General features: G+C 31.4%; 96 protein-coding genes, 1 tRNA gene and 3 pseudogenes (1 of these 100 running past the window's edge). 57 read left to right on the forward strand and 43 right to left on the reverse strand.

Annotated elements, in window-relative coordinates:
- Positions 1–192: transposase (locus L3X37_RS06005; protein ID WP_237239267.1), on the forward strand; the 192-nt coding region annotated here is incomplete at its 5' end.
- 137 nt (positions 193–329) lie between these two features.
- Here the strand turns inward: L3X37_RS06005 and L3X37_RS06010 are convergent.
- Positions 330–632, reverse strand: coding sequence for a TM2 domain-containing protein (locus L3X37_RS06010; protein ID WP_237239268.1), 303 nt, complete (start codon positions 630–632; stop codon positions 330–332).
- Between the two features lie 73 nt (positions 633–705).
- Between L3X37_RS06010 and L3X37_RS06015 the strand changes: the two genes are divergently transcribed.
- From L3X37_RS06015 to L3X37_RS06025, 3 genes are read left to right on the forward strand one after another with little or no spacing between them, the layout of a single operon-like run.
- Entirely contained in the window at positions 706–1,584 is an 879-nt protein-coding gene (locus L3X37_RS06015; protein ID WP_237239269.1) for a hypothetical protein, read from the forward strand.
- Between the two features lie 19 nt (positions 1,585–1,603).
- A complete protein-coding gene (gene aroQ, locus L3X37_RS06020) occupies positions 1,604–2,023 on the forward strand; it encodes a type II 3-dehydroquinate dehydratase (RefSeq protein ID WP_237239270.1) in 420 nt (139 codons plus the stop codon).
- 10 nt (positions 2,024–2,033) lie between these two features.
- Positions 2,034–2,519: a hypothetical protein gene (locus L3X37_RS06025; RefSeq protein WP_237239271.1), complete on the forward strand. Its 486-nt coding sequence runs from the start codon at positions 2,034–2,036 to the stop codon at positions 2,517–2,519.
- Between the two features lie 98 nt (positions 2,520–2,617).
- Here the strand turns inward: L3X37_RS06025 and lpdA (L3X37_RS06030) are convergent, their stop codons facing one another.
- Positions 2,618–3,991: a dihydrolipoyl dehydrogenase gene (lpdA, locus tag L3X37_RS06030; protein WP_237239272.1), complete on the reverse strand. Its 1,374-nt coding sequence runs from the start codon at positions 3,989–3,991 to the stop codon at positions 2,618–2,620.
- Positions 3,992–4,111: 120 nt separating this feature from the next.
- On the opposite strand from lpdA (L3X37_RS06030), the gene L3X37_RS06035 reads away from it, so the two are divergent.
- Together L3X37_RS06035 and L3X37_RS06040 are read left to right on the forward strand one after the other, a co-directional pair.
- On the forward strand, positions 4,112–5,401 hold the full coding sequence (locus L3X37_RS06035) for an NAD(P)/FAD-dependent oxidoreductase (RefSeq protein WP_237239273.1): 1,290 nt from the start codon (positions 4,112–4,114) through the stop codon (positions 5,399–5,401).
- Between the two features lie 37 nt (positions 5,402–5,438).
- Positions 5,439–6,749, forward strand: a complete 1,311-nt coding sequence (locus L3X37_RS06040; RefSeq protein WP_237239274.1) for a sulfatase family protein — start codon at positions 5,439–5,441, stop codon at positions 6,747–6,749.
- A 132-nt stretch (positions 6,750–6,881) separates the two neighbouring features.
- Here the strand turns inward: L3X37_RS06040 and L3X37_RS06045 are convergent, their stop codons facing one another.
- From L3X37_RS06045 to L3X37_RS06060, 4 genes are all read right to left on the reverse strand, one after another.
- The gene (locus L3X37_RS06045; RefSeq protein ID WP_237239275.1) at positions 6,882–8,243 is read right to left on the reverse strand and encodes an exonuclease domain-containing protein; all 1,362 of its coding nucleotides are present in this window, start codon (positions 8,241–8,243) and stop codon (positions 6,882–6,884) included.
- A gap of 29 nt (positions 8,244–8,272) precedes the next feature.
- Entirely contained in the window at positions 8,273–8,938 is a 666-nt protein-coding gene (locus tag L3X37_RS06050; RefSeq protein WP_237239276.1) for a YggS family pyridoxal phosphate-dependent enzyme, read from the reverse strand.
- A gap of 80 nt (positions 8,939–9,018) precedes the next feature.
- On the reverse strand, positions 9,019–9,909 hold the full coding sequence (locus L3X37_RS06055) for a 3-hydroxybutyryl-CoA dehydrogenase (protein WP_237239277.1): 891 nt from the start codon (positions 9,907–9,909) through the stop codon (positions 9,019–9,021).
- Entirely contained in the window at positions 9,910–10,869 is a 960-nt protein-coding gene (locus tag L3X37_RS06060; RefSeq protein ID WP_237239278.1) for a Gfo/Idh/MocA family protein, read from the reverse strand.
- 134 nt (positions 10,870–11,003) lie between these two features.
- Between L3X37_RS06060 and L3X37_RS06065 the strand changes: the two genes are divergently transcribed.
- Complete coding sequence (locus L3X37_RS06065; RefSeq protein WP_237239279.1) at positions 11,004–11,645, forward strand: protein-L-isoaspartate(D-aspartate) O-methyltransferase; 642 nt, start codon at positions 11,004–11,006, stop codon at positions 11,643–11,645.
- Between the two features lie 3 nt (positions 11,646–11,648).
- Here the strand turns inward: L3X37_RS06065 and L3X37_RS06070 are convergent, their stop codons facing one another.
- The 6 genes from L3X37_RS06070 to smpB form a co-directional block, all read right to left on the reverse strand.
- Complete coding sequence (locus L3X37_RS06070) at positions 11,649–12,206, reverse strand: DinB family protein (RefSeq protein ID WP_237239280.1); 558 nt, start codon at positions 12,204–12,206, stop codon at positions 11,649–11,651.
- 54 nt (positions 12,207–12,260) lie between these two features.
- Complete coding sequence (locus tag L3X37_RS06075) at positions 12,261–12,674, reverse strand: Crp/Fnr family transcriptional regulator (RefSeq protein ID WP_439654829.1); 414 nt, start codon at positions 12,672–12,674, stop codon at positions 12,261–12,263.
- A gap of 130 nt (positions 12,675–12,804) precedes the next feature.
- Complete coding sequence (locus L3X37_RS06080) at positions 12,805–13,350, reverse strand: pyridoxamine 5'-phosphate oxidase family protein (RefSeq protein WP_237239281.1); 546 nt, start codon at positions 13,348–13,350, stop codon at positions 12,805–12,807.
- Positions 13,351–13,362: 12 nt separating this feature from the next.
- On the reverse strand, positions 13,363–15,192 hold the full coding sequence (locus tag L3X37_RS06085; RefSeq protein WP_237239282.1) for a Xaa-Pro dipeptidyl-peptidase: 1,830 nt from the start codon (positions 15,190–15,192) through the stop codon (positions 13,363–13,365).
- A 7-nt stretch (positions 15,193–15,199) separates the two neighbouring features.
- On the reverse strand, positions 15,200–15,733 hold the full coding sequence (locus L3X37_RS06090) for a hypothetical protein (protein ID WP_237239283.1): 534 nt from the start codon (positions 15,731–15,733) through the stop codon (positions 15,200–15,202).
- Between the two features lie 190 nt (positions 15,734–15,923).
- Positions 15,924–16,382 carry an SsrA-binding protein SmpB gene (gene smpB, locus L3X37_RS06095; protein ID WP_237239284.1) on the reverse strand — a complete coding sequence of 153 codons (459 nt, stop codon included), beginning with the start codon at positions 16,380–16,382 and terminating at the stop codon, positions 15,924–15,926.
- Positions 16,383–16,491: 109 nt separating this feature from the next.
- On the opposite strand from smpB, the gene L3X37_RS06100 reads away from it, so the two are divergent.
- The 6 genes from L3X37_RS06100 (at position 16,492) to L3X37_RS06125 (ending at position 22,512) form a co-directional block, all read left to right on the forward strand.
- Entirely contained in the window at positions 16,492–18,084 is a 1,593-nt protein-coding gene (locus tag L3X37_RS06100; protein WP_237239285.1) for a S41 family peptidase, read from the forward strand.
- 68 nt (positions 18,085–18,152) lie between these two features.
- Entirely contained in the window at positions 18,153–19,568 is a 1,416-nt protein-coding gene (lpdA, locus tag L3X37_RS06105) for a dihydrolipoyl dehydrogenase (protein ID WP_237239286.1), read from the forward strand.
- Positions 19,569–19,571: 3 nt separating this feature from the next.
- Positions 19,572–20,759, forward strand: coding sequence for an enoyl-ACP reductase FabV (fabV, locus tag L3X37_RS06110; protein ID WP_237239287.1), 1,188 nt, complete (start codon positions 19,572–19,574; stop codon positions 20,757–20,759).
- A gap of 153 nt (positions 20,760–20,912) precedes the next feature.
- Complete coding sequence (locus L3X37_RS06115) at positions 20,913–21,488, forward strand: RNA polymerase sigma factor (RefSeq protein ID WP_237239288.1); 576 nt, start codon at positions 20,913–20,915, stop codon at positions 21,486–21,488.
- Entirely contained in the window at positions 21,488–21,682 is a 195-nt protein-coding gene (locus L3X37_RS06120) for a hypothetical protein (RefSeq protein WP_237239289.1), read from the forward strand. The genes L3X37_RS06115 and L3X37_RS06120 overlap by 1 nt, the downstream gene beginning before the upstream one ends.
- 2 nt (positions 21,683–21,684) lie before the next feature.
- Positions 21,685–22,512, forward strand: coding sequence for a mechanosensitive ion channel family protein (locus L3X37_RS06125; RefSeq protein WP_237239290.1), 828 nt, complete (start codon positions 21,685–21,687; stop codon positions 22,510–22,512).
- Positions 22,513–22,627: 115 nt separating this feature from the next.
- Here L3X37_RS06125 and L3X37_RS06130 read toward each other — a convergent pair whose 3' ends face one another.
- Positions 22,628–23,344, reverse strand: a complete 717-nt coding sequence (locus tag L3X37_RS06130; RefSeq protein ID WP_237239291.1) for a LytR/AlgR family response regulator transcription factor — start codon at positions 23,342–23,344, stop codon at positions 22,628–22,630.
- The gene (locus L3X37_RS06135) at positions 23,345–24,067 is read right to left on the reverse strand and encodes a sensor histidine kinase (RefSeq protein ID WP_237239292.1); all 723 of its coding nucleotides are present in this window, start codon (positions 24,065–24,067) and stop codon (positions 23,345–23,347) included. It lies immediately after the preceding gene.
- Positions 24,068–24,585: 518 nt separating this feature from the next.
- Between L3X37_RS06135 and L3X37_RS06140 the strand changes: the two genes are divergently transcribed.
- The 5 genes from L3X37_RS06140 (at position 24,586) to L3X37_RS06160 (ending at position 29,345) form a co-directional block, all read left to right on the forward strand.
- Complete coding sequence (locus tag L3X37_RS06140) at positions 24,586–25,917, forward strand: serine hydrolase domain-containing protein (protein ID WP_237239293.1); 1,332 nt, start codon at positions 24,586–24,588, stop codon at positions 25,915–25,917.
- 11 nt (positions 25,918–25,928) lie between these two features.
- Positions 25,929–26,333, forward strand: a complete 405-nt coding sequence (locus tag L3X37_RS06145; RefSeq protein WP_237239294.1) for a MotA/TolQ/ExbB proton channel family protein — start codon at positions 25,929–25,931, stop codon at positions 26,331–26,333.
- A gap of 141 nt (positions 26,334–26,474) precedes the next feature.
- Positions 26,475–27,776, forward strand: a complete 1,302-nt coding sequence (locus L3X37_RS06150) for a serine hydrolase domain-containing protein (RefSeq protein ID WP_237239295.1) — start codon at positions 26,475–26,477, stop codon at positions 27,774–27,776.
- A 26-nt stretch (positions 27,777–27,802) separates the two neighbouring features.
- On the forward strand, positions 27,803–28,750 hold the full coding sequence (locus tag L3X37_RS06155) for a glycoside hydrolase family 43 protein (RefSeq protein WP_237239296.1): 948 nt from the start codon (positions 27,803–27,805) through the stop codon (positions 28,748–28,750).
- A gap of 40 nt (positions 28,751–28,790) precedes the next feature.
- Positions 28,791–29,345: a hypothetical protein gene (locus L3X37_RS06160; protein WP_237239297.1), complete on the forward strand. Its 555-nt coding sequence runs from the start codon at positions 28,791–28,793 to the stop codon at positions 29,343–29,345.
- A 127-nt stretch (positions 29,346–29,472) separates the two neighbouring features.
- Here the strand turns inward: L3X37_RS06160 and L3X37_RS06165 are convergent, their stop codons facing one another.
- Positions 29,473–30,825 (reverse strand): DEAD/DEAH box helicase, encoded by a 1,353-nt coding sequence (locus L3X37_RS06165; RefSeq protein WP_237239298.1) that lies wholly within the window; start codon positions 30,823–30,825, stop codon positions 29,473–29,475.
- Positions 30,826–31,000: 175 nt separating this feature from the next.
- On the opposite strand from L3X37_RS06165, the gene L3X37_RS06170 reads away from it, so the two are divergent.
- Positions 31,001–32,305: an anthranilate synthase component I family protein gene (locus L3X37_RS06170; protein ID WP_237239299.1), complete on the forward strand. Its 1,305-nt coding sequence runs from the start codon at positions 31,001–31,003 to the stop codon at positions 32,303–32,305.
- Here L3X37_RS06170 and L3X37_RS06175 read toward each other — a convergent pair.
- Positions 32,302–32,994, reverse strand: coding sequence for a sigma-70 RNA polymerase sigma factor region 4 domain-containing protein (locus L3X37_RS06175; RefSeq protein WP_237239300.1), 693 nt, complete (start codon positions 32,992–32,994; stop codon positions 32,302–32,304). The two genes, L3X37_RS06170 and L3X37_RS06175, sit on opposite strands and share 4 nt — an antisense overlap.
- A gap of 125 nt (positions 32,995–33,119) precedes the next feature.
- On the opposite strand from L3X37_RS06175, the gene tilS reads away from it, so the two are divergent.
- Genes tilS through L3X37_RS06190 form a run of 3 tightly spaced genes read left to right on the forward strand, consistent with a single transcriptional unit; the run spans position 33,120 to position 37,079 of the window.
- Complete coding sequence (gene tilS / locus L3X37_RS06180) at positions 33,120–34,430, forward strand: tRNA lysidine(34) synthetase TilS (protein ID WP_237239301.1); 1,311 nt, start codon at positions 33,120–33,122, stop codon at positions 34,428–34,430.
- Between the two features lies 1 nt (position 34,431).
- Positions 34,432–36,084 (forward strand): adenine deaminase, encoded by a 1,653-nt coding sequence (gene ade / locus L3X37_RS06185; protein ID WP_237239302.1) that lies wholly within the window; start codon positions 34,432–34,434, stop codon positions 36,082–36,084.
- A 29-nt stretch (positions 36,085–36,113) separates the two neighbouring features.
- Complete coding sequence (locus L3X37_RS06190) at positions 36,114–37,079, forward strand: YheT family hydrolase (RefSeq protein WP_237239303.1); 966 nt, start codon at positions 36,114–36,116, stop codon at positions 37,077–37,079.
- On the opposite strand, the pseudogene L3X37_RS06195 reads toward L3X37_RS06190, so the two are convergent.
- Positions 37,069–38,541, reverse strand: a pseudogene (locus L3X37_RS06195) (SLC13 family permease). The gene L3X37_RS06190 and the pseudogene L3X37_RS06195 sit on opposite strands and share 11 nt — an antisense overlap.
- Before the next feature lie 166 nt (positions 38,542–38,707).
- On the opposite strand from L3X37_RS06195, the gene L3X37_RS06200 reads away from it, so the two are divergent.
- The 7 genes from L3X37_RS06200 (at position 38,708) to L3X37_RS06230 (ending at position 44,921) form a co-directional block, all read left to right on the forward strand.
- Entirely contained in the window at positions 38,708–38,881 is a 174-nt protein-coding gene (locus tag L3X37_RS06200; protein WP_237239304.1) for a hypothetical protein, read from the forward strand.
- 467 nt (positions 38,882–39,348) lie between these two features.
- Positions 39,349–40,488, forward strand: coding sequence for a DUF2891 domain-containing protein (locus L3X37_RS06205; RefSeq protein WP_237239305.1), 1,140 nt, complete (start codon positions 39,349–39,351; stop codon positions 40,486–40,488).
- Between the two features lie 82 nt (positions 40,489–40,570).
- A complete protein-coding gene (locus L3X37_RS06210; protein WP_237239306.1) occupies positions 40,571–41,800 on the forward strand; it encodes an Nramp family divalent metal transporter in 1,230 nt (409 codons plus the stop codon).
- Positions 41,800–42,540 (forward strand): 5-oxoprolinase subunit PxpA, encoded by a 741-nt coding sequence (gene pxpA / locus L3X37_RS06215; RefSeq protein ID WP_237239307.1) that lies wholly within the window; start codon positions 41,800–41,802, stop codon positions 42,538–42,540. Before L3X37_RS06210 ends, pxpA begins: the two co-directional genes overlap by 1 nt.
- A gap of 7 nt (positions 42,541–42,547) precedes the next feature.
- Positions 42,548–43,279 (forward strand): 5-oxoprolinase subunit PxpB, encoded by a 732-nt coding sequence (pxpB, locus tag L3X37_RS06220; RefSeq protein WP_237239308.1) that lies wholly within the window; start codon positions 42,548–42,550, stop codon positions 43,277–43,279.
- A complete protein-coding gene (locus L3X37_RS06225; protein WP_237239309.1) occupies positions 43,272–44,120 on the forward strand; it encodes a 5-oxoprolinase subunit C family protein in 849 nt (282 codons plus the stop codon). The genes pxpB and L3X37_RS06225 overlap by 8 nt, the downstream gene beginning before the upstream one ends.
- A 63-nt stretch (positions 44,121–44,183) precedes the next feature.
- Positions 44,184–44,921, forward strand: coding sequence for a DUF6503 family protein (locus tag L3X37_RS06230; protein WP_237239310.1), 738 nt, complete (start codon positions 44,184–44,186; stop codon positions 44,919–44,921).
- On the opposite strand, the gene L3X37_RS06235 is transcribed toward L3X37_RS06230, so the two are convergent.
- The 3 genes from L3X37_RS06235 to deoC (L3X37_RS06245) form a co-directional block, all read right to left on the reverse strand.
- Positions 44,914–45,357, reverse strand: coding sequence for a SixA phosphatase family protein (locus tag L3X37_RS06235; RefSeq protein ID WP_369409879.1), 444 nt, complete (start codon positions 45,355–45,357; stop codon positions 44,914–44,916). The genes L3X37_RS06230 and L3X37_RS06235 overlap by 8 nt on opposite strands.
- 301 nt (positions 45,358–45,658) lie before the next feature.
- Positions 45,659–46,357, reverse strand: a complete 699-nt coding sequence (deoD, locus tag L3X37_RS06240; RefSeq protein ID WP_237239311.1) for a purine-nucleoside phosphorylase — start codon at positions 46,355–46,357, stop codon at positions 45,659–45,661.
- Positions 46,358–46,369: 12 nt separating this feature from the next.
- Positions 46,370–47,035, reverse strand: a complete 666-nt coding sequence (deoC, locus tag L3X37_RS06245) for a deoxyribose-phosphate aldolase (protein WP_237239312.1) — start codon at positions 47,033–47,035, stop codon at positions 46,370–46,372.
- Between the two features lie 162 nt (positions 47,036–47,197).
- On the opposite strand from deoC (L3X37_RS06245), the gene L3X37_RS06250 reads away from it, so the two are divergent.
- Positions 47,198–47,851, forward strand: coding sequence for an OmpW/AlkL family protein (locus L3X37_RS06250; RefSeq protein WP_237239313.1), 654 nt, complete (start codon positions 47,198–47,200; stop codon positions 47,849–47,851).
- 77 nt (positions 47,852–47,928) lie between these two features.
- Here the strand turns inward: L3X37_RS06250 and deoC (L3X37_RS06255) are convergent, their stop codons facing one another.
- Together deoC (L3X37_RS06255) and clpB are read right to left on the reverse strand one after the other, a co-directional pair.
- On the reverse strand, positions 47,929–48,666 hold the full coding sequence (gene deoC / locus L3X37_RS06255) for a deoxyribose-phosphate aldolase (RefSeq protein WP_237239314.1): 738 nt from the start codon (positions 48,664–48,666) through the stop codon (positions 47,929–47,931).
- Between the two features lie 381 nt (positions 48,667–49,047).
- Positions 49,048–51,654, reverse strand: coding sequence for an ATP-dependent chaperone ClpB (gene clpB / locus L3X37_RS06260; protein ID WP_237239315.1), 2,607 nt, complete (start codon positions 51,652–51,654; stop codon positions 49,048–49,050).
- Between the two features lie 292 nt (positions 51,655–51,946).
- Here clpB and ytxJ point away from each other — a divergent pair, with 292 nt between their 5' ends.
- Positions 51,947–52,345 carry a bacillithiol system redox-active protein YtxJ gene (gene ytxJ / locus L3X37_RS06265; protein WP_237239316.1) on the forward strand — a complete coding sequence of 133 codons (399 nt, stop codon included), beginning with the start codon at positions 51,947–51,949 and terminating at the stop codon, positions 52,343–52,345.
- A gap of 234 nt (positions 52,346–52,579) precedes the next feature.
- Here ytxJ and L3X37_RS06270 read toward each other — a convergent pair whose 3' ends face one another.
- Both L3X37_RS06270 and fahA read right to left on the reverse strand, forming a co-directional pair.
- Positions 52,580–53,755, reverse strand: coding sequence for a hypothetical protein (locus tag L3X37_RS06270; RefSeq protein WP_237239317.1), 1,176 nt, complete (start codon positions 53,753–53,755; stop codon positions 52,580–52,582).
- A 133-nt stretch (positions 53,756–53,888) separates the two neighbouring features.
- Positions 53,889–55,163, reverse strand: coding sequence for a fumarylacetoacetase (gene fahA, locus L3X37_RS06275; protein WP_237239318.1), 1,275 nt, complete (start codon positions 55,161–55,163; stop codon positions 53,889–53,891).
- A 204-nt stretch (positions 55,164–55,367) separates the two neighbouring features.
- On the opposite strand from fahA, the gene glyA reads away from it, so the two are divergent.
- Positions 55,368–56,639 carry a serine hydroxymethyltransferase gene (gene glyA, locus L3X37_RS06280; RefSeq protein ID WP_237239319.1) on the forward strand — a complete coding sequence of 424 codons (1,272 nt, stop codon included), beginning with the start codon at positions 55,368–55,370 and terminating at the stop codon, positions 56,637–56,639.
- A 100-nt stretch (positions 56,640–56,739) separates the two neighbouring features.
- Here the strand turns inward: glyA and L3X37_RS06285 are convergent, their stop codons facing one another.
- On the reverse strand, positions 56,740–58,305 hold the full coding sequence (locus tag L3X37_RS06285) for a hypothetical protein (RefSeq protein ID WP_237239320.1): 1,566 nt from the start codon (positions 58,303–58,305) through the stop codon (positions 56,740–56,742).
- A 266-nt stretch (positions 58,306–58,571) separates the two neighbouring features.
- Entirely contained in the window at positions 58,572–62,684 is a 4,113-nt protein-coding gene (locus L3X37_RS06290) for a hybrid sensor histidine kinase/response regulator transcription factor (protein ID WP_237239321.1), read from the reverse strand.
- Positions 62,685–62,870: 186 nt separating this feature from the next.
- On the opposite strand from L3X37_RS06290, the gene L3X37_RS06295 reads away from it, so the two are divergent.
- From L3X37_RS06295 to L3X37_RS06375, 17 genes and pseudogenes are all read left to right on the forward strand, one after another.
- On the forward strand, positions 62,871–65,942 hold the full coding sequence (locus L3X37_RS06295; RefSeq protein WP_237239322.1) for a SusC/RagA family TonB-linked outer membrane protein: 3,072 nt from the start codon (positions 62,871–62,873) through the stop codon (positions 65,940–65,942).
- Positions 65,943–65,964: 22 nt separating this feature from the next.
- Positions 65,965–67,677, forward strand: a complete 1,713-nt coding sequence (locus L3X37_RS06300; protein ID WP_237239323.1) for a RagB/SusD family nutrient uptake outer membrane protein — start codon at positions 65,965–65,967, stop codon at positions 67,675–67,677.
- Between the two features lie 209 nt (positions 67,678–67,886).
- Positions 67,887–71,231, forward strand: a complete 3,345-nt coding sequence (locus tag L3X37_RS06305) for a VCBS repeat-containing protein (protein ID WP_237239324.1) — start codon at positions 67,887–67,889, stop codon at positions 71,229–71,231.
- A gap of 211 nt (positions 71,232–71,442) precedes the next feature.
- The gene (locus tag L3X37_RS06310; protein ID WP_237239325.1) at positions 71,443–73,638 is read left to right on the forward strand and encodes an alpha-N-acetylglucosaminidase; all 2,196 of its coding nucleotides are present in this window, start codon (positions 71,443–71,445) and stop codon (positions 73,636–73,638) included.
- Between the two features lie 51 nt (positions 73,639–73,689).
- A complete protein-coding gene (locus tag L3X37_RS06315; protein WP_237239326.1) occupies positions 73,690–75,489 on the forward strand; it encodes a hypothetical protein in 1,800 nt (599 codons plus the stop codon).
- Positions 75,490–75,498: 9 nt separating this feature from the next.
- Positions 75,499–77,325, forward strand: coding sequence for a hypothetical protein (locus tag L3X37_RS06320; protein WP_237239327.1), 1,827 nt, complete (start codon positions 75,499–75,501; stop codon positions 77,323–77,325).
- 258 nt (positions 77,326–77,583) lie between these two features.
- Positions 77,584–78,033 carry an IS200/IS605 family transposase gene (tnpA, locus tag L3X37_RS06325; RefSeq protein ID WP_237239328.1) on the forward strand — a complete coding sequence of 150 codons (450 nt, stop codon included), beginning with the start codon at positions 77,584–77,586 and terminating at the stop codon, positions 78,031–78,033.
- Between the two features lie 398 nt (positions 78,034–78,431).
- Positions 78,432–79,517, forward strand: a complete 1,086-nt coding sequence (locus L3X37_RS06330) for a Fic family protein (RefSeq protein WP_237239329.1) — start codon at positions 78,432–78,434, stop codon at positions 79,515–79,517.
- Positions 79,518–80,303: 786 nt separating this feature from the next.
- Positions 80,304–80,846: an RNA polymerase sigma-70 factor gene (locus tag L3X37_RS06335; protein WP_237239330.1), complete on the forward strand. Its 543-nt coding sequence runs from the start codon at positions 80,304–80,306 to the stop codon at positions 80,844–80,846.
- A 99-nt stretch (positions 80,847–80,945) separates the two neighbouring features.
- On the forward strand, positions 80,946–81,911 hold the full coding sequence (locus tag L3X37_RS06340) for a FecR family protein (RefSeq protein ID WP_237239331.1): 966 nt from the start codon (positions 80,946–80,948) through the stop codon (positions 81,909–81,911).
- 135 nt (positions 81,912–82,046) lie between these two features.
- Positions 82,047–85,118, forward strand: coding sequence for a TonB-dependent receptor (locus L3X37_RS06345; protein ID WP_237239332.1), 3,072 nt, complete (start codon positions 82,047–82,049; stop codon positions 85,116–85,118).
- 135 nt (positions 85,119–85,253) lie between these two features.
- Positions 85,254–85,475 (forward strand): hypothetical protein, encoded by a 222-nt coding sequence (locus L3X37_RS06350; protein ID WP_369409880.1) that lies wholly within the window; start codon positions 85,254–85,256, stop codon positions 85,473–85,475.
- Between the two features lie 22 nt (positions 85,476–85,497).
- A complete protein-coding gene (locus tag L3X37_RS06355) occupies positions 85,498–86,721 on the forward strand; it encodes a ComEC/Rec2 family competence protein (RefSeq protein ID WP_237239333.1) in 1,224 nt (407 codons plus the stop codon).
- Positions 86,721–87,662 (forward strand): glycerophosphodiester phosphodiesterase family protein, encoded by a 942-nt coding sequence (locus L3X37_RS06360; RefSeq protein WP_237239334.1) that lies wholly within the window; start codon positions 86,721–86,723, stop codon positions 87,660–87,662. Before L3X37_RS06355 ends, L3X37_RS06360 begins: the two co-directional genes overlap by 1 nt.
- Before the next feature lie 105 nt (positions 87,663–87,767).
- Positions 87,768–89,072 carry an MFS transporter gene (locus L3X37_RS06365; RefSeq protein WP_237239335.1) on the forward strand — a complete coding sequence of 435 codons (1,305 nt, stop codon included), beginning with the start codon at positions 87,768–87,770 and terminating at the stop codon, positions 89,070–89,072.
- 10 nt (positions 89,073–89,082) lie between these two features.
- Positions 89,083–89,715: an HAD family hydrolase gene (locus L3X37_RS06370; RefSeq protein ID WP_237239336.1), complete on the forward strand. Its 633-nt coding sequence runs from the start codon at positions 89,083–89,085 to the stop codon at positions 89,713–89,715.
- 46 nt (positions 89,716–89,761) lie between these two features.
- Positions 89,762–89,917 (forward strand): annotated as a pseudogene (locus L3X37_RS06375) (hypothetical protein); the annotation flags it as partial.
- A gap of 11 nt (positions 89,918–89,928) precedes the next feature.
- On the opposite strand, the pseudogene L3X37_RS06380 reads toward L3X37_RS06375, so the two are convergent.
- Together L3X37_RS06380 and L3X37_RS06385 are read right to left on the reverse strand one after the other, a co-directional pair.
- Positions 89,929–90,144: pseudogene (locus tag L3X37_RS06380) on the reverse strand (Arm DNA-binding domain-containing protein); the annotation flags it as partial.
- Positions 90,145–90,383: 239 nt separating this feature from the next.
- Positions 90,384–90,468, reverse strand: a tRNA-Ser gene (locus tag L3X37_RS06385).
- Between the two features lie 186 nt (positions 90,469–90,654).
- Here L3X37_RS06385 and L3X37_RS06390 point away from each other — a divergent pair.
- Both L3X37_RS06390 and L3X37_RS06395 read left to right on the forward strand, forming a co-directional pair.
- The gene (locus tag L3X37_RS06390; protein WP_237239337.1) at positions 90,655–91,284 is read left to right on the forward strand and encodes an NAD(P)H-dependent oxidoreductase; all 630 of its coding nucleotides are present in this window, start codon (positions 90,655–90,657) and stop codon (positions 91,282–91,284) included.
- A gap of 75 nt (positions 91,285–91,359) precedes the next feature.
- Positions 91,360–92,553 carry a DegT/DnrJ/EryC1/StrS family aminotransferase gene (locus L3X37_RS06395; RefSeq protein ID WP_237239338.1) on the forward strand — a complete coding sequence of 398 codons (1,194 nt, stop codon included), beginning with the start codon at positions 91,360–91,362 and terminating at the stop codon, positions 92,551–92,553.
- Between the two features lies 1 nt (position 92,554).
- Here the strand turns inward: L3X37_RS06395 and ribB are convergent, their stop codons facing one another.
- The 10 genes from ribB to nhaC all read right to left on the reverse strand — a co-directional run bounded on the left by ribB (position 92,555) and on the right by nhaC (position 102,804).
- Positions 92,555–93,697, reverse strand: a complete 1,143-nt coding sequence (gene ribB, locus L3X37_RS06400; protein WP_237239339.1) for a 3,4-dihydroxy-2-butanone-4-phosphate synthase — start codon at positions 93,695–93,697, stop codon at positions 92,555–92,557.
- A 31-nt stretch (positions 93,698–93,728) separates the two neighbouring features.
- On the reverse strand, positions 93,729–95,738 hold the full coding sequence (locus tag L3X37_RS06405) for an LptF/LptG family permease (protein WP_369409877.1): 2,010 nt from the start codon (positions 95,736–95,738) through the stop codon (positions 93,729–93,731).
- A 10-nt stretch (positions 95,739–95,748) separates the two neighbouring features.
- A complete protein-coding gene (lolA1, locus tag L3X37_RS06410; protein WP_237239341.1) occupies positions 95,749–96,384 on the reverse strand; it encodes an outer membrane lipoprotein periplasmic chaperone LolA1 in 636 nt (211 codons plus the stop codon).
- A 70-nt stretch (positions 96,385–96,454) separates the two neighbouring features.
- Positions 96,455–98,833 carry a DNA translocase FtsK gene (locus L3X37_RS06415; protein ID WP_237239342.1) on the reverse strand — a complete coding sequence of 793 codons (2,379 nt, stop codon included), beginning with the start codon at positions 98,831–98,833 and terminating at the stop codon, positions 96,455–96,457.
- 104 nt (positions 98,834–98,937) lie between these two features.
- On the reverse strand, positions 98,938–99,306 hold the full coding sequence (locus tag L3X37_RS06420) for a diacylglycerol kinase family protein (protein ID WP_237239343.1): 369 nt from the start codon (positions 99,304–99,306) through the stop codon (positions 98,938–98,940).
- A gap of 11 nt (positions 99,307–99,317) precedes the next feature.
- Positions 99,318–99,818, reverse strand: a complete 501-nt coding sequence (gene tpx / locus L3X37_RS06425; RefSeq protein ID WP_237239344.1) for a thiol peroxidase — start codon at positions 99,816–99,818, stop codon at positions 99,318–99,320.
- Between the two features lie 147 nt (positions 99,819–99,965).
- Entirely contained in the window at positions 99,966–100,223 is a 258-nt protein-coding gene (locus L3X37_RS06430) for a DUF6952 family protein (protein ID WP_237239345.1), read from the reverse strand.
- Complete coding sequence (locus tag L3X37_RS06435; RefSeq protein ID WP_237239346.1) at positions 100,204–100,518, reverse strand: thioredoxin family protein; 315 nt, start codon at positions 100,516–100,518, stop codon at positions 100,204–100,206. Before L3X37_RS06435 ends, L3X37_RS06430 begins: the two co-directional genes overlap by 20 nt.
- Positions 100,519–100,530: 12 nt before the next feature.
- Positions 100,531–101,169 carry a peroxiredoxin gene (locus L3X37_RS06440; protein ID WP_237239347.1) on the reverse strand — a complete coding sequence of 213 codons (639 nt, stop codon included), beginning with the start codon at positions 101,167–101,169 and terminating at the stop codon, positions 100,531–100,533.
- 144 nt (positions 101,170–101,313) lie between these two features.
- Positions 101,314–102,804, reverse strand: coding sequence for a Na+/H+ antiporter NhaC (gene nhaC / locus L3X37_RS06445; protein WP_237239348.1), 1,491 nt, complete (start codon positions 102,802–102,804; stop codon positions 101,314–101,316).
- Between the two features lie 95 nt (positions 102,805–102,899).
- On the opposite strand from nhaC, the gene L3X37_RS06450 reads away from it, so the two are divergent.
- Positions 102,900–103,922, forward strand: a complete 1,023-nt coding sequence (locus L3X37_RS06450; protein ID WP_237239349.1) for a metal-dependent hydrolase — start codon at positions 102,900–102,902, stop codon at positions 103,920–103,922.
- 30 nt (positions 103,923–103,952) lie between these two features.
- Here the strand turns inward: L3X37_RS06450 and L3X37_RS06455 are convergent, their stop codons facing one another.
- Positions 103,953–105,164 carry an aminotransferase class I/II-fold pyridoxal phosphate-dependent enzyme gene (locus L3X37_RS06455; protein ID WP_237239350.1) on the reverse strand — a complete coding sequence of 404 codons (1,212 nt, stop codon included), beginning with the start codon at positions 105,162–105,164 and terminating at the stop codon, positions 103,953–103,955.
- Positions 105,165–105,324: 160 nt separating this feature from the next.
- Here L3X37_RS06455 and L3X37_RS06460 point away from each other — a divergent pair, with 160 nt between their 5' ends.
- Both L3X37_RS06460 and L3X37_RS06465 read left to right on the forward strand, forming a co-directional pair.
- Positions 105,325–105,783: an Lrp/AsnC family transcriptional regulator gene (locus L3X37_RS06460; RefSeq protein ID WP_237239351.1), complete on the forward strand. Its 459-nt coding sequence runs from the start codon at positions 105,325–105,327 to the stop codon at positions 105,781–105,783.
- Position 105,784: 1 nt separating this feature from the next.
- Positions 105,785–106,411, forward strand: coding sequence for a CPBP family intramembrane glutamic endopeptidase (locus L3X37_RS06465; protein ID WP_237239352.1), 627 nt, complete (start codon positions 105,785–105,787; stop codon positions 106,409–106,411).
- Positions 106,412–106,744: 333 nt separating this feature from the next.
- On the opposite strand, the gene L3X37_RS06470 is transcribed toward L3X37_RS06465, so the two are convergent.
- The 4 genes from L3X37_RS06470 to L3X37_RS06485 form a co-directional block, all read right to left on the reverse strand.
- Positions 106,745–108,124 carry an aldehyde dehydrogenase gene (locus L3X37_RS06470; RefSeq protein ID WP_237239353.1) on the reverse strand — a complete coding sequence of 460 codons (1,380 nt, stop codon included), beginning with the start codon at positions 108,122–108,124 and terminating at the stop codon, positions 106,745–106,747.
- A 26-nt stretch (positions 108,125–108,150) separates the two neighbouring features.
- The gene (locus tag L3X37_RS06475) at positions 108,151–108,846 is read right to left on the reverse strand and encodes an RluA family pseudouridine synthase (RefSeq protein ID WP_237239354.1); all 696 of its coding nucleotides are present in this window, start codon (positions 108,844–108,846) and stop codon (positions 108,151–108,153) included.
- A 55-nt stretch (positions 108,847–108,901) separates the two neighbouring features.
- A complete protein-coding gene (gene panB, locus L3X37_RS06480; protein WP_237239355.1) occupies positions 108,902–109,720 on the reverse strand; it encodes a 3-methyl-2-oxobutanoate hydroxymethyltransferase in 819 nt (272 codons plus the stop codon).
- Positions 109,721–109,822: 102 nt separating this feature from the next.
- Positions 109,823–111,244, reverse strand: coding sequence for an L-serine ammonia-lyase (locus L3X37_RS06485; protein WP_237239426.1), 1,422 nt, complete (start codon positions 111,242–111,244; stop codon positions 109,823–109,825).
- A 538-nt stretch (positions 111,245–111,782) separates the two neighbouring features.
- Between L3X37_RS06485 and dnaK the strand changes: the two genes are divergently transcribed.
- The 3 genes from dnaK to L3X37_RS06500 form a co-directional block, all read left to right on the forward strand.
- Positions 111,783–113,690 carry a molecular chaperone DnaK gene (gene dnaK, locus L3X37_RS06490; RefSeq protein WP_237239356.1) on the forward strand — a complete coding sequence of 636 codons (1,908 nt, stop codon included), beginning with the start codon at positions 111,783–111,785 and terminating at the stop codon, positions 113,688–113,690.
- Between the two features lie 100 nt (positions 113,691–113,790).
- A complete protein-coding gene (locus L3X37_RS06495) occupies positions 113,791–115,020 on the forward strand; it encodes a class I SAM-dependent rRNA methyltransferase (protein ID WP_237239357.1) in 1,230 nt (409 codons plus the stop codon).
- 67 nt (positions 115,021–115,087) lie between these two features.
- A protein-coding gene (locus L3X37_RS06500; protein ID WP_237239358.1) for an NAD(P)H-dependent flavin oxidoreductase crosses the window boundary here: on the forward strand, positions 115,088–115,343 show its start. The gene runs 692 nt beyond the window's last position; the window shows 256 of its 948 coding nt (coding positions 1–256); the start codon lies at positions 115,088–115,090; its stop codon lies off the right edge, out of view.

A 115,343-nucleotide genomic window follows, 5' to 3' on the forward strand; every position in this document is an offset into this window, starting at 1 on the left:
ACATTGCTTACCAGTGAGCAAGGTATTGCAAAGCGAAAACAACGCTGTTGGGATGTAGAAGCCGTATTTGGAAATATAAAACATAATATGAATTTTAAACGATTTATGCTAAGAGGTATTGACAAAGTAAATGTAGAAATAGGGCTAGTTGCCATGGCACATAACCTTAAAAAGTATAGTTTAGCTCTATAAAATCGCTTTTGCTTTTTTAAATCAAGCTTTTTGAACCCTAATATTGAAAACTAAAACAATAAGCTAAAAATAATCAAAAAGAAAATCGCCTAAAAATTACTTTTTAGACGACTTCCTTTATTTCAATAAAATAATTTTTAGAAGTTACCTTGTATCATATTTATCAAATCAATTACCCACCATACACCAAGACCACCAGCTGTAAGAATAAATAGAATATTCCAACCTACTGGTTTTCCATAATACCATCTATGTCCAGCAGCCCATCCAAGGAAAAACCAAAGTACTATGCCTACGGTCAAATCTTTTTGTGCTGCTGTAGCTGCTGCTGCCGTATATGTTTCTTCAGAACTGTTATTTGTTATTTCTGTTTTGGTAACTGTTCTTTTTACAGGAAAAGAAGCGTAGCTACTAGAGTAAGCAAATAATACTAATAGCAAAGAAAGTAATAATTTAATTTTCATATTTAATTGGTTTAAATTAGATTTACTAATCTATAAAAAAAATATTACAATGCATAAAAAACACTTACTCTTTTTTTTAACTTTTGTTTCTCTAAATATTTGTTTTTCTCAAAGTAAAAATGAATATTTTGGTGTAGTTGTTATAGGTGACTCCATATCAATGACTTACAGAATAAATATTATAGAGAAAAATGGTAGCATTAAGGGGTATTCTGTTACAGATTTAGGAGGGGAGCACGAAACAAAATCAAATATTTTTGGCGAATATGATAAAATAAATAAAAAGTTGAATTTTAGAGAAACTGGGATTGTGTATACTAAATCTCATATTTCGCAAGAAGATTTTTGTTTTATGAATGTGACTGTTAAAAATTTTACGTTTGATAGAACTAAAAGTATAAACACTAATTTTTTTGGATTATTTGATGATAATACAGAGTGTATCCATGGTAAAATTATTTTGAATTCGATGAAAAAAATTGAAGCTAGATTGAATAAAGTATCAAAAAAAATAAATAAATCTAAAAGAATTTCAGATAGTATAAAAAGTAGAGTTAATCCATTAAAGATAATGGATACATTGAATATGAATATTTTAAGAAAAAATCAAACTTTAAGTATTTTTTCAAAATCTAAAAAAATAAAATTGACTGTTTATGATGGAGGTAAAGAAGATGGAGATAAAATTTCAATTTCTTCAAATGGAAAATCATTAATTAATAATTTTGAAGTAAAAAATAATAAAAAAGTATTTACAATAAATATAATTGAAGATAAAACCTCTATTTTAATTAAGGCAAATAACGAAGGTAATATTGCTCCCAATACTGTGGTTATTGAGTTTGATGATGGTAAAAATGATATACAAGCATTATCAAATTTAAAAGTTGGAGAAACGACACAAATAGATATACTCAAAGCTAAATAATTTTTTTACTTTTACTTTTATGAAAAAACTAATCATTATCAACGGTCCTAATTTAAACTTGTTGGGAAAACGAGAACCCAATATTTACGGTAGTTTATCGTTTACTGAGTTTTTAGAAAAAATAAAAGAAAAATATCCAAATGTTGAGATAGATTATTTTCAATCTAATATAGAAGGTGAGATTATTGATAAATTACATGAGGTTGGTTTTAGTTTTGATGGTGTTATTTTAAATGCTGCAGCTTACACACATACATCGGTTGGTATTGGTGATGCGGTTAAAGCCATAGAAACTCCAGTAGTTGAGGTGCATATTTCCAATACATTTAATAGAGAAGAATTTAGGCATCAATCTTTCATATCTCCAAACGCTAAAGGTGTTATTCTCGGATTCGGTTTACAAAGTTATGAGTTAGCTATCCAGAGTTTTTTGGATTAATTTTTTAAAAATGAAAAAGGTAACATCGTTTCTAATTTTTACTTTGATGTTTAGTTTTGGCCAAATAAATGCCCAATCTAAGGTTGAATTTGGAGTTAAAAGCGGACTTAATCTTACTTTTTTTAAGGTTAAACAAGGAAGTTTTGGGACTAACCCTGAAACAGCAACTGGTTTTTATGGAGGAATTTTTGCTGATTTTAATGCAGAAGAAGATTTCTCAATACAACCAGAAATTTTATATATTGTTTTAAACGACTTTAATTTTATAAACGCACCAATTTATGTGAAGTATGAGATAGGGCATAACTTTAATTTATTAGTTGGGCCGAGTTTGAATTATTTTTTTGATTTCTTTACCAATAAGTTTAAAGTGAGAGCAGATATTGCAACAGCATACAGCATCACACCCAATATCGATGTGAATATTAAATACACGCTTGGCTTTCAAGAAATAACACCAAACGGACTATTTATAGGTATGGGATTAAAACTTTAAGAAGCAATTAGCAATTATAAATAATTAAAAAGCCCAGAATTTCTGGGACTTTTTTTATCTATAAATCTAACTATCTAAGATAGTCTAATAATCTAAGTTTATAAATGAATTACTTCATCGTAAGCATCAGCTACAGCTTCCATAACCGCTTCACTCATGGTTGGGTGGGGGTGAACTGCTTTAAGAACTTCGTGACCAGTAGTTTCCAGTTTTCTACCTAAAACCGCTTCGGCAATCATATCGGTTACACCGGCACCAATCATGTGGCAACCTAACCATTCGCCATACTTGGCATCGAAAATGACTTTTACAAAACCATCTTTATTACCACCTGCACTTGCTTTACCAGATGCAGAAAAAGGAAATTTTCCAACTTTAATATCTAAACCTTTTTCTTTGGCTTGTTTTTCAGTTAATCCTACACTTGCAATTTCTGGCGAGCAATAAGTACACCCAGGAATATTACCGTAATCTAAAGCTTCAACATGTTGTCCTGCGATTTTTTCAACACATAAAATGCCTTCCGCGGAAGCGACATGTGCCAAAGCTTGCCCAGGAGTAACATCTCCTATAGCATAATACCCAGGGATATTAGTTTGGTAAAAGTCGTTTACAAGAATTTTATCTCTGTCAACTACAATACCCACATCTTCTAAACCTATGTTTTCTATGTTTGATTTGATGCCCACAGCAGAAAGAATAATATCAGCTTCAAGAACTTCTTCGCCTTTATTTGTTTTTACAGTTGCTTTAACACCTTTGCCAGAAGTGTCTATTTTGGTAACTTCTGATGAAGTCATTATTTTAATGCCACTTTTCTTGAAAGAGCGCTCTAATTGTTTCGACACATCTTCATCTTCTACAGGTACTACATTTGGTAAATACTCTACAATAGTGACTTCGGTTCCCATAGAGTTGTAGAAATAGGCAAACTCAACACCAATAGCACCAGAACCAACCACAATCATTTTTTTAGGTTGTTTTGGTAATGTCATGGCTTCTCTATAACCAATTACTTTTTTTCCATCTTGTGGTAAACTTGGTAATTCTCGAGAGCGTGCTCCAGTAGCAATAATAATGTTATCTGCGCTATATTCTTTTCCATCAACATCAATCTTTTTACCTGTTTTTAGTTTCCCAAAACCCTCAATAACATCAATTTTGTTTTTTTTCATTAAAAACTGTACGCCCTTACTCATGCCATCAGCAACACCTCGACTTCGTTTTACAACAGCATTAAAGTCATGTTCTGCATCTTTCACTTTTAAACCATAATCTTCGGCATGTTTTAGATATTCAAATACTTGAGCAGATTTTAGTAATGCTTTGGTTGGGATACAACCCCAATTTAAACATACACCACCTAAATTTTCTTTTTCAACAATAGCAGTTTTAAAACCCAATTGAGAGGCTCTAATTGCAGTAACATAACCACCAGGTCCACTTCCAAGAACAATAATGTCGTATTTCATTTGTAAAATTTTAAGTCGTTTTTTGAAGCTACGAATTTACAAAATCGAATTTTAATAATGCATTAAGAAGGCTTTAAATTTGCATCTTTAATACTACCTTTGTAAAGCAAGAATTATTTTATGAACATACCTATTACAAGTTTTTCCAGAATAATTATAATTGGTGGTGGTTTTGCAGGTATTGCTTTAGCCAAAAAATTATCGAAACAAGAAGCACAAGTGGTATTGTTAGATAAAAATAATTACCACAATTTTCAACCTTTATTGTACCAAGTTTCTACTGGCGGATTAGAACCAGATTCTATAGCATATCCTATTAGAAAGGTGTTAAAAGATTTTCCAAATTTTCATTTCAGATTAGCTAATGTAACTGAAATTGATACCGAAAATAATGCTGTAATTACCAATATAGGTAATTTAAAATTCGATTATTTGGTTGTTGCATCAGGTTCTAAAACTAATTATTTTGGAAATACAGAAGTGGAAAAGCATAGTATGGCTATGAAAACCATACCTCAATCTTTAAATTTAAGAAGCTTAATACTTGAAAACTTTGAAGAAGCATTATTAACTTCTGATCTTAACGAACGTAATGCTTTAATGAATTTTGTAATCGTTGGTGGCGGTCCAACAGGAGTAGAATTAGCAGGTGCATTAGCTGAAATTAAAAAAGGTATCCTTCCAAAAGATTACCCTGATTTAGATACCCGTTCAGTACAAATTAATGTCATACAAGCTAGTGATTGTATTTTAAAAGGAATGAGTGCAAAAGCATCGCAAAAAGCTGAAGATTTTTTAGAAAAATTAGGTGTTAATGTTTGGAAAAATATAAGAGTTACTAATTACGATGGTAAAACAGTAACTACAAATACAGACTTGACTTTTGAAACTGCTACTGTTATTTGGGCAGCAGGTGTAAAAGGGGCACTTATAAAGGGCTTGGATGCCGCAGGTTTTATTACGCCTAGCAACCGTCTTTTAGTAAATGAATTTAATCAAGTAAAAGGATTAAATCACATTTTTGCGATAGGAGATATTGCTTGCATGGTTACTAATGATTTTCCAAACGGGTTACCAATGATGGCGCAACCTGCCATTCAACAGGGTAAACAATTGGGTGATAATATGGTACGATTATTTGAAGACAAACCTATGAAACCCTTTGTTTATAAAGATAAAGGAGCCATGGCAACTATTGGTAGAAACAAAGCAGTTGTAGATTTAAAACGATTTAAATTTCAAGGTATTTTTGCTTGGTATGTTTGGATGTTTGTTCATTTATTTTTTCTTATCGGTTTTAGAAACCGTATGGTAGTATTTATAAATTGGGTTTATAATTATGTGCGTTTCGATAGAGAAGCACGATTAATTATTAGGCCTTATAAGAAAAACCAAAAACCTATAAATTAAGTATTTTTATATAGTGTAAATTATTAAAGAATGTATTATGAATAGATTTTTAAAATCAATAGTTTTTCTGTTAGTATTCATAATATTCTCATGCAATAAAAACAATACCACAAAGCCAAATGTAATTCTCATTATGGCTGATGATATGGGATACGAATGTTTAAGTGCATTTGGAAGTACATCATATAAAACACCTATTTTAGATGGTTTAGCTGCTAATGGAATTTTGTTTAATAATTGTGTTTCGCAACCGTTGTGTACGCCATCAAGAGTTAAAATAATGACTGGGCTATATAACTATAGAAATTACGATTATTTCGGTCATTTAAAAACTAGGGCACATACTTTTGGTAATTTAATGCAAGATGCTGGTTACACAACATGTATTGCTGGTAAGTGGCAATTGAATGGTTTAGCTTATAAAAATGAAATTAAAGATTGGAACGATAATAAAAAACCAAACAAGTTAGGTTTTGATGAGTATTGTCTTTGGCAATTAACTCACGGGCGTAAAGATGGTGGACGTTTTGCAAATCCATTAATTGAGCAAAATGGAAAATTGTTAGAAAGAAATGAGGATGCGTATGGGCCAGATATTTTTTCTGATTATGTAGTTGATTTTATTGAACGTAAAAAAGACACACCTTTTTTTGTATACTATCCCATGGTGCTGGTACATGATCCTTTTGTGCCAACCCCAGATTCTGAAGATTGGAAATACAAAGAAAAGCGATATAAAAATGACACCATTTATTTTAAAGATATGGTGGCTTATACTGATAAAATTGTAGGCAAGATTACAAATAAATTAAAAGCGTTAAAAATACAGGATAATACCATTGTAATTTTTGTTGCTGATAATGGTACACATTACAGTATTCATTCTAAAACTAAAGAAAGATATGTTCAAGGCGCAAAAGGGAATACCACCGATGGAGGTACTCATGTTCCATTAATTGTATCATGGCCTAACACCATAAAAAAAGGGCGTATTCATAATGCATTAATTGAATTTAATGATTTTTTTGCAACACTATCTGATATTACTAATCAAGAGGTAAAAAACGATGGTAAAAGTTTTTATTCATTATTAATGAATGAAAATTATAAACCAAGAAATAATGCTTTTGTTCATTACACTCCAAGATGGGGTAAACGTGTTAACCAATATAGAAATCAATTTGTAAGAACATTAAATTATAAACTTTATCAAGATGGAAAGTATTATAATTTAAAGAACGATATATTAGAAACACATCCTTTGAATAAAGATTCAATTACTGAAAATGAAAAGGAAATATTATCGTTTTTACAAAATGAACTAAAGAAACACCCAGAATTTAAATAAGAAGAAATTTCACTATTATAAATCATCAGTAAAATGACGTTTCCCTTTTTCTTTTGAATTAAGACTTGTTTGAGAAAAAGTTGAAATGTTTAAGAATATAAGTAAGGGTAAAATAAGTTTTCGCATAATGTATTAAAGCGTAATAATTTTTAACCTTTTATTTTTTCTAAGGAAATTTTGTATAATATGTTGTGTGTCTCTGTTGTTTGTCATTGGGGTAATGATGGATTTTAAAATTTCAAAATTATTTATTTGATAATTTAAATTAAAATATCCTAAGCCTTTAAAAACACCGTTTTCAATAAGTATAGCACTACGCTCATCAATAGCTCTACCTTTATCAATAATAACCATATTTTTGTTTTTATAACTGTTTTTATTGATTAAAGTTTCTACACGCATATTGTAAATTTCTGGTGACTCTATTTCAATACAAGCGCCGTTACAAGCTTTAATTTCGTAATTAAAACAACTGGTTTTTGTTTTATAAAGTCCTGTAAGTTTTTGGCAAAGGTTATATTCTTCAACAGCTTTAGTAATAAAACTCTTTCCGCTTTGGCGATTGCTAAACGTAGTTATGGGTTTTTTTCTGCCATCAACAACATCAATTTTTAAATTGATATAATTGTTTCCGTCCTTAAAACTGTATAGTGCATGTGTGAAAATATTACGCCTAAGAGCTCTATTAAAAACAGGTTTATTACGTTTAATTCCCTCACTTTCTTTTAAAAGAGCTACTAATTCGCTTCCTGTTACCTCATAAGTTACAGCTACAACTTGTTGTTGAATTTTTTTAGATTTTTGATTGGTGTTAGTAAAATGTTGATTGATACGTTTTTTTATATTATTGCTTTTACCAATATATATGATTTCTCCATTAGCTTTATGAATATAGTAAATACCAGTTGCTGATGGCATTTCTTCAATGATATCTATATGTCTTGGATCTAATTGGCGTTTAGGATTTAATCGAATGGATTGTTGAATGATGTTTTTCTCTGTGTCTTTATCCAACAACATTTTAAAGAGCTTTACTGTAGCTAAAGCATCGCCAGAGGCACGATGCCTATCGGTTACCGGAATACCAAGTGCCCTTACTAATTTACCTAAACTATAGGAGGTTTGCCCAGGGATTAAATTTTTGGCGAGCTCAACCGTGCAAAGTGTTTTACGTTCAAACTCAAAGCCTAGGCGTTTAAATTCTGTTTTTAATATTCTGTTGTCAAATTTAGCGTTATGCGCCACAACAATGCAGTCTTCGGTAATTTCTACAATGCGTTTTGCAACTTCATAAAACTTTGGTGCATGCCTTAACATACCACTATTTATGCCTGTTAGGTTTACAACAAAAGGTTGTATTTCGCGCTCAGGGTTTATAAGACTTATAAATTGATCGACTACTTCGTGACCATCATATTTATAGATTGCAATTTCTGTAATGCCTTCTTCATTATACTTACCGCCAGTAGTTTCTATGTCTAATATTGCGTACAAAAAATGTTTATGCGTTTAGTCTTTTTTAGTTATAAATTACGTTCTCCAAAAATACTACTTCCAACACGAATCATGTTACTGCCACAATCTATAGCCAATTTGTAATCGCTGCTCATTCCCATAGAAATAGTTTCTAGTTTGCAGTTTTTAGTTTTCAGTATTTTTAAATTTTCAAAAACTGTTTTAAGTAATTTAAATTCTTTTTCCACTTGATTGATATCGTTAGTGAAAGTAGCCATTCCCATTAATCCAGTTATACGTATATTTTGCAATTCTGAAAAATCGTTTGATTGTAAAATTTCTGAAGCATCTTTAGCCGACATTCCAAATTTAGAATTTTCAGAAGCTATTTTTATTTGAAACAAACAATCAATAATTCTGTCATGTTTTTTGGCTTGCTTATTTATTTCTTTTAATAATTTAAAATTATCTACGCCATGAATTAAACGTACAAAGTTCGCCATATATTTTACTTTATTGCGTTGTACATGTCCAATCATGTGCCACTCAATATCTTTTGGCATAGCTTCATATTTCTCAACCATTTCTTGGATTTTGTTTTCTCCAAAAATGCGTTGTCCTGCATTATAGGCTTCCATTAAATCACTAACAGGCTTGGTTTTAGAAACGGCTACAAGGGTAACGTGGTTGGGAATTTTTGATTTTATATTTTTGAGGTTTTCTGAAATACTCATTTATAAGAATTGTTATTTAGATGTTTGTTGATAAGCTTAATTTGCAGAACAACTTAGCAATAAACGGCAAAAGACTATATTTAATTTATAAATTGTTTAGAAACGGTTTCTGTTTTTCTACTTTCAGAATAATCGTAAAACCCTTCACCGGATTTTACACCTAATTTACCAGCTCTAACCATATTTACCAATAAAGGGCAAGGGGCATACTTAGGGTTTTTAAAACCTTCGTACATCACATTTAAAATAGAAAGGCAAACATCTAATCCAATAAAATCGGCAAGTCGTAATGGCCCCATGGGGTGTGCCATACCAAGTTTCATAACTGTGTCAATTTCGTTAACACCAGCAACGCCATTATATAAGGTTTCAATAGATTCGTTTAGCATAGGCATTAATATTCTGTTGGCTACAAACCCAGGGTAGTCATTAACTTCAACAGGAACTTTACCTAAAGTTTTAGAAAGCTCCATAATAGTATTTGTCACTTTATCACTCGTACTATAGCCACGAATAATTTCTACTAATTTCATAATGGGAACAGGGTTCATAAAATGCATCCCGATAACCATTTCTGGTCTAGAGGTTACAGCTGCAATTTGGGTAATTGAAATTGAAGAGGTATTTGTAGCAAGTATAGTATCTTTAGGACAAGCGGTATCCAATTGCTTGAATATGTTTAGCTTTAAATCAACATTTTCGGTAGCAGCTTCAACTACTAAACTAGCATATTCAACACCTTCAGTTATATTTGTAAATGTTGAAATATTTGCAAGCGTGTTATTTTTATCTGTTTCAGTTATTTTTTCTTTAACAACCATTCTATCTAAATTTTTAGAAATAGTTGCCAAACCTTTTTTTAAAGAAGTTTCGTTAATATCAATGAGCTGAACCTTAAATCCGCTTTGAGCAAATGTATGTGCAATACCATTTCCCATGGTTCCTGCACCTATTACGGCAATGTTTTTCATTTAGAAACAATTAATTATTTGTGTAGCAAGGCGTAACGCTTCAGTGCCATCGTGCAGTGTTACAACTGGCGTTGTGTTATTGTTAATGGCATCTGCAAAAGTTTCTAGTTCGTCAAGAATGGCATTGTTGTTTTTAATTTCTGGATTATCAAAATAAATTTGCTTTTTTATGCCTTCAGCATTTTGAAGTATCATGTCGAAATCTCCTGGGCTTTCTGGAGCGTCTTTCATTTTAACGACTTCACATTTTTTTTCTGAGAAATCAACAGAGATATAAGCATCTTTTTGAAAGAAACGGGTTTTACGCATTTTTTTTAATGATATTCTACTTGCTGTTAAATTGGCAACACATCCGTTTTCAAATTCAATACGTGCATTGGCAATATCTGGCGTATCACTAATTACAGAAACACCACTTGCTGACACGTTTTTTACTTTAGATTTTACAACACTTAAGATAATATCTATATCATGAATCATTAAATCTAATACCACTGGCACATCTGTGCCTCTAGGATTAAACTCTGCCAATCTATGTGTTTCAATAAACATTGGGTTTTTAATATCTCCTTTTACAGCTAAAAAAGCTGGGTTAAAACGTTCAACGTGTCCCACTTGACCACGAATATTATGTTGTGATAAAAGTTCTCTAATATGTTCAGCTTCTTCAACAGTGTTAGTTATTGGTTTTTCAATAAAAATATGCTTCCCTTTTGCAATAGCTTGTTTTGCACATTCGTAATGCGATAATGTAGGTGTTACAATATCTACCATATCTACTGCATCAATAAGGGCTTCAATAGAATCAAAAAAATTATAACCCAATTCTTGTTCTACTTTTTTTCCGTTGTTAGCATCGGCATCATAAAAACCAACAAGGTTATATTTGTTGGATTGTTTAAGAAGTCTTAAATGAATTTTCCCAAGATGACCAGCACCAAGTACACCAGCTTTTAGCATATATTTACGTTTTCAACAAAAATAAGATATTTACCTCTAATTTTTTGCTTTATTTATACTTAAAAGAAATTGTAATTAAATTGATTTTAACTTAAAAATGTTTCCTAATTTTAGCTTTGAAAATAACCTAACCATTGAAAGATACATTTAAACACAAAGGATTACGACAGCAATTAGTTAACATATTAAAAAACAAAGGCATAAGCAATGATGCTGTTTTAAAAGCTATTGGTAACATACCGCGACATTTATTTATGGATTCTGGATTTTTAGACCATGCTTATCAAGATAAGGCATTTCCTATTGCAGCAGATCAAACGATATCGCAACCTTATACAGTGGCTTTTCAAACGGAATTATTACAAGTAAAGAAAGGCGATAAAATTTTAGAAATAGGTACAGGTAGTGGTTATCAATGTGCAGTTTTATGCGAAATGGGAGCTAAGGTTTTTAGTATTGAACGCCAACAAGAGCTGTTTAAAAAAACTAGCAAATTTTTACCAAGATTAGGTTATAGAGCAAAAAAACTCATTTTTGGTGATGGTTATAAAGGGTTGCTAGAAGAGGCTCCTTTTGATAGTATTATTGTTACCGCTGGCGCTCCGTTTGTACCAAAACCATTATTAAGTCAATTAAAAGTAGGAGGTAGGTTAGTTATTCCCGTGGGTGATGATGTGCAAATTATGACACTTTTTATTAGAAAAGGACAAAAAGAATTTGAACAACACGAGTTTGGTGAGTTTAGATTTGTACCACTTTTGGAGGATAAGAATTAGTTTTTATAATTTAGTTTTAGCTTCTATTATTTTTTTAGCTTGTACAATATGCCTAAGGTTATGATATATAACCACTCTAAAAGTATCGCCTAATTTTAGTTTTACTAGTTTGCCAAGAGTTGTTGGAACTCTTATTTTGTTCAAACTTACCTTTCTAGCTTTGTTTAAAAGTATAAGTGTTTTTTCTTGTTGTGATATAAAATGTTCTAAAACAGATTTATCTAAATTACCACCATTTGGGTTTTTACTTTTAAACGTATTCATTTTATTTAATTTTTCTTTGGGCAACATACTTTTTGCAAAATAGTTACCAAGTGCCCCTGGTTTATAGTAAGCTTCAGCAATTTTCTTGCTTTTACCTATACATTTTTCTATCTCAGGTAAATAAAAAGCACCATAAAGGTTTAAATGCTCAATAGTTTCTAAAACACTCCAAGTTTTTTCATCAAGTTTCCAATTTAATTCATTGATTGGTTTTTGATTTAATTGTTTTACCTCGTTAATATTTTGTCTGGTTAATTTTATTAATTCTAAAATTAATGCTTCCGATGTAATATTCATGATTTTGTTTTTTACAAAGGTTGCTAATTAAGAAGATATAAATATTGATTGAAATTAAGATTTTTTAATTCTTGAAAGCGTTTCAGGTGTCATTCGAAGATAAGATGCAATATATTTACTGGGAATTTCTTGAAACAATTGTGGGCTGCGTTTTAAAACTCGATTGTATCGTTCAATGGGTGATGAGGTTAAAATATCACGTTCGCGCTCCATTTGTTGAAGCACAAAACTTTCTAAAATGAGTTGCCACATTTTTATGTTTTCTTTAGAAGAAAAAATAAAATCCATATACTTTGATTTCTTAATAACCTTTAATTCACATTGTTTTAATGCTTGTACATAAAAGTCTGAAGGTTGTTCGTTTAAAAATGAGTCTAATACGGCAATTAAGTTGTTTTTATAGCCAAATCTTATAGTGTGCTCTTCAAATTCATCAACAACAAAAAGCCTTAAGCTACCACTAATCACAAAGTACAAATTGGTATCTGTATTACCTTTAGTACTTAGATATTCGTTACGTTTTAACTCAATAGATTTATCCCATAAATTGAACTGATTTAGGGATTGTACGAGCTGTGTTATTGGGTGTGTTAAAGTTTTAATCTTTTAAAATTTTAGTTTCATAACCATCAATACTTGTTGTGTTTTTCGCTTTCCAGTATTCTTCAATGCGATCTTTCCCTTGTTTTTTAGACCATGCATTAAGTTGCCCACGTTCTTCTTTAAAATCCATAAACGGGATTGAATAACCACAAGAGGTTTGTACCGAATCAAGATTAACCTCAATAATTTGTCTAGAGCCTGTATTATCTTCAAATAATCCAATATGTTTTTGGAATTCATCATCGCGCTCATGGTAAACTTTTGCACTACCGTAAAGTCTCAGAATAAGAGGTTTGCCTTCAAAAGCACACATCATAATAGTTATTCTATTCTGCTTTAAAAGATGAGCAGCAGTCTCGTTTCCACTTCCTGTAAGATTTAACCAAACCACTTTATTTGGACTTAAAACCCGAAGCGTGTCATGCCCTTTAGGTGATAGATTAATACGTCCATCTTGAACAGCGGTTGCTACAAAAAAGATTTTTTGTTTTTTTATAAAGTCTTTTAGCTCGGGGGTTATTTCGGTAAAAAATTTGCTCATTTATTTTAATTATTAAAACCCATGCATCCCGTCAACAATAGGTAATATTAAATTTGTTCCATCCAAATCAATCGTTAATTCTGTTCCAGGTTTTGGATGTAGTGTATATTCTTTATCACTTGAAAAAATCATCAAGCCTATTTGCTGTCCTGCTTTTATAATTTGATCATCGGGTTGTAAATCAAAAGTAATTTCGTAAAACTTACCAGGTTTTAAGGGTTCGCTTTCTGTTAATGATTTATAGTTTTGTGGGTCTGCCCAACCTCGTGTTATAATATTATCGGTTATTTTTGAGCGTCTGTCATCATTCCACGGAAGTGATACTAACCAAACTGATAAATTAGCTGCAGGTTTATTGCTCGCTAATTTTACTGTGATTTTTGGTACTCCCGAAATGTGTACATCTTTAGTTAATTTAGGTGTTACATATAATAAACGATGATTTGTAATTTCTGCTCTTACCAATGCTTCACCAGAAAATGAGTAATTATCAACTAAAGTTTCTTTATCTTGTTTTGATGTTTTTGTTGTAGTTAATCCGCCAGTTTCTGGAGCACCAGCGGTTAGATTTAATTTTACTGGCTTTGCATCTGGGTTTGGGTAATCTTTATAAGGCGTTGGCTCGCTCATTTTATCGCCTTCACGTACAATCCACGCTTTATTTGGTTCGTTTTTAATATTGTTATTAATACCATGTAAATAATGCGTAAACCATTTATTCATCATGCTTAAAGGAGGTGGTCCACCATGACCCAATTGATGATAATAAATACCTGTATTTAACCCCATTTCTTTTGCTTTTTTATAAATACGATAGCTATGTTCTGGCATTACATTCCAATCGTTAAATCCATGCGACATTAACAACGCTGCTTTCATAGATTTCATTTGATTTAAATAATCGCGTCCTGCCCAAAAATTATTATAATCTCCTGTTATTCTATCCATTCCGTTTTTCATTTCGGTATCACGAACTTTGGTATTATTATGAGCGCGTTTGGACTCATCACCACTATGAATATAATCGTATAGTACATCTATGTCTTCACCTAAATAACCACCAGGAGAGCGCACTAATCCATTGGAGCGGTAGTAATGATAATACGATGTATTTGGAGCTACAGGTATAATTACTTTTAATCCTTCAACTCCTGTTGTTGCAGCTGCTAAAGGAATGGTTCCGTTATAAGATGTCCCGGTCATACCTACTTTTCCAGTGCTCCAAAATGCCTTCACTTCTTTATTACCATATGGTTCTGTATAGCCTTTAGCACGACCACATAACCAATCGATAACTGCTTTTGGTGCTAAGGATTCGTTTTCGCCACCAACAGTTGGAGACCCTTGGGATAGTCCTGTACCTGGAGACGATGAATGTACTACAATATAACCTCGTGGAACCCAAGTTTTTATTTGAGAATTAGAAATTATAGGGCGCTCTCCTAAGCGCGTTACTTCTGGATGCACACGTTCTTTAGCCATTTCACCTAGCTCATGCTTTACATCCCAAAATACACCATCAGCATCAGGGGCAACTCCAGCGTAGTATGGACTAGATTCATAAATCACAGGAAGCTTTAAGCCTTCAGTATCGGTTTGATATGGTCTGGTAACACTAACATGCATACGGTCTAGTTTACCATCGCCATCAGTATCAAAAGTAGTTTCAACAAATAAATCGTGTCGAATCCATTTATCAGGAGTATTAAATGCTTCTACAATTTGCGCTTCACCATCTTTAAAAACGGGTGCTATTTTTTCTTGAGCTGCAACAGAAAAAATCGTTGTTAATACAATAAATAAAGAAAGAAGATGTGTTTTTGTTTTATAATGATTTTTCATGCTTTTATTATTTTGGAAGGTATTGTTTAGGTATAGGATTATCTTCGGTTTCTTGAGTCCAATAAATATTAATAACCCACCAGCGTTCTCCATCATTTAATAACTGAATACTATTTATGCCTCGCATAAAGGGAACTTCGTCTGCTTCACTATTAAAAGCTTCATAGGTGCTAAAAACCTGTGTTATATTGCCAAAAGTTTCAACCTTTCTGTGTATTTCTTTTTCAAAAAAACCGTTTTCAACTAACCATTTCCCAGAGTTTTTTATATAATCATCTGGCGACATATAGCGCACTTTATAAGCCTCTTTTTTAATTTTCCTCGAGGGAATTAATTTAGCATCAGGTTTAAAAAGATATTTAAATAAAGTCCAATCTCTTTCCTCTCCTTTTTCTCCAGAAATAACAGTATAAAGTGTTTTAATAGTGTTGTCTAAAGTTTGTACTTTATTATTGTATTCTTCAGCTTTATCTGTAACTTCTTGAGCATTTATTGAAATTATTAATAAGCAAACGCATAGTGTTGTAAAAAGTTTTTTCATGTGTTTATATTTATTGTTTTTTTAGTTGTCACACTTCTACTTTACCAAGTGCAGGGATGTAATTCGCCAATAATCATGCTGTTCTTGTCAACCTCTTAATTATGGCTCATTTCATGTTGAAAATTTTTAAATTTTTAAGATTGGCAAAGTAGAAAATTGATGGTATTTATGGCGTTAAGACTTTCTTAAATTATCGATAAGACTTTTTGATTCTGTCTAAATCTCGCTTATTATCGCGATCTTTAATGGTTTCGCGTTTATCATATAGTTTTTTTCCTTTGGCTAAGGCAATTTCTAATTTAGCAAGTCCTTTTTCATTAATAAACAAACGTAACGGAATAATGGTTAACCCTGTATTTTGAACTTCTTTATGCAGTTTTTTTAATTCCCTTTTATTTAAAAGAAGTTTTCGTTCAGCTTTTGGTTTGTGGTTGTAATAATTACCAAAAGCATATTCTTCAATAGTCATATTTATTACAAAAAGCTCGCTATTATCATTAAACTCACAAAAACTTTCAGCAATAGAAGCTCTACTATTTCTAATGGATTTAATCTCGGTTCCGGTTAAGATAATTCCAGCAGTGTATTTGTCTAATATTTCGTATTGAAAACGTGCCTTTTTGTTTTGTATGTTAATGGTTTTTTGCATGATGACAAAGCTACACGATTTTACTTAAAAGTTAAAGATTATTTAATACATTAAAATTTAAAATAAATACATTTACTTTAGCGACCTTATTAATGCGATTATTTTTTTAATGAAGAAACTCATACTATTATTTGTTGGTTTTTTATTTGCAACTTCGTGTAGTAGTGTTAAAACTTATAACAAACAAATTGCATCGTTGCATACCGTTGAAGATTTACAAAAAGATGTTGATAAACTTTATAAGCAGCTTAAAAAACATCATCCTAAACTATATCAATACACCCCAAAAAATATTTTAGATTTTAAGTTTGATAGCTTAAAAAACACCATAAAACAACCCATGAATTCGCGAGAATTCTACAAACAATTAGCACCTGTTGTTACAAATGTAAGGCAAGGGCATGTTTTGGTAAGTTCGGCAAATAAAAGGTTTACTAGAAAGGAAGGGAAGCTGTTAAGAAAGAAAAAATTTGAATTCTATGATTTAGATTTCGAATATTTAGATAATAAACTTTATGTTAAAAGTACCAGAGGAAAAGACTCAACACTCATTGGAAATCAAGTGGTTAAAATTGAAGATGATTTAACTTCAGACTTAATAAAAATATTTAAAACGCAATTCGCTTCTGATGGGTATAACACAACATTGCATAATCGATTTGTTGGTAAAAATTTTAAAACATTTTATTATAGAAATAAAGGGTTTGTAGATAGTTTGAAAGTAACGTTTAAAAATAAAGATTCCGTTTTTTTTAAAACATTTAAACGCTTAAAAAAAGAAGAAAAAAAGAAAAAAACTAAAACGGATTCCATTAAAAAAACCAAACCAAAAAAACTAACAAAAGAAGAAAAGAAATCGAATCGTTTAAAATCGAAAAAGAAAAGAAAGTACAATAATAAGCACGGTTACATTGCAAGCAGAAAGCAGTATACCAGAAATTTAAATTTTATAGGAAAGGATAGTGCCATTGCTCTTATGAAAATTAGGGCTTTTAGTATTGGCTCATATAAAGAATTTTACAAAAAAAGTTTTGCAAAATTAGATTCAGCTAAAACCAAATATTTTATCTTGGATTTAAGAGATAATGGTGGCGGACGCATATCTGAAATTGACAACTTATATTCCTATTTAACCAATACAAATTATCAATTTATTTTAGAGAGCGAGGTAAATAATAGAGTGCCTTTTATGAAGTTTATAATGAGTAACACATCATCAAATAGTCTTAAAATTGTTGGTGTTTTGTTATCTCCTATTATAGTTGCTCATAATCTTTTAAAAACAAAAAAGAAAGACGGCAAACTGTTTTATAGATTCAATAAATACTCAAAGGTTAAAGCGCCAAATCCACTCCATTTTAAAGGCAAAATGTATGTTTTAATTAACGGCAATTCGTTTTCGGCTTCTTCCATTTTATCAACACACCTTAAAGCAAATCAACGTGCTACTTTTGTTGGCGAAGAAACTGGCGGCGCCTATAACGGCACTGTGGCTGGCATATATAAATTATATCAATTACCAACATCAAAACTTAAAGTTCGTATGGGTTTAATGCAAATTGAAGCACCTCAAAAACAAACTCCAGATGGTTTTGGCGTAAAACCAGATATAGAAATTATACCCACTATTGAAGATAGAAATTTGAATATTGATACCGAGTTAGAATGGGTTTTAAATGATATTAAAAACAAGAAAAATTAGTTCTAGTTTCTTTAACAAAAGTTGTATTTTTGCAGTCGTTAAATTAAGACAATAAACAAAATATTCTTATGAACTTATACGATGTAGCAGTAATAGGATCAGGTCCTGGCGGATATGTAGCAGCAATACGATGCGCACAATTAGGCATGAAAACAGCTATAATTGAAAAATATGCAACGCTTGGTGGTACGTGTTTAAATGTGGGTTGTATACCAAGCAAGGCTTTACTAGATTCGTCTCACCACTACGAAGATGCTGTAAAACACTTTGAAGAACACGGTATTGAAATTCCTGGCGATATAAAAGTGAATCTTGAAAAAATGATTGCACGTAAGCAAGCTGTTGTAAACCAAACCACAGGAGGTATTGATTTTTTAATGAAAAAAAATAATATTGATGTTTATCAAGGCTTAGGAAGCTTTAAAGATGCAACTCATATAACCATTTCAACTGATGCTTCGACAGACTCAGCAAGCGAAGAAATTGAAGCAAAAAACACCATTATTGCTACAGGAAGTAAACCATCTAACTTACCGTTTATTAAATTAGATAAAGAACGTGTTATCACATCAACCGAGGCTTTAAAACTTAAAGAAATTCCAAAACACTTAATAGTTATTGGTGGTGGTGTTATTGGTTTAGAGCTCGGTCAAGTTTATAAAAGATTAGGTTCAGAAGTTACTGTTGTAGAGTATATGGATCGTATTATTCCAACGATGGATGCTGGTTTATCAAAAGAGCTTAATAAGGTATTCAAAAAAGCTAAGTTTAAAGTAAATGTTTCTCACAAAGTAAAATCTGTTGAGCGTAAAGGAGATGAAGTTATAGTGAAAGCAGATAATAAAAAGGGAGAAGAAGTAGAAATTAAAGGTGATTATTGTTTAGTATCTGTTGGCCGTCGTCCCTATACAGATGGTTTAAATGCTGAGGCTGCAGGAGTTAAAATTAACGATAGAGGTCAGGTTGAAGTCAATGAACATTTGCAAACTTCGGCTTCAAATATTTACGCTATTGGAGATGTTATTAAAGGTGCAATGTTAGCTCATAAAGCAGAAGAAGAAGGTGTTTTTGTGGCAGAAAATTTAGCTGGACAAAAACCACATATCGATTATAATCTAATTCCTGGAGTGGTTTATACATGGCCAGAGGTTGCAGCTGTTGGTAAAACTGAAGAAGAATTAAAAGAAGCTGGAATTGCATATAAAACAGGTCAGTTCCCAATGCGTGCTTTAGGTAGAAGTAGAGCAAGTATGGATTTAGATGGTTTTGTGAAAATTTTGGCAGATAAAACTACAGACGAAATCTTAGGTGTACATATGGTAGGTGCTCGTGCTGCAGATATGATTGCAGAAGCTGTTGTAGCTATGGAATATAGAGCTAGTGCAGAGGATGTATCTCGTATGTCTCATGCGCATCCAACATTTACTGAAGCTATTAAAGAAGCAGCTTTAGCGGCGACTGAAGATAGAGCATTACACATTTAGATTATGATAATAGAACCAAAAACAAGAGGATTTATTTGTTTAACATCGCATCCAAAAGGCTGTGAGCAAAACGTATTAAATCAAATAAATTATGTTAAAGAACGACCAGTAAAAAATGGTCCTAAAAAAGTATTAGTTATTGGCGCTTCTACCGGATTTGGTTTAGCATCAAGAATTACTGCAGCTTACGGGTCTAAAGCAGCAACTATTGGTGCCTTTTTTGAAAAATCACCAAGCGAAGGTCGTCCAGCATCTCCTGGTTGGTACAACAGTGCAGCCTTTGAAGCTCAAGCACACAAAGATGGTTTATATGCTAAAAGCATAAATGGTGATGCGTTTTCTAACGAGATAAAAGTTCAAACTATCGATTTAATTAAAGCCGACTTAGGAGAGATTGATTTGTTAATATATAGTTTAGCATCTCCAGTTCGTACACATCCAGATACTGGCGAGCGTTTTAAATCGGTTTTAAAACCAATTGGAAACACATTTACTGATAATACAGTAGATTTTCATACTGGGGAAGTTAAAGAAATTTCAATCTCACCTTGTACTGAAGACGATATTAAAAACACAGTTAATGTAATGGGGGGAGAAGATTGGCAAATGTGGATTGACCAACTTAAATCTGCGGGTGTCTTATCTAAGGATTTTAAAACGGTTGCTTATTCTTATATTGGTCCGTCGTTAACCGAAGCCGTTTACAGAAAAGGAACTATTGGTCGTGCAAAAGACCATTTAGAAGCTACAGCTTTTAAAATTACAGATGCTTTAAAAGATATTGATGGTAAAGCTTATGTGTCAGTTAATAAAGCGCTAGTAACGCAAGCGAGTTCAGCAATTCCTGTAATTCCGTTATACATTTCTTTGTTATATAAAGTAATGAAAGAACAAGGTATTCATGAAGGCTGCATTGAGCAAATTGAACGTTTGTTTAATGCCCGTTTATACGCTGAAAACTTAGAAGTAGACGAAGCTGGCAGAATTAGAATTGACGATTGGGAAATGCGTGAAGATGTACAAACTAAAGTTTTAGAACTTTGGAAACAAGCCACCACCAAAAATTTACCAGAAATAGGAGATTTAAAAGGTTACGAAACTGATTTTTATAATCTTTTTGGCTTTAAAGTGCAAGGTGTAGATTATGATAAAGATGTAAATGAAATGGTTTCAATTCCAAGTTTACAGTAATACTATATCATAATTTTAGATAAAAAAAAGCGACATATTAGTCGCTTTTTTTTATATTCAATTTTTAAGTGTTTATTTTTTAAAAATAAATGTGACTTATTAAAGTTATCTGTGTCTTAAAATATAACAACTAAAATAGCTGTACGCTACATATTGAAAACCCTAGACAATATTAATAAGTTATCTGATGAAGATTTGGTAAAAGCAATTGTTAAAACCAATAACACATTGCTTTTCGAGATACTGTACGATAGGTATGCTACATTGGTATATAATAAATGCTTTGGTTTTGTAAACGATGCTGATGAAGCTAAAGATTTAACACAAGATATCTTTTTAAAACTCTTTGTTAGGTTGGCTAGTTTTAAAGGAAAATCGAAATTTTCAACATGGTTATATGCCTTTACATACAATCATTGTGTAAATTATGTAACCAGAAATGCAGCTAAAAAATTTGAGAAGCAGTCAGTAGATTATAAAGATATTGAGAACCTTTCGTATTATGAAGAAGATGATACTAGTTTTCTGGATATGAAAGTTGATAGATTAAAAGTAGCCTTAGAACTCATTTCTCCAGAAGAGAAAATGATTTTATTACTAAAATATCAAGATTTTCTTTCTATAAAAGATATTGAAAGTATTTTAGGAATTGGCGAAAGCGCTGTTAAAATGAGAATTAAACGCGCTAAAGACAAACTAAAAACCGTGTATACTAATAACCTTAAATAATGGATAATCCGTTTAAGCATATAAATCAGCCTCTTAAAGAAGTTCCACAAGAACTTAAGGCTAAGGTTATGAGCGATATTGCCACGGCTAAGTTGCTAATGGATTTAGCGAGCTTATTCTCTGTAGATATGGCAAAAATTGTGGAGCAAACCATTAAAAAAAGAAACGATAACCCTAACGAAAACAAAAAATAATCATGGAAAAAATAACAGCGTGGAATAAAGGTGTTATGGATTCATTATCAGTTATATCAAACGAAGTAGCTGAAGTAATCCCAAATATTCTTGGTGCTATTGCTATAGTAATTATAGGTTGGTTACTTACCAAACTTATAGTTGGTATAGTACGAAAAGCGTTAAAGCTTGCAAAGGCAGATAAGTTAGATGATAAAATAAATGAGATTGAAATTTTTGAAGGCAAAAAACTAAACTTCAACATCATTATAATTATCACCAAGTTTGTAAAATGGATTATGTACATCATGCTACTTATTGTGGTTACAGACATCCTTAATCTTACAATGGTATCAGAGGAAATCAAAAATTTCCTTGGGTATTTACCTAAATTATTCTCTGCTTTAATAGTATTTACTATTGGTTTATTACTGGCTAATTTTGTTAAAAAAGCTATCAAATCATTCTTTGAATCGATGGATTTATCAGGCTCAAAAATGATTAGTCAGATTGTGTTTTTCTTATTACTTACGTTCATTTCAATAACAGCTTTAAATCAAGCGGGTGTTGATACCGAAATCATTACAAGTAATATCACCATGATTTTAGCAGGCTTTTTATTAGCCTTTGCTTTAGCCTTTGGGTTTGGTGCTCAAAAAGTAGTGGGCGATTTATTAAGAACATATTATGCCAGAAAAACATACGAAATAGGACAAGTAATTGAGTTTAATAATATTAAAGGCGAAGTAGAAACCGTTAATAATATATCGGTTACTTTAAAAACAGAACAAGGCAAACTTGTTGTACCAATTAAAGATATTGTAGAGAGCCAAGTTAAAATACAGGGTTAATTTTAAGTTAGGGTTAAAATTTGGTTGGTTACTTCCTGTGTATTAAGCAACTCTCTACATGTTATATCCCTTTTCATTTTCTGATAATTATCAGGATGGAAAGGGATTTTTTTGTTTAAAATGTATCTAATAATTGTAAAACTTTACTCTTATAACTTCGGCTTATTGGAAGTGACTTTTTCATAATAATTACCTGCTCTTTTGTAAATGAAGTAATGTGTTCAATAGAAATTATATAAGATCTATGAATTCTTATAAATAAATTTTTTGGAAGTTTTGCTTCTATAGCACTAATAGTTTCTCGAGTAACAATAGTTTTATTGGATAGATTAATTTTGATATAATCGCTATAGCTTTCAATATAAATAATGTCTTTAAAATCTATTTTCACCATAGTTCGGTCAGATCGAACAAAAACAAAATCAGTATTCTCGCCAATAGTATTAATTTCATTCTTAGGATTACTATAAACTTCAAAATAAGTGTTTACAGCTTTAAGTAGACGTTCAAATGAAATCGGTTTTAATAAATAGTCTACAGCTTGCAGTTCAAAGCCTTCAACAGCATAATCGCGATAAGCAGTTGTAAAAATAATTTTGATGTCTTTATTTATAGATTTTGCAAAAGAAATACCTGATATTTCAGGCATATTTATATCAAGAAAAACCAAATCAATTTTATGCTTATTAATATATTTAAATGCATCCATGGCATTGCTACAGCTAGCAATTATATTAATATTACTAATTTTTGAAAGATGAATACCGATGATTTCTCTCGCTATAAATTCATCGTCAACAATAATGCATGATATATCGTTACTTTTTTGCAATTACTTACTATTTAAATTAAGAGTTACTTTAAAAACACCTTTGCTATCACTAATATTTAAGTTGTAATTATCTTTATATAATAAATCTAGTCTTTTTTTAATGTTTTCTAAACCAATTCCATTACTTGTTTGAGTACTTTTATTAAAACTATTTTCAATTTTAAAACAAACCTTATCATTATCACAATTTAAGTCAATTTTTATATCTAAAAGACCATTTTTTAAGCTACCATGTTTAAAACTATTTTCAATAAAAGGTAAGAGCAGCATAGGAGCAATTTTTGTTGTTTCAGGAATATTATTATACTTAAAATTGACTTTAAGTGTATTATTAAATCGCATTTTTTCTAACTCAATATAATCTTTAATATGATTAATTTCTGTAACTAAAAGCACAAAGGGTTTATCTATTTGATATAGTAAATAATCTAATAAATTGGAGAGTTTTAGTATCATTTCAGGAGTTTTATCAGCTTTTTTTAAAGCAAAACCATACAATGTATTTAGAGTGTTAAACAAAAAATGCGGATGAATTTGCATTTTCAAATAGTTAAGTTCTTGCTCTTTAAGTTTAAGTTGAGTTTCTAATATTTTTGTTTCTAATATTTTTGTTTCTTCCGTGTGTTTCAAATTCAGTTTCACTAATTTAAAAGCACTTACAATAATGACTACTAAATAAACTGCAATTGCTACAAATACTAAGTTTCTGCTAATAGGAGCCATTTTGGTGTACTTAAAATTAGATAAATATACCAGCCCAAAAAAAACAGATAAGAGAATTAAGTAAGTAGAAATTATTAGAGTGTATAAACTATAAACGCCAAATAGAAAATAGCGTTTTTTTATTAGATAATCGGGGATGAGTTTATATATTGAAACGTAGGTTGTCGCTACGGTTATTGGCATTAAGAAGAGTGAAAAGGATAGTACATAACTAAAATCGTTACTATCAAATCCAAAAAAATAAGTATAAAAAAAGAGAACGCCACACCAAAAAACAGTGTGAAGTATAATTTGAATAAACTTATTTAAGATGACTTTTTTTAGCATGTACAATTATCAACTTTACAATAATACTATAATTTTTATGGTAATAGTTGTTTTGTAGACGAATGACAGATTTAAGAAGGGTTTTTGCCTTTGGTTATAAAAAGAACTAAATGGGTTATCCGTCGCATTTTTGATTTTAGACTTAAAATGAATATTAGGTTTGCTTTATGTTTAACTAAAATTATAAATAAATGAAACAATTATTGTTTTTTTCTTTCTTAATAAGTTCATTGTGTTTTTCTCAACAAGAAAACTTTAAACAATTAGATACACTTTTCGATGTACTTTCTTCAAACAATAAGATGATGGGGAGTTTTTCCATTTTAAAAGATGGTGATATTATTTATAATAAATCTATTGGTTATCAGTACATAATGAAAAATACTAAAAAAGAGGCTACTATAGATTCAAAATATAGAATTGGATCGATAACGAAGATGTTTACTTCTGTTATGATATTTCAATTGATGGATGAGAAAAAAATAAGTTTAAATGATAAATTATCTAGCTTTTATCCGAAAATTCCAAATGCATCCAAAATATCAATATCTAATTTATTGAATCATACTAGCGGTCTATTTAATATTACTGGAGACCCAAATATTTTCTCTTGGTTATATCAAGCATCAAGCGAGATTCAAATGTTGTCTAGAATACAAACACATAAAATAGATTTTGAGCCTGGTGAAAAAATGGAATATAGTAATACTAATTATATACTTTTAGGTTATATCCTTGAAAAAATAGAGAAAAATACTTATAAAAATATTCTAGAACAACGCATTGTAAATAAGTTAAAATTAAAGAATACGTATTTCGGGGGTGTAATAAATATCGAAGATAATGAGTGTCTATCATATTTTTATGAAAAAGGGGAATTAAAACAAGCAAAAGAAGAGCATTTAAGCAATCCTGGTGGGGCAGGAGCAATTGTTTCTAATCCTTCAGACTTAGTTGTTTTTATGGATGCGCTTTTTGGTGGTAAATTGATGTCAGAAACTAGTTTTAAAAAAATGACAGTGGTAAGAGATGAAATGGGGAGCGGTATAGAAACGGGTGAAAGAAATGGCTTAACTATTTGGGGACATGGTGGAGGTATTGGTGGTTTTAAATCTCTTGTATCGTATGTTCCAGAAATGAAAACAGCGTTAGCTATTACAGCAAATGCTGCAAGCTATAAGCTTCTCCCTATAATATTTAGTGCTATAAATGCTGTTAAAGGTAAAACCTTTAAAATACCAGATTTTAATATTAACGAAATACAATTAACAGAACAAGAAGTAAAAGCTTATGAAGGCATATACGAAAGTAAAGAACGTCCTTTCGATCTTACGTTTGTAGCTCATGGAAAAATTTTAAAAGCGGGACCGAATCCAAATAATTTGAATAACCTAACTGCAACAAAAAAAGATGAGTTTTCATTGGAAGCTATGTCTGTTATAATAAACTTTAATTTAGAGAACAATACATTATTTTTTAACGATCAGACTAGCGAACCAGTATTATTCACAAAAAAACAATAAATTTATAAATTATGAACACATTTATATTATTACAGGATAGAGGCTTCTTTTCAACCTTAGTACAAAGATTTAACGAAGGTGGACCTTTCTTTATGTCACTTATTCTAATCTGCTTTATGTTGGCATTTGTCTTTCTTGGATTTGGGTTTTTTAATCTTAAAAAGAATTTAAATAAATCTAAAAAAATGAGAAGTCTAGCTTCCGATACTAGTATTTTAGGACTCGTGTTTGGTTTTTTGGGGTCTACAATTGGTATGATTAATGCTTTTGATTCCTATGAGGTTTTTGGAGATATTGATGCACGTATGATGGCTGGAGGATTAAAAGTGTCTTTTTTAACTACTGTATTTGGTTGTTTAACATTCATTCTACCTAGAATTGTTATTTTGGTTTTACGCGGAATGCAAAAAGAATAATCTATTTTATATAATTATGATTAAATCCCTTTTCATTAATTTGAAAAGGGATTTTTTTTGGCATACATAAGGTTTTTTATAAATGATTTTAAAATAGTAACTTAGCTTTTTAAGTCAAACTAAAAACCACCATTTTTCGCCATGAAAAAAATACTCATTCTTTTTGTTGCTTCTTTTTTCTTTATTAGCTGTTTTAAAAGTAAAACCGAAACACAACCCAATTTACCTAAAGTATTACCTGAAGCTCCAGCTAAATCAGTTGGTATGTCAGAATTAAGACTTAGTTATATTGATACTATGTTAAATAAAGCTGTTAGTGATAATATAATTCCGGGTGCTGTTGTATTAGTTTCAAGACATGGAAAAGTAGTATATCATAAAGCATTTGGTATGGCAGATAATACTTCAGAAAGAGACTTGCAACAATCCGATATTTTCAGAATAGCTTCTCAAACAAAAGCAATTACGTCTACTGCAGTAATGATGCTTTGGGAAGAAGGCAAGTTTAATTTAGATGATCCCATTTCTAAATACATCCCAGAGTTTAAAGGCGAACAAATTTTAGATACGTTTAACGAAAACGATTCATCATACACAACAAAACCAGCAAAAAAACAAATCACAATTAGGCATTTATTAACACATACTTCAGGTATTGGTTATGGGGTAATTGATGGCGATTCTAGATTTAATAAAATTTATAATAAAGCAGGTATTATAGATTTATATACCACAAAAGATATTAGTATTGAAGACAATATTAAAAAGTTAGCAAAACTACCATTGCATCATAATCCTGGAGAAAAATTTACGTATAGTGAAGGGTTAGATGTGTTGGGTTATTTTATAGAAATAGTATCAGGAATGCCTTTTGATGATTTTTTAAAAACCAGAATTTTTGAGCCTTTAGGGATGCACGATACACAGTTTTATTTACCAGAGTCTAAATACAATCGTTTAGTTACTGTGCAAACTAAAGATGATGATGATAAATGGGAAAAATTTCCAGTTACTTTTTATGATACCGATTACCCAATTAAAGGCGCAAAACGCTTTTTCTCTGGTGGCGCAGGACTAACAAGTACAGCAAAAGATTATGCCACTTTTTTACAAATGTATTTGAATAAAGGTGAATTAAACGGAAACAGATTATTGAGCAGAACAACTGTTAAAACCATTTTAGCCAACCAAATACCATATATATCTGAAGATATACAAGATGTCCATGGTTTAGCTTTTGGATTGGTTGATAAAAAAGGACAGGATATAGGAGGTAACGGAAGTGAAGGCACATTTGTTTGGGGTGGTTATTTTAATACCACGTATTTTGCAGACCCAAAAGAAAATGTAGTTGGTGTGCTATTAAAACAAACCCAAAGAATAAGTGGAGATGATACCTCTAATAAATTTAGAAAACTAGTTATGCAAGCTATTGATGATTAGTTTTAAAGGTTATCAGTGAATTACTTATGGTAAAAAGGCACTTTTTAATTATACTAGTTTCTCTGATGTTACTAGGTTGTACTCATACAGAATCAGAGGTTTATCTTTTTTCTTTTTTTAAAGGAAATGGAGAAGATGGTTTACATATAGCTGCAAGTATGGATGGTTTTAATTGGAAAGAACTTAACAATGGCAATTCTTTTTTAAAACCAAAAGTTGGTAATGATAAGCTAATGAGAGATCCATGTATTATAAAAGGAGGAGATGATAAATTTCATATGGTATGGACAGTTAGTTGGAATGAAAAAGGCATAGGTTATGCTAATTCTGAAGATTTAATTAATTGGTCCGAACAAAAATATATTCCAGTTATGCACCATGAAGCCAATGCTAGGAATTGTTGGGCGCCAGAACTGTTTTTTGATGAAGACTCCAAAGAGTATTTTATTTTTTGGGCTACTACTATACCAGGCCGTTTTAAGGAAACGGATTCTTTTGGAGACAATGGTTATAACCACAGAATGTATTATACTAAAACAAAAGATTTTATTGAGTTTGCTGATACTAAATTGTTTTATAATAAAGGCTTTAATGTGATTGATTCAAATATTCAAAAGGATGAAGATGGTTACATCATGTTTTTAAAAGATGAAACGCTTCTTCCTAAGGCACAAAAAAATATTCGAATTGCAACTAGTAAAGAACTCAGTGGAAATTTTTCAGAGGCATCAGAACCAATCAGTCCAAATTGGGTAGAAGGGCCAACAAGTATAAAAATTAATGACGAGTGGATTGTTTATTTTGATATGTATACCAAGCACCAAATGGGAGCTATTAAGTCTTCTAATTTAATAGATTGGGAAGATATTTCAGATAAAGTAAGTTTTCCTAAAGGAACCAGACACGGAACAGTTTTTAAAGTTAAAGAAAGTATTTTTAATAATTTAACGAAGTCTGATACTCTAAAATTTTAATAGTTAGGTATAATAGTATTAAAGAAAAAGAGATTATAGTATGTTATACTTAATTAGTGGCGCATCAAGAGCAGGAAAGACCATAGTTGCAAAAAAGCTATCTGTTCAAAAAGGTATCTCTTATTTATCTCTAGATTGGTTGGTCATGGGTTTTACAAATGGTATTCCAGAATATGGTTTACATGATATGTTGTTTCCTGATGAAATCGCTAAAAGATTTTGGAGTTTTTTTAAAAGTATGGTTGAAAGTATGCTTTGGAGTGATATTGACTATATTATTGAAGGCGAAGCCATACTTCCAGAATTAATTATAGAATTATTAGAGAAGCACCCAAACAAACTTAAAATATGTTTTCTTGGTTTTACTAATGTTGTGGTTAGCCAAAAAGTTAAAGAAATAAAGCAGTTTAGCTGTGAGAAAAACGATTGGTTAACTGAAAAAACCGATGATTACATAAAAGACCATGTAAAAAATATGATATCACATAGTAAAAAAATAAAGACATCTTGCAAGAAAAATAATTTAAAGTATTTTGATGTGTCTAAAAATTTTAATGATGTTATTGATGATGCTATAGCATATTTTAAAGGTTAATAATTTTCAATTTTATGTCATTCCTGCGTAGTCAGGAATCCACTTTGAATCACGATATTTTATAATAAATTGAAAATGATAAATTTTAAAATGTCATTAACTGTCAACCGAATACTGTCTACCAAATTTATTTCCGTTTATTCCGCTTATTATAATTTTTATCACCTCTAGTTTTAGGCTTTTTGTACTTAGCAGCAATTTTAAATTTATACGAGCCACCTAAATTTTCTTTAGAGTTCTTTTCAGCTTTTTCATGAAATGCTGGTCCAACTGCATCTTCATCTTTACAGTTATTTGGATTGTTACGTTCTTTTATTTGCGGACGCTCTTCTTCAATAAGTTCAGTAGAAATCTCAACGGCATCATGAATGTCCAAAAGCGGAATTTCCATTTGCATTAAATCTTCAATACTATTAATAGCATCCTGTTCTTTTTCAGTAGAAAAAACAAGAGCTTCTCCTTTACGTTCGGCACGACCTGTTCTACCAATACGATGCATGTAATTTTCAGGGTAATCTGGTGTGTCAAAATTAATAACATGACTTACATTATCAATATCTAATCCACGAGCCATCACATCGGTAGCGATTAAAATTCTGTTTTCGCTGCTTCTAAATTGCTCAATGCTTCGTAATCTATAATTTTGTGTTTTGTTTGAATGAATCACACAAAGCTCTTCACGAAACGTTTCGTCTAGTTTTTCAAATAAACGATCTGCCATTTTTTTATAAGCCACAAAAATCAACACTTTATTAAAAGTTTCGATGTCATTTAATAAGTGAATCAATAAATTCACTTTGGTATAAAAATTAGGTACATTAAATCGTGTTTGCGAAATATTTTCTAAAGGTGTACCAGAAACCGCAATAGAAACACGTTCTGGACTCTTGAAAAAATCATTAATCAAAGCATCAACATCCTCCGTCATAGTTGCCGAAAACATAATGTTTTGTCTGCGCTGTGGCAGGATGTCAAAAATGTTAATCAATTGGTGCCTAAAGCCTAAATCTAACATCACGTCAACTTCATCAATAACCAATTTTTGAATCGATTTTAACTGCAAAACTCTACTTAAAGCCAAATCGTATAACCGACCAGGGGTTGCTACTAAAATATCTAATCCTTCAGCAATAGCTTGTTTTTGTGTATTAATATTGGTGCCACCATAAACCCCTAAAACGCGATTATTAATATATTTTGAAAGTTTTTCAATTTCTTCAACTACTTGCACAACAAGCTCACGCGTAGGCACTAAAATTAAAACTCTTGGATTTTCTTGGGTAGAAAACTTTAAATTTTTGAGTATGGGAAACATGTAGGCAAAGGTTTTTCCTGTACCCGTTTGTGCAATACCAACCATGTCTTTGCCCGATGCAACTACATTAAAAGCTTCTGCTTGAATAGGTGTTGGTGTTGTAAAACCTAAATCGGTTAAAGCGTTACGTAAAGGCGTATTTAAATTTAAATCTTCAAAAGTCATGATACTGTTAAATTTAGGGCAAAGGTATATTAATAAACGGTTTTATTCTTATTGACGCTAAATCTTTTGAATTATGAGCTAAATAAATTAGTTATGATAATTATTTTTTTAAATGCCTATTGTGGGCTTTTTTAACACGGTTAAATTTCAGTAATTTGCAGCCAATTCATTTCTATTGAGAACAACTTTACATCATAAAATAAAATCGCCTAAAACTTTTAAAAGCCAATTATTGGTTTGGGCACAACAATTTGAGGATGTAGTTTGGTTAGATTCAAATCCAGCCAGCAATAAAGACGCACAGAACTATACTAACTACGATGCGGTTTTAGCAGTTCATGCCTTTACCAGTATTCAAACTGATTTTTATAACGGTTTTGAGAAATTAAAAGAGTATCAAACCTCAGTAAATGATTGGATTTTTGGCTATTTGACTTATGATTTGAAGAATGATGTTGAAGATTTGGGCTCTAATAATTTTGATGGTTTAGAATTTCCTGATTTATACTTTTTTCAGCCTAAAAAGCTATTTCTTTTTAAGGATAATGAAGTTGAAATTCAATATTTAAATTGTGTTGATGATGAAATTAAAGATGATTTAAAAGCTATTTGTCATTGCGAGAACGAAGGACGTGGCAATCTGTCAAATGCTATTAAAATAAAACTTCGTATTCATAAAGATGAGTATTTCGAAAAAATAGATAAAATGCTTGCTCACATACATCGAGGCGACATTTATGAAGCCAATTTTTGTCAGGAGTTTTATGCTGAAAACACTGTTATTAATCCATTAGAAACTTACAACAAACTTAATACCATTTCAAATCCGCCTTTTGCTACCTTTTTAAAGTGTGATGATAAGTATTTGCTCTCGGCATCTCCAGAGCGTTATTTAAAAAAGAAAGGTAACACCATTATTTCGCAACCAATAAAAGGAACTGCAAAACGCTCTGATATTATTGAGGAAGACGAGCAGTTAAAAAACGATTTGTTAAGCGATGAGAAGGAGCGCAGCGAAAATATTATGATTGTAGATTTAGTGCGTAACGACCTATCAAAAACCGCATTAAAGGGTAGTGTTAAGGTTGAAGAATTGTGTAAAATTTACACGTTTGATCAAGTGCATCAAATGATTTCTACTATAAGCTCTAAAGTAGATAAAAACACACATCCAGTAAACATAATAAAAAGCACGTTCCCAATGGGAAGTATGACAGGTGCTCCAAAAATTTCTGCAATGAAAATTATTGAAGCTTTAGAGGAAACTAAGCGTGGGCTCTATTCTGGTGCTGTTGGTTACTTTACGCCAACTGGCGATTTCGATTTTAATGTGGTTATTAGAAGTATTTTATACAACAAAACCAAAAAATATATATCGTATTCTGTTGGTGGTGCTATAACTGCAAAAAGTAATTCTTTAAAGGAATACGAGGAATGCCTAGTAAAAGCTAAGGCTATGCGAACAGTTTTAGAGCATTAACCTAAACGCTCTTTTAAACTTTCAATGGTTAAATCTAAAATGCGTTTTACACGTTTTGCTTCTATATTTTTAATTTGAGCAACTTCATCGTAATCTAATCTTCCAAAGACAAATAAATCTACAATTTCTGATACTTTTAATGGCAATAGGGTATAGAATTTTCCTAATATATTCTTGCTGTTTAAAGCAGACATATCCTCAACCTCAAGTGCATTTTTTAGAGAGGTGTTATCATTTTCATAAATAAACAAATGCTTGTGCTTGCGGTCTTGTTTATACGAAATATCATTAAGCTCATCATTCATAATAAAATCAAAATCTTCATCAACGGTAAAATTTTCCTCCAATCCATCTAACTCTTCCTCTAAAATTGAATTTGTACTTAGCGTATTTTGATGAAATGCCTCTTTTTTAAAGAGTTCATCTAAATCAGTATCCACAATTTTAAACAGTTTAATTTTTATCGCTAAAGGTTCCATGTCAACATCATAACCACCCTCATAAAACTTTGCAACAGCTTCATCTATAAAATCGTTTGAGGCATACATGTTTTTTGGGATAATACCTTTAGATTCGCCTATGTATAAACGATGTTTAATGTAAGCTTGTAAATGTTGTGTTGCAGAAATTACTTTTTTGTTAAAAGTGTCTTGAGTTTTTTTATCGTTTAATTTATCGATTGAGCACATATTTTTAGGTATTAAAATTTATACTTTAAAACTAAGAAAAAACATGAGCTTCAAACATGATTTTTATCATTGTAATATGGTTATAAGTTGTGTATATAAATGGGCAATGTTGTATATTTGAAAACATGCTAAAACAATTTAAAAATCATATTAATAATAACTTACCTTTTCTTAAAAAAAGCAAACTACTTATTGCTATTTCTGGCGGATTAGATAGTGTAGTATTAACACATTTATGTCATCAATTAAAATTGAATATAACCTTATCTCATTGCAATTTTAATTTAAGAGAAGAAGAAAGTGATGCCGACGAAGATTTTGTTTTACAATTGGCTGATGACTTAAATTTAGAAGTGTTTATTGAAAGTTTTGATACTGAAGCTTATGCTAAAGAAAATAAACTTTCTACACAAATGGCAGCCCGCGAGTTACGCTATAATTGGTTTGATGAAATTGCTAAACAATTGCAATACGATTTTATATTAACCGCTCATCATGCCGATGATAATTTAGAAACGGTTTTAATCAATTTTACCAGAGGAACAGGTTTAGAGGGCTTAATAGGAATCCCTGAAATTAATGATAATATAGTACGACCATTATTACCATTTTCTCGAGCAAAAATTGAAGTTTATGCAAAAAATGAAAATTTAAAATGGCGCGAGGATAGTAGTAACGCGTCAACCAAATATTTACGTAACAAATTAAGGCACGATGTTATTCCTGTTTTAAAAGAAGTGAATCCTAAGTTGTTGCAAAATTTTCAAACTACCCTCAATAATTTAAATGATACAATAGACATTGTTGAAGAAAGCACTAATGCTGTTTTAAAAAAGGCTATAGATACTACTGATGATAATCATATAGCATTTAAAATTTCAGAATTTAAAAAAGTAAATAATCCAAAAGCCTATTTATTTGAAGTTTTTAAAGAATACGGATTTACTGAATGGAACGATGTTTTAGATTTATTAAATGCCGAAACAGGAAAACAAGTATTTTCAAAAACACATCGATTAATCAAAAATCGTAAGCATTTATTATTAAGTGAAATAAAACTAAATGATAATCAGGAAATTCTAATTAATAAGGATGATAGTAATAAGCAAATTCCGTTAGGGATTTTATTTTTTGATAAAGTTGATGCTATTTCAGAAACACAAAACCACACTATATATGTAGATAAATACAAACTCAATTTCCCATTAACAATAAGAAAATGGAAAAAAGGGGATGTGCTTTATCCCTTAGGAATGAAAGGTAAAAAGAAATTAAGTAAATATTTTAAAGACGAAAAATTATCGCTTTTAGATAAAGAAAATGCATTGTTATTATGTTCAGGAAATGATATTGTTTGGGTCATAAATAAACGAGCAGACGATAGGTTTAAAGTAACTAAAAACACAAAGCAAATTTTAAAAATTGAGTTAAAGTAATTTGAAACTACAAGGTCAAATAGTCGACATACAAAACAAACGCATTTATAAAGGCGAAATCACTTTAGTAAATGGGAGGATTTCATCTATTGAAGAAAAAAATCATAATATAGACCACTTTATTCTACCAGGATTTATAGACGCTCATATCCACATTGAAAGCTCCATGTTAGTGCCATCAGAATTTGCAAGAATTGCTGTAAAGCATGGTACGGTAGCGACGGTTTCAGATCCGCATGAAATTGCAAATGTACTTGGTGTTAAAGGGGTGGAATTTATGATTAAAAATGGTAAGCAAACTCCATTTAAATTTAATTTTGGTGCACCATCGTGTGTGCCTGCCACCAATTTTGAATCTGCTGGTGCCATTATCGATTCCGATGGAATAAAATCGCTTCTAGAAAATCCAGACATTAAATATCTAGCTGAAATGATGAATTATCCAGGAGTTTTTTTTGACGACGAAGACGTTTTAAAAAAGATAGCTTGGGCAAAACATTATAATAAACCCATTGATGGTCATGCACCCGGTGTAAGAGGAGAAGACATTTCTAAGTATATCAATGCAGGAATCTCAACAGATCATGAATGTTTTACTTACCAAGAAGCTTTAGAGAAACTTCAAAAAGGCATGAAAATCTTAATTCGAGAAGGTAGTGCTGCTAAGAATTTTGAGGCTTTAATCGATTTATTACCAGAGCATTATGAAAACATGATGTTTTGTAGTGATGATAAACACCCTGATGATTTAATTGTTGGTCATATTAACCAGCTTTGTGCTAGAGCTGTTGCAAAGGGAATTGATGTTTTTAAGGTATTAAAAGCAGCTTGTGTAAACCCTATAAGACATTATAATCTTGATGTTGGATTGTTAAATATTGGAGATGCTGCTGATGTCATCGTTGTTGAAGATTTAAAGGATTTTAAAACGCTTCAAACTTATATTAATGGTGAATTAGTTTTTGATAATGGTGAATCTTTAATAAAACCTGTATCGTTTAATAATCTTAACAACTTCAATTGTGAAAAGAAAAAAGTTTCAGATTTTAAATTTGAATCATCTTCAAAACAAATTCGAGTGATTGAAGCTTTAGAAGGGCAGTTGGTAACTAACGAGATTATTGAAGACGCTTTGATAGATGAAGGTAATTTGATTTCAAATATCGAAAAAGATATTCTAAAAATGACAGTCGTTAATCGTTATCATCCCGTCCCGATTACTATCGGGGACTATCGGGATCAAAAACCGGCGATAGCGTTTATTAAAAACTTTGGTTTGAAAGAAGGCGCTATTGCATCATCTGTTGGACATGATTCGCATAATATTATTGCTGTAGGTGTTTCGGATGAAGCGATTTGTAAAGCTGTTAACTTAATTATAGAAAATAAAGGTGGTATTTGTGCTATTTCCAATTCCGAAGAAAAAACAGTATCACTTCCTGTTGCAGGAATAATGAGTGATAAAGATGGAGAAAGTATTGGTAAGGCCTATGCTGATTTAGATAAATTTGCAAAGAAATTGGGAAGTAAATTATATGCACCTTATATGGCGCTTTCGTTTATGGCTTTATTGGTTATTCCGTCACTTAAATTAAGCGATAAAGGATTGTTTGATGGAAGAGATTTTAAATTTACATCTTTAGAATTCGATTAAGCCCAAAACCCAAAACCTAATACCCAATTATGCCAATAATAGAATCAACTTACAAACCTCCTTTTTATTTTAAAAATGGTTTTATTTCAACAGTATATTCTGGCTTGATAAGACAAATTTCTTTAGAGCAAGAACGAGAGCGTATTATGCTAAATGATGGTGACTTTCTAGATTTAGATTGGAGTTTTTCTAGCAACAAAAATAATAAGCTTATTGTTTTATTGCACGGGTTAGAAGGTCATGGACAACGACCATATATAACAGGAGCTGCAAAACATTTCAACACTAATGGTATAGATGCAGTTTGTGTTAATTTTAGAGGTTGTAGCGGAGAAGAAAACTTAAAATATTACAGTTATCATTCTGGTGCTACTGGTGATTTAGTAGAAATTATTAATCATATTATTTCAGCTAAAAATTACAATGATATATATTTAAAAGGTATCAGTCTTGGTGCAAATATTATTTTGAAATATTTAGGAGAAGGAAATCATATTCCCAAAGAAATTAAAGCAGGTATAGCTGTTTCGGTACCGTGTAATTTATCTGGTGCGGCAAAAGAATTACACACGTTAAAAAATAAGTTATACCATGATAGGTTTTTAAAGCCATTAGTTAAAAGACTTAAAGAAAAACAGCAACGATTTCCGGGTTCAATTAAAAATGAGGACATCAAATCTATTAAAACATTATATGATTTTGATAATGTTTACACCTCAAAAGCTCACGGATTTATTGATGCTGAAGATTATTACTCTAAATGTGCGAGTCTTCAATTTCTTTCAAATATTAAAATACCAACCTTAATTATTAATGCACTAAACGACTCCTTTTTATCTCCAGAATGTTTTCCTGTTAAGGAGGCTAAAAACAATTCTAATCTGTATTTAGAAATGCCAAATTATGGCGGGCACGCAGGCTTTATTGATAAAAAGAATGTGTATTATAATGAAAAACGAGCCTTAGAATTTGTAAACAATAGTGCTAATTTTTAAGATTTTCGGGAAACCTTTCTATTACAATATTCCACAATTCAGGAAGAATAAAATACACAAATAATGTTAGGATAATTATTCAAATTACATTCATTATAATGCCTTTACTTGCTATGTCGGGAATGCGTAAATAACCCGACCCAAAAACAACTGCATTTGCTGGTGTAGCAACAGGAAGCATAAAAGCACAAGATGCAGCAACTGCAACTCCAACCATTAAAATAAAAGGGACGTACATCTATGGTTAAAGCCATAGGCACTAGTGCAGGTAAAAGCATTGCGGTAGTAGCTAGATTAGAAGTGATTTCAGTTAAAAATTTAACAGCTGCGATTAAAAGTAAAATTAATAAAATGGTACTAACTCCAGCAAATGTTGTCATTTGGTTTTCAATCCATAAAGCTAACCCACTAGTTTCAAAACCTTTTGCTAATGCCATACCAGCACCAAATAGGAGAATAATTCCCCAAGGTAAATTCTTGGTATCTTTCTAAGAAATATTTTTTTTATCCTTTGTTTTGGATGGAATTAAAAACAACACTAAAGCAAATAAAATAGCAATTATAATGTCATCAATTTGAGGAAATATTTTGTTAAGAAGAAAAGAACGTGTGATCCAATAAAAGGCTGTGGAAGCAAAAACTATAGCAATGATTTTTTCTTCATAAGTCATTTTACCTAAAGCATTTAGTAAGCGCTTTATTTCTAGTTTGCCTCCAGGAAATTCCTTTTGTTTAAAAGTAAATGCGAATTTGGTTAAATATTTCCAACATATAAAAAGTAAAATAATAGAAATAGGAAAACCGAAGATAAACTATTGCGAAAACGTAATTTCATACCCGTAAGTTTCTGTAACTACACCAGCCAAAACTAAATTTGGTGGCGTGCCAATTAAGGTGGAAATACCACCAATAGAAAAGCTGTATACTATAGCGAGCATTAAAGCTTTACCAAAAATTAAATTTTCATCTTCATCTGTTTTGGGGTTGTATTTTAATTGTTTGATAATAGCTATGCCAATAGGAAGCATCATTACCGAAGTAGCGGTATTAGATATCCACATCGATAAAAAAGCTGTAGCGACCATAAACCCTAAAATGATTTTATTAGCATTCGAACCAATGATATTGATCATGTTAAGGGCAATGCGTTTATGTAAATTCCATTTTTCAATAGATAGCAATGGCAATTATAAAGCCACCTAAATATAAAAACACAAATATATGTCTAAATGATGCTGTTGTTGTAGTAATATCTAAACTTCCTGTAAGCGGAAATAAAACAATTGGTAATATGCTGTAGCTGCAATTAGTATAGCTTCAGTTATCCACCAAACGGCAATCCAAGCAGTTGATGCTAAAATACCGTTAGCTTCGTCTAATAAGTCTTTAGGGGAATAAAAAAGTCGAATTGCTATAAATAATAATGACCAAGTATTAATCCAATACGTTTAGTATTTGTCATCTACTAATTTTAAAATAGTTGAATCCCTAAAAATAGGTTTAATTTTATAAAGTTGATTTATTATAGGAGTTATAAAATAATATGCATATAATTTATTTTAGATATTGTAAAACACATTGCTTTATTATATCTTTGCATAAAATTTATAATAAGACGCACACAAATTATGTTTGATTTTGATCAATATTTAGGTTTTTTAGCATTTTTAACCATATTAACAATTGGATTTTGGTTAATGATATTTTTGTTAACTTTTGTAATTCCTTATTGGATTGGGGGTTCTTTAATTGAAAGATTAAAAGAAATTAGAGAAGCAAAAAAAACTAAAAGAGAAGCTTAAAATATAATTTTGTACAAAAAAAGACCTCTTCAATACAAATGAAGTGGCCTTTTTAAATTTTCAATCATTGCTTCAATACAAAAGAAGTTTTGATTTACTCTTACTAAGAAAAATTAATTAAAAGGAGTGTATTTAAGACGTGCATTCCTTTTTGTTTTCAATTAGTAAAACTAGTTTGAAGCACCAATAAATGAAAGGAATCGTTATAAACCTTTTCAACAAGTTTTTAACAAATAAAAAATCTTATACAAACTTTTTTTAAATTTAAAAGATTGATATTTAATCTATTAAATTGGTTTGATAAGTAAGTTTATTTGTTTATTTAAGTAGAAAGGTTTATAAATTAATTTTTATAGAAATTATTTGATTTGTTTATTGATATTCATTGTTTTAGTATTTGTATAGTTTATTTTACCCATTTAATTGTTTGATTTGTTTATATTAATATTTTCATGTTATTTTATAGAATGAAAAATTTAATCACTTTGTCAGTAACAGTTTTAATCCTAAGCTGCAACACCACAAAAGAAAAAAATCAACCTATTGAAACTGAAATAAAAACAGTTTCAGCCTCGCAACCAACAGCAATATTGGGCATCCCAAAACTCAATTTAAAAGGCGCAAACACATTAGCACAATTGCCATTGTTTTGTATTAATACAGAATACCCAAACAAGTTATCGCAAACTATTGGTAGCGACGATGATTTAAAATCACCTAGCGCATTACATCCTGCGTTTTATGGGTGTTTTGATTGGCATTCATCTGTGCATGGGCATTGGAGTTTGGTGAGTTTGCTAAAGCAATTCCCAAATATCGATAATGCAGAAACTATTAAACAGCGCTTACTTAAAAACATATCGAAAGAAAACATTGAAGCCGAAGTGCAATATTTTTATGGAAAACATAATAAGTCTTACGAGCGTACTTACGGTTGGGCGTGGTTACTTAAACTCGCTGAAGAATTACATACTTGGGACGATGAAACCGCACGAACTTTGGAAAGCAATCTACAACCGCTAACTGATTTAATTGTTGAAAAATACATAGAATTTTTACCAAAACTAAAATACCCAATTCGCGTTGGCGAGCACACCAATACTGCTTTTGGATTATCTTTTGCTTACGATTACGCTATTACTTTAAATAATAATGTGCTGAAATCTCTTATTGAGCAACGCGCCAAAGATTTTTACTTAAAAGATACAGGCTGTCCAATAACTTGGGAGCCTAGTGGAAGTGATTTTTTGTCGCCATGCTTAGAAGAAGCAGCACTAATGAAACGGACTTTACCATTAGCAGATTACAAAGCATGGCTAAAAGACTTTCTTCCTCAACTTAGTGATGTTAATTTTAATATAGAAACAGGTAAAGTATCAGACCGAACCGATGGGCATTTGGTGCATTTAGACGGTGTTAATTTTTCTCGTGCTTGGAGTTTAAATAAAATTGCTGAAGATTTACCTGAATATGAACACCTTAAAAACACCGCAAATCATCATGTAAATTATTCGCTGCCTAGTGTTGTTGGAGATAGTTACGAAGGCGGACATTGGTTAGGTAGTTTCGCTATTTATGCACTAAACTCAACACAAAAAATTAAATAGTACTTTAATATTTTATTAAAGACCTATTTATTAAGAATTATGCTTTTAATTTTAAATGTTTTTCTAATAAAAATAGTAGGTTATGAAACAATGGTTTAAAAACATTGGGCCAGGGTCATTGGTAGCAGCAGCCTTTATTGGACCAGGAACGGTAACTGTTTGTACGCTTGCTGGTGTTGGTTTTGGTTTTGCACTTCTTTGGGCAATGTTGTTATCTATTATTGCTACGGTTATTTTGCAAGAAATGGCAGCACGATTAGGTGTGATTTCTCAAAAAGGATTGGCTCAAGCTATTCGAAGCGAAATTAAAAATCCTCTATTTAAAACATTAGCTATTGTATTGGTTTTTTCTGCAATTGTTATTGGAAATGCTGCTTACCAAGCAGGAAATATAAGTGGAGGTGTTTTGGGTTTAGAAACTGTTGTAGGAAATTCTAATATTACAATTTCAGGACTTTCAATTAATTTTCTAAGTATTGTTATAGGTTTTATGGCTTTTGTTTTACTTTATTTGGGTAACTATAAAATTCTTCAAAATGTATTAGTTTCTTTAGTGGTCGTAATGAGTTTAGCTTTTTTAATTACTGCCATTATCACAAAACCTAGTATTACTGAAATTGTAAAAAATGCATTTATTCCAAATTTCCCAAAAGATAGTATATTTACAATTATAGCTTTAATTGGAACTACAGTTGTGCCGTATAATTTGTTTTTACATGCATCTTTGGTAAAACAAAAATGGCATAGTAAGAGCGATTTAAAATTAGCAAGAAAAGATACTTTAGTTGCAGTAGTTTTAGGCGGGTTAGTATCTATGTGTATTATGGTTTCGGCGTCGTCAATCCAAACTCAAGATATAAATAGTGCAGCAGATTTAGCTAAAGGTTTAGAGCCTTTATTTGGTAGTTTTGCAAAATATTTTTTAGCTATTGGTTTATTTGCAGCTGGAATTACTAGTGCAATTACAGCACCATTGGCTGCTGCATTTGTGGCTACAGGTTGTTTGGGTTGGGTTACTAATATGCAATCTAAAAAGTTTCGAGCAGTTTGGATGTTTGTTTTGTTGGTTGGAGTAATTTCTGCATCATCTGGAATAAAATCAATTGAAATTATAAAATTCGCCCAAGTTGCTAATGGTATTTTATTGCCAATTATTGCTGGTTTTTTAATTTGGATTATGAATAAAAAAACTATTTTAGGAATGTATGTAAATAATATAAAACAAAATATTTTTGGATGTATTATTCTGGGAGTTAGCATATTATTATCCTTAGCGACACTTAGCAAGGTTTTTCATTTAAACCTTTTCTAGTGAAAAATTATACAATTGATATTAATGTAGATTTAGGTGAAGGTATTGGTAACGAACTAGAAATAATGCCTTATATAACAAGTTGTAATATTGCTTGTGGTGGGCATGCTGGCGATACTAAAACCATGCATGAAATGGTTAAGTTGGCTAAAATGTATGGTGTAAAAATAGGTGCTCATCCATCGTTTCCTGATAAAGATAATTTCGGTAGAAAGATTTTAGAAATGCCTTCAGTAGTATTGTTTAAATCGATAAAAAAACAAATAAAAGATTTACTTAATGTTACTAAAAATGAGAATGCGAGATTACATCATATAAAACTACATGGAGCACTTTATAATTTAGCATCGATAGACAAAAAAACTGCTAAAATTATTATTAAAACTATAAAAAGTATGGCAATACCAGTTAAATTATACGTGCCATATCAGTCTGTTATCGCAAGTGTAGCGATACAAAATAACATTTCTATTGCTTATGAAGCCTTTGCTGACAGAAATTATAATGATAATTTAACTTTGGTTTCTAGAGAAAAAAGCAATGCAATAATTTTTGATAAGGCAACGATGTTTAATCATGTATACCGAATGATTTCTACTCAAAAAGTTAAAACTATAACTAATAAAGAAGTTGCTATTAAAGCAGATACATTTTGTATACATGGAGATAGCCCTGATGCTGTAAAATTAGTTAAAAGCTTAAAGGAGAAATTAGAAACTAAAGGTGTGATTATTGCTTAATTTTTTTATGATTTTTAACTTAACATATAAGCCATACGGAGAACGCTCAATTTTAGTTGAATGGCCTCAGGTTATCAATAAGAAAATACTGTATGATGTGTTAGCTTTTAAGAATAAAATATTAAAAAATGATATTGAATTAATTATTGATATAAATACGGCATATAATTCATTATTAATTACTTATAAAAAAATAAAAACTAGCTTCAATACTCAAGTTTCTATATTGAAAGAGACATATAGCCAAGAAAATATTTATAATAAGCAAATATTTAAGCAGTGGGAAATTCCAGTGTGTTATGATGTTGATTTTGGTGTTGATTTAAAAACTATTTCACTGGCTAAAAACACCACAAAAGAATTTATTATTAAACAGCATTCGCAAGCCATTTATACGGTTTATTTTATTGGTTTTTTGCCAGGGTTTTTATATTTAGGAGGATTACATAAAGCACTTTGTTTTCCTAGAAAAGAAACACCTAAATTACAAATTGAAAAAGGAGCTGTAGCTATTGGTGGCAATCAAACAGGTATTTACCCTAGCGAAAGCCCTGGAGGTTGGAATATTATTGGCAATACACCAATTTCTTTTTTTAATGTAACTAAGAACAATGCGTGTTTCGCTAAACCTGGTGACTCAATTAAATTCTACTCAATATCTTTAAAAAAATATCACGACATTAAATCTCTTGTAGATGCTGGAGTTTATCAAATAAAAAGTGAGGTTGTAAATGGTTAAAGTTATAAAATCTGGTTTTTATTCTACCATTCAAGATTTTGGTCGCATTGGTTATCAGCATTTAGGTGTACCTTATTCTGGTGTTCTGGATTGTTATTCGGCATCCATAGCCAATGCTATTTTGGGTAATAATAAAGGTGCAGCAGTTATGGAAATGACAATGGTTGGCGTAACGCTTCAGTTTGATTGTAATACAAATATTTGCATTACAGGAGCAGATATGTCACCCAAAATTAATTCTAATGCTATAAGGCTCTATAAAGCTATTGCTATTAAAGCTGGCGATGTTTTGTCATTCGGTAAAGTTAATTACGGATTTAGGTCTTATTTAGCTGTTTCCGAAGGCTTTAAAACTGAAGTTGTAATGAAAAGTAGAAGCATGTATAAAGGTGTTACTAATAAGTTTGTACTAAAAGAAAATGACGAATTATCTATATCAAATGCATTTTTTAACAATAAAAAAAATGCCATTATTAAAGTGGATAGAAATTATTTTACTTCAAAAATTATTGAAGTTTTTAAAGGACCAGAATTTGCTTGTCTTTCTAAAGAACAACAAAAAATGATGTTTTCAAAGATATTTACTATTTCAAAAGAAAATAATAGAATGGCTTATCAATTAAAAGAAAGTTTAGCCAATAATTTAAAGCCTATTATTACATCGTCGGTGCTTCCTGGAACCGTTCAGCTCACACCATCTGGAAAGCTGATTATTTTAATGAAAGATTGTCAAACAACAGGTGGTTATCCTAGAGTATTACAGCTAAAAGAAAGCTCTGTAGGTATTTTGTCTCAAAAATTTACAGGGCAAAGCATTTCTTTTAAACTGTTAGAATATTAAGAAAATTTTATAGTTGTTATTGGTAAGCTGTTCTTAATTTTGCAACATAGAAGAAAAACAAAAATGAAAAAATCATTTTTAATCCTAGTTATTGCTATGCTTTTTAATAGTTGTGAAAAACAGAAAGTAATTAGCGCGCAAGAAATAGTTGATAAATCTATAGAAGTTGCTGGCGGCAATAAAATTAAAAATGCAGCCATAGCTTTTAATTTTAGAGATAAACACTACAAAGCAACACGTAATAATGGAGTATTTCAATTTGAAAGAATCTTTAAAGATTCTACAATTGTTATTCGAGATGTTTTATCAAATGATGGTTTTAAACGTTATAATAACAATTTAGAAGTAAAAGTTGCAGATAGTATGATTTTAAAGTACTTATCTTCAGTGAATTCTGTACATTATTTTTCGATATTACCTTTTGGTTTAAACGATGCTGCAGTAAATAAAGAGTATATTGATAAAGTTACTTTAAAAGGAAAAGATTACCATAAAATTAAAGTTACATTTAATCAAGATGGAGGTGGAGAGGATTTTGAGGATGTATTTGTGTATTGGATAAATGCCAAATCCTATAAAACAGAGTACATTGCTTACTCTTATGAAGAAACCGACGGCGTTGGTATACGTTTTAGAGCTGCTTTTAATGAACGTTACGTTAACGGTATTAGGTTTGTTGATTATGTCAATTATAAACCTAATAATTCATCAACTTCGTTACAAGATTTAGACGAATCGTTTGAAAAAAATCAATTAAAACTATTATCAAAAATTGAATTGACTGATATGACGGTTAATTAATAGTTAGTACCTGATCCGAAATTTTATTAGCTATTACAGTAACTATGTACAAGTTGTCGTTCTTGCTATCATCTATATCTTCATGTTTTTTAAAACCTAAAAAAGCATTAACCAGCATAGGTGTAGTGTTGCTATGGCCTACGATTAAAATGGTTTTGCCTTTTGTGTTTTTTAAAAACGTTTTTGTATCAAGTTTATAAGGATGATAAAGTGTTAATTCTAATCCTTTTTTTGTAGCAGTTGGTTGAGCTGTTTCTTTAGTCCTGTTATAATTGGTACTATAAATAGCATCAAATTTTATATTTGAAAATACTTTACTCCATTTTTTTGCTCGTTTTTTACCTATTTCAGTTAAATGAGGATTTTTATTTGTTTTGTTGCTTCTATCTTTTTCTGCATGACGAATAAAATAATAGGTTGAGGCCTCAGAGGTTATTTTTTCTTATGAAAAAGAGGTTGTTGATAGTATTGTAAATGCAAAAAGAAATAAATATTTCATCGTTAAAAACTTGATTGTCATCAAATATAAATAGAACTCATCTTGACTTTTTCTATTTCCTAAAAAAATGGCTGAAATTCACCCATATTTTGTTGCTTTTCTTACCCGTAGCACTGCTATAGCTTTCAAAAAGTGCCTCATCTGGTCAAATTTTCAACTCATTTTCGGTTAAAAACAAAAAGTCAAGAAGAGTTCATAGTTTTAAATCACAGTTTTTAAATTATTTGTTAAAGTTGATTTAAGCAAGTCGCATCGCAATTTCTACCATTTCTGTAAATGTTGTTTCACGTTCTTTGCTTGTTGTGCGTTCGCCAGTAACTAAAGAATCCGAAATGGTTAAAATTGTAAGCGCATTTACATTATGCTTAGCAGCTATAGTATATAAGCCAGCACTTTCCATTTCTACACAAAGTACGCCGAATTTAGACCACTTTTTATAAGACTCAAAATCGTCCGCATAAAACTCATCCGATGTAAAAACATTTCCTGCTTTTATATTAATGTTTTTTTCTTTAGCAATACCTACGGCTTTTTGAAATAATTCAAAATTAGCAGTAGGTGCATAATCTGCACCACTAAACCGCAGCTCGTTAACACCAGAATTAGAAGATGCCGCCATTGCTAAAACAATGTCCCGTATTTTAATATGTTTTTGGTAAGAGCCAGCACTACCAACTCTAATAAGGTTTTTTACACCATATTCTGTAATAAGTTCGTGTGCGTAAATAGATATTGAAGGAACGCCCATTCCAGTACCCATAACCGATATGCGATTTCCGTTATAAGTTCCTGTATAGCCAAACATGTTTCTTATTTTGTTAAAACACACTGGGTTTTCAAAAAAAGTTTCTGCAATCCATTTGGCTCGTAATGGGTCTCCTGGAAGTAAAATAGTTTCGGCAATGTCACCTTTTTTGGCTTCAATATGTACACTCATTTTGATTTGTTTTTAGTATTTCAAATTAGATGTTTTCCCTGTAACTATGTCAATTCCAGATGATGTTCCTAATCTTTCTACACCTAAATTTATATATTCCAATGCAGTTTTAGCATCTTTTATTCCACCAGAGGCTTTAATTTTTACCGTACTTTTCGCAACGCTTTTAATGAGTTTTATGTTATGTATTGTAGCGCCTCCAGTTCCAAACCCTGTTGATGTTTTTATAAAATCTGCACCGCTTTGTATAGCGAGTTCGCTAGCTTTTATAATTTCTAATTCTTCTAAATAGCAGGTTTCTAAAATTACTTTTAATACGTTGCAAGGCATAATTTTCTTTACAGCTTCAATATCTTTCCAAACAGCATCAAAATCTTTACTTTTAAGTAAACCTAAGTTAATAACCATATCAATTTCATCTGCACCATTATTTAATGCTGATTCTGCTTCAGCAACTTTTGCTTGGGTGGACATACTGCCTAAAGGGAAGCCTATAACACTGCAAACTTTTACTTTGCTATTTTTTAAATGTTCTTTGGCTAAATATATATAGCAACTATTTACACATACTGAGAAAAATTGATGTGCTATAGCTTCTTCGCAAAGTTTTATAATATCTGCTTTAGTAGTAGTGGGTTTTAAAAGTGTATGGTCTATATAAGTGTTTAAAAGTTTCATATTGAGTCTAAAAATACATTTATTTTTTAATAAAAATCAGATTACTAGATAGCATTTTATAATACACTAAGGTGCATATAAAAAATATTATCAAACTATGATTTATATCAGTTTTTTATTATCACTTGGGTACTAATTTTGTGAGAAATAATTTTAAATATCATGAAAAAAACAATTTTCACAGCTTTAATTGTCTGTTTATCAATAGCTGCGGTTGGCGCACAAGAAACAGATACTAGTTCCGCAACAAATTTTAGCAAATGGCAAGTTAGACTGCGTGTTATAGCTATAGTTCCTAACGAATCTGCCACTATACAAGCGATTGGAGGCGATGCGCAAATATCTAACGCATATGTACCCGAATTAGATTTTACTTATTTTTTTAATAAAAATTTAGCAGCCGAATTAATTTTGGGCACAGCAAAACATGATGTTAAAGCAGTCTCTACAGCCGTAGGAGATATTCCTTTAGGAGATGTTTGGTTATTGCCACCAACGCTTACGTTACAGTACCATTTTGATGGAGAGGCTGTGCATCCTTATTTTGGGGCAGGTTTAAATTATACCTTATTTTATAATGAAAGCGCAGGGCCAGTAGCAGATAAAGTGAGTTACGATAGTGCTTTAGGGTTTGCTTTTCAAATGGGTTTTGATATTGATTTAGATGATACTTGGTTTGTTAATATTGATGCTAAATACTTGCTATTAAATACCGATGTTAATGTTAATGCAACTACGGCATTAGGGGCTACCGTTGGAGCCGATGTTAATATTAATCCATTTATTGCTGGCATTGGTTTTGGAATGAAGTTTTAATTTAAAACAAGTTGAAAAAAGCTAAGCAAAACCTTAAAAAGTTATGTTTAGCTTTTTTTACTTTTAAAACGTTTGTATTAAACAGGCTCAGTAACGTTATCTGATTTTAATATATCTTCTTCTTTAGCCGTTTTAATATATTGTTTAAATATTTTTGAATTTCTTTTAGCTCGCTTGTTATCAAAAAGTTCAACATCGTAATTTATACCAACTCTATCGGCTCCAACTTCTAGGAATTTTGCGGCTGTTTCATAATCTTCAATACCATCAAAAGCTGCTATTTTGATATGGTCTCTAACAGTTTTCTTTATAATTTTTACTGCTGTAAAAGTCGCGCCGTTTTTTGAAAAACCACTAGACGTCTTTATGTAATCTACTTTAGCATCCAAACAAATCTCACAAATTCTAATAACTTCATTTTTGTTTAATTCAGAAATTTCAATAATAGCTTTTAAAGGGGTATTTCCAATTGCTTGTTTTACATCAGAAATGTCTTTTAAAACCGATACATAATTTTTGCTTTTAAGTAGTCCTTGGTTAATTACCATTTCAATTTCATCTGCACCATCGCTTAATGCTTGTTTTGCTTCGTAAACCTTAGATGCTGTTGCTATAGATCCTAAAGGAAAGCCAATAGGAGTACATATTTTAACATTAGTTTTGCTTAATAATTGTTTAGCTATAGTTACATTATAACTATTTATATTAACAGCATAATAATTGTTCTTTTGAGCGGTTAAACATAATTCTATAATATCTCTTTCAGTAGCTGAAGGATGTAATAATGCGTACTCTATATAACTGGCAATTTGCATCGAATAAATAAATTTTAAGATTTAAATGTATATTTTTTTACTATTATTGAGATAAAAGTAAGAATTTAAAGCGGTCTCTTTTAATTTTTTTACAAGGATTTAATTAACAAAATAGTGTTAGTAATGTAAATGGTAGTTTTTTTTTAATTTTTAATTTAATTTAAAACACATAAAAAAGAGTGCATTGTCTTTGTTTTTAAGCTATTGGGCTATGTATTTGTTTTTGTTCATAAAAAGAATTAAACTTAAAGTTTATACATTGTATTTTAACGAAAAAAGAAAAAGCAACAATCATCTCGTTAAAGAATCTTGTTACTTTTCAACCAACCAACTAATAGACTTTTAAAAAATGATTTTGTTATAGGCTATTTTTAATCTTGTTTATAATTCCTCAGTAACTAGGTTGTTTTGATTTCTAAAAACTAATTCATCATCAAACGCATCAAGTAAAATAATACTATCAGTATTTATTTTTCCTGCTAATATCTCTTTGCTTAAGGCATTTAAAACTTCTTTTTGAATAACGCGTTTTACAGGTCTAGCACCATACTCTGGATTGTATCCTTTATTTGCTAAATAATTAATGGCTTCTTGTGTAGCATCAAATGTAATGCCTTGTTGCGCAATCATCTTGGTAACATTTTTTAGTTGAAGTCCAACAATATCTACAATATTTTCTTTGCTTAATGGTGTAAACATAATGGTGTCGTCAATTCTATTTAAAAACTCTGGTCGTACACTTTGCTTTAATAAGCCTAAAACATCAATTTTCGCAGCCTTGACAGCAGAATCTAAGTCTTTTGTTGCTTCAAAACGTTCTTGTATTAAATGACTTCCAATATTAGAGGTCATAATAATGATAGTGTTCTTAAAGTCTGCAACACGCCCTTTGTTGTCTGTTAAATGGCCTTCATCAAGTACTTGTAATAGAATGTTAAACGTATCAGGATGTGCTTTTTCAATTTCATCTAACAATACAACTGAATATGGTTTGCGTCTTACAGCTTCTGTTAGCTGTCCACCTTCGTCGTAACCTACATATCCTGGAGGTGCTCCAACTAATCTGCTAACGGCATGTCTTTCTTGGTATTCGCTCATGTCAATTCGAGTCATAGCATTTTCGTCATCAAACAAATATTCAGCTAAAGCTTTAGCAAGTTCAGTTTTTCCAACACCAGTAGTTCCTAAAAACAAGAAGGTTCCAATAGGTTTTTTAGGATTTTGTAATCCTGCACGACTTCGTCTTACAGCATCACTTACAGCAACAATAGCCTCTTCTTGTCCAACAACGCGTTTGTGAAGTTCATCTTCTAATTTTAACAACTTTTCGCGTTCACTTTGTAGCATTTTGGTAACAGGAATCCCTGTCCATTTTGCAACAACTTCTGCAATATCATCATATGTTACCTCTTCTTTAATTAAAGAGTTTTCAGCTTGTTCTTGCAATTGTTTTTGAAACACTTCAAGTTGCTCTTGAGCTTCTTTTATTTTACCGTAACGTAATTCGGCAACTTTTCCATAATCACCTTCGCGTTCTGCTTTTTCAGCTTCAAGTTTGTAGTTTTCAATATCTTGTTTTGTATTTTGGATATTATCAACCACTTCTTTTTCACTTTTCCACTTAGCATTTATTTCATAACGTTGTTCTTTTAAGTTAGCTAAATCAGATCTAAGTGATTTTAATTTCGTTTCGTCTTTTTCACGCTTAATGGCTTCAATTTCAATCTCTAATTGCATGATTTTTCTATCTAAAACATCTAATTCTTCAGGCTTAGAATTGATTTCCATGCGCAATTTAGAAGCAGATTCATCCATTAAATCAATAGCCTTGTCTGGTAAAAAGCGATTTGTAATGTAGCGCTGTGATAGTTCAACAGCTCCAATAATTGCCTCGTCTTTAATGCGTACTTTATGATGTGTTTCGTACTTTTCTTTAATACCTCTTAAAATTGAAATAGCACTTTCGGTATCAGGCTCATCGACCATAACCTTTTGAAAACGACGCTCTAAAGCTTTGTCTTTCTCAAAATATTTTTGATACTCATCAAGTGTAGTTGCGCCAATAGCACGTAGTTCTCCTCGGGCCAAGGCTGGTTTTAGTATATTAGCGGCATCCATAGCTCCTTGTCCGCCACCAGCACCAACAAGTGTGTGAATTTCGTCAATAAACAACACGATATCTCCTTCGCTAGTTGTAACTTCTTTAATTACAGATTTTAAGCGTTCTTCAAATTCACCTTTATACTTTGCACCAGCAATTAGCGCACCCATATCGAGGGCAAAAATTTGTTTATCCTTTAAGTTTTCTGGAATATCTCCATCAATAATTCTATGAGCTAAACCTTCGGCTATGGCCGTTTTACCAGTACCTGGTTCTCCAACTAGAATAGGATTGTTTTTAGTTCGACGTGATAAAATTTGAAGTATTCTGCGTATTTCTTCATCACGACCAATAACAGGATCTAATTTTCCGTCTTTAGCCAACTGGTTTAAGTTTTTCGCATATTTATTTATCGAATTATAAGTTTCCTCTTGACTTTGTGAGATTACTCTATCTCCCTTTCTTAATTCATCGATAGCAGCTTTTAAACCTTTTTCGGTTACACCTTGGTCCTTTAACATTTGTGCAATTTTACTATTAGATTTAAATACAGCTAAAATAAGATGTTCGATAGAGACAAAATCATCTTTCATTTTTTTAGCTATAATTGATGCTTCGTTTAGTGATTTTCCAGCTTCGCGAGAAAGCATTAATTCGCTTCCTGTAACTTTAGAAAAGCTTTCTAATTGTTTATTTAATGCTTGTTCTAATATTGAAATGTTTACATTTAGTTTTTTTAATATAAATGGTAAAACATTTTCATCAACTTCAAAAATGCCTTTAAAAATATGCTCATTTTCAATTTGTTGATGTCCGAAGCCTTGAGCAATTTGTTGTGCTTGTTGTATGGCTTCTTGAGATTTTATTGTATAATTATTTAAATTCATAACTTTATTTTTATTTTCTTTACGAAGATTAGAACAAGAATCTTACCAATGCTGTTTAGCCGACATAATGTCTTGTTAAGCCTTTGTTTGTGTGACTTTTTGTCGGTTTGTAAGTTTTGAAATTGAGAGCGACTTAAAGCATAAATTATGTAATGAAACATCCATGATTAATATTTAACCACACAACCAAATGATTATTTAGGATGTTACATGTGACCGTTGAATAACAATAAATATAAACACATGAAATTATGTTTCTTTCAAACTGGAAGCAAAAAATAACTATAAAACTATGGGATTATTAAATAAATTATTTGGGACTTCAACAAGCTCAGCCACCAATAAAGAAGAAAAGCTTTTGCCTTGGATTCCGCTTAATGATTTACAACAACTTAACTATATTGAAAAAAAATCTGTTACAAAAACTCAGGTTATTTTTAAGCATTCTACACGTTGTGGTATTAGCAGAATGGTAATGAAGCAGTTTGTTGATACTTATAGTTTTACCGAAAAAGAATTAGATTTATATTATTTGGATTTATTGAATTACAGAGATGTTTCAAACGAAGTTGGATATAAATTTCAAGTTATTCATGAATCCCCTCAGCTTTTAGTTATTAAAAATGGAGTAGTAGTAGCTCATAATTCTCACGGTGCTATAAATGATATTAATCTATCTCAATTTGTCTAAACTTTAACTTTTGCGGTTGCCTTTTTGAATATAGTTTATTTAATATTCATATAGAACGAAATCTAATATAGATTATAAAATGTCAGATATTGAAAAATGTGTCAAATATTGCTATTTTGGAAAGCATTTATAAGTATGAAAGCGCATATGGAAAAATCAAACATTAATCCTTATTAAGAAAAAATAAATTAAATAATTTGCCAAATTAGTAAATAAGGCCTGTAGTTTTTTCTTTTAATTAAATGCGTAGGAATTAATTATATTTTTTAGTTGAAGTTTTAAGTCTTCTCCAGTATCATAAATCATTTGTTCTTCAGTTGGAAAAGGTACTGCTCGACGTTCTAAAAACGGAATTAAGTTAGTATCTAAAGCTCTTCGGTCTCCACGGGCATCGGCGTAAATATGTTCAAAAACAAATTCGCTGGTAACAGGAAAGGCATCAACTAACTGGTTGTTTCGTATATCTACATACTCTACATTTCCAGTAACTTGAGAGGCTTTAAATTGTTTAAATTCATAATACTCACATCGTACAGTTTTCATGTTATCAACTTGTATAGCGTTACCTAAACTGTCTTTAACAACTTTGCCGTTTTCAATTAAATCTATTTTTCCATCAGCAATTTGCTTTTCTTTAATTATTTGGCGTTCTTTAATTTGTTCTGGAGAAATATTAATATCTCTTAAATTAACACGCATTTTAAAATCATATTTTATGTTTTCATCTGTATTTCCATGATACACCGTCCAAAAATTATTTAAACCATAACTACTAAAGTTTAATAAATCATTTTCTAAACGTGCTGGAATAATTTTACCAGAATCATTAACCATATCAACTAAAACATAGTCTGTTCCGCGTTGATGGGCTAATTCCATAAGTTGTCTAACATCTTTATAGTTTGGATTAATGGTTTCAATCTCTCTAAGTAAATTATAAGCAGCTCTAATATCTAATTTGTTATTAGAGTGTGCTAAAGGAGCTGCATTATCGTATAGTTGCAACGAGGCACTATTTTTATAAGTGATAAGCTGATTGCTATAATCGCCAAAATTTAAATTTATTTCTCTACCATTAACATAAAGCGGTAGAAGAGGTTTTATACGCTCTTGACGATTATCTAAGCTAACATAAGCATTAAAAATACGTAAGTATGCTTCTGGGTTATTGTCTTTTTTTAAAAAGTTAATATCATCTAAATCTCTGGCAGAGGCCTTATTAAAAGCTTCTTCAAGAAGTAAGATAATATCTTGTTTTCCTCTTCTGTCTTTATTTATTTTGAGTTTACCAATGGCATCATTAATGGCATGGTCGTAGTTTCCGAAGCTAATTGTTTTTTCCATTTGCCTGCGTGTGCTACATGCAAGCATTAATGTTAATGCAATTATTGAAAGTAATAGTTTTTTCATGAGGCTAAAGTTTTTGGTTTATTTGGGTACCAGTTCAATATTGGTGCCAAAATAGTAAAACAATAGATAAAATACAAATAAACACGATTAAATGCGTATTTATTAATTTTTTAGTAAGATAAATCTTAATTTATTAAATAATAGGAAGTAATTTTGTTGAAACTTCACCAAACCCAATACGTGTCCCATCATTTTCGCAATGGGCTCTCATAATAACGGTGTCGTTATCATTTATAAACTTACGCTCGGTGCCATTTTTCATTTTAATAGGTTTTTCTCCACGCCATGTTAATTCTAACATAGATCCATAAGAATCTGGTGTAGGACCAGAAATGGTTCCACTTCCCATCATATCTCCAGAGTTTACAGGGCAACCATTTACAGTATGATGAGCAAGTTGTTGTACCATATTCCAGTACATGTATTTAAAGTTTGAATTGCTAACCACTGTTTCTTTAGCTCCTTCAGGTTGAATAGCAACTTCTAAATTAATATCGTAGCTCTTTTTTCCTTTATATTTTAAGTAAGGTAATTGAGGTTTTAAAGGTTTTGGGCTATCAACTCTGTAAGGCTCTAAGGCATCAAGAGTGACTATCCATGGTGAAATTGATGATGCAAAATTTTTAGCTAAAAAAGGGCCTAATGGTACGTATTCCCATTTTTGTATATCACGAGCGCTCCAATCATTTAAAAGTACCAATCCAAAAATATATTCTTCAGCTTCATCAATAGGAATTGGTTCACCCAAATCGTTAGCATCAGTAGTAATAAAAGCCATTTCAAGTTCAAAATCCACTAATTTACTTGGTCCAAAAACAGGTTCAGAAGCTCCGCTTGGTAAGGTTTGTCCTTGTGGTCTATGTACTGGAATTCCTGATGGAATTATTGACGAACTTCTGCCATGGTATCCAACAGGTATGTGTAACCAATTTGGTAATAAAGCATTATCAGGATCTCTAAACATGGTACCAACATTCGTTGCGTGCTCAATACTTGAATAAAAATCGGTATAATCACCAATTTGAACAGGCAATTGCATTTCAATTTCATCTAAACGAAACAGAACAATTTCTTTGTGCTTGACATTGTTTTTTAATGATGTATTTTTTGCATCAAAAATTTCTGCAATTCTGTTTCTAACGGCACGCCATGTTTTTCTGCCGTCGGCAATAAAGTCGTTTAAAGTGTCCTGAAGAAAGATATCATCAGTTAAAGGAATGTCATCAAAATAACCTAATTGATGCAAGGCACCAAGGTCTATGGCAGTGTCTCCTATACGCGTTCCTATGGTAATAATATCATCACGAGTTAGAAACACCCCAAAAGGTATATTCTGAATTGGGAAATCTGAGTTTTTATCAACGTGTAACCACGAGGTCCTATCTGGATTGTTTGCTGATAATGGCATAACTATATTTTTTTTTGAATGATTATTAATTTCTTATCAAACCTACACATTTTTTTTATTTATTTAGATATAATTACCTAAAAAATAGGTATAATTTAATCGTTAATAAAATGGTTTAAAACTTATTGGTAAATGATACATTTTTAATGTAATTAACTAATCTATTTGTTATTTTTGCGCATCATTTAAACACAATTAACATTTATGCAACGCGACGAACAAATTTTTGAACTTATTCAAGCCGAAAAAGAACGCCAATTACATGGTATAGAACTTATTGCATCAGAGAATTTTGTTAGCGACCAAGTAATGGAAGCTGCAGGCTCTGTTTTAACCAATAAATATGCTGAAGGTTACCCTGGAAAACGTTATTACGGCGGTTGCGAAGTAGTTGATGAAGTAGAGCAAATAGCTATTGACAGAGCTAAAGCCTTATTTGGTGCCGCTTATGTAAATGTCCAACCGCATTCAGGAAGTCAAGCTAATACTGCAGTTTTTGCAGCTTGTTTAAAACCTGGAGATAAAATTTTAGGATTTGATTTGTCTCATGGCGGTCATTTAACTCATGGTTCGCCAGTAAATTTTTCTGGAAAATTATACAAGCCATCATTTTATGGTGTTGAACAGGAGACAGGTGTTTTAAATTATGATAAAATTCAAGAAGTTGCTACTAAAGAACAGCCTAAGTTAATTATCGCTGGAGCGTCTGCATATTCTCGTGATATAGATTTTAAACGTTTTAGAGTAATTGCCGATAGCGTTGGAGCTATTTTAATGGCAGACATCTCGCATCCAGCTGGATTAATTGCTAAAGGCATTTTAAACGATCCGTTGCCACATTGCCATATAGTTACCACAACAACTCACAAAACACTAAGAGGTCCAAGAGGAGGGATGATTATGATGGGTGAGGATTTTGATAACCCATTTGGAATTACGCTTAAAAACGGAAACTTACGTAAAATGTCTGCTTTATTAGATTCTGCTGTGTTTCCAGGGAATCAAGGTGGACCACTAGAACATATTATTGCTGCTAAAGCCATTGCTTTTGGAGAAGCACTAACTGATGATTTTTTACACTATCAATTACAAGTAAAAGCTAATGCCAACGCTATGGCAAATGCTCTGGTTGCTAAAGATTATAACATTATTTCAAACGGAACTGATAATCATTGTATGTTGATAGACTTGCGTAATAAGAATATATCTGGTAAAGAAGCAGAACAAGCACTTGTAAAAGCTGATATTACTGTAAATAAAAACATGGTGCCTTTTGATGATAAATCACCTTTTGTTACTTCTGGTATTAGAATTGGTACAGCTGCCATTACAACCCGTGGTTTAAAGGAAGACGATATGCTTGTTATAGTTGATTTAATTGATGAAGTAATTAATAATCACGATAATGAAAGTGTTTTAGGTGCTGTTAAGGCAAAAGTGAATAGCATGATGAAAGGTAAACCTTTGTTTGTGTAGCGAAGCGTCATGCTGAACTTGATTTAGCTATAGTTTTTTAGAATAAAGCAAAAATACTTTACCACCCTATAAATCTAGCACTAATTTATAAAAGAAGCAATTAGTTCTCTTCAGGAAATGTAATATGTTGATACGCACCTAAATCTGGTGAAGTTGTTCTGTTTATATTTAAAATATCTGTTGGGACTTGAATTGAAAATGTTGTATTTCCTTTGTTTATAGCAAATGAGTCGTCACCAATAATTAACTGATTTAACGAAGGGTTTTTAAAATTTGGTTCTTCGTTAAAGCTATTATTTTCATAAAGACTAGCATTATCAAAATTGTAATTATCTCCTGTAAAATTATTGTTTCTATCTTCAAATCGAATCAAACAATTGGTAAATTTAAAGTTAAATGCTACTGATGCATCTTCTATTTCATCTAATAAAATTTCAGGATTATCATTTCCATAAATGATACAGTTATTAAAGTTAGCTTCAGTTAAATCTGCAAGAATGGCATTATTATCTTCATCCCTAACAAAATTATTTAGTAACACTGAAGGAAACTGCCTAAAACTGTTATCCCAATAATTTGCAATAGTACAATGTGTAAAATTGTATTTACCGCCTAAAGTTCCTGCAAATGATGATTGTCCAGAATTATTAATAACCACATTTTCTCCAACAATAGATGTGTTTCTTCCTAAAACACCGAAGTTGCTAGAGTTATAAATTTGAGAATTGGTGATTTTAAGTTTTTCTGTAGCATCATTTGGATTACCATCACTTAAAATTCCTACTGTTGCATTTTTAATGGTTGCATAATTTATAGTGTTGTTAATACTTCCATCTAACAACCAAATGGTTCCCCATTGCCCTGGAATATCAGAAAAATTAGGTTCTAAACGGTCACTTTCAAAAATAACTTCGTTTTCTAATAAGTCTTGGTCGTTACTAAAAGCTCCGTTTACGTTTAAAGAGGCTCCATTAGAAACTATTAAGCCAGAATTTGCATGAAAATGTAATCGAGCCCCAGCATTAATAGTAAGTGTTTCACTGTTTGGTACTGTTGCGAACCCATAAATAACATAGGGTTTTTCGTTTGTAAATGTGAGTTCTGATGATAGTAATTCGCGACCTTGTAATTCGGTTTCTACCGATTCGCCACCAATATTAAGCGTTAGTGTTTCAATAACTTTTGTGGTATTATCTCTATTTGGGTAAATAAAAATGGCATCTTGCACAAGGGTTACTAGCTCTACTTTTTGAAAGTTTGTGTTGGAATCGAATTCAATTTGATCAATGTATAAATAGTTACCATTTAGATTTGAGAAATTGTTAATATCAATAGTGGTCTCAACAAAAATGAAGATACTATCCTTTGCTAAAATTGGTATATTTTCGAATGTTTTACCAGAAAGACCGTCAACATTTAGTCGGTACTCTGAAGCTTCACCTAAAGCAAGCTTTATGTTTGGAATAATAATATCGTCGTCACTATTATTATAAACTTTTAAGTTGTAGGTACTAGATCCTATATTGGTAAAAACGGTGTCTAGGTATACAGTATCTTTCGAAAACACAAGGCTTCCTGTACTTGGAGAAAATTCAAAGTTTTTACGGCAAGAGCTCCAAAGTATTAAAAAAATGATAGTAAATACAAAATAAAGACTACGTTTCATAGATAGTTTTGAGTAATATATAACGGTAAAAATAAGTAAATATGCTTAAGGTGTAAAAATATAACATTTGATTTTATGAATTGGTATAGATTGAGGTAAATGGATTATCGCCAACAGGCAAAAAACACATAACAAAGTAAAAATTCCATTGCTACCTATAGCTACTGCATTGATTGAGAAATATAATAAACATATCAAAAAACAACGAAAACTTTTAGTTATTAAACTAAAGAGATAATTTATAAAAGGATAGACTGTACTAAGTTTTAATTACTGCCTTGTTCTCTATATTTAGTTGGTGTTAGACTATACTTTTTTTTAAAACACGTACTAAAGTATTTAGGGTTAGAAAACCCTGTCATATCGCTAATTTCGTTTATTGAATGGTCACTATCTGTAATTAGTTGAGCAGCACGAGTAAGCCTTATTGTCTTTAAAAACTCATTAACATTCTGTCCACTTAAAGCCATTATTTTTCTATATAGCACAGAATGACTCATTCCTATTTCTGAAGCTAGTTTAGAAACAGAAAATTTAGAATCAGACATATGTTCTTCTATTATTCCCATGATTTTTTCTATAAATATTTCATCAACATTATTAATTGTTACATCTTTTGGTCTAAGTAAAGCTTCTTTTCTAAAAGTATCTCTTAATACTTTTCTTGATTCTATTAAGTTATTAACTCTAATATTCAATAGTTCAAGATTAAAAGGTTTAGTAATATAATCGTCTGCACCATATTCTAATCCTTCCATTTGAAATGTATGTGATCCTCTTGCCGTTAAAAGAATAATGGGGATATGTGAGGTCCTGCTATCTGACTTTAGTTTTTTACATAATTCTAGTCCATTCATTTCTGGCATCATTATATCAGAAATAATTATATCAGGTATTATAGCAAGAGCTTTATCACAACCTTCTATGCCGTTTGAAGATATTATAACCTTATAATCTTTTAAAAAACGAACTTTTATAAGATTTCGAATTTCAAAATTGTCCTCTACAATAAGTAATATTGGTTTTTTATCAGGTGTTGACTCTTTCACTTTAGTATCCTCAAAAATAAGTTCTTCCTCAATTACATTCATTGAGGCATCTATGTCTAAAATAGAATCAACAATTTCATTTTCTCTATAAAAGGTTTTGGTTATGGGTATTATAATATTAAAAATGGTAAACTCTTTTAATTCGCTTTTAACTAATATTTCTCCATAATGGATGTCTATTAAATTTTTTGTAATTGCTAATCCGATGCCACTACCATTCGTAGAGTCTTTTCCTTTAGACTTGACTTGAAAAAAATCTTGAAAAATTTTGGATATATTTTCGTTAGAAATTCCATATCCGTTATCTTTAATTTTAATGATAAGTCGTTCATCTTTTTCATCTAAATCTACATTTATATCAATTTTGCTTCTCGCAAACTTGAATGCATTTGATAATATGTTGTACACAATAATCTCTAACTTATTGGTATCTATCCAACCTTTTTCGCAACTATTAGAAACTGTTAATTGAAATTGTATGTTTTTCTCATTAGCATATTGATAAAAAGGGATACATAATTCGTCAAAAAAATCTTTTATAGCTATTTCTGTAACTTTTAATTTTGCTACACTAGATTCCATTTTTCTAAAATCAAGAATTTGAGTAACTAAGTTTAAAAGCCTTTGACCATTTCTATTCATGGTCATAACAAGATTGCTTGTCCTGTTATTCAAATTTCTAATTTTTGTTAGTTCTTCTAACGGAGCAAGAATTAATGTTAAGGATGTTCTTAACTCATGTGAAATTGTTGTAAAGAAGTTTATTTTAGATTGATGTACTTCTTCATCTTTTTCATGTTTGTATTTTTCAAGAAGCAATTGGTTCTTTAGTCGATCTCTGTTTTTAACATTGTCATAAATAAAATAGATTAAAGCTCCTAAAAGGAATGTATAAATTAAGTAAGCAAGTTTTGTTTGCCACCAAACAGGAGTAATATGTATCCTAATTTGTTTTTCAATAAAACTATTTTGTTCTAAACTATTCTCTTCTATTGCTTTTACTCTAAACGTGTATGAGCTTGGTGGGACATTAGAATAATTAGCAAAATGACGTTCTGAGGTGGTGGTAATCCATCTATCATCTAGACCTTCTAATTTATATTCGTATTTAACATTGTGCGGTGATGAGTAACCAGGTGTGGCAAATTCAAAAGTGAAATTATTTAAAAAATAGGGAAGTTTTATATTTTTAGTATACATGATAGAGGAGTCTAAAGGAACATAAGATTCTATAGCTTCATTGACCTCAATATCTTCATTAAATAATCTAAAATTGGTAAGCTTAAGGTTAATCGGCGTAGATTGTGTATTTAATAAATTAGGGTAAAATGCAACAAGTCCTCTCTTGCTTCCAAAAAATAATTTTCCATCTTCAGATTTTGCAATAGCTCCAGATTCAAAATCATTGGTTGGTAAGCCATCATAAGTATTGTAAGTTAAAATCTTTTTATTTTCTGGATTGTATGTTACTATACCTTTATTAGTGCTAAACCAAAAATTATTAGTGTTATCTTGTATGATACCATAAATAGAATTACTCGGTAAGCCTTGTTCTGTACTTAATTTATTAAAATGTTTTTTGTTTGGATTGAATTGATAAGTGCCACCACCTTCTGTAGCAAACCAGATGTTTTTTAAATGGTCTTCAAAAATAGCTTTAATAGGGTACTTAATTTTTGTGTCATTATTTATTCCAAGTTCGGTAAGAGTTAAGAATTTATTTTTTTTGATATCAAAAACTTGATATCCTTTATTCAAAGAACCTATCCATAATTTACCTGTACTATCATAAAGTAAGCATAATAAACTATTAGATATTAATCCATTTTCAATTTTATAATTAGTAAAAGTTTTGGATGTTTTATGGTATCTGTATAAGCCTTCATTATAAGTTGCAATCCATATATTATCATGATTATCTTCTACTAAATCGAAAACTAAATTATTCTTACTGTTTGAAGTATTAGATTCATCAAATTCAGCTTCAATAAATATGTTAGTGTTTTCTTTTTTATAGCCAATAATACTTCTGTTAAACCCACCTATCCAAATATTTTTGTTTTGGTCTTCAATAACATTCATCACAATATTTGAAGGAATAGAAGTGTTGCTTTTTGGATTTTCTTTAAAGTTGGAAAAAGTATTAGTTTTTAAATTAAGTTTATCAAGTCCACCACCACCAGTACCAACCCATAATATACTGTCCGACATAAAAAGTGAAGTCACTACATTGAAGCTTAAACTACTTGTTTCTTTTAAAATGGAAGCTTGATAAAGTTCAAAAGACGAATGTTTCGTTTTGTTTACGGTCCCGTCTCCCATTCCCATCCAAAGAGATTTGTTATCATCTATAAACAAGCAGTAAGATACGTTATTTGTTATGCTGTATTTATTATAGACATCATTTTTATAAACTTGAACTTCATTAGTATTGGTATTTAAAAGATTCAATCCACCATAAGTGGTAATCCATATTTCTCCCGGTAGTCCTTCTTTAATGTCTGTTATTTCATTAGAATTTATAGACGATTCATTATTTTCATTTTTAAAGTGTTTTAAAGTTTTATTAGAGATGTTAAACTTGTAAACCCCATTGTTTTCGGTGCCAATCCATAAATTATTAAACGAATCGAAACAAATACGTTGCCCTGTTCTTGTACTGTGGTAATTTGTATCACTATACTTATAATGATTGAATTTTTTTGTATTGATGTTAAAACAATCAAGAATACCTGCATTGGATGTAATCCAAATATTCTCATTCTTTATTGCAATAGAAAAAATATTATCATCGCTTATGGTGTTTGCGTTATGGATATCTTGGTTATATTTTTTATAGGTTTTAGTATTTGTATTTAAAGCATAAAGACCATCTCCAAAAGTACCAAACCAAATTGTATGGTATTGGTCTTCTGCTATACTAGTGATATGATTTGTAGTGTATGCAGAATTGTTTTTTGTGTTTTTATAATTAGAAAACGATTCATTAAACGGATTATACTTATTCAAGCCTCCTTGCATGGTGCCTACCCATAAAAAACCATTGAGATCTTCAAATAAGCACGTAATATTATTATTGCTTAAAGAATTAATATCATTTTCATTAGAGGTAAATGCCTTAAACTTATAGCCATCATATCTATAAAGCCCATGGGTGCCACCAAACCACATAAACCCGTTTTTGTCTTTTAAAATACAATTAACAGAAGCTAAGCCATCTTCAATAACAAACTCTTCAAATAGTAATTTGTCATTCTGAGAGAATAATGCAATAGGGAGTAATAGTATAAAAATTCGCAAATTATTTAATATGGTTAGTTTATTAATCATTTAATATAAATACTTTTAGAATGAATAAGTATATAAATGTAAGGATATTATTAATTATTAAGACCTCTGTTTTATTAGGAGATTTGAAATAGAACGATAATGAAACCAATAAGATTAAATATTAAACCCAACATTACAGCTTTACAGATAATTTTACACCTAAACTAATCTCATAAATTTATGTATATGAAAAAAAAATATTTTAATGTAAACATTGTAATTGCCTTTCTGTTTTTTGCGACGAGCGTAATGGCGCAAAAACAAATTTCAGGAAATGTGAATTCTGCTGATGGTCAGCCATTACCAGGTGTTTCAATATTGGTAAAAGGAACAACAAATGGCACTTCAACAGATTTTGATGGGAATTATGCTATATCAAATGTAGCAGACAATGCTACGTTGGTATTCTCTTATCTAGGGTTTAAGACTAAAGAAGTGTTAGTTGGTAGTCAATCAACCATTAATGTGTCTTTAGAAGAGGATATAGCAACCTTAGATGACGTTATTGTAGTTGGATATGGTACAAAAAAGAAGTTGGAAGTGGCCGGTGCAGTTGCTCAAATCTCTGGAGAGCTCACCAAAAGGAGTCCAGAGGTCAATTTCACCACCTCGCTAGCTGGACGCTTACCAGGTTTGGCAGTTACACAAACTGGAGCGCAACCAGGTCGTGAAAATATTGATATTAGCATTAGAGGTACTAGAACTTTTGACTCCGATACAAGTGATGGTATTGATCCAACACAACCATTAATAGTTGTAGATGGTGTTATTGGTGCAGACGGATTAGGCGGTTTAAATTCAGATGACATTGAGAGTGTGTCAATTCTAAAGGATGCATCAGCTTCGGTGTATGGGTCTAGGGCAGCCAATGGGGTTATTTTAATTACTACCAAGCGAGGAAAAACGGGTAAACCGGTTTTTAATTATACCATAAATACTGGCATATTATCACCAACTCGTTTTCCAGAAAGAGCAAGTGCTTTAGAGTTTGCTACCATGTCTAGGGCTATCTTGGATAGAGATCCTAGTGCTAATGTTATATCTTTTACGGATCAGGAAATTGCAGAATTTGGCGCTCTTGGTTTTAGAAGTACTGATTGGTACAGGGAGATATTTGATAGAACCTCTGTACAAACCAGACATAATATTTCTTTTAGAGGAGGAACTGAATCTGTAAGTTATTTCACATCATTAAGTGCAGCCCAAAGAGAAGGGATTGTTGTACAAGATAACGTTACAGATGTAGGTCAGTATAACTTCAGATCTAACATAGATGTAAATGCTTCTGATAGAATAAAGGTCTCTTTGAATCTGGCGGGTAGATATGGTAAAAATCAGTTCTTTGGCGCTTCGCCGGGAGATGTGTCTAATGCCGCCGCAAAAGGATTGCCTTTTGAAACCTCAACAACAGCAGATGGTAGGCCTTTACGTTTAAGACTAACAAACTTAAATTTAAACCCATTAGCCATAGTAAGACGAGAAAGTGGGTATCAAAGAGAGCGCAACAGCTTGTTTAATGCTAAATTAGGCCTTACCTATAAAATACCTGGAATAGAAGGATTAAGTGCAGAAGTTTGGGGAGCAGCACGTTTTCGTCAAGATTATCGAAAACAATTTGATAGATCTTTTTTACAATATGATATAGACGGCAATGGAAATATAGTAGAAGATATTGTAAATAGGGATGTAAAGGTGACAGAAGATTATGAAAGGGACTTAGAGCTAACGGGGCATATAAACTTAAGGTATGCAAACGTTTTTGGAAAGCATTCTGTAGGTGCATTTGCCGCTATAGAGCAAAGTGAACAAGAATTTAATAGTTCAGGGCTTTCTAGAAGAGATTTCTTGGCAAGTACCATAGATCAGCTTTTTGCTGGTGGAACGCAAAACCAAACAACAGGAGGTTTTGCTTTTGAGAGTTCAAGATTGAGTTATATTGGAACTTTATCATATGACTTTAATAAGAAGTATTTTTTAGATTTTGGTTTTAGATATGAAGGAAGTTTTAACTTCGATGAAGGGAGGAATTTTGGGTTCTTCCCATCAATACAAGGTGCTTGGAGACTTTCTGAAGAAAATTTCTTAAAGGATAATAGTACTATTAGTAATTTAAAATTGAAAGGAACCTGGGGTAAAGTAGGTAATGATTTAATTCCACAGTTTCAATATTTAAATAGGTTTGGAAATGATGGGTCTTTCCCAATAGGAACGGGTACGTTAACAAACTTGCCAATTGTGGGGCAAATAGGTACCATAGCCAATCCGTTTGTTACATGGGAGACGGCAGATCAAATTAACATAGGATTGGAGTTAGGTCTTTTTAGTAATAAATTGACGTTAGAGTTAGATTATTTCACTGAAAAAAGAGAAGATATTTTAGCGCCTAGAAGAGTAAGTATCCCATTATATACTGGGGTTACACCATCTCAAAGACCAAATGAGAATATAGGGAAAGTAGAAAGTAAGAGTTTTGAGGCTATTATAGGTTATAGAACGCAAATAGGAAAAGTGAATTTCTCAGCAGAAGGTAATATAGCTTATGCTCAGAATGAGTTGGTTTTTAAAGATGCTGTTGAACCAGCTGAGCCATATCAAAATTTAGAAGGGCGACCAATAGGAAGTAGGTTGGTATACAATGCCATTGGTATTTATGGAGACCAGACAGATTTAGATAACAACCCAGGGTTGGCAGGCGCTGGAATAGGAGACTTAATTTATGCCGATACCAATGAGGATGGTGTAATAGATGCAAACGATAGAATAGCTTGGGAGCCAGATCCAAGCATTCAGTTTGGTTTAAATTTAGGATTTGATTACAGTAACTTTGAATTAAGTATGTTGTTCCAAGGAGTAGCCAATGCAACTGCAACACAGAGCGCTATTTTTGGGGAAGGAGATTTTGCTTATATACTAAGAAACGCTTATACACCTGCAAACCCTAACGCATCATTGCCTAGACTTGGAGCTACAGAATCTGCAAGAAATGGTTATTTAGGAGGAGATAATGCCACTAATTTCTGGATAAGAGATGCCTCTTTTGTTAGACTTAGAAACATTCAGTTAGCTTATAATGTACCTCAAGATATTACATCAAAAGTAGGACTGTCTGCAGTGCGTTTATATGTAAGTGGTAGCAACTTGATAACATTTGATAAGTTTAAGAAAGATGGGTTAGGAGACCCAGAACAAGGTATTGGGGTATTAAGTAGTATCCCACTTCAAAAGATCGTTAATTTCGGAGCTAACATTACTTTTTAATTAATATTATAATATATAAACAATGATAAAAAACATTATTAATCATATAGAAAGGGTTGGGGTTAAAACAATGCTAATAGGTATATTGGTGTTAACTTCAGTCATTATATCTTCTTGTAGTGAAGATGTATTAAACAAACAACCTTTAGCAGATATATCAGATGAAGACATATTTAACGATGATGCATTGTTAGATGCTTACGTTTTAGGTAATTACAGAGCTTTTAGGTTTTTTCAATTCGGGGCTTTCTTTACAGAAGCAGGGTCTGATAATGCCATGTATGTAGGTGATGGTGGTGGCCTTCAGTTATATGGGAGAAATGAGCATACTGCTGATAATTCTGAAGATTTTACTCAAAATGCTTGGAGAGAGAATTATGCAAATATCAGAGAAACAAATATTTATTTTGATAGAATAGTAAGTACAGCGGCTTCTCCAGATTTAGTTACAAGACTAACAGCAGAAATGCGTTTTATTAGAGCATGGTGTTATTTTGATTTAATCAGTTTTTATGGGGATGTCCCTTTAATAACAGATTTGGTTGATTTTGGGTCAGAGTTTGACCGTACAAGAACACCTTATGATGAGGTGTCAGCATTCATTGTAAGTGAATTAGATGCCGCAATTCCTAATTTACCCACTGAAGCATTTGACGGGAACACCGGACGGGCTACCCGAGGAGCTGCTATGGCATTAAAATCAAGAGTGTTGTTATATGCGGCCAGTGCCTTGCATAACCCAAGTAATGATAGGGAAAAGTGGCAAGCAGCAAGTGATGCGGCAGAAGCAGCTATGAATTTATCTGAATATAGTATTGATCCAGATTATTCTAATATTTATAATGAAACACGTTCACAAGAGGTAATGTTTGCGAGAGGTTATACTAACGAGAATAAATCTGCTGATGCTAGTTTGCCTGGAGTTTGGACATGGAATTTCGTAATAGACCGTTATTATTTACCAGTAAATTATTTTGTTTCTGACCCTCGATTTACAATGGCCATACAAGGTTTAGTTGATGCCTATGAGACCCAAGATGGTAGTCCAGTAGATCCCCAAGACCCCTGGACCAATAGAGATCCGCGTTTAGATATGACTATTATACATCACAATAGTGTTATAAACAAAGAAGGATCTCCAATTACTATTGAGTATCATTATGACCAAGCAGATCCAACTAACGCAGCTTTAGCGGGGTTAGGGTCCAATCTTAATGGAGGCACGCCTACACATTATAATATTTTAAAGCAAACCGATACATCTAAGCCATTAGCTCTTGAAAACCCTGATCATCACGCACCATGGGTGTATTTCAGAAAAGCAGAAATGTATTTGAATTATGCAGAGGCGCAGATAGAGTTAGGTAATGATGCCAATGCACGTACGGCTATAAATAGGGTTAGAAGTAGAGCAAACGTAGGCATGCCAGATGTTACAGAGTCAGGAGATGCTTTAAAACAACGTTACAGAAACGAGCGTAGAGTAGAGTTTGCTTTTGAGAATTTAAGATGGTATGATATTACCCGTTGGAGAATTGGGGATCAAGTTATTAAGCCTGCCATAGGTCTTACCGTTTTAAGAGATAACACAATAACTCCTGCTACGGAAACGTATGAGTACGATCGCGTAGTTGATGCGTTAAGAACTTGGGACGATAGAAAATATTATCTCCCAATACCAAGATCAGAATTAGAAGCCAGTCCATCACTATTGCCTCAAAATCCTGGGTATTAATAAATAATATAAATATGAAAAATAAGAAAGCAATGATTGTAAAATTATACGGTCATTGCTTTTTTTTATTTAAATAAGTTAGTAGTGCAGCTTCTAATTTTATTATCAAATAAAAAACAGCTATATTTTTGGTCTAGATAAAAAAGTGTAAACGTTATCGGATAATTTTAAATTGGAAATGATATAGCATAAATCTTTAAATTTTTAAAATGAAATTTAGTTATTACATCATCTTATTAATCATGTGCTTATCATGTGTGAAGAAAAAGGAAACCACCTTAAAGGTCGGTGAAGTATTTGTAGATATAAATAGTAAAGCATCAGGTATAGATTTCTCTAATATATTAACGGAAAATGATTCCATTAATTATTTTAATTACGGTTATATGTATATGGGTGGAGGTGTTGCCATTGGAGATGTAAATAATGATGGATTACAAGATGTTTATTTTACAGGTAATATGGTTGAGAATAAACTGTATTTAAATAAAGGAGATTTAAGTTTTGAAGACATTACAGAAAGTGCAAATGTTGCAGCAGATGATAGATGGGTAACTGGCGTAACCATGGCTGATGTAAATGCTGATGGTTGGTTGGATATGTATGTAAGTGTTTCTGGTATATGGACTACCACAAAAAATTTATTATATATTAATAAAGGACTTGATGAAAATGGTATTCCAATTTTTATAGAAGCAGCAGAATCTTACGGTATTGCCGATTCTGGTAATAGTGTACAAGGCACCTTTTTTGATTATGATAATGATGGCGATTTAGACTTGTACGTGATTAACTATCCGCCCACAGATTTTAGAACTACGGTTCCAGAGTACAACAGGCTAATGCATGGTGTAACAGAGGTACAATCAAACACCCTATATAGAAATAATGGAGATAATACATTTACCAATGTAACAGAGGCCTCTGGATTGTTAAGTTTTGGTTTATCGTTATCAGCAGCAATAGGAGATTATAACTCAGATGGTTGGCAAGATATATACGTATCTAATGATTTTGCATCACCAGATAATTTTTATTTCAATAATGGCGATGGCACTTTTACAGATCAAATTAAAAAAACTATCAATCAAACCGCATTTTTTGGAATGGGGTCTGATGTAGCAGACTTTAATAATGATGGGTTATTGGACTTTTTTCAATTGGATATGACCCCCGAAGATAATCGCCGATCGAAAGCCAATATGCAGAGCATGAATGTGCAAATGTTTAACCAAATGGATCATTATGGATTTCATACCCAATTTATGCATAATACTTTACAATTAAACGTGGGCAATGACGAAAATGAGCTTCCACTTTTTAGCAATGTCCCTAGGTTGGGAGGCGTTGCCTTAACAGATTGGAGTTGGGCTGCTCTATTTGCCGATTTTGATAATGATGGATGGAAAGATCTTTTTGTTACCAATGGGACCAGAAGAGAGATAAATAATAAAGACTATTTTAAAAAAATAGGAAAACAATATAGTAAAAAGAAAAAAGAAGGTAATATATTACCTCTTGTAGAAGCCATTCCTTCCGAAAAAATAGAAAATTATGCTTTTAAAAATAATGGCGATCTTACCTTTTCAAAAATCGGTAAAAAATGGGGTGTAAACCATAAAGGATTTTCTAACGGAGCTGCTTATGCCGATTTGGATAATGATGGCGATTTAGATTTAGTTGTGAATAATTTAGATGAAGTTAGCAAAGTTTATAAAAACACAACCACAGAAAATAATTCCAATAATTATCTTAAGATAAATTTAAAGGGAACAGAAAAAAACCCTTTAGGTATAGGAACAAAAGTCTTTATATATAGTAAAGGAAAAGTACAATTACAACAAGTAATGAATACTAGAGGTTTTCAATCGGCAGTGCCTTCTATTTTAAACTTTGGATTAGGAAAAGCAACAACCATTGATAGTCTTAAAGTAATATGGCCAGATGGCAGGCAACAAAATCTTGTTTCGTTGGGAATAAACAAACAAATAGATTTAAACTATTCTAATAGTAATGCAAAATTACAACAACCAAGCTTAAATAAGAATACTATGTTTAAGGATGTAACAAAAAAAACAGGCATATCCTATAAACATAAAGAGAATAAGTTTGATGATTATTTCTATCAGGTATTGCTGCCAAATAAAATGTCTCAATTTGGACCAGCTTTAGCAGTAGGAGATGTTAATAATGATGGCTTAGAAGATTTTTATATTGGAGGTGCCTCAAGATATTTTGGTAATATTTATTTTCAAAACTTAGATGAAACGTTTACTAAACAAGAGGTAGACTTAAGTTGGAAAGATGATGATATAAAAGAAGATGTCAATGCCATTTTTTTTGATGCTAATAATGATGGATATCAAGATTTGTATGTAGTCAGTGGCGGAAATGAATTTCATAAAAATTCTAAACCATATCAAGACAGATTATATATCAACGACAAAAAAGGGAATCTTATAAAAAACAATACTGCTTTGCCTAAGATGTATATTAGTGGATCAAAAGTGGTTCCAGCTGATTTTGATAATGACGGTGATTTAGATTTGTTTGTTGGTGGGAGGCATACACCAAGAAACTACCCTTTACCGACTAACAGTTTTATTTTAAGAAATGATAGCTCAGAATCTGAAATCATTTTCACTGATATAACTAAAGAAGTAGCAACAGATTTGCAAGATATAGGTATGGTTACAGATGCCACATGGACAGACTTTAACGGAGATAATATTTTAGACTTAGTTGTTGTTGGAGAATGGATGCCCATTACTTTTTTTGCAAATGAAAATGGTAAATTTATTAACAAAACAAATGTATTCGGGTTTGAAAAATCTACAGGTTGGTGGAATACCATCATAGCAAAAGATTTTGATAACGATGGAGATATAGATTTTGTAGCAGGTAATTTAGGGTTAAATTACAAATATCGAGCATCAGAAAAAGAAACATTTGATGTTTATGCCGATGATTTTGATAATAATAAAAGTACAGATATTGTTTTAGGTTACTATTATGATGGCGAACAATACCCAGTTAGAGGACGTCAATGCTCTTCACAGCAAATACCAGCTATTGAAATAAAATTTAAAGATTATAATTCCTTTGCAAAAGCAGATATTGAAGATGTATATTCTACACAAAGTTTAAAAGATGCTTTACATTATAAGGCATATACTTTTGCTAGTAGTTATATAGAAAATTTAGGAAATGGAAATTTTAAAACTAAAGCATTACCTAATGAAGCTCAAGTTTCTTCCATAAATAGTATTCTATCCAAAGATGTTAATGATGATGGTCATATAGATTTAATTGTTTCTGGGAATTTATACACATCTGAGGTGGAAACTCCAAGAAATGATGCTTCTTATGGCTTATATCTTCAAGGTAATGGTTTAGGTGAGTTTAAACCTATGCCAGCAACTAAAAGCGGACTATATGTAAAAGGAGACGTGAAAAATTCTGCATGGATTAAATTAAGTAATGGCATGGATGCAATTCTTTTTGCTAAAAATAATGATAGTCTTCAATTAGAAAAAGTTTCTAAAATTCATTAATAGCAATATAGACTAATATACAAACCTGTTAGACTAATAATTATACTCTAAAACATTACGCTGTTACTACTTTCGTAAAGTAATTGTTTTCAGGTGAAAAATCCAGAAATGGATATAGTTCATCAGTTTTAGTTTTAGTTAAATGAGTTGTTTTAGATTCAAAAGGGCAAAGTTTGCCCTTTTGAATTCTATCTTTAAATTAAATGCAAGTATGTTAAAAAAAGGAAGTCTTCTTATAGTATTATTTTTAGTTACTGTTTATGGCTGTAAGAATAAAAAAAATTCAGAATATAATGTCAAAACTCCTATCCAAGAATTATTATATCGTATTGCCCCCAAACATTCAGATAAATTTAGTTTTGAAACAATAGAAAATAGTGAGAAAGATCTATTTGAAATTCAGTCAACCAAAAATAAAATAGTCATCCGAGGTAATAACCATAATTCTTTAGCAGTTGGGCTTAATTACTACTTAAAAAACTATTGCAATACCTATGTGTCTTGGTATGCAAATGATAAAATAGAGTTACCTTCGGAGTTGCCTTCAATACCTCAAAAAACAACTAAATCTGCAAGAGTAGAAAATCGTTTTTTTCTTAATTATTGTACATTTGGCTATACCATGCCTTGGTGGCAATGGGAAGACTGGGAGCGCTTTATAGATTGGATGGCATTAAACGGTGTTACAATGCCTTTAGCTATTACTGGACAAGAAGCAATTTGGTACGAGGTATGGAAAGAATATGGGTTAACTAACGAACAAATAAGATCATATTTTACAGGACCAGCACACTTGCCATGGCATCGTATGTCCAATTTAGACAAATGGGGAGGGCCTTTACCTCAATCTTGGTTAATACATCAAAAAGAATTACAAAAACAAATTGTAGAACGCGAACGAGAACTAGGAATGACTCCTGTGTTACCAGCATTTGCAGGGCACGTACCAGAGGCACTAAAAACAGTTTTTCCAAATGCAAAAATCAACCAATTGAGTTCTTGGGGAGGTTTTAACGATGAATATCGTAGCTTCTTTTTAGATCCTTTGGATCCTGTTTTTAAAGAAATTCAACATAAGTTTTTAACAAAACAAACCGAATTGTACGGTACAGATCATATTTATGGAGCAGATCCTTTTAACGAAGTACATCCACCTAGTTGGAAACCTAGTTATTTAGCAACGGTCTCTAATACCATTTATACCTCTATGAAAGAAGTCGATTCAAGTGCGACTTGGTTGCAAATGTCTTGGATATTTTATTTTGAGCGTGAACATTGGACGAATGAACGTATAGAAGCTATGGTAAAAGCAGTATCACAAGATAAGATGATGTTGCTAGACTATTATTGTGAAAATAAAGAAGTTTGGCAGATGACAGATTCGTTTTTTGGACAGCCTTTTATTTGGTGTTACTTGGGTAATTTTGGAGGGAATACAATGATGGCAGGAAACATAAATACCGTAGAAGATCGTATTGAAAATGCTTTGGAAAACAATTCAAATATGTGGGGTATAGGTTCTACTTTGGAAGCCTTTGATGTAAATCCATTGATGTATGAATATGTATTTGAAAAAGTATGGGCAGATGGAGCAACAGATACAAAATCATGGGTTCATAATTGGGCAAATACTAGATGTGGAGCTGTTAATAAAGACAATCAAAAAGCTTGGGAGATATTGCATGAAAGTATTTATAAAGATCCGGCAAGATTGGGGCAAGCGACTTTAACCAATGCAAGACCAACATTAACAGGTAGTGGAAACTGGACTACAGATCCTGCTATAAATTATAATAATGCTGATTTATTTGAAGCTTGGGAACTGATGCTGGAATCTTCAAGTAATTCACCAAGTTATAAATATGATATTGCAAATATTGGAAGACAAGTATTAGGAAATCATTTTGCAATACTAAGAGATGACTTTGCAGAGAGTTATCAAGCAAAAGATTTGAAAGGATTAAAAAAGAACGGAGAAAAAATGTTGAAGTTGTTTGATGACTTAGACAATCTTTTAGCTACACAATCCTCTTTTCTATTAGGTAAGTGGTTAGAAGATGCTAAGTCTTTAGGAGTAAATATTGAAGAACAAAAATATTATGAACATAACGCACGAAATATTATTACGACGTGGGGTACTGCCGCCCAAAGCTTAAACGACTACGCTAGTAGATCTTGGGCAGGATTAACGAAAGGGTATTATAAAAAACGTTGGGAGATGTTCGTAAATGATATAATTCTAGCAGTAGAAAACAACAAAGCATTTGATGAAAAAGAATTCTTTGAAAAAGTAACTCAATTTGAGTGGGAATGGACACAAGGTAACGAGTTATATAATTCAAAACCCTATGGTGACGTAATTGAAATTTCTAGAGCCTTGGTTCAGAAATATAATTTAGCTAAATAATAAAGAACTTTTTTGAGAACATATGGTAAAGGCTTGCTAGAAAAATTTAAGATGAAAAAAAAAATATTAAAAAAAATAGTAATCCTTTTGGGAGTTGTACTATTTAGCTATTGTTCCAAAGACGATTCAATTTCTAAATCAGAGGAGTCAGTACTAGAAACAGATACAGAAGTAAGTTTTTTGCAAACCACAAAAGGCACTTATATATCTGGGGAACAAGTCGATTTATCAGCTTTTAGTATTAAAAATACGTCAAGTACTCTGGTGAAAATAGCTGAAGTATCAGTCAGAATAAGGAATTTCAATGATAATAAAATTATCAATGAATCCATTGTTTCATCTGAAGAAATTGAAATACCAATAAATGAATCCTATCAGATGGCTGGTAAAATGGTATTTACAATACCTCAGAGTTTAGAAAAAAAATCTTATGCCATTCATATTAAATTGAAGTTTGAAGATGGAACACTAAAAGAATCCTATAAAACATTTTTTAGAGTAATAGATGTAAATACGTTAACTACATATAAAATAGATAAGGAAGACTATCAAGGTTTACCCGTTTTTAAATTAAGAGGTGGTTTAAGTGCAGAATATGCGATACAAAAATCTGCAGCAACATTTGTGTCCGGAATTTCACATTCATGGACTTCGCCTATAGAAATTGTAGAATCTACACCAGATTTTTTAGAGCACTCTATTAATAAAACTATTAACTTCTACGATGAAACTATAGGCACTACAACACCAGTTGAAACCGTTATTATTTCTACAGGTATTCCAGGGGTACAATATTTAGCAAGAAACATGAAGGGCATTGTATTGCCTTTACATTTTTTAGTAGCTTCAGGAACAGTTAAGGAAGCACAAACTATTTTAGAGCAAGCAAATAATTCTGGATATTCTGTATACGGTACTATAGGTCATGATTTTTCAATTACCAATACACAAAGTGTAGGGTGGATAAAATTGCTGGATTTACCAAATCAATACAAAAAATTCATCAATGATCATCAGGTGAAAAATGTTATTTTATTAGGACATACAGGAACCAATGATGGAGAAACAGAAGCACAAAAAGTAGCAGATACAAGAAACAAATATGAACAAGGTTCACTTTATTTAATGCGTTTTCAAGGAGATACTTCCGATGGTTATTTAAAACAAATATTAAGCGATTATAATACTACTAGATTATCTAGTATTACTAAAGTAGCCGATTGGGAAGCAGGTATTATTTCAGAGCAAATAGATAATTTTAGTACTATGCTTAAAGCCGAAACAAGAGTGTCAGTTACTTCTGTTACAGCCAATGATGGCGTGCATTTATGGAATTTAGGGACCTATACGTCGTTAGCTTTGGCTAAAAAAAATCAATCTATTTTTGAAGTGGGCGGACCAGCTATAAGGGGCATTTCTACTAATCAATATTTATTAGGTAATCCTGGATATGAGAACTATATACGATATGTGCCTTTTTTATATTTTGCAGCATTTTCTACCGAATTTCAGTATAATAATTGGCTGAGTACTAAAATAAAATCTGCGGTTAATAGTTATTTTCCTGATATTGTATTTGAGGATTTAACATTTTGGACAAATCGTGCTGATATGGATGTTTTATTGAGATCAAAAGGGCTAACTGTTAGATCTAGTAATTATCAAGAAGGTCAGGTTTGGAACTTAAGTAATGGTATAAACAGTTTAACAGAAGTAAGAGCAGAAGATATATTAACTACAACAACGCCGTTAGCTTATAAAAACTGGAGTGAAAGTTTGCAGTATTTAGATTTAGATGATATAGAAGATATCTCTAATAGGTTTCCTGAAATTAAAGTTAAGTTAAAGTAAGTATAATATATGAAATTTTTAAAGATTGCAATTATCTCTCTTTTAATTGTTAGTTGTATTACGAAGAAAAAAGCAACTCAAAATACTGAAGAATCAGTTGCTATTAGCACAGTTTTGGATAAAGATGCGTATCAAAAAGAAGATGGAGCACATCTAGTTTTGACCTTTAGAAATACTGGAATAAACCCTGTTTCTATTTCCAATCTGATTGTAGAAATTAAAAATATTTCTAAACCTAATGCAGTATGGACGAAGATTGTTATTTCAGAAAATAATAACAAATTAAAATCAGGTGCAATAAAAACCTTTAATGAAGAGTTGTTTCAGCAAATACCAAAGTATTTTGAGAATGATGCATATGGCGTATATCTGTCTTATGAATTAAATGATAAACTCATTACAAAAGAGTACCATACCTTCTTTAGAGTAATTAACGAGGAAGAATTAACAGTTTTTGAAATTGAGACTGAAAAAATAAACGGTGTTCCTATCTTTAAATTAGATGGAGGGATGAGTGCTGAGTATATTGTGGAAAAATCAGCAGAAAACCTAACATCTGGTATTTCTCATTCATGGAAAGTTAATACCCCTGGTTCTGGCCCTAACCATGTATTGGCTACACCTAATTATTTAGAAAAATCAGTTAATAAAACAGTTGATTTTTATAATGAAACTTTTGGAGAAGATACCGAAATAGAAACAGTACTTATTTCGGCAGGTTTTCCATCTATTCCTTATATCTCAAGTGCATTGAAAGCACCTGTATTACCTTTGCATTTCTTGGTTAGCGTAAATACGGTTAAAGAAATTAAGACTATTTTAGAAACGGCAAATGATAAAGGGATTGCCTCTTATGCTACTTTAAGTCACGATCCATCTGTACCTTACGCGGTTTCTTGGATAAAATTATTAGAATTACCAAAAGAATACAAAGATTTCATAAAACAACATAAAGTGAAGAATATTGTGATTCTTGGAGCTACAGGAACGAACGGAGGGGAAACTAAAGCAAAACAATTGCTATATAATGATGATATAAAAGGCGAATATGCAGATAGAAGCATTTACATTATGTATCCTGGTACCTCTCCAGATGATGTAAAAACACTTAATGATAAAATAGTCGATTTAAAAGATTTTAAACAGGAAGATGATTTTATTCAAATTGCTGACTGGGAAAGTGGTATCAATCAAAAACAATTGACCAATTTTACAAAAGACGCAAAGTCTGTTGATGACTCTATTGATGTAAGCACAATTACTGCTGTAGACTTAGGAAGACTATATGCCTTAGGGGGTTATAGTACATTAGCTTTTATGCATAAAAATAAAGACAAATTTGATGGAGTGAAAGGTGTAATTTTCAACCCATATTTAATTGCACACCCAACCATAGAAGCAAAAAAAGGATTTGTACCATTACTATATTGGCAATTGGTAGGTGCAAATTATACAGTTTACAATATGGAAAATGATTTGTTTAAAGCCATCAATCATTTCTACCCTAAAACGAATCTAAAGAAGTTGAAATTATGGCTGAACTCTACGCGTAATTTTGGAGCAGTATGGTCTGCCAATAACTTAAAGAAAGAACTTGCTAAAAAAGGATTTACAAATATTATTGATAACAATTATGAAGTAGATGAAGTTTGGGATTTATCGGATAGTGTAGAATCCCCCAGTGAGTTATTATTTAAAGAAGTGAACAATAGTTATGGTTTTGAAAACTTAAAAAAATGGAATAACTCATTAAAGCCTTTAACAATTGAGGATGTTAAAGAATTATCAAAAATCTTTGGAGGTTTTGAAGTAAAGCTAAACATTAATAATCACTAATGAATTTTGTGAAATAAGTGAGCAATGAAAAATGAAATTGAATTAGATGAAAATTTATGGTTTACATATAAATGCTGTAACGAAAAGCATTATTTGATTGGGAATTCTCGTTTTTTTCATGGTAAAGTTTACGCTTGGTGTCCCTGTAAGTCAGATTTTAATCTAAAGAATTCCTCGCAGCTTGCTGCGGGGTTCAAAGGAAAAGTTTGAAAAACGGATGGTTTTTCAAAACACTTTGAAAAAGTGTATATTGGATTTATGAGTGATCATATCTACAAGAGACACAATAAGAGTTTATTGTTATACCATTTGGTTTGTCCAATAAATTATCGGCGCTCAATTTTGACAGAAGAAGTAAGTAAATGTGTTGTACAAACATGTTCAGAGATAGAATTTCGATATGACATATATTTTGTGGAGGTTGGATTGGATGAGAATCATGTTCATTTTTTAGTTCAGAGCGTACCGATGTATTCACCAAAGCAAATAGTTCAAACAGTAAAAAGTATAATAGCACGTGAAGTTTTTCGATTTCATCCAGAAGTAAAGGAACAATTATGGGGAGGTCAATTTTGGTCAGATGGTTATTATGTTAATACTGTTGGTCAGTACGCTAATGAAGAGGTTATAATTGCATATTTGAAAAACCAAGGAAAACAAAAAGAGTATAAACAGATTCACTCAAGCCAGTTAAGGTTATTTGAGTAATTCTGATACCTCGTCAGCTTGCTGCGGGGTAGTTCATTAATAGAGCCATTTTAAGTGCTGTTTTATTCGCTCCGTTTAATATAGATGGTGCAACAGGTGAAATTACAATTCCAAATTTAACACCTGCAAATGATATTGCTTATCCAACTGGCGCAACACACGTAAGTTTAAGTTCAACATTTCTAAAAGTTGACTTTGATACTACGATAACGCCATCGAATACAGTCCAACTATAAATATTCCGATTGATTCAACCTCTGCAATACAAACTTTGCTAACTTTTTAATTTTTATCTATTTAACGAGAGTAATAATTACCCTTATTATTTAAACAAAGGTAAATTTTTAGTATATTTACCCTCGTTAAGACAACGCAAGTAATATTTACCCTTGTTTAAAATGGCGAAATTTAATAGAAATACACCTTATAACAGCCTACCGCTATTACCACCTAAAATAACTTTAGAAACCACTAAAGTATTACGCAAGACTATTGATGCCAGTAGAGCATTAGCGCAACTTAATGGTATGCTTACCAATTTACCAAACCCAACATTGTTTTTAGATACTATTCATTTACAAGAGGCTAAAGCAAGTTCTGAAATAGAAAACATAATAACTACTAATGACGATTTGTATAAATCTTTAGTAGCTGATAAAAAATTTGATAACCCAGCAACAAAAGAAGTTATAAGTTATAAGGAAGCTCTTTGGAATGGCTTACAGGAAATTGAAACACGTCCTTTTATAAGTACAAACTTATGTGTTGAAATTGTACAAAGCATTAAAAAAAATACCGCAGGTATTAGAACAACACCTGGAACAGCTTTAAAAAATGCCAAAGGTGAAATAATTTACACACCACCAACAGGTGAAGCTGTAATAAGAGAAAAGATGGCTAACCTTGAAACCTTTATAAATGGTGAAGATACTGTAGACCCATTAATTAAAATGGCATTAATGCACTATCAATTTGAAGCCATACACCCTTTTAGTGATGGTAATGGTAGAACAGGACGTATTTTGTTATTACTCTATTTAAAACTTGAAAAATTATTAGACACTCCAGCTATCTATTTAAGTGAATATATCATTAAAAATAAGGCTGATTACTATACTAAATTACGTGAAGTAACCGAAAATAACGATTGGGAAGGCTGGATACTCTATATGCTTGAAATGGTAGAATATACTGCTAACAACGGGCTACAACGTTTAAAAGATGTCACCGATTTAATGGAACAAATGACCAAAGAAATTAGAAATACCTTACCCAAAGTATATACTAAAGAATTGGTTGAAATACTATTTAGATTACCATATACCAAAAGACAGTTTTTAATTGATGCCAAATTAGGTACACCAAAAACAGTTGGTAATTATTTAATGGAATTAGAAGAAGCTGGGTTTTTAATTTCTGAAAAAGTTGGAAAAGAAAAACTATATCTCAATCACAGATTAATGACTGTGTTAGAAGCATCCTAATTTACTTGGTTAACGAAATGAAACATCAACTAACTAATCTCAATCGTGTAACTAAATGATGATATTGATGGTAATACGTAGGTAAATAGGGCATTTGTCCTGTGCATCTACTTTACTCTTTTTTAAGTAGAATAATAATCCAAATGTTTTGTTCATTCTGGTGACCTTTAATTATACATTAATTTACAAAATTTCGAGGTCTTTTAATTGATATATTACACTGATTTATAAACAGTTATAAGCAATTAGGTGACCTAATTAAGGTTTAAAAAAGGTCACCTAATAGGTCACCAACAGAATGGTTTTTAATACATATTTTGATGTTTTGGGTAAAATAAAAAGTCCCATAAACATTGAGTTTACAGGACTTTCGTCGATTTTGAATAAATCTTGGCGGATAAAGAGGAACTATCCAGTTCCTCTTTATCCCTTTGTATTAAAGTAATTAAACAACTTTGTAAATGATAGGTAACCGAATAAGAAACCGAATTAATTAATGCTGTTTGGTAGTATTTGAGTATTAAACTTTTTTTTCAAAAATTATTTAACATTTGTAGATTGCTACAACTCAAATTTATGCCCGAGTGATTGAAAGAAAAATAAGTCAGAATATAAGTAAGTTAAAAGAAGTGCTAAATGTTAAGGGAAAGTCAATTAAACAACAAAGTTCATGAAGTGATTTTTAGATTAAAAAACTATTAAATTTTAAGAGGTTTAATATAGTTTGCTTTTTTTTGATTTACTTTGTTTATTATGAACAAGGGGGATATATCAAATCATGACCTAATGAGAAGAATTAAAAATTCTGATCATCATGCATTTAAATTGCTTTATGATCGCCTTTGGGAATCGCTTTATGTTAGAGCTTTTTCCATCCTTGGAGATAAAAACATAGCTAAGGATATCGTTCAGGAAGTATGGATTAGTTTTTGGGAACGGAGAGCTGAAATTAGTAATGATAATATTGAAGGCTATCTATTAAGAGCTGTTAGATTTAAAGTTTATAATGAATTTAGAAATTCTAAATATAAAAATAAGCTTATTGGAGAATTTCTCCAGAGCTACAAACCCAATCTAAAAACTAATAATGTAGAACAAACTATTCAATTAAAAGATACCGAAAAGGCTATCTTAGAAGCTGTAAATAGTTTACCAAATAAGTGCAAGCGTGTTTTTGAATTAAGTCGTTTTGAAGGAATGAAAAATGAAGAAATAGCACAAAAACTCAACATTTCAAAACGTACGGTAGAAACGCATATCTCTAACGCTTTAAAAGTGTTAAAAAACAATGTGGCACTTAGTTTGGCAGTTTTTTTAGAATTATTTTAAAGAACTACTTCCTTTTAAAAATTTATTAATTTATTATTTTTTCTGTTTTTTTTACGTGCGATTGTCAGTTCATGTTATATAATAATGTAAACCGGTAAGATGACACAAAAAGAATTAGATAAGATTATTGAAAAATATCTTCAAGAAAAAGCAACCCAAGAGGAAATAAATCATATAGAAAACCTTGAGCAGTTTGCTAAAAATAAAATTAAAGACAAAGTCTTTCGTAGTAAAATAGAGAAAGAGGAAATAAAAGATGCAATTTTTAGAAAAGTTCAGAAAAATGTTCAACAAAAGACAAATTATAGAGCTTGGTTAAGAGTTGCAGCTTCAATAGCGATACTAATTTCCATAGGAATTGGTTATTATTTTAATTCTGTAAATGAGAATGCTATTGAAACTCAAACAATAGCTTATATAACCAAAGAAACTACCTTGGGACAAAAATCCATCATTACACTTCCAGATGGTTCCACAGTTAAATTAAATTCGGGTAGTAAAATAACATTTCCAGAAAAGTTTTCAGATAGCATTAGAGACATATCCTTAGAAGGTGAAGCCTTTTTTGAAGTTGTGAAGAATGAGCATAAACCATTTGTTATTACTTCCAATAAACTCACAACTACAGTTTTAGGAACAACGTTTAATGTGGAAGCTTATACAGATAAAACTGATGTAAAAGTAACTTTAGCAACAGGGAAAGTTAGTATTTATGCGGAAGGTGAGAAAGCAATATTAATACCCTCAGAGCAAATTGTTTTCAATAAAGAAGACAAAAAGATAATTAAGAAAAAAGTCGATGTGCAAAGGTATTTAGAATGGAAGGATGGTATCCTACGTTTTGAAAACGCAACGCTTGAAAAAGCTGTTGATAAGATAGAAAAATGGTATAACGTTACTATTGAATTTGAAAATAAAAACCTTTCTAAATGCACTTTTACAGGAGTATTTAAAAATGAAAGATTACAAACAATTCTTGAGCATTTAGTTTTTGTTAAACAAAATGTTAAATACGAATTTGTTTCAGAACGAAAAATAATTATTAGAGGAAGATGTACTAACTAAAACCAATTAAAGCCTATGATGTAGACAACTATATAAAATACAAAAAAAGCAGCCTGTTTAGTAAACTTTGTCGAGTAACAACAGACTGCCACTAGCTTAACAGAAACTAATTAAGTAACTATTAAACATTTATTTATGAAATTTTTTAAAAATCCAATTATCAAAATGATCTCAAGGATGTCCATTTACATGTTTGTTTTTTTATTGGCAAATCCATTATTTGCTAACAACACATTTGGTCAATCTTTAGATAAAACAAAGGTATCAATTTCTTTAGACAACGCAACCGTAATAGAAATTTTTAAAATTATTGAAAATCAAACACCGTTCAGTTTTGTTTACGACAATAAAATTGCTTCTAAAACAGAATTAATATCTTTTAATAGCAATAATATCTCTGTACTAAAAGTATTAGAAAAAGTGTCAAGAGAGGCACGATTAAAATTTAAACAGGTCAATAGAAGTATATCGGTAAATATAGTGCCTAAAAAAGAGGTAGTAATTATAGTTCCCGTTTTAAAGGAAATAACAGGTAAAGTAATCGATGAAAACGGACAACCTTTGCCTGGTGCAAACATTACCGTTAAAGGAACCTCAATAGGAACAACAACAGATTTTGAAGGAAACTTTACTTTAGAAGTAGAAGATAATGTAAAGACTATTGTAGTTTCCTTTATAGGATATAAAACAGTAGAAATACAAATTGAGAATCAATCTAACTTCAATATTCAATTAGAAGAGGATGCGGCACAATTAGATGCTATAGTCGTTACAGGTTATAGAAAAAGTCTTGAAGAGGCGCTAAGTATAAAAAAGAATAGCACCAATAATGTTGATGCAATAGTTTCAGAAGATGTTGCCAAATTTCCACAGTCTAATATATCCGAGGCATTACAGCGTGTTTCTGGTATTCAGATTACAAGAGATGGAGCAGGTGGTGTAGGTAATCAGGTAAGTATAAGAGGTTTGCCTTCAGAGTATACTCAGGTTACTTTAAATGGACAAGCAGCACCAAATGCAACAGACACAAGAAGTTATAATTTTAATTCACTGCCAGCTGAGTTATTTGCTAGAACTGAGGTGTATAAAAGTCCAACTGCAAAAATAGATGAAGGAGGAATTGGAGGAACCGTAAATATGGTAACAAAAAAGCCTTTTGAATTAAAAGACAGGATAATTGTAGGGTCTATTGAAGGCATTTATAACACCCAACAACAAGGAGGAAGTACAGTGACACCTAAACTGTCATTAACATATGGAAATAAGAATGATAAGTTTGGATTTATTGCAGGAGTATCTTATAACAAATTTTTCAATACATCTGAAGGTTATGATATAGTAAGATATAGAGAAAGGTCTTATGATATCGACAATGATGGTACTGATGATTTTACTGATGTTAGAGTACCACTACCAAGATATATAAGTCAAGGACAAGAAGTAGAAAGACTATCTTTTAATCTGGCAACTCAATTTAAGGTTAGCGATAATTTCGAGTTATTGATGGATGCTGTGTATACCAATAATAAGCAAGTAGAAACACGTTATGCACCAATATGGTTTTTACAAGGACCAGATGCTTCAGCAATGACTACAGATGGGAATTTTTTACTATCTGGTACTTTTGAAGATGTAGATCTTAAATTAGAAAACCAACAACAAGCTAATGATACGGATATCTTTCAATTAGGGCTAACTGGGATTTGGGATTTGGAAAATGATTGGAAAATAAATGCAAATATTAATTTCTCGTCCAACAATCGTGATTCAGAACGGTTCAGATATTATGGATTAAATACGAATACGGTAACCTATAGTGTAGTTAATGACCAAAAATGGTTTGATATACAAACACCTACAGATTTATCTGATGCATCACAGTTTACTATGGATGAAGCTAGACACTATTTATGGGATAACAATGATAAGATAACATCAGGTCAGATAGATTTCACAAAAAAAACTAGCGAAAAATTCACTTTAGATTTTGGAGCAAAATATAGAAGTAGAACAAAAGATCGTACCTATTTCTTTAATAGGGTTAGAAATATTGACGAACCATTTGCACCTGTATCAATGTTATTGGATGACTTTTTAAATAATGTAGATGAAGCCACTGGACCAAATGAGTTTTTGGTTCATGATTGGGGAAAAGCTAAAGAACTTTATGGAGATCAAATTCCATTTGGTAAAGACTTTGAACGTATTGATGCCTACTATAATATTACAGAAAACATTGCAGCTAGTTATGCCATGGGTACTCTTAACTTAAGTAAGTTGAAACTTAACTTTGGTGTAAGATTGGTTAACACGAGTTTAATATCTAAAGGGGTTGATGTAGATGAAGATACAGGAGATTTATCGGATAGGGAAGTGAAATCTAGCTATACAGATTTTCTTCCAAGTATTAATGCAAGATATACATTAGCGAAGAATCTTTTGTTAAGAGGTTCTTACGGTAGAGTGATGACGAGACCAAGTTTGGGTGATCTATCAGCATATAGAGAAATTGATGATGTAAACTTAACTATATCAGCAAAAAATCCTGAATTAGAACCATTCAGAGCTAATCAATATGATTTATCTTTAGAGTGGTATCCTAAAGCCGAAACTTTGTTGTCTTTTGGATTCTTCAAAAAAGATATAGAATCATTCATAACTTCAGAAACCGTTGATGTACAACTTAATGGTAATACATACCAACTTTCAAGGCCAACAAATGGTAATAATGCTACTATTAAAGGATTAGAAATTGGGTATCAACAGCCATTTACTTTTCTACCAAGTCCTCTAGATGGTTTAGGAATACAGGCAAACTATACTTTATCTGATAGTAATTTTGAAGAAGTTGTAGATTTGGGTACCGGTGAGACTGAATCATATGAATTACCTAATAATTCTAAGCATTCTTATAATTTAGTCGGGTATTATGAAAAATACGGTTTTAGTTTGCGTTATGCGTATAATTATAGAAGTGATTATTTGCGCTCTAAACCAGTACCAGAAGATGGTCTGAAATATAGAGATAGTTATGGTCAAACAGATATTTCTGCAGGATATAAAATAACTGAAAACATTAGTGTTAATCTTAATATTTTAAATGCTTTTAATTCAAAACCGTATGAATATATTTTTGAAAGAAAATTTCAAGATAATATATCAGTATATGGTACAACTTTTCAATTTGGTGTAAGAGCTTCATTTTAATCATATGAATAATTCTCAATTGGGTAGGTTAAAATACCCAATTGAGATATTTCTGTCTCTAAGAACTTTCCTAATGAAGATTATGTATTAGTAGCCTCCCATAGAGGTGGTATATATTAGGAAAGTGCATTTGAAATACGATTTTCAAATGAAACGACACATACTATAGGTGTAATTGCCAAACTACAACAAGATAATAAAAGTATAGGGGGGGTAACTACTATGGATGCTAACATGTGCGCTGGTCATGATGACAAGTTGGCAATGATTAATCCAGATTTAGCTTGGGGACGATGCGTTGAAAACGGTGCAAATATATTATTAACAGATTATCCAAAAAAATGGTCGAGTATTTAACCAATAAAAGTCTACATTAATAATGCTTAAAAGAACAATATTTTATTTAATACTTTCCAGTATTTGTTTTTTTTCCTGCAAGCAAAAAACAACAACATTTTTTGCAAATACATTATGGCAACCGGGTTATTTAGATATTCACTTTATACATACGGGTCAAGGCAACAGCTCGTTTATTGTTTTTCCTGACGGTACTACCTTACTTATAGATGCTGGAGAAGCAAAGCCAAGAAACACATATCCATATTATCCACCATTTAATAATGAAAATTTAACCGCGGGTCAGCGTATAGTAAAGTATATAGAGCATTTTTCTCCAAAAGACACTTTAGATTATGCTTTAATAACGCACTTTCACAGCGACCATTATGGAGAGTTGACATCACAAAGTAAGTTATCAAAGAATAATGTATATAAGCTCACTGGAATTACAGAGGTTGGTGAATATATTAAGATTAAAAGTCTTATAGATAGGGGTTACCCAAATTATGAATATCCAATAGATTTAAAAGAAAACGATTCAACATTTTTAAATTATTTAAAATTTATTAAATATCAGAAAGGTCAATATGGGATGAATATAGAAAGCTTAGACCTAGGTAAGTATGACCAAATAAAAATGATGCATAATGCCAAGGATTATAGCAACTTTATAATTGAAAATTTAAAAGTAAATCAGTATATTTTATCAGAAGAAGGCAATAGTATTGAAGAATACAATTTTAATTCACCATTAGTCAATGAAAAAGGGTACTACAATGAAAACCCTTTAAGTACTGCACTAAAAATTTCTTATGGTAATTTTGATTATTATGTTGGTGGCGATTTACCAGGAATAAATGACTATCCCGATTATGATATTGAAAGCGCCATTTCAAAATGTGTAGGAGAGGTTGATGCTATGTCTTTAAACCATCATGGACATAAAGATGCGTCAAATCTAAACTTTTTAAAAACATTAACTCCGCAAGTTATTGCACACCAAGCCATACATGACCCTCATTTTGCCCCAAACGTACAGGCGAATTTATTAAAAACAGATGCAGATGTGTTTACTTTTTTCATGAGTGATAGCATCAAGAATATATATAAAGAACAGGTTAAAAAAAGGTATAAAGGTATTTATGGTAATTTTTTTATACGGGTTTACCCTGAAGGAGAAGAATTTAGTGTGTTTACCATAGACCCCAATAGTAATGAATTTAGGATAAATAACCAGTTTGGGTTTTATAAATCAAGAAAATAATGATAAAAAAAATAATCAAACCATTACTACTTGTAGTAATTATGTTTCAATTCCAGTCATGCAAAAAGCAGGTCAAAAATATAGAGCCAAGTGTTAGTGCCAATGTTCAAACATTAGATAAAATAATTTCCAATTTTAAAGATTCCAATAGAAATGATGTTATCGTAGTTTCTCATCGTGGAGACTGGCGCAATGCTCCAGAAAACTCTTTACAAGCTATCCAAAATTGTATTGATATGGGTGTAGATATGGTAGAAATTGATATACATAAAACTAAAGATGGAAAACTTGTTTTAATGCATGATAAAACCATAGATAGAACAACTACGGGGAAAGGTTTGGTCTCTGAATGGACGCTAGATAGTTTAAAAACATTATTCCTGCGAAATGGAGCAAACCATCCAACACATCATAAAATACCAACATTAGAAGAAGCCATGTTATTAGTAAAAGGAAAAGCGATGATAAACCTTGATAAATGCTATGATTATTTTGATGATGCCTATAGTGTATTAGTTAAAACAGGAACTGAGGGGCAAGTTGTAATAAAAGGCAATGTTACTTTGTCTCAAGTAAAAGAGGAGTTTGGAGAATATTTAGATAAAGTTTTATTCATGCCTGTAGTAGTGCTAGATAATCCAGAGTCTGAAAAAATCATCACAGACTATTTAGAAAATTTTAAACCAGTAGCATTTGAATTTGTATTTAAAGATGAAAGCTCAACAGTATTAAATAGTTTTAAATCAATCAGAGAAAGAGGTTCAGGTATTTGGGTGAATTCGTTATGGGAAAGTCTTAATGCAGGTTACGAAGATGACATGGCTGTAATAAACCCAGATAGTATTTATGGGTGGTACGTAAATAAAGGTGTAAATATAATTCAAACAGACAGGCCTAAACTTTTATTGGATTATTTAAGAAGCAAAGGGCTTCACAATTGAAATGGATTGAGTTAGTTTTTCATAACTAGTTTGAGTTTAGTTTGAAAGGCGCAGTTGAGTAGGCTGCGCTTTTTTAGTACAAACATTAATTAAAAAATTTAAATCATGATGCAATATTTCAAAAAGTCACAATCCATTAAGGTTAAAGAAAATGTAGAAGAGCAAAAGAAGTTATATAAAAAATTAAAATGGCAAGTGTTCATATCTGCAACTTTAGGTTATGGGTTATATTATGTATGTCGATTAAGTCTAAATGTGGTAAAAAAACCTATAGTAGACGCAGGTGTATTAACCGAATCCGAATTGGGTTTAATAGGTTCAGCATTATTCTTTACTTATGCCATAGGTAAATTGACAAATGGTTTTTTGGCAGACTATAGTAACATAAAGCGATTTATGGCTATAGGACTTTTAGTCTCGGCTCTAGCAAATTTAGTAATGGGTTTTACAGGAACTTTTTTATTTTTTGCTATATGTTGGGGTGTTAATGGTTGGGTGCAATCCATGGGAGCACCTTCAAGTGTTGTTTCATTATCACGTTGGTATAAAGATAAAGAACGTGGTAGTTTTTATGGATTTTGGAGTACGAGTCATAATATAGGTGAAGCTTTAACATATATTCTAACCGCCGTAGTAGTGTCTTATTTTGGATGGCAATGGGGTTTTAGAGCAGCTGCTATAGTTGGAATGTTGGGTGCATTGATGATTTCTATTTTCTTCCATGATACACCAGAAAGTAAAGGGTTACCGCCAGTAAATAAAGATTTTGTCAAAAAAGAGGTGTCTACATGGGAAGAACAAAAGGGCGTGTTAAAAAATCCTTATGTTTGGATTTTGGCATTAGCAAGTGCCTTTATGTATATTTCAAGATATGCTGTAAACAGTTGGGGACCTTATTATTTCGAGGCCGCAAAAGGCTATTCGCTAACACAAGCAAATTCATTAGTTGCTATTAGCGCAGTTTGTGGAATTTTAGGAACAGCATCTTCTGGGTTTGTATCCGATAAATTTTTTAAAGGCAGAAGGAATATGCCAGCATTCATCTTTGGATTAATGAATATTTTAGGATTATCACTTTTTCTATTGGGACCCAAAAATGTATGGTGGCTGGATGCGTTAAGCATGGTTATATTTGGATTGGCTATTGGTGCACTAATATGTTATTTAGGTGGATTAATGGCGGTAGATATTGCATCTAAAAAAGCATCGGGAGCTGCATTAGGTATTGTAGGTGTTATGAGCTATGCGGCAGCAGGAATTCAAGATATAGCAAGTGGTTATCTTATAGAAAATAATAAAACCATCATAAATAGGGAAACTATTTATAATTTTGATACGATTAGTATATTTTGGATTGGTGCAGCTATAGTATCAACACTTTTGGCTTTATTAACATGGAAGAAAACATGATTTTTAAAGTATGGGCAAGATAAAAAACATAGTTTTTGATTTAGGAGGGGTCATTATGAACCTTAATGTGCCAAAAACGATTGAGGAGTTTGAACGATTAGGAATAACTAACATTATAAATAGAACTGGACATCATTATACGGATTCTGTTTTTTATGATTTTGAAATAGGAAAAGTATCAGAATTTGAATTTATAGAAAAGCTTAGAAAAATGTCAAGTTTGCAACCATCAAGTGAAGAAATTCAAAATGCATGGAATGCAATGATATTGAATATGCCACAAGAAAGAATTGAGTGTCTTATTAATTTAAAAGAGAAGTACAATATTTATCTATTAAGCAATACAAATAGTATTCATCAAAAAAAGTTTTTAAACGAGGTCAATAAAGAGAATAATTTTTCTTTTAACAATTTATTTATAAAAGCTTATTATTCACATGAATTAGGAATAAGAAAACCTGATGAAAAAGTATTTCGTTTTGTTCTTAAAGACAGTAATTTGAATGCGGAGGAAACTCTATTTATTGATGATTCCATAGATAATATTAGAGTTGCTGAAAAAGCTGGCATTAAAGGATGTTATTTTATTAATGGAAATTTAGAAAGGAATTTAGAAAAGTATAGTATATGCATAAATCACTAGAGTTGAAAAAATGGTGTTACACATAAGATTTACCCACCCACAATAGCGAAGTACAACCGTAAAGAAATTTATGGTTGGTTATGAAATGTTTGGTTCGCCACAGCGTGATATAACAGCGGAAATGGCATCAAAATTAATAAGAGAGAAAACTAACGCAGTAACTGTCTTTCCTTCATCTATAAAGCGCTCTTGTAGTTTTTGAAGCTTATGTCTAATACTGTCAATATATGAGTTGATAGTTCTGGATTCAGCACTAGTACCTTTTAATTTGCCAGTAGTAGAATCCCATTTTTCTATAAGTACCTTTCGTTGAATACTTATCTGTGCTCTTTTGCCATTTACCGTTATACGTGCATAAATAGGGGCTTTACCATCTAAAGTCGCTTTGTTTTTCTGCAAGAAGAAAAGAATAGAAAAAGTGTGATACATCGGTTACCTATATAAATTCTACATAAATATAATGATTTTTATATTTATAACCTACTGTTAATCATAGTATTTATAGGTGTTTAATGAAATTCGGTTCCCTATATAAAAAATCAAAATAGGTAACCGAATAGGTTACTTTTTGATTGATTTTAGTTGATTTAAGATGATAATGCTAAAAATTAAAAAAGCCCTCAAACATAGTGTTTGTGGGCTTTTAGTAGAATTTAGTAAATTCTTAGCGGAGAAAGAGGGATTCGAACCCCCGGAGGTGTGACCCTCAACAGTTTTCAAGACTGCCGCATTCGACCACTCTGCCATTTCTCCAGTGTTTCATCAGGTATTCCCTGAATGCGCGTGCAAATATAGAACCCTTTTTTATTTCTTTCAAATAAAATATCTACTTTTTTAAAATAAAATTTATCTCGTAATGTATTCGTTTAATTTATTTAGCTTCATGGTAAAAAGAAAATTTCAAACCTTATTTTTGTAGCAAAAGATTGTGAAAATATTATGAATACAATAAAACAATTACAATGGCGCTATGCCACTAAAAAGTTTAATGCCGATAAAAAATTAACAGAAAAAAAATTAGAGATTTTAAAACAAGCATTTAACTTAACAGCAACATCTTTTGGCTTGCAAACTATAAGTATGTTAATTATCGAAAATAAAGACATCAGAGCATCTCTAGTTCCTTTTTCGTATCATCAAACACAAGTTTTAGATGCTTCACATTTATTGGTTATTTGCATTCAAAACAACATAAAAAGTAAAGATATAAACAGCTACTATAAAAACATAAAAAATACCCGTAATACCCCAGATAGCATATTAGAGCCGTACAGAAAAAATCTTATAGAAATAATGGCTAGCATGTCTAAAAAACAACGCCAACAATGGTCTAAAAACCAAGCATACATTGCACTTGGCAATTTAATGACAATTTGTGCCATAGAAAACATAGATTCTTGCCCTATGGAAGGTTTTGTCTCAAAAGAGTACGATAGTATTTTAAAACTAAAAGAAAAAGGATTAAAATCTGTATTATTACTACCAGTGGGCTATAGAGCAGAAAACGATATGTTTTCAACATTTAAAAAAGTAAGAAAACCTATTAACGAAACTATTATAGAACTATAATAAGTATTTGTTACTTATACTGATAGCAATTAGGAATCTAACGCAAAAAGCAATATTTAAAAAGAAAAACACATTATGCCAGGATTTGAATTATTTAGTGATTTAGAACGAAACGAAGTTAACGACGTTTTACAAAGTGGTGTACTTATGCGCTACGGGTTTGATGGTATGCGAAACGGCCATTGGAAAGCCAAAGAACTAGAAAAACAATTAGAGCAGCAATTACAAGTAAAACACGCCCAGTTAGTATCTAGCGGAACTGCAGCAGTATCTGTAGCTTTAGCATCTGCAGGAGTAGGAGCAGGAGATGAGGTTATTATGCCAACGTTTACTTTCGTGGCAAGTTTTGAAGCCATTATGATGCTTGGAGCTGTTCCTGTTTTAGTAGATATCGATAATACCTTAACACTATGTCCTAATAAAGTTAAAGAAGCAATAACACCTAAGACAAAGGTTATCATGCCAGTACATATGTGTGGTAGTATGGCAAACTTAGAAGCTCTTCAAGATATTTGTAAAGCACACAATTTAATTCTTATAGAAGACTCTTCACAAGCCACAGGAGCAACATATAAAGGAAAACCACTAGGAAGTATTGGAGATTTAGGCTGTTTGTCACTCGATTTTGTAAAAATAATTACTGCAGGAGAAGGAGGTGCGGTACTAACAAATAATGAAGACTATTATAGACATGCAGATCATTATTCAGATCATGGCCATGACCATGTAGGTAATGACAGAGGAGCAGAAACCCATCCGTTTTTAGGTTATAATTTTCGAATCTCAGAATTACATGCCGCAGTTGGTTTAGCACAATTAAAACGTTTAGATGAGTTTGTGTCAATTCAAAAGAAAAACTATACCATAATTCGTGAAGCGCTTTCAGAAGTTTCAGAAATTACTTTCAGAACCGTTCCAGAAGGCGGAGTAGAAAGCTATTCCTTTTTAAGCTTCTTTTTGCCAGATTCAGAAATTGCAACAAAAGTGTCGCAAACATTCAATGCAAATGGCGTAGATGCATGCTGGAATTATTATAATAACAGTTGGCATTACATTAGAGAATGGCAACATCTTAAGAACATAAAGTCGTTATATCCAATCTCTGAAGAAGTAAAAAATGGTTTAAACTATCTACAATCAAAAACTTTTGAACAGTCAGACCACTATATTTCTCGAAATATATCCTGCTTAATAAAACTATCTTGGACAGAAGCTGAAGTAGAGCAAAGAGCTTTAAAAATGGTTGAAGCTATAAAAAGCAATTTATAAATTAATATTTTACATAATCTACAATTTCTAAACCATAGCCAATTAATCCAACGCGTTTGGTTTGAGTATTAGAAATTAAACTTAATTTATGAATATTTAAATCGTGAAGTATTTGAGCTCCTATGCCAAAATCGCGATTATCCATATTTATTTTTGGTGCTTTTGTAATTTTATTAGGACTTTGATTTTTCTTTAAAAAAGACAAACGACTTAGGATATTCATGGATTGCGATTCTTGATTTATAAAAATAATAGCACCTTTACCTTTGGCGTTTATTAGCTTAAACATATTGTCTAATTGCTTGTCTACATTATTAGTTAGTGTACCAAGAATATCATTGTTAATTAAAGTAGAGTTAATTCTAGTAAGTACAGGTTCATTATCTTTCCATTGTCCTTTTGTTAAGGCTATATGTACTTGATTATTAGTAGTTTGTTTGTAGGCTCTTAAACGAAAACTTCCAAAACGAGTTTCAATCTCAAAATCTTCTTTTTTCTCAATTAAAGAGTCGTGTTGCATTCTATATGCTACTAAATCTTCAATAGAAACAATTTTTAAATCCAATTTTTTTGCCACCTCAATAAGCTCAGGTAAACGTGCCATAGAGCCATCTTCATTCATTATTTCAACAATAACGCCTGCTGGTTTTAAACCTGCTAAACGCGCAAAATCAATGGCTGCTTCGGTATGTCCTGTACGACGTAAAACACCACCTTCTTTAGCTACTAACGGAAATATATGTCCTGGTCTTCCTAACTCAAAAGGTTTAGTTTCTGGGTTAATTAAAGCTTTAACGGTTTTAGCTCTGTCGCTAGCCGAAATACCTGTTGTAACCCCATTTCCTCTTAAATCAACAGAAACAGTAAAAGCCGTTTCCATGGGGTCGGTATTATTGCGCACCATCATATTAAGTTGTAACTCTTTACATCTGTTTTCTGTTAGTGGAGTACAAATAAGTCCTCTTCCATGGGTTGCCATAAAGTTTATCATTTGTGGAGTAGCCATGTCGGCAGCAGCTACAAAATCGCCTTCGTTTTCACGATTTTCGTCATCTACAACAATAATAACTTTGCCATTCCTTATATCGTCAATAGCTTCGTGTATGGTATTTAGTTTAAACTCTGAAGTTGTGTTTGTTGTCATAGGTTCTAAAATCATAGTACAAAGATATTGCTTATTTTAAACAGTCTAAGCAGTTTTGTTTTAAGTCCTCATTAATTTTTACATTTAAAAAAGGAAAAACTAACATGTATAGTGGTATGCCGAGTATTAAAATGATAATATTTGGATACTTTTCTTTTTTATTGATATGCTTATAAAAACGGGTTAAATTAATAACAGATTTTAAATAATAAACAATGTATAAAAACAATGAAACAATACTTAATTGTATAGATGCCGATTGTAAGGATGGCAATTTATTGTTTTTAAACACAAAGAATAATAGTAATAAAACAATACCAATATTGTATAAAACTATAGCGAATTTTGAGTGTGCTTTGTAGTTAAAAGAAATAGTTTTAGAGGTATTAAACGTTTTGTTAATGGTTATTCCACTATCTCTTAATTCATTTATTTCAATACCCCTTGAGTTAAGAATTTTAATAGCTTCGTAGCGACTATCTTCGTGATGACCAAGTGAATCGAAGTTTTTAATAACGTTAATTAATTCTTCATTTTTATAAGCATGAAGAAACTTGTAACTAATACCGTCTTTGGGTTTAATATTGAATATCTTTTTAAGTGGCTCTAGAATATTACCAACTTCAAATAAACCTTTATCAGCAGTTGCTCTTTTGGTTAAAAACACACCTAAAGGAAACATAACTAGCGTGGAAAACCAACTGGCGAGTATGGGATTAAAATCGCCACTTTTAGCACTATTTGTTGCAAAAATGCCTATAAAATGGTACGTTAAGAATAAAAGTATAGCAATTACCATAGGCAATCCAATACCGCCTTTTCGAATTAAAGCACCAAGTGGCGCACCAACAAAAAACAAAATAACACAAGCAAAGCCCAAGGCAAATTTTTCATGAAAAGAAATAATGTGTTTATTATAATTTTTTTTGAATTCTTTTTGGCCAGCTCTTTTTGTTTCTAAAATCTGCTTTGTGCTTGTTACATTTCTTAAAGCTAAATCTAGTAGTTGTGTTTTTTGTTTTGTTTTAAATAAATCTAAAATCTCACCATTATAAATAGAATCTGTTTCCAAATTTATAGTATTTTTAGAAGTCGCTTTTAATTTAATTGAGGGTGTTGTTATGTTTTTTAATTTAGATATGTTTGCACGTAAATACATACTTTTAGAAAGAGTTTCATGCTCATTACTTCTTTTTTCTATAAGTGAATCTATGGTGTAATTTAATTCGCTTAAATTGAGCATGTTATATCTATCAGTGGTAGATTTATCATCAATATCTACATTGTTATTAATCTGTGATAAATCAATATTTATAGTGTATGTATCGAACTTACTTTTAACAAATGGGCTTTTGCTTCTTTCTTTAAAACTTTTGCGAAAAAGATCATTGTAATAGTTTCCGTCAAATAAAATTAGTTTCAAGACTTTTGAAGTTTCTTTGCTTTTAAATTTACCTGTTTTAGATTTTATTAATCTTGTATTTTTGTTTTTATCTTGTCCTTTAATATGTATTACAACATTGTTTAAAGAATAATCACCTTCCTTTCCAGTTTTATTTTCAAATTTTATGTTGTAATCTCCAACCTCATTAAATTGTCCAGCAGCTAAAAGCATTTCTGGTTTTAACTTGGCTATATTTTTGCGTAAATTAAGTGAGTTGTATTCTGCCCAAGGAATTACATTGTTTGAAAACATAAAAGTTGTAAAACCTAATATGGCAATAAATATGCTAAGTCCAGACATGGCACGTTGTAGTGAAATCCCTGTAGATTTCATAGCTGCGAACTCGTAATTCTCTGCAAAACTACCAAACACCATTATAGACGATAGCAATATGGTTAGCGGTATCACTAAAGGAATAAGTTTTGGCATAAAATATACCAAGAACTTAACAACCACAACCATATCTAAATCTTTACCAGCGAGTTCTTTTATGTATAGCCAAATGGTTTGTAAAACAAAAATCAGCATGAGAATAATAAACACGCTGAGAAAAGTTTTTAAATAGGTTATTAGTATGTAACGGTCAAGTATTTTCACGAAAAGTTACCTAATCTAATTTATTAATATAATAATCTGCATATTTATTAGCATCAAAGGTAAATAAGGTTTTTGATAAAGGTTCGTTTGTTTTAAAAGAATTAACAGTAAGCGTAGTTTTTGTACCATTTTTACCTATTTGAATCAGGTTGTAAATGTGCTTAGTTTGTTTGTCGATACCTAAAAGAATATGCTTAATTTCAGAGTTTGAATCAATTGGTGTTAATTTTACGTACTGTACTTTTCTGCCTTTTATGTTTTGCTCAATATCCATAGCATACATATAACCGTCTTCGTAAAACGATAACATTTTGCTTGGTGTAATATTGTCTTCTTCATCGGTATTATCAGATGAAATGGTAACTTCTTCATCTTCTGGACTAATGCTATACATGGTTTTTCCATCAAAAAGGCGTGTAATTCCAAGAATGTTTAACCTATATTTTTCACCTTGCATTACTACATCACCACGGGTTTCTTGTTTTATGTTTTCAGAAGTATTTTCAAGCACATATTTAAAGTCTATTGAAATATTTTCGTAGTTTTTTACTTTGGCTGAAACTTCTTGTAATAAAGTTTTTCCATTGTTTTGTGAGAAAGCACTAACTGAAAGTGTAATTAATAAGATGCTAATAATTCTTTTCATTGAATAATTTTTTTAAAATTGATAACCAAACCATTTTATTTAGAGAGGTGTTTTTATTGTTAAATATCTGTTATAGGCTTTCATTTTCTATATGCTGATCGAGTGCTGCTAAATCTGGAATTAAAACTTGTCTGGCTTTACTGCCTTCAAATGGTCCAACAATACCTGCAGCTTCTAATTGGTCTATTATTCTTCCAGCCCTATTATACCCTAATTTTAGTTTACGTTGTAATAAAGAAGCCGATCCTTGTTGTGCGGTAACAATAACAATAGCGGCATCTTTAAATAGCTTATCTCGATCTGAAATATCTATATCAAGACTTGTGCCACTTTCTTCTCCAAAATATTCAGGTAATTGGTAAGCATCTGGATATGCTTTTTGAGACCCAATGTATTCGGTTATTTTTTCAACTTCAGGTGTGTCAACAAAGGCACATTGAATACGAGTAATATCATTTCCAGAAGTATATAGCATATCACCACGACCAATAAGTTGGTCTGCTCCAGATCCATCTAAAATGGTACGTGAATCAATCTTACTAGTTACTCTAAATGCAATACGCGCAGGGAAATTAGCTTTAATTATTCCTGTAATAACATTAACTGATGGGCGTTGCGTAGCGATAATTAAATGAATACCAATGGCACGTGCTAATTGGGCCAAACGCGCGATAGGAGTTTCTACTTCTTTTCCTGCGGTCATTATTAAATCTGCAAACTCATCAACAACTAAAACGATATAGGGTAAAAATTGATGACCATCGTTGGGATTTAATTTACGTGCTTTAAATTTTACATTGTATTCTGCAATATTTCTGCATAGGGCATTTTTTAATAATTCGTAACGATTGTCCATTTCAATACATAATGAATTTAATGTATTAATTACTTTGGTATTATCGGTAATTATAGCTTCCTCGCTATCTGGTAATTTTGCTAGATAGTGACGTTCAATTTTATTGAAAAGCGTAAGCTCTACTTTTTTAGGATCGACTAAAATAAATTTAACTTCAGCAGGATGTTTTTTATACAAAAGTGATGTTAAAACCGCATTTAAACCTACTGATTTACCTTGACCCGTAGCACCCGCCATAAGTAAGTGAGGCATTTTAGCAAGGTCCACAACAAAGGTTTCGTTGCTAATGGTTTTACCTAAAGCAATAGGTAATTGCATTTCGGAAGTTTGAAATTTTTTAGAAGCAATTACCGAACGCATGGATACAATGGTAGAGTTTTTATTTGGCACTTCAATTCCAATAGTTCCTTTACCTGGAATTGGTGCTATAATACGAATGCCAAGTGCAGATAGCGATAAGGCAATATCGTCTTCTAAATTTTTTATTTTCGAAATACGAATACCAGCTTCTGGAACAATTTCATACAATGTAACGGTTGGACCAATGGTGGCTTTTATGCTAGCAATACCTATTTTATAATTACTTAAAGTTTCAACAATTTTATTTTTGTTTTCTTCAAGTTCTGCTTGATTAATGGTGATGCCTTCTGTATCGTATTTTTTTAGTAGCTCTAGAGGTGGAAATTGATAGTTACTCAACTCTAGCGTTGGGTCGAATTGCCCAAAGTCTTCAACTAATTTGTTGGCTAAATTGTCAGTTTCAGATTGTTCCTCGGCATTTTTTTCAATTTTTATTTCTATATCTTCTTCTTCCTCAGCTACTTTTACTTCTAAAGGTGTTTCAGCTTTAGGTTCAGATTTTTTTTCACTAATGGTTTGCGTTTTATCTTTTAAGGGGATGTCAAAAGCCGTTTTAATAGCTTCGGCTTCTTCAGATAAATTATTGTCTAGTGGAACTGAAAACTCTTCATTTGCTTGAGAAAATTCATCGTTAATATCTTTTTTAGCGGATTTAAAAAGCTTTGTAATACTTTGAAATGTAACTTTAAATCGGATTGCTAAGTATGTAATTAAGCCAAATAGAAGTAGGAGCGAAGTTCCAATTTTCCCAATGTAATCTTGAAGAAAATCATTTATTTCGAACCCGATTGTGCCACCAAGAATATCATTTTTACTACCAAAAAAACCAAAAAGAACGGATAACCATATGATAATTAAAATGCTCCAAAACCAATGTTGACGCAATTTTGCTTTGGCAATATCCATTAACACATAAACGCCAGAAATAAATAGTAATCCAGAAAATATAAATGATGCTACACCAAAACCACGTTGTATAAATAAATCGCTCAACCAAGCACCACTTTTGCTTAACCAATTTTTTGTTTCGGTTTCTCGCGATGTAAAATTTGATAAACTACTTTGATCTGCTTCTCCAGTAAAGAAAAAAGAGATAAAAGCAATGCACATTAAGATGCCTAAAATAAGTAGTAAACTACCTAATACCAACTTTTGCTGGCTAGACAACTTAAAATTAGGTTTTTTAATTTTTGGTTTAGATGCTTTGGTAGTTTTACTTTTTTTCTTAGCCATATTTACTTTCCGCGAAAGCGTAAATCTTTTAGTTTTAAATTGAGTTATAAAACAACTCGACAAAAATACAAATTACTAACGTTTATCCTAAGGGTAATAGTATATTAAAAAATCTTTGGCATATAAATAATAAGACCAATGATAATTGTAAAAATACTAGCAATAAATACTGCGCCAGCAGCAATATCTTTTATAAAGCCTATTTTTTTATGTTGCCCTGGATGCATAAAATCTGCTATTTCTTCAATAGCTGTGTTTATGCCCTCTACGCTCATAACTAAACCTATGGATAGTAATTGAATAGTCCATTCGGTAGTAGAAATTTTAAAGTAAAAGCCTGCTACGGTTAGCAATAATGCAATTACAAATTGAATTTTAATACTTGCCTCTGTTTTTAGCAATAAAACAGCGCCTTTAAAAGCGTAACCAACACTTTTTAATCGGTTAACCAAGAACGATTCTTTTTTACTCATTGATTTTTTAATTACCCCAACTCATTTAAGGCTGCATCATAATTAGGTTCTTGTCCTATTTCTGGTACTTGTTCAGTATATGTAACCGTTCCTGTTTTATCTGTTATAATAACACATCTAGATAAAAGGCCATCAAAAATACCGTTAGTCATTATTAAACCATAATTTTTTCCAAAGTCTCCTGTTTTAAAATCAGAAAGCATAATTACATCTTCTAACCCTTCTGCTGCGCAAAATTGCTCTTGTGCAAAGGGTAAGTCTCTAGAAATACATAACACTTTTGTGTTTTCTAAAGAGGCTGCCGCCTTATTAAAAGCTCTAACGGCGGCAGAGCATACACCGGTATTAACACTTGGAAATATATTTAGAATAAGATTACTCCCGTTAAAATCTTTTAAAGTTTTTGTTGAAAGGTCAACCGCTACTAATTTAAAATCTGCTATTTTTTCTCCTATTTTAGGAAGGTCTCCAGAAGTAACTACAGCGTTACCTCCTAATGTAATATTTGCCATTTTTTTTTGTTTAATGTTTAAGAAATAAAAATAGGCATATTTAGTCTTAATATGGTAATAAGAGATGTAATAGTTTTATAAAAAAAACGCTTTATTCATTAAAATGAATAAAGCGTAGAATTTTTCAATATTAAATAGCTAATATTTTTAGGTATCTATAGAGCCTAAAACACGTTTCATAAAACTATTTAAAGCTTCTTTTTTTGGTGTGCCATCTTTTATCATTTTATTAACTTCAATAGCGCCGTACATATTAGAAATAAGCTCTCCAATGACATCTAACTCTTCATCTTTTAACGATGGAAGTTCTGTTAAAGCTTCTAAGGTTTCAATAGTTTCTATAACAAAATCTTCATCATTATCTTCAATGAATTGGGTGAGATACTTAATTACTGGTAACTTCATTTACTAATTCTTTTAAAACTTCAAATTTGTTAGTTTGAACCTGATTTACGAAAGCTCCATTTTTAAATGTTGCAAAGGTTGGTAAATTATCAACAGTCGCTAATTTTCTAGATTCTGGAAATTTCTCGGCATCGACAATAATAAAATAAACATTCTCATTTTCTGAAGCTAGCTTTTTAAATTTAGGTTTCATTATTCTACAGTTACCACACCATGTGGCTGAGTATTGTACAATAACAGTTTCATTATTAGAAATAATTTCGCCTAAATTATCTTGATTTAATTCTTGAATCATAACTTGTTTTAGTTAGTGAGAAGCTAAATATTTAGCAATACTATCTCTATTCTCTTTAAGAGTATCCTTTCCCTCTTCCCAGTTTGCTGGACATACTTCTCCATGCTTTTGGAAATGTGAATAGGCATCTATAACTCTTAAATACTCAGAAATGTTTCTACCTACAGGTTCTACATTTACGCCTTCATAAAATACGCTTCCTTCTTCATCTATAATATAAGTAGCTCTCCAAGTAATGTTTGGACCATCCATCACAATAGTATCGGTGTCTTCATTGTAACGTTGATCTCCAGTTTGTAGAATATCTAATTGAGCAGAAAGATTCCTGTTGGTATCTGCTAAAAGTGGATAAGTGACACCTTCAATACCTCCATTATCTTTATCTGTATTTAACCAAGCAAAATGAACTTCTGGTGTATCGCAAGATGCTCCAATTACAATTGTATTTTTATCTTCAAATTGTTTGATGGCGTCTTGAAAAGCAAAAAGTTCTGTTGGGCACACATAAGTGAAATCTTTAGGGTACCAAAATAAAATTACTTTTTTCTTATTGTTAATGGCTTCTTCAAGAACATTAACTTTAAAAGTATCGCCCATTTCGTTCATGGCGTCTACGTTTAAATCTGGAAATTTTTTACCTACAAATGACATGTAATATTATATTTAAATTGTTAATAATTTTTTTCTAATACAAATATAGCAAGCCACTTTATTTTAAAAGAAGGAATAAAATTTTAATTTCTTATCTGCTAATAGATTTTAGTTATGATTCAAAACAAAACGAATAGTTATTTTTTATTTAGATTTCAACTGTTTAATTTTAATATTTAAGGCAGCGAAAAATAGTGTAGTTAAAGGGCTTAACCAGTTGAATATAGCATAAACAAAATACTCTGCTATTCCAACTCCTAAAACTTCAGATTGGTATGCTCCACAGGTATTCCAAGGAATTAGTACAGAGGTAACTGTGCCAGAATCTTCAAGTGTTCTACTTAAATTTTCAGGAGCTAAACCTCTATCTTCATAAGCTTTTTTAAACATTTTTCCAGGAACAACAATAGCTAAATATTGATCAGAGGCTGTTACATTTAATGCTAAACAACTTCCAACTGTACTGGCAAACAACCCAAAAGTTGTTTTTGCTAAGCTTAAGAGCGATCTGCTAATTCTTGCTAATGCGCCAATGGCGTCCATAATGCCACCAAACACCATGGCGCAAATAATCAACCAAATAGTACCTAGCATACCAGACATTCCTTTCCCAGATGCTGATATTAGTTCAGATAATGTTGCATTGTCAGTTTCTATTGTTGTTTTTACAGTTATAGCATCGATTATTCCTTTATAAGCTGAATTTAAACTTAATTTTTCTACGCCTGCTATTTCTGCAACTATATGTGGTTGAAAAATTAGAGCAAAAACAGCTCCTAATAATGTTCCAATAAATAAAGCAATTAAGGGAGGTGTCTTTTTTATAATAAGAAAAATAACAACTAATGGGACTATAAAAACCCAGCCATTTATATTAAAGGTGGCTTTTAAATCATTTAATAATTGAGATGTATCTGTTGCTCCAGAAACATCTTGAGTAAAGCCTAAAATAACAAAAACGATAAACGCTATAGTAATTGTAGGAATTGTTGTTATTGCCATATATTTTATATGTGAAAATAATTCGCTACCAGCCATAACAGGTGCTAAATTTGTAGTGTCACTCATAGGAGACATTTTATCACCAAAATATGCTCCAGATAATACAGCTCCAGCAGTCATTCCTAAAGAAATTCCAAGAGCTTCTCCAATACCTATTAATGCTATACCTACGGTAGCCGAAGTAGTCCATGAGCTACCAGTTGCAATAGAAATTATTGCGCATATTATTACACACGCTGCTAAAAAGATAGTTGGGTTTAAAATTTGTAATCCGTAATAAATCATTGATGGTATAATACCGCTAATTAACCATGTTCCAGCAAGTGCTCCTACCATTAGTAAAATTATTATGGCTCCAACAGTAGATTTTATGTTCTCGCCAACTTCATCAATCATAAGTTTAAAGGATACTTTATTAAATAATCCAACAACAACTGCTATTGCAGCACCTATTAAAAGTATGAATTGATTACTTCCGCTTATGGCATCATCTCCATAGATATAAACATTATATGCAAGTAATCCAACAAGTCCAATAACCGGAATTAGAGCTTCCCAAATATTTAATTCTTTATTTTCAATAATATTTTGATCTTGTATTATAATTTTTGAAATATTTTTATCGTCTGACATGTTTTTTTTTTTTAGCTGCGTAATGTTACGATTTTTAATAAAGCTATGCAAATGGATTTAGTTATGTATTTTTGTTGTTTTTACATTTAAAACTAATGGATTCATTAACTCAAATAGTTTTAGGAGCTGCCTGTGGTGAAGCAGTTTTAGGTAAAAAGGTTGGTAACAAAGCGTTGTTATTTGGAGCAATAGGAGGAACTATACCAGATTTAGATGTTTTTGTTGGAAGCTGGCTTTATGAAAACGAAATTGATGCTATGCTTTTTCATAGAGGGTTTATGCATTCTATTTTGTTTTCTCTGTTAGGATCATTATCATTAGGTTGGTTGGTGCATAAACTTTATAATTATGGTAAACGATTTAATACAACAACTCAAAAAGATTGGATTAGTTTATTTTTTTGGTCGCTGTTTACACATTTAATTTTAGACTGTTTTACACCTTACGGAACTCAGTTATTCGCACCTATTAGTAATTATAGAGTTGCTTTTAACAACATTGCCGTAGTAGATCCTATTTACACATTGCCTTTTCTAATTTGTATGATTGTTTTAATGTTTTTTAATAGACAATCTAATAGAAGGAAATTGTGGCTAAAGTTAGGGTTGGGAATAAGTTCTACCTACATGTTGTTTACTTTTGGCAACAAATTTTATATGGATTCGGTTTTTAAAGAAACTTTAATTGCTAAAGGTATAGATTATAAAAGATATTACGCGCAACCTACAATTTTTAATAATGTATTGTGGTATGGTGTGGCAGAATCCGATTCAACATATCACGTTGGGTACTATTCTTTATTAGATATGAAAAATACTTTTTCAGACTTTAAGGTGTTACAAAAAGTACTTGCATTAAACACAGAAAAATATAAGCGTATTAAAGATTTGGCTTGGTTTAGTAATGATTATTATAGCATTTGCAAAATTGGAAATAATGATTATCAATATAACGATTTGCGCTATCCTGTAACAGGTGAACCTAATTCAACATCATCCGTATTTAGATTTCGACTTTATAAAGAAAACGATGAAATAAACATGAAGCCTTTTGAGCGTAACGAAGATAATATTCCTGATGCTTTAAATGCGCTTTGGGAGCGTTTAAAAGGAAAATAAAATCCCTTTGAATTTGTTAAAAAAATCGGTCTACTTTTTAGGTTTAAGAATGTTAAGTTCTTTCATGCAAACGCGCACCAATTGGTATGTACGATCAATATCAGCATCCAGGCCTATAGAAAAACGAATTAGTCCATTGCTTAATCCCATTTCCTTTTGCTCATCTTCTGGTATTTCAGAAGAGGTAGAACTTCCAGGAGCAGAAAATAATGTTTTGTAAAAACCTAGGCTTACAGCAAGATACCCTAAGTTTCTATTTTGCATCAATTCCATAAGCTCGTTGGCTTTTTCTAAAGCACCAACATCAATAGTTAGCATACCTCCAAACCCATATTTTTTATTCATCATCGATTTGAATAACTCATGCGAAGGATGTGACTTTAATCCAGGATAAACTGTTTTTAAACCATCATCTTTAAATTTTTTAGCCAAAAAAGCAGCATTAAAACTGTGCTGCTGCATACGGATATGTAGGGTTCTAAGGTTTTTTAAAACGGAAGCTGCTCTTAAACTATCCATTGTAGATCCTAACAGCATAGAGGCGCCATCATTTACATTACGTAAATCGTTAATAAATTCTTGAGTACCACAAACTACACCACCAACAGTATCGCTAGAACCATTAATAAATTTTGTTAAACTATGTATTACTACATCGGCGCCTAAAGTAGCTGGAGAAATTGAAAGAGGCGAAAACGTATTATCTACAACTAATTTTAAATCGTGTCTCTTTGCAATGGCAGCTAATCCTTTAATATCTGCAACTTCTAAAAGTGGATTACTTACAGATTCACAGTATAAAACTTTTGTGTTTTTTGTTATTGCTGCTTCAACAACATCAAGTTTAGTGATATCTACAAATGTGGTTTCTATATTAAATCGTGGTGCAAAGTTTTTAAGAAAAGCATACGTTCCGCCGTAAATAGTTCTGCTAGAAACTATATGGTCGCTTGCACTACAAAGTTGCAATATTACTGACGTAATCGCACCCATGCCTGATGCTGAAATATTTGCTGTTTCAGTGCCTTCCATGGCAGCTAACGCTTCGCCTAAATATAAATTTGAAGGTGATGAATGTCGTGAATATAAATAACAACCGTCGGCATTACCTTCAAAAGTGTCGAACATAGTTTTTGCTGATAAGAAAGTATAAGTAGAAGAATCTGAAATAGAAGGATTAACTCCTCCAAATTCACCAAAATATTGTAAATCCTGAATGCTATTAGCGGGTTTAAAAACCATGATGTTTTGTGTTGTTTGTTTATTCAAAACTCAAAATAATTAGATTATAAAACAATATAAATAAATATAATTAGAAAATAAATCTAATTAAATTATTATTTGTAGATTATAAAGTTATAAACGTTAATTGTTTTAGTATCTTTATGAAAATTTTTCGATTATGATATTTGATGATATAGATAAAAGGCTTCTATTTTATTTGCAAAAAGACAGTAAGCAAACTAATAAGGAACTTTCAAATAAATTAAACCTATCGGTAACTGCCGTTTATGAACGTATTAAAAAGCTGGAAAAGAGAGGTTATGTAGATAAGTATGTAGCCTTGATTAATAAAGAAAAAGTAGATAAAGCATTTGTTGCGTTTTGCCATATTAAATTGGTAAAACATAGTCAGGATTATGTGGTTAGTTTTGAAAAAGAAGTTAATCGATTGAATGAAGTATTAGAGTGTTATCATATTAGTGGAGATTACGACTATCTGTTAAAAGTACTTGTAAAAAACATGGAAGCTTTTAGAGAATTTATGGTAAAAAAATTAACAACCATAAACCATATAGGAAGTACGCATAGCATGTTTGTTATAAACGAAGTTAAGCATACCACTGCAATAAATATGTAATATGAATTTAGTTAACTATAAAGGTTTAGAATTTTTTGTCATTTATGTTTTAGTTCCTATAAGTTTTGCTATAAAATATTCGACTTGGATTAAGTTAGCAATCGGATTCATTGGATTCGTATACATTGTTTATGTATTACTAAAAGTAGAAAAAGAGAAGTTTAAAATATCAAAAAGTTTAAATTGGAAATTATTTTTCAAGCAAACACTTACTAGGTTTTTAGTTATTGTTTGTGTTACATATTTTTTTGTATTCTTTACTAATAAAGAAGCTTTTTTTGGTGTATTACTAGATAAGCCAAAATTGTGGCTTTTTATATTATTTGTTTACAGTGTTTTTTCGGTTTACCCCCAAGAACTAATTTACAGAACTTTTTATTTTAAACGCTATAAACAATTTTTTAAAGGTGAAAATATAGTCATTTTTATAAATGCAATTGTTTTTTCTTTGGGGCACATTTTTTTTAAGAATTCATTAGTGTTAGTATTAACTTTTTTAGGTGGATTATTGTTTGCTACTACTTTCAGTAAAACACAATCTACACTTTTAGTGTCTATAGAACATGCTATTTATGGTTGTTGGCTATTTACGGTTGGGATGGGAGACATGCTTGGTTTTCCTTCATAGTTTGTTCGTAGAGTATTTGTGTTAGTAGAATTTATCTTATGCTAATTAAAACTTTTTGCTATTTTAGACCTTCTACTATTAACTATTATTAACATATAAAAAAATTAAGCTACATTATTTAGGATTTATTATTGGAGCCATAGAGACATATTATTTTAATTATCAAATAGGTAGTCCTAATAGAGACTAGATTTTTATTGTTTTTAGAAGGCAAATTTATCTTTTTGAAAAGATATTTATGTACTTAACATTTACTTTAATTAATGCTAATTTAGATTTAAATCTAAACCCAATGAAGGTGTTGTAATAATTTTAAATTACCCAACAACATATTCATGAAAATAGTTTAAACACTTTTTTTATAAGATTTAGTTTCCCTTTGTAAGGTGCATAACGTATTGATGGATCTGCCCAATTATCTCTTTTTATAATAGCTTTATTATGCGAAAAGGTGTCAAATCCATGTTTACCATGATATACACCCATGCCACTTGCGCCAACACCTCCAAATGGTAGTCTATGATTTCCAAAATGAATCAAAGAGTCATTAATAGCCCCGCCACCAAAACTATACTTGTTAAGTATTTGCTTGATAAAAGGCTTTGTGTTTGAAAAAATATACAGAGCTAAAGGTTTCTCAAAGTTCCAAATTATTGTTTCTATATCGTTCTTATTATTATAAGATAATATTGGTAAAATAGGTCCAAATATTTCATCCTGCATTATATTGCTTGTTAAATCTGGTTCATCTATTAAAGTAGGAGCACAGTATCTAGACTTTTTATTAATAGTACCACCAAAAATAATATTAGCACCTTCTAGCATATTTTCTAAACGTAATAAGTTTTTATTGTTAATTACTCTTGGGAAATCTGGTGATTTTTCAGGGTTATCACCATATTGCTTTGTTATTTCAATTTTTAAAGCTTCAATTAATTGTAGTTTAACACTTGCTTTTACAATAAGATAATCTGGCGCAATACAGGTTTGTCCAGCATTTAAAAATTTACCCCAAGTTAATCGTCTTGCTATCAGTTTAACATCAACAGTATCATCTATAATGCAAGGCGATTTACCTCCTAATTCTAAAGTTACAGGAGTTAAATGTTTAGCTGCTGCTTTTGCTACTATTTTTCCAACAGGTATGCTGCCAGTAAAAAATATGTAATCCCATTTTTGTTCTAATAATTCTGAAGTCACATCTACACCGCCTTGTATAGTTGTTGCTAGGTTTTCGGGGAATACTTTATCAATAATATTAGCTATTAATTGAGACGTATTTTTGGTAAGTTCACTTGGTTTTACAATTACAGTGTTTCCGGCTGCAATAGCCATAATAAGTGGTTCTATAGCTAAAAGAAATGGATAATTCCATGGCGCTATAACTAAAACAGCTCCGTAAGGTTCTTTGTATATATAGCTTTTAGAAGGAAATGTAAGCATTGATGATTTTACCCGCTTAGGCTTTATCCAACGTTTTAGATTATTTATAACCAAGTTAAGTTCAGAGAGAACTAAACCAAATTCACTTATAAAAGTTTCGAATTCAGACTTGTTGAAATCAGCTTTTAAAGCAGCATAAACAGCTTGCTCATTCGCTTCAATTTCAGCTTTTAACTGTTTAAGAATATTGATTCTGTAGGCAATATTTTTAGTTTTTTGAGATTTAAAAAAAGCTCTTTGATTAGAAAGTAATTCGGAGATTGTATTCAAATGGTTTTTGATTTAAATATACCACTTTATTTGCAAGCATTCCAAATAGCATCATTTGGCAAAGGTGCAATAATATTAATGTTTTTTTTAGAAACAGGGTGTGTAAACTGTATTTCTCTGGCATGTAAATGAATGCCAGCATCTTTGTTACTTCTGTCGAAGCCATATTTTAAATCACCTTTTATAGGGCAACCAATGTTAGATAATTGGCTACGAATTTGATGATGTCTACCAGTTTCCAAATTAATTTCTAATAAAAAGTAATTATCAAGTTTCTTTATTTTTTTATAATGAAGAATTGCTCTTTTACTATCGGTTACCTCTTTATAGTGCACGAAAGATTTATTGTTTTTAGGATTTTTTTTTAACCAATTAACCAGTGTGTCTTCATTTTTTGGAGGGGCATTTTTTACAATAGCCCAATAGGTTTTATTAATCTCTTTTGAAAAAAATAATTTGTTAAGTCTAGGTAATGCTTTGCTTGTTTTGGCAAAAATAACTATTCCAGAAGTTGGTCTGTCTAATCTATGTACTGTACCTAAATAAACATTTCCAGGCTTATTGTATTTGTCTTTAATATAGTCTTTTACAAAATCGCTAAGTGGTTTGTCGCCTGTTTTATCTCCCTGAACAATATCTCCAACGCGTTTATTTATAATAATTATGTGGTTGTCTTCGTATAAAATTTGAAGATTAGATTTATTGGAAAGAACTTTAGACATTTTTTACCTTTTGACACAAATTTTAGGAATAGACATTAATGTTATTAACTGCAGACTAATATTGTTCACTCTCATTCGGAAAATCTTGTGTTTTAACATCATTAACGTATTGTGAAATAGCCGTAGTCATTTCCTCATACAAATGTAAATACCTACGTAAAAACCTTGGATTGAATTCGTGTGTCATGCCCAACATATCGTGCAATACCAATACTTGACCGTTTACATGAGGTCCAGCGCCAATTCCAATTATAGGAATGCTTACGCTTTCTGCTACTTCTTTAGCTAAAGTAGCAGGGATTTTTTCAAGTACAATAGCAAAACATCCTATTCTTTCGAGCATTTTAGCATCTTCAATTAGCTGTTCTGCTTCTTGTTCTTCTTTAGCTCTAACGGTGTAAGTTCCAAATTTGTATATAGATTGAGGTGTTAAACCCAAATGTCCCATTACAGGTATACCAGCATTTAAGATACGTTTTATAGATTCTTTAATTTCTTTACCACCTTCTAGTTTAACAGAATGCGCACCGCTTTCTTTCATAATTCTAATGGCAGAACGAAGCGCTTCTTTGGGATCACTTTGATAACTTCCAAATGGTAAATCTACAACCACCAAACATCTATCAATAGCTCTAATTACAGAAGATGCATGATATATCATTTGGTCTAAAGTAATAGGCAACGTAGTTTCATGTCCTGCCATAACATTACTGGCAGAATCGCCCACAAGTATAACGTCAATACCAGCACCATCAACAATTTTTGCCATGGTGTAATCGTATGCTGTTAACATTGATATTTTTTCCCCATTGGCTTTCATATCAACTAATGTTTTAACGGTGATGCGCTTATATTCTTTTTTTGCTGTAGACATACACTATGTTATTTGTTTTTGATAGATGGTAAAAATAGTAAATTAAGTATATACTGTTGAATTTTTATTTAAGAGGTGTTGAATGCAGCATTATAAATTAAATTAGCAATCCGCCATATTAACCCTAACCGCTAAACCGCCTTCACTGGTTTCTTTGTATTTGGTGTTCATATCTTTTGCAGTTTCCCACATGGTGTTCACCACTTTGTCTAAAGGTACTTTTACATTTTTGGGATCGGTGTCTAAAGCAAGTTCTGCTGCGTTAATGGCTTTTATTGCTCCCATGGCATTTCGCTCTATACATGGTATTTGTACGAGTCCGCCAATAGGGTCGCAGGTTAAACCTAAATGGTGTTCCATAGCAATTTCGGCAGCTACCAAAACTTGTTCTGGTGTGCCACCAAGTAATTCGGTTAAAGCACCAGCAGCCATAGCAGAAGACACACCAATTTCGGCTTGACAACCGCCCATTGCTGCACTTATGGTTGCTCCCTTTTTAAAGATGCTACCTATTTCACCTGCAACTAATAAAAAGCGTTTAATGTCATTAAAATCACCATCATGGTTTTCAATCACTAAGTAGTACATTAAAACAGCTGGAATTACACCAGCACTTCCATTGGTGGGAGCTGTTACCACACGACCTAGTGAAGCATTTACTTCATTTACAGCCAAAGCAAAACAACTAACCCATTTAATGATTTGCCTAAATTTAACCTCTGTATCTCTAATGCTGTAAATCCAATCAACAGGATTAGAATATGGTTTTGTGCCTTTTAAATTTTGGTGCATATCATAAGCACGACGACGTACATTTAATCCACCAGGGAGATTACCTTCTGTATGGCAACCTAAATACATACATTCTAGAATGGTATCCCAAATACGCTTTAATTCGCTATCAATTTCTTTTTCTGAGCGAATGGATTTTTCGTTTTCTAAAACGACTTGCGAAATAGGGAAATTTAAATTTTTACAAAACTGTAAAAGTTCTGTGCCTTTTTCAATGGGATAAGGAAACGAGCATTTTATCTCGAAGTTTTTTTTATGGACTGTACGTTCTTGTTTAACAACAAAACCACCACCGATGGAGTAGAAGGTTGATTTTGTTTTTTTACCATTTATTATTGCCGTAAAAACCATGGCGTTTGAATGAAATGGTAAAAATGTTCTATTGAAAACAATATGAGTTTCTGGGTTAAAGGCTAAAGGTCTTTCGTTATTAAAACATAATGTACAGGTGTTTTTAATTAAGGCTATTGTTTTATCAATATCCATTGTTGGAATAGTTTCAGGATCAAATCCAGATAACCCTAACATAATTGCATAATCTGTTGCATGGCCTTTTCCGGTTAATGATAATGAACCAAATAAATCGACAAAAATTGCTTCAACCTGATTAAACTTGTTTTCTGTTTTTAGTTCTGTAATCCAACGTTCGGCAGCGCGCCAAGGTCCAAGGGTGTGAGAGCTTGAAGGGCCAATGCCAATTTTTAGCATATCGAAAACAGAGATACATTCCATGGTTGCGCAAACGTTATAGTTTGGCAAATATAGAGTGTTTTTTTGTCTCTCAAAGCAAAGCCCCAAAGTATTGCAGAAATAAATATATTTTGTTTTGTGATAGACTTTTGAGGAGTTTTTGCATAAAAATTGTAGAGATGTTTGTCTCGCAAAGACGCGGAGACTTAAAGAGCTGCATTGCATTTCTGTTCCTTTAACTTTTAAAGCCTAAATTTTAGGGCAATAATAAGGTTCCTTACCCTTGTAGAGGTTAGGAGTGGTTTTTTTGCGCAAGGGATAGAAGTGGAAAGCCCACAGTGAGGTACGAACGAGGACTTGTAGCGGATAGCCCGACCCTTGTGGTTGCGCCCAAATTAAAAAATTGATTGTATTCTGATGGTAGAAGACTAAAATTTTGATTGCGCATGAGTTACTGAAGGCTATTTACTGACTACTATCGACTTAAAATATGACACTATGGCATATTTTTTTTATTGGCATAAAGATTGACTTATACTAACCGAATTTAAAAATGAATATTGAACACAAATAAAATATTATGAGTAAAATTATTGGAATTGATTTAGGAACAACAAACTCTTGCGTTTCTGTAATGGAAGGTAACGAACCTGTTGTTATCCCAAACGCTGAAGGTAAACGTACTACACCATCGGTAATTGCTTTTGTTGAAGGCGGTGAAATTAAAGTTGGCGACCCTGCAAAAAGACAAGCAGTAACTAATCCTCAAAAAACGGTTTATTCTATAAAGCGTTTTATGGGAAATAAATACTCTGAATCTAAAAAAGAAGCAGAACGTGTACCATATAAAGTGGTTAAAGGCGATAACGATACACCAAGAGTTGATATAGAAGGTAGATTATATACACCACAAGAATTATCGGCAATGATTCTTCAAAAAATGAAGAAAACAGCTGAGGATTATTTAGGAGCTGATGTAAGTAGAGCTGTAATTACGGTACCTGCTTATTTTAATGATGCTCAGCGTCAAGCGACTAAAGAGGCTGGAGAAATTGCCGGTTTAAAGGTAGAGCGTATTATTAACGAGCCTACCGCAGCTGCACTAGCCTACGGTATGGATAAAAAAGGTACAGACCAAAAAATAGTAGTTTTTGACTTTGGTGGAGGTACGCATGATGTATCTATTCTTGAATTAGGAGATGGTGTATTTGAAGTATTATCTACAGATGGCGATACGCACTTAGGTGGTGACGATGTTGACGAGAAAATTATTAACTGGTTAGCCGATGAGTTTAAGGCTGAAGAGTCTATGGATTTAAGAAAAGACCCAATGTCTTTACAACGTTTAAAAGAAGCTGCTGAAAAAGCTAAAATAGAGTTGTCTTCATCTGAACAAACCGAAATTAACTTGCCATATATAACAGCAACTGCAAGTGGACCAAAGCACTTAGTACGTACATTAACACGCTCAAAATTTGAGCAATTAATTGACGATTTAGTAAAGCGTACTATCGAGCCTTGCGAATCTGCATTAAAAGCTGCTGGTTTATCAAAATCAGATATTGATGAAGTTATTTTGGTAGGAGGTTCAACTCGTATTCCTGCTGTACAAAAAGCGGTTGAGAAATTCTTTGGAAAAGCACCAAGTAAAGGTGTAAACCCTGATGAAGTAGTATCGTTAGGAGCTGGAATTCAAGGTGGTGTTTTAACTGGAGATGTTAAAGATGTATTGCTTTTAGATGTTACACCTTTATCTTTAGGTATTGAAACTATGGGTAATGTAATGACTAAGCTTATTGAAGCTAACACTACAATACCTACTAAAAAATCGCAAGTATTCTCTACAGCAGCAGATAATCAACCATCGGTTGAGATTCATGTATTACAAGGAGAAAGAGCAATGGCTGCCGATAATAAAACGATTGGACGTTTTCACTTAGATGGTATTCCACCAGCAAGACGTGGTACACCACAAATTGAAGTAACTTTCGATATTGATGCTAATGGTATTATTAAAGTATCTGCAGAAGATAAAGCTACTGGTAAGAAACAAGATATTAGAATTGAAGCGTCTTCAGGGTTGACAGAAGAAGAAATTGAAAAAATGAAAGCTGATGCTGAAGCTAACGCTGAAGCAGATGCTAAAGCTGCTGAAAATGCTAAAAAACTTAATGAAGCAGATTCTATGATTTTTCAAACAGAGAAATTATTAGAAGAGTCTGGAGATAAATTGTCTGCTGACAACAAATCTAAAATTGAAGAAGCTTTAGCAGAGTTAAAAAAGCAATTTGAAACTAAAGATTTAACTTTAATTCAACCAGCTTTAGATAACTTAAATGAGATTTGGAAAGTAGCTAGCGAAGAGATTTATAAAGCTCAAGCTGCCGATCAACAAGCAGGTGGTGCACAACCGGAAGCAGATGCCAGTCAAAATGGACAAGCAGAAGGTAGCGATGTTGAAGATGTAGATTTTGAGGAGGTGAAATAAGACAGAAGTCGGAAGACTGAAGCTAGAAATAATAATAACGCAACCATTTTGGTTGCGTTTTTTTTGCTTTAAACCGTTACTTTTACCTGAAATATATATGATGTCCTTTTCTAAAAAAATAAAACCAAATTATCAACCTAAACGGCTTGCTGTAAAACTAAACAGTAAAGGCGAGCAGTTTGTTGTTAAAGGGCATCCTTGGGTGTTTTCAAATAGTATTATCAAAATTAATAATGATGCAAAAACAGGAGATTTAGCTATTGTGTTCAGTAAAAATAAAAACAGGGTTATTGGTTTAGGTTTATTTGACGCAAATTCTCCAATTCGTATAAAAATGTTGCATTCTGGTACGGAAAAAGTAGAGGTTAATGCAGTTTTTTTTCAGAAGAGAATAAAAGATGCATTCAAAAAACGACACCCTTTATTAAAAACAAACACCAATAGCTATCGATTAATTTTTGGAGAGAATGATGGTTTTCCAGGGTTGATTGCTGATGTATATGCATCTGTTTTAGTTGTGAAAATTTATTCTGAAATTTGGTTACCGTATTTAGAACCTATTTTTGAACCTTTACAACAAATCTCAAACGCTAAAACTGTAGTTGTTCGATTAAGTAGAAGTTTAGAAAATTCAAAATCGCATCAACTTAAGAATGGAGACGTAGTTTATGGCTCTCTAGAAAATGAAGTTATAGAGTTTGTAGAGCATGGTGTTAATTTTTCTGCTAATGTTATCAAAGGTCATAAAACAGGTTATTTCTTAGATCATCGTTTAAACAGAAGGCAAGTAGGCGAGTGGAGTAAAGAAAAAACCGTTTTAGATGTTTTTTCTTATACTGGCGGGTTTTCAGTTCATGCGTTAGTAAATGGCGCAAAAGAAGTAACAAGTTTAGATATTAGTAAACAAGCTTTAGAAATAGCTATTGAAAATGGCAAGTTGAATTTTTGTGCTGGAAAACATAAAACCATTGCAGGAGATGCTTTTTCAGAATTAAAAAATCTTATTAAAAATAAAATAACGTTTAATGTTGTAATTATTGATCCACCTAGTTTTGCTAAACAAGCTACAGAAACTAATTTAGCTAAAAAAAAATATGCTCAACTAGCAGAATTTGGAGCTAAATTAACTGCTAAAAATGGACTTTTGGTTTTGGCTTCTTGTTCTTCAAGAGTTTTAGCTGAATCTTTTTTTGATATAAACTATCAGGTATTACACAATCAGTCGAGACCTTTTAAAATCATTTTAAAAACATATCACGATATAGATCATCCTATTGAATTCCCAGAAGGCGCTTATTTAAAATCTGGTTATTATAGATTTTTAGATTAGTTTGATCTAATTTGTTATGCATGCATAATATTTGCTATATTTGTTAAAATCTAAATTTATATGGTGTATGGCTAATAAACTTGTACAAATTTTAAATATTAAACATCCAATCATTCAAGCTCCAATGTTTTTAGTGTCAAATGTTGCCATGGTAACTGAAGCTATGAAAGGTGGTATTGCAGGATGCATTCCTGCACTTAATTATAGAACGTTAGAAGAGTTACGTGCCTCTATAAAACAATTGCATAAAAATAAAATTGAAGGTGGTGCTTTTGGGTTTAATTTAATTGTAAACAAATCGAATATAAAATATAAAGATCAAT

This window comes from Wocania arenilitoris (assembly GCF_021728535.1).
In the GTDB taxonomy this organism is placed as follows: domain Bacteria; phylum Bacteroidota; class Bacteroidia; order Flavobacteriales; family Flavobacteriaceae; genus Wocania_A; species Wocania_A arenilitoris.

Excerpts from the sequence above, each read along its gene's own strand:
- L3X37_RS06015 (WP_237239269.1), top strand. The coding sequence starts at position 706 with ATGCATAAAAAACACTTACTCTTTTTTTTAACTTTTGTTTCTCTAAAT.
- aroQ (WP_237239270.1), top strand. The coding sequence starts at position 1,604 with ATGAAAAAACTAATCATTATCAACGGTCCTAATTTAAACTTGTTGGGA.
- L3X37_RS06025 (WP_237239271.1), top strand. The coding sequence starts at position 2,034 with ATGAAAAAGGTAACATCGTTTCTAATTTTTACTTTGATGTTTAGTTTT.
- lpdA (WP_237239272.1), bottom strand. The coding sequence starts at position 3,991 with ATGAAATACGACATTATTGTTCTTGGAAGTGGACCTGGTGGTTATGTT.
- L3X37_RS06035 (WP_237239273.1), top strand. The coding sequence starts at position 4,112 with ATGAACATACCTATTACAAGTTTTTCCAGAATAATTATAATTGGTGGT.
- L3X37_RS06040 (WP_237239274.1), top strand. The coding sequence starts at position 5,439 with ATGAATAGATTTTTAAAATCAATAGTTTTTCTGTTAGTATTCATAATA.
- L3X37_RS06050 (WP_237239276.1), bottom strand. The coding sequence starts at position 8,938 with ATGAGTATTTCAGAAAACCTCAAAAATATAAAATCAAAAATTCCCAAC.
- L3X37_RS06055 (WP_237239277.1), bottom strand. The coding sequence starts at position 9,909 with ATGAAAAACATTGCCGTAATAGGTGCAGGAACCATGGGAAATGGTATT.
- L3X37_RS06060 (WP_237239278.1), bottom strand. The coding sequence starts at position 10,869 with ATGCTAAAAGCTGGTGTACTTGGTGCTGGTCATCTTGGGAAAATTCAT.
- L3X37_RS06070 (WP_237239280.1), bottom strand. The coding sequence starts at position 12,206 with ATGAATATTACATCGGAAGCATTAATTTTAGAATTAATAAAATTAACC.
- L3X37_RS06080 (WP_237239281.1), bottom strand. The coding sequence starts at position 13,350 with ATGAGCAAATTTTTTACCGAAATAACCCCCGAGCTAAAAGACTTTATA.
- L3X37_RS06085 (WP_237239282.1), bottom strand. The coding sequence starts at position 15,192 with ATGAAAAATCATTATAAAACAAAAACACATCTTCTTTCTTTATTTATT.
- L3X37_RS06090 (WP_237239283.1), bottom strand. The coding sequence starts at position 15,733 with ATGAAAAAACTTTTTACAACACTATGCGTTTGCTTATTAATAATTTCA.
- smpB (WP_237239284.1), bottom strand. The coding sequence starts at position 16,382 with ATGCAAAAAACCATTAACATACAAAACAAAAAGGCACGTTTTCAATAC.
- L3X37_RS06100 (WP_237239285.1), top strand. The coding sequence starts at position 16,492 with ATGAAGAAACTCATACTATTATTTGTTGGTTTTTTATTTGCAACTTCG.
- lpdA (WP_237239286.1), top strand. The coding sequence starts at position 18,153 with ATGAACTTATACGATGTAGCAGTAATAGGATCAGGTCCTGGCGGATAT.
- fabV (WP_237239287.1), top strand. The coding sequence starts at position 19,572 with ATGATAATAGAACCAAAAACAAGAGGATTTATTTGTTTAACATCGCAT.
- L3X37_RS06120 (WP_237239289.1), top strand. The coding sequence starts at position 21,488 with ATGGATAATCCGTTTAAGCATATAAATCAGCCTCTTAAAGAAGTTCCA.
- L3X37_RS06125 (WP_237239290.1), top strand. The coding sequence starts at position 21,685 with ATGGAAAAAATAACAGCGTGGAATAAAGGTGTTATGGATTCATTATCA.
- L3X37_RS06135 (WP_237239292.1), bottom strand. The coding sequence starts at position 24,067 with ATGGCTCCTATTAGCAGAAACTTAGTATTTGTAGCAATTGCAGTTTAT.
- L3X37_RS06140 (WP_237239293.1), top strand. The coding sequence starts at position 24,586 with ATGAAACAATTATTGTTTTTTTCTTTCTTAATAAGTTCATTGTGTTTT.
- L3X37_RS06145 (WP_237239294.1), top strand. The coding sequence starts at position 25,929 with ATGAACACATTTATATTATTACAGGATAGAGGCTTCTTTTCAACCTTA.
- L3X37_RS06150 (WP_237239295.1), top strand. The coding sequence starts at position 26,475 with ATGAAAAAAATACTCATTCTTTTTGTTGCTTCTTTTTTCTTTATTAGC.
- L3X37_RS06155 (WP_237239296.1), top strand. The coding sequence starts at position 27,803 with ATGGTAAAAAGGCACTTTTTAATTATACTAGTTTCTCTGATGTTACTA.
- L3X37_RS06160 (WP_237239297.1), top strand. The coding sequence starts at position 28,791 with ATGTTATACTTAATTAGTGGCGCATCAAGAGCAGGAAAGACCATAGTT.
- L3X37_RS06165 (WP_237239298.1), bottom strand. The coding sequence starts at position 30,825 with ATGACTTTTGAAGATTTAAATTTAAATACGCCTTTACGTAACGCTTTA.
- L3X37_RS06175 (WP_237239300.1), bottom strand. The coding sequence starts at position 32,994 with ATGTGCTCAATCGATAAATTAAACGATAAAAAAACTCAAGACACTTTT.
- tilS (WP_237239301.1), top strand. The coding sequence starts at position 33,120 with ATGCTAAAACAATTTAAAAATCATATTAATAATAACTTACCTTTTCTT.
- L3X37_RS06190 (WP_237239303.1), top strand. The coding sequence starts at position 36,114 with ATGCCAATAATAGAATCAACTTACAAACCTCCTTTTTATTTTAAAAAT.
- L3X37_RS06200 (WP_237239304.1), top strand. The coding sequence starts at position 38,708 with ATGTTTGATTTTGATCAATATTTAGGTTTTTTAGCATTTTTAACCATA.
- L3X37_RS06205 (WP_237239305.1), top strand. The coding sequence starts at position 39,349 with ATGAAAAATTTAATCACTTTGTCAGTAACAGTTTTAATCCTAAGCTGC.
- L3X37_RS06210 (WP_237239306.1), top strand. The coding sequence starts at position 40,571 with ATGAAACAATGGTTTAAAAACATTGGGCCAGGGTCATTGGTAGCAGCA.
- pxpB (WP_237239308.1), top strand. The coding sequence starts at position 42,548 with ATGATTTTTAACTTAACATATAAGCCATACGGAGAACGCTCAATTTTA.
- L3X37_RS06225 (WP_237239309.1), top strand. The coding sequence starts at position 43,272 with ATGGTTAAAGTTATAAAATCTGGTTTTTATTCTACCATTCAAGATTTT.
- L3X37_RS06230 (WP_237239310.1), top strand. The coding sequence starts at position 44,184 with ATGAAAAAATCATTTTTAATCCTAGTTATTGCTATGCTTTTTAATAGT.
- deoD (WP_237239311.1), bottom strand. The coding sequence starts at position 46,357 with ATGAGTGTACATATTGAAGCCAAAAAAGGTGACATTGCCGAAACTATT.
- deoC (WP_237239312.1), bottom strand. The coding sequence starts at position 47,035 with ATGAAACTTTTAAACACTTATATAGACCATACACTTTTAAAACCCACT.
- L3X37_RS06250 (WP_237239313.1), top strand. The coding sequence starts at position 47,198 with ATGAAAAAAACAATTTTCACAGCTTTAATTGTCTGTTTATCAATAGCT.
- deoC (WP_237239314.1), bottom strand. The coding sequence starts at position 48,666 with ATGCAAATTGCCAGTTATATAGAGTACGCATTATTACATCCTTCAGCT.
- clpB (WP_237239315.1), bottom strand. The coding sequence starts at position 51,654 with ATGAATTTAAATAATTATACAATAAAATCTCAAGAAGCCATACAACAA.
- ytxJ (WP_237239316.1), top strand. The coding sequence starts at position 51,947 with ATGGGATTATTAAATAAATTATTTGGGACTTCAACAAGCTCAGCCACC.
- L3X37_RS06270 (WP_237239317.1), bottom strand. The coding sequence starts at position 53,755 with ATGAAAAAACTATTACTTTCAATAATTGCATTAACATTAATGCTTGCA.
- fahA (WP_237239318.1), bottom strand. The coding sequence starts at position 55,163 with ATGCCATTATCAGCAAACAATCCAGATAGGACCTCGTGGTTACACGTT.
- glyA (WP_237239319.1), top strand. The coding sequence starts at position 55,368 with ATGCAACGCGACGAACAAATTTTTGAACTTATTCAAGCCGAAAAAGAA.
- L3X37_RS06285 (WP_237239320.1), bottom strand. The coding sequence starts at position 58,305 with ATGAAACGTAGTCTTTATTTTGTATTTACTATCATTTTTTTAATACTT.
- L3X37_RS06290 (WP_237239321.1), bottom strand. The coding sequence starts at position 62,684 with ATGATTAATAAACTAACCATATTAAATAATTTGCGAATTTTTATACTA.
- L3X37_RS06295 (WP_237239322.1), top strand. The coding sequence starts at position 62,871 with ATGAAAAAAAAATATTTTAATGTAAACATTGTAATTGCCTTTCTGTTT.
- L3X37_RS06300 (WP_237239323.1), top strand. The coding sequence starts at position 65,965 with ATGATAAAAAACATTATTAATCATATAGAAAGGGTTGGGGTTAAAACA.
- L3X37_RS06305 (WP_237239324.1), top strand. The coding sequence starts at position 67,887 with ATGAAATTTAGTTATTACATCATCTTATTAATCATGTGCTTATCATGT.
- L3X37_RS06310 (WP_237239325.1), top strand. The coding sequence starts at position 71,443 with ATGTTAAAAAAAGGAAGTCTTCTTATAGTATTATTTTTAGTTACTGTT.
- L3X37_RS06315 (WP_237239326.1), top strand. The coding sequence starts at position 73,690 with ATGAAAAAAAAAATATTAAAAAAAATAGTAATCCTTTTGGGAGTTGTA.
- L3X37_RS06320 (WP_237239327.1), top strand. The coding sequence starts at position 75,499 with ATGAAATTTTTAAAGATTGCAATTATCTCTCTTTTAATTGTTAGTTGT.
- tnpA (WP_237239328.1), top strand. The coding sequence starts at position 77,584 with ATGAGTGATCATATCTACAAGAGACACAATAAGAGTTTATTGTTATAC.
- L3X37_RS06330 (WP_237239329.1), top strand. The coding sequence starts at position 78,432 with ATGGCGAAATTTAATAGAAATACACCTTATAACAGCCTACCGCTATTA.
- L3X37_RS06335 (WP_237239330.1), top strand. The coding sequence starts at position 80,304 with ATGAGAAGAATTAAAAATTCTGATCATCATGCATTTAAATTGCTTTAT.
- L3X37_RS06340 (WP_237239331.1), top strand. The coding sequence starts at position 80,946 with ATGACACAAAAAGAATTAGATAAGATTATTGAAAAATATCTTCAAGAA.
- L3X37_RS06345 (WP_237239332.1), top strand. The coding sequence starts at position 82,047 with ATGAAATTTTTTAAAAATCCAATTATCAAAATGATCTCAAGGATGTCC.
- L3X37_RS06355 (WP_237239333.1), top strand. The coding sequence starts at position 85,498 with ATGCTTAAAAGAACAATATTTTATTTAATACTTTCCAGTATTTGTTTT.
- L3X37_RS06360 (WP_237239334.1), top strand. The coding sequence starts at position 86,721 with ATGATAAAAAAAATAATCAAACCATTACTACTTGTAGTAATTATGTTT.
- L3X37_RS06365 (WP_237239335.1), top strand. The coding sequence starts at position 87,768 with ATGATGCAATATTTCAAAAAGTCACAATCCATTAAGGTTAAAGAAAAT.
- L3X37_RS06370 (WP_237239336.1), top strand. The coding sequence starts at position 89,083 with ATGGGCAAGATAAAAAACATAGTTTTTGATTTAGGAGGGGTCATTATG.
- L3X37_RS06390 (WP_237239337.1), top strand. The coding sequence starts at position 90,655 with ATGAATACAATAAAACAATTACAATGGCGCTATGCCACTAAAAAGTTT.
- L3X37_RS06395 (WP_237239338.1), top strand. The coding sequence starts at position 91,360 with ATGCCAGGATTTGAATTATTTAGTGATTTAGAACGAAACGAAGTTAAC.
- ribB (WP_237239339.1), bottom strand. The coding sequence starts at position 93,697 with ATGACAACAAACACAACTTCAGAGTTTAAACTAAATACCATACACGAA.
- lolA1 (WP_237239341.1), bottom strand. The coding sequence starts at position 96,384 with ATGAAAAGAATTATTAGCATCTTATTAATTACACTTTCAGTTAGTGCT.
- L3X37_RS06415 (WP_237239342.1), bottom strand. The coding sequence starts at position 98,833 with ATGGCTAAGAAAAAAAGTAAAACTACCAAAGCATCTAAACCAAAAATT.
- L3X37_RS06420 (WP_237239343.1), bottom strand. The coding sequence starts at position 99,306 with ATGAGTAAAAAAGAATCGTTCTTGGTTAACCGATTAAAAAGTGTTGGT.
- tpx (WP_237239344.1), bottom strand. The coding sequence starts at position 99,818 with ATGGCAAATATTACATTAGGAGGTAACGCTGTAGTTACTTCTGGAGAC.
- L3X37_RS06430 (WP_237239345.1), bottom strand. The coding sequence starts at position 100,223 with ATGAAGTTACCAGTAATTAAGTATCTCACCCAATTCATTGAAGATAAT.
- L3X37_RS06435 (WP_237239346.1), bottom strand. The coding sequence starts at position 100,518 with ATGATTCAAGAATTAAATCAAGATAATTTAGGCGAAATTATTTCTAAT.
- L3X37_RS06440 (WP_237239347.1), bottom strand. The coding sequence starts at position 101,169 with ATGTCATTTGTAGGTAAAAAATTTCCAGATTTAAACGTAGACGCCATG.
- nhaC (WP_237239348.1), bottom strand. The coding sequence starts at position 102,804 with ATGTCAGACGATAAAAATATTTCAAAAATTATAATACAAGATCAAAAT.
- L3X37_RS06450 (WP_237239349.1), top strand. The coding sequence starts at position 102,900 with ATGGATTCATTAACTCAAATAGTTTTAGGAGCTGCCTGTGGTGAAGCA.
- L3X37_RS06455 (WP_237239350.1), bottom strand. The coding sequence starts at position 105,164 with ATGGTTTTTAAACCCGCTAATAGCATTCAGGATTTACAATATTTTGGT.
- L3X37_RS06460 (WP_237239351.1), top strand. The coding sequence starts at position 105,325 with ATGATATTTGATGATATAGATAAAAGGCTTCTATTTTATTTGCAAAAA.
- L3X37_RS06465 (WP_237239352.1), top strand. The coding sequence starts at position 105,785 with ATGAATTTAGTTAACTATAAAGGTTTAGAATTTTTTGTCATTTATGTT.
- L3X37_RS06475 (WP_237239354.1), bottom strand. The coding sequence starts at position 108,846 with ATGTCTAAAGTTCTTTCCAATAAATCTAATCTTCAAATTTTATACGAA.
- panB (WP_237239355.1), bottom strand. The coding sequence starts at position 109,720 with ATGTCTACAGCAAAAAAAGAATATAAGCGCATCACCGTTAAAACATTA.
- L3X37_RS06485 (WP_237239426.1), bottom strand. The coding sequence starts at position 111,244 with ATGGAATGTATCTCTGTTTTCGATATGCTAAAAATTGGCATTGGCCCT.
- dnaK (WP_237239356.1), top strand. The coding sequence starts at position 111,783 with ATGAGTAAAATTATTGGAATTGATTTAGGAACAACAAACTCTTGCGTT.
- L3X37_RS06495 (WP_237239357.1), top strand. The coding sequence starts at position 113,791 with ATGTCCTTTTCTAAAAAAATAAAACCAAATTATCAACCTAAACGGCTT.